The following is a 108,506-nucleotide window of genomic DNA, read 5'->3' as shown; positions in this document are numbered from 1 at the left end:
TACCTCATGTATAACCACACCTAAGTATGAACCGTATTTATAAGGTAACTTAGGTAAGGTATTCATACGTGGATCTTCTACTATTTTTGAATGTTCAATATGATGATCAATAATATATTGATTAACGTTAGGATAATGCGTTTGATCTGAAGAGCTAGTGCTGGAGGAACTAAATTCAGGCTGGTTTTGAGATAGATTGGCATAAGTAGTAGAAGAGGCCGGATTAATATTTGAGTGCGAGACAGTACTTTCAGCAAAAGCGGTAGACGACAACATGACTGAAGCTAAAACGAAAGTCAGTGAGACAGAAAACAAAGAATGTGGTACCGACATAAAGATAACCCCTTTCTTTTATAAAATTATTATATTATTAATATCACTAATAATTTTACTACTGTAAAATTATTAGTCAAGTGTATTATTGCATTATATTCGTTGGAAAACTAACCTATCTTATTTTTACAAGTAGTAGTATAATCATATAAATATTTCACAACTTATCACATATACTTAAATACTCTTCACTAATGATCGTGATTTGTAATTAAGTCATATAGTTAAGGAGGTTTGTATTTTGATCTTAATTAGTGCCTGTCTAGCTGGGGAAAATGTCCGTTATGATGGTCAAAACAAAAAGAATTTAGAATTAAAAAATTTAGTGACTAGAGGGCTAGCTAAAACGATTTGTCCAGAAATATTAGGCGGACTAAGCATACCTAGAGATCCTGTAGAAATTGTAGGTGGGGATGGATATGATGTCTTAAATGGAACTGCTAAGATTGTAGATTTTAATGGAAATGATATGACTAAAACATATATACAGGGTGCAGAATCAGCCTTAACTATTTGTAAAAAATTCGATTGTGATACTGTTATTTTAAAATCAGATAGCCCTACATGCGGTTCTCGTACGATTTATTCTGGTAATTTTAACGGGGAAAAGAAAAAGGGAGTAGGAATATTTACAGCAATGTTAGAAAAAAATAATATCAGAGTATATGATGAAAATAACTATGTATTAGGAAGTTTAGATGAAAAAAATTAGCTCTACCTCTATACGAGGCAGAGCTTTAATATACTTTATTCATCTTCTCACTGTCTACAAAATCAGATAAATATAAGTCTAGAGTAGTGTTAACTGTGAAAATTCATGATTGTTCATTTCATCTATTTTTTCAATTTGGTTGGCAATACGCGTCACTATCGGTATCACTAAAACATTTCCCATAAAATCACCTGCTAACAATATTATTATCTCGTATTTTATACCAACCTATTAAATCCAAAAAAAGTTTGTTACCATAAGATTGGTTATTTAACTGATATATAAGGAGAGCATACTATGTTTTATAGTTTAGACCATTCTTATCTTAAAAGAACAATAAAATTCTTTGTGGTAACTCTGTTAATCTTTTTGATTACTTTTATTTTATCTATTATATTTAGTCCGTCTATTGAAACTTTTAAAGATGTAACAGATGGTACTCCTAAAACGCTAAGAGAGGCAACAGGATTATATAAAGTTTGGGAATATATATTAAATAATGGTATTAGAGTACCTCTTCAAATGCTAATATTAGCCATTATCCCAATACCTTTATTATATTACTTGAATACCTTTATTACAGCAATCATTCCTGCAATTGCGCTAGGTTTCGCAATTCATATTAAAATATATCAAGGTAGTATGATCTTTATTTCTGCAATGCCCCATTTTTTATTAGAAATATTAGGATTATGTATTATTGCTAGTGGCTTATTTAAAGTTAATCAAACAATACTTAGAAAAATTTATAATTTGTTTGTAAAGAAAAAGAAACCCTACTTATCTTTAAAATTAGCAATTGTAAATTTACTAAAAGTATATTTGTTCATCGCTTTACCTATACTCATCTTAGCAGCATTTGTGGAACACTATTTATCAAAGGTAATATTAAAATTACTCATTTAAACAGGCTAGCACTTTAAAAGTCCTAGCCTATTACTTCTATATCAATAAATGAATAATATTTTTTAGAATAATCAAAGAAACGATGATACTTGAAACTTTATTTAAAATTAAAATATACTTACCTGTTTTATCAACAGTCCCTACCACTCTACCTAGTATCGCTAGAAAGATGAACCATAACCATGAAATGGATATGGTCGCAATAGAAAAGGCTAGCTTTGCAGTACCTTCATAAAGTACTGCGTTTGTTCCAATGACACCTACAGTATCCATAATGGCATGTGGGTTTAACAAAGAAACAGATAATGCGAACAACACTTGTTTTTTGGGGCTCATTGGCTCGATTTCATCCATATTTGAAGGCTTTTCATTCCAAAGGGACCATGCCATATATAATAAAAATAAAAACCCAACCACATAAATAATCAGTTGCAACATCGGCATCGAAATAAGTATTAATGAGACCCCTAATATGGCAATAACAATTAGGAATGTATCACAAAAACCTGCAGTTATTATGACCGGTATCGCTCGACTTAGCTTCTTTTGATTAGCACCTTGATTAAAAACGAATACATTTTGTGCTCCTAATGGTAAAATTAACCCTAAAGCTAATAGTACACCGTGTAAAATTGATTGTAACATTGTTTAACGCGTCCTCTTCTGTTTTATTAGTGGTTTCAGTTCTTCTTCAATTTATTTAAAAAAGACCACCTTTTTAACATACATTCTTTGTTCACCTATCTAAATTATAAAAAAATTCAGATTTTTTCAAGTGGAATTTGTATAATTTAATTTGACTAATCACATATACAAGCACCTTGTTTGTTGGTGTGACTTAATCGTATATTTACTCATAGTCGCTTTTTCGAAGCCAATACGAAAACAGCTCAACAATACAACTACTTGTTGCTATCGTCTTGTGTGAACAAGAATATCTGTCACTTTTATCACTTCTTCTCTACGTCTGAATGTACGCCTGAGAGATAGGCGATTTCATTATTATATCTCCCGTATCTTTTGAGTTATCCCTTCTTCATATAGTTCTATTGCAAAGTTTAAAATTAAGTTTCTCATCTCATTTTTAAAATACTAATTATATATTACTCAAAATATAAATAATATAGCTTTTCTTGGTTTACACTATTTGATAGGTCCACAAAGTATTCCGTTTGCCATCTTTGTGTTTTTTTAGCAGTAGAATTTAAATTTGATACCCAACTTGGATAAACGCGCATTGCCATTTTACCTTCAGCTTTATTTGACTTTATAACTCCTTTGTCTTTCAAAATTTTTTTAGGAAATATAAATTGTCCTATTTTTTCATTATCTATAATATTTATAACTAATTTATCTTCCGTTGTATCCCAATCAAAAGGAATATTCTTATTGAATTCGTTTTTTCGCCAAAAAGCAACAAAATACCCCTTCTTTTTTTGGAGTTTTTCTTGCTAATCTACTTTTAAAAGTTAATTTATCTAAATCAAAAGTAAATGCTTCATAATCAGAATTCAAGTTATCTACTTTAAAATTCGTTAAAGCAGAGTTACTTATTATATCTATAGTGGACGTTACTAAGTTCTTAGAAATATAAGTATCTTTCATAATATTTACTCCTTTATATTGAAACTCTTATGATTTAAAATTTCTTCTATTGTGAGTTACGTAATAGAGATAGGAAATCTATTTACTTTTGAACATATAGAAAAGGTAAAGTCATCGTAGTAATACTTTTTAAAACAAAGCCTCTCAGTCAACTCGGACTAGTCAGTTCAATCAAGAAGGTTAGTCAACTTGTTGTTGCTTAATTTCCTTTTTCTTTTCCGAAATGTGTAATCTTGAAATTAAAATAGTTCTATTACGAAAGTGCTCATAATTATTATAACTAAAAGAAACTATTTTGATTAATTTAATCTTATTATTAATACCTTCAATAGGTCCATTTGTAAAGTTTGAATAATCTACTGTATTAGTGATAAACGATATGTAATGTTTAAGTATTCTTATTACAGGTCTTAGTTTAGAGTGAATGCTTGATAATTGTATACTTTCTAAAATACGGTTAAAAGCTTCTATATCATTATGATTAAGATGACAACGTAGTTGATTCACAATAGAATACGTTTCACTAAGTGTTTCATATTGTTGATTCAGAAACTAAACAATACCCTTTTGGGTTTTCCAAGATTTAAATAATGGAACGTTTCGATATTCAAATGCTTCCAGTTCTTCTGTGGGTTCTAAATAAAGTTTCCAATATCGCTTAAATTTATTATATAAAGGACGATTATTATTTTTAAAGCTATTCATTACCGTCACACGTGCTATATTTAATTCTCGATTAAGGGATTAAACAATATGAAAACCGTCGATAATTATTTTAGCGTTGGAAAATAATTCTTGAATCAATACTATATAAGGTTGATACATATCGATAGACACCGTTCAAACGCATTTGCGTTCTTTAAGCGAAAAGCGATAAAAGTAGGATTTCAACGACGGTCTTCAATAATATCGACAATACAATGGGGAAGTGAATCGACGTACATAAAGCTCATACTCCCAGATACATTTTTAACACTTTTAAATTCATCCATCATTAAATGTTTAGGTAATGACTGATGTGGAGACTGATGAATGCTTTCTGCAGCTTCATCAATAAAGCGTGATACGGAACAATCTTGAGCTATAGAAGCTTCTGAGCATGTAACTGTTGCTTTATTAAGCACAGCTATTTTTGTATTTATCAAAATAAAAAAGTATCGATCCACAATAGATGATTGAGCTGTAAAGTATTCCCCACAAGCTTTAAAGTAGGTAGGGAGTTCAGAAATATACGGGTGTGTAATCCTTAATTATTTCTTACCTGTTTTTAACACTATATAATTCTTGTTTTCTCTTCCACAACACTAGCATTCACTTGGTGTATAAGTAAGTTCTCTTTAATAAAAGGGGCTTAATACCCCTTTATACTTCACTTTTTCTACTTTTTTAAATATTATATTTCATCTTCAATATTAAGTGTTTTTGATATAAAATGATTCATAGACGCATGATCTCCTTTATTGTGGTTTGGTCACTTTTAATAATAGAGGTCATTGCGTCTTTTTGCATTTAAAAAGCAAAAATCGAACCAATGATATTTCAACATTTGAAATATCACCAGTCCGATTTATTATAGATTTCATTTATATTATAGTCTTATTCCCATTCTATGGTACTAGGTGGTTTAGATGTAACGTCGTAAACAACGCGATTAATGTGATCTACCTCATTTACGATACGTGTTGAGATTTTTTGTAAGACTTCCCAATCGATACGCGCAAAGTCACTTGTCATACCGTCGATAGATGTAACTGCACGAATACCGATAGTATAGTCATACGTACGATAGTCTCCCATTACACCGACTGAACGAATGTCTGGTAAAACTGTGAAGTATTGCCAAATTTCACGTTCTAAACCTTCTTCGCGAATAACTTCTCGTAAAATGGCATCTGATTCACGTACAATTTCAAGTTTTTCTTCTGTGATTTCACCTAATACGCGAATACCAAGACCTGGTCCTGGGAATGGTTGGCGCCATACTAAGTGTTCTGGGATGCCTAATTCAATACCTAATGCGCGTACTTCATCTTTAAATAAAGTGTTAATTGGTTCAATCAATTCAAATTCCATATCTTCTGGTAAACCACCCACATTGTGGTGTGATTTAATTGTTTGCGCTGTCTTAGTACCTGATTCGATCACGTCTGTATAAAGTGTACCTTGTGCAAGGAAGTCGACACCTTTTAATTTTGACGCTTCATCATCAAAGACATACACAAATTCGTTACCGATAATTTTACGTTTTTGTTCAGGATCTGATACGCCTTTTAACTTAGACATAAAACGTTCTTCTGCGTTGACGCGAATGATATTCATGTTGAATCCTTCGCCAAACTGTTCCATCACCATGTCGCCTTCACCTTTACGTAATAGGCCATGGTCTACGAAAATACACGTTAATTGATCGCCAATTGCTTTATGCAATAATACCGCAACAACAGATGAATCAACGCCACCACTCATTGCACATAATACTTTACGATCGCCCACTTGTTCGCGGATTTTAGCGACTTCAATGTCGATGAAGTTTTCCATTGTCCATTCACCCGTACAGTTACACACACGGCGCACAAAGTTGCGTAATAAATCATTACCGTATTCTGTATGACGAACTTCTGGGTGGAATTGTACCCCGTAAATACGACGAGATTTGTCTTCAATCGCTGCATATTGTGTACTTGGGCTATCCGCAATCACTTCAAAGCCTTCTGGAATTTCAATCACTTTGTCAGAATGACTCATCCATACGGTTTGTTCTTCAGGTAAACCAAAGAATAATTCATCTGACGTTGCATTAATCGTTGCTTTACCATATTCACGTTCATTGGCACGCTCAACTTTACCGCCTAATAGTTTTGTTGTAAGTTGCATACCATAACAAATACCTAATACAGGAATGCCTAGATTATAAATTTCTGGATCAATCGTAAAGGCATCTTCTGCATAAACTGAGTTAGGTCCACCTGAAAGGATAATACCTTTTGGGTTCATTTTTTTAATCTCGTCAATAGAAATTTCGTGATCATGTAATTCGCTATATACGCCCATTTCACGAATACGACGTGTAATCAATTGGTTATATTGACTACCAAAATCGAGGACAAGAATCAGCTCTTGTTCTTTTGCCATTTCCATACTATAGAACTCCTTTATTCATTAGAATGAGTAGTTTGGTGATTCTTTCGTAATTTGTACATCATGTGGGTGACTTTCTGCTAAACCAGCTGCACTCATTTTTGTGAATTGTGCTTCTTCACGTAATGCTTGTAAGTCTTTTGAGCCAGTGTAGCCCATACCACTCTTAACGCCACCGATTAATTGATAAATGGTATCTTGTAATGGTCCTTTGTAGTCAATACGGCCTTCTACACCTTCTGGAACGTATTTTTTAGGCGCTTTGTCTTCTTGGAAATAACGGTCGTTTGAACCACTTTCCATTGCACCTAATGAGCCCATACCACGGTATACTTTATATTGACGACCTTGGAACATTTCGACATGTCCTGGACTTTCTTCTGTACCTGCAAGTAAACTACCTAACATTACAGCGTGACCGCCTGCTGCTAACGCTTTAACGATGTCACCTGAGAATTTAATACCACCATCTGCAATAATTGTTTTACCGTGTTTACGTGCTTCTGTTGCACAATCATAAACGGCTGTAATTTGTGGTACACCAACACCTGCTACAACGCGTGTTGTACAGATTGAACCTGGTCCAATACCAACTTTAACAACATCTGCACCTGCTTCATATAATGCTTTTGTTGCTGTTGCCGTCGCTACGTTACCTGCAATAACTGTAATTTCAGGATATTTGTTTTTAATGTTGCTTACTTGCTTAAGCACGCCTTGCGAATGGCCGTGTGCTGTATCGATAACTAATGCATCAACACCCGCTTCAACAAGTTTTTCTGCACGAATGTCTGTATCTGTAGAAATACCAATAGCTGCTGCCACTAATAAACGACCATGACTATCTTTCGCTGAATACGGATATTCATGTACTTTTTCGATATCTTTAATAGTGATTAATCCTTGAAGCACACCGTCTTCTACAAGTGGTAATTTTTCAATCTTATGATCTTGTAAAATCTTTTCGGCTTCGGCTAATGTCGTACCAACTGGAGCTGTAATGAGATTTTCTTTGGTCATCACATCTGAAATTTTAATTGAAAAATCTTCAATGAAACGTAAATCACGATTTGTTAAGATACCGACTAGTCGACGTGATGTTTTGTCTGACACGATAGGTACACCTGAAATACGGTATTTACCCATTAATGCTTCTGCTTCGTATACACTTTCTTCTGGCGTTAAATAAAACGGATCAGTAATGACACCATTTTCTGAACGTTTTACTTTTTGTACCTCGTCTGCTTGGTGTTCGATGCTCATATTTTTATGAATAACACCTAAACCACCTTGTCTTGCCATAGCAATCGCCATTTTTGATTCTGTGACTGTGTCCATTCCTGCTGATACAACTGGAATGTTTAACTTAATCTTATCAGACAATGCCACACTTAAATCCACTTCTTTCGGTAATACATTTGATTCTGCTGGAATTAATAGCACATCATCAAATGTTAATGCTTCTTTTACAAATTTATTTTCCCACATGTGTTACAGCCTCCATTCATTGTGATAATATTATTATTTCACATTTTCTTCATTTTGTTGATAGTTTATACCATTAAAAAATAAATTCAAGACAATTGCAGAAATTGTTCCTAAAACAATCCCATTTTGAGTAAACTATGCAAATTGATCTCCTAATGCTTGAAAGGCTTCCGGTACTGCTGTGACGCCTGCACCTAAGCCCACTGACACTGCAATAATCAGTAAATTATTTTGGTTCTTAAAGTCAATATTATTTAATATACGCATGCCGTACGCCATGACCATTCCAAACATGGCTAACATTGCGCCACCTAGAACAGGTAGCGGAATCATATTTGCTAGTGCGCCTAATTTAGGTATACAACCACAAATAATTAATAAAATGACCATACCGTAAATGATTTTGTTTTTCTTTACACCTGATAACGACACCAATCCGACATTTTGAGAATACGCCGTGTATGGGAAAGCATTAAATAATGATCCCAACATAATCGCAATCCCTTCAGCCATATAGCCTTTTCGGAAGTCTTTTCGTTTGAGCTGTTTACCAGTGATCTCACTTAATGCTTGATATACCCCTGTAGATTCAATCAAGCTCACTAAAGCCACAATGAAAAAGACAAGAATGGCACCAATATCAAAAGAAAAACCTGTAAAACGTAACGGTTTTGGTAATTCAAACCAATTTGCTGATTGAACTTGGCCTACATCGACTAACCCAAAGACACTCGCAAGAATTGTCCCTGCTACTAAGCCGATAAGAATCGCTATAGATTTAATAAATCCTTTTGTAAAACGCTGTAAGATTAAAATAATAACAAGTGTGCTAATCCCTAACACGATAAACTTAGGATCACCATAGTTTTTAGCATCTTCTCCGCCAGCAATGTAATTCATCGCGACAGGCATTAAAGTGATGCCAATAATAGTCACAACACTGCCTGTTACGACAGGTGGAAAGAAACGAATTAATGCCGCAAAAAATGGCGCTATTAAGACCACTAAAATACCTGATGCAAAAAGTGATCCATACAATACATCGATGCCTTTTGTCTGGCCGATTAAAATCATCGGCGCGACAGCTGTAAAGGTACATCCTAAGACAACCGGTAAGCCTATCCCGATGCCTTTATATACTTGTAAAAATGTCGCGACACCACACATAAAAATATCTGCAGTGACAAGGTAAGCTATTTGAGAGGGCGTAAAATTTAAACTCGTCCCAACAATGATGGGTACTAAAATAGCCCCCGCGTACATCGCTAATAAATGTTGTAAACTTAATAAAAACGACCTCATTATGATTGCTCCTCTACTAGAGTAACCTCATTGTTTGCAAGAGAAGCGACACGACAAAGTGATTGAACCTCTAGTCCCTCTTCTTCGATGCGTTCACGTCCAGGTTGAAAGCTCTTTTCAACAAGAATACCTACACCCACTGTTGTAGCACCTGCTTGTTCTACTAATCGGTGTAACCCTAGCGCTGCTTCTCCATTTGCTAAAAAGTCATCAATAATTAACACACGATCGTTTTCATTTAAAAAGGATTTCGAAACCATAATCGAACTCGTGACGTTTTTAGTAAATGAATGCACATCCGTTTGATAACTTTCATTTGTAAGTGTGCTCGGTTTCGCTTTTTTCGCAAATAAACATGGCACTTTAAAACGATGCGCGACCATAATCGCAGGCGCAATACCTGAAGCCTCTATAGTTAAAATTTTAGTAATACCTTTTGATTCAAAATAATGATGAAACGTTTGGCTCACATCATCCATTAACATTGGATCAATTTGATGATTTAAAAAGCCATCTACTTTTAAGATGGTTTCATCGATTACGACGCCATCTTCTAACACTTTCTCTCTTAGGCGATGCACAAGCGTACCTCCTCTATCTCTAATCACTCATTTTGATTTAATCTGAACTAAACTTAAAAAATAAAAAAAGAGCTAGACGATTGATCCATATTAAGCAAAAGCACATAAAACCTTATTAACATTGATAAGGTTACCATCGCACTTTTCCCTAACATGTCGACTTCAGTGGTTCCCCACCTCAGTACAAACTCATTCGTCCTAGCCCTTTTGAGCAATCATCATACAATTGTTGAATCGCAGTTATTCTTTTCATAATCTATGCTATATAGCACTTATTGAGATTGATCAATGACTTCAGCATAGTTGTTATTTAATATTAGCGTCATACAAGATGTATTCATTACTCATAGTCATATCGTTTAGGGCGACATGGTAGAAACTTCTAAAGCCATATTCTTCAGATTATATGAGTGTCTAAATTATTAACCGATAATAGCAAATTTGTCAGAAAAGCGCAATACGTCGTGTTAAATTGATTATTTTCAGAAATTTAAGTCTTGTCATCGGATTTCATTCCATTAATTTAATATACTCATCGTTTGAAATTAATGAAAAAGGGTATTTAATAAAAGAATATGCAATCAAGGGGGCGTTATCAATGACTAAATATGAAGTCACTCGTAGCGAAGATGAAGCAATCAAAACTGTAAAATCATTTTTAAATGGCGGCTATGATGAAAATGAAATCGTAGTCGTTAGCAAAGAAAAATTAGAAACTGATTATTTTAAAGACTCAGAGATTCAACATACATCAACTAAAGGAACATTTAGTGATAAATTTATGAGCTTTTTTATCGGTGAAGATGCTGAAGAAGCTGTCTTAACACGTTTTGATTTTAGCGAAGAAGAAAAAGAAGATTTAAAACAAGACATTCGTGACAAAAAAATTATCGTTATCGGTGATAAATACGACGTTCAAAACGGAGAGTTTTCTAATCACACACCTTCTAAAAATAAAGATAAGCACGCTCCAACAGAACACAAAGGTGACATCGAATAACGTAATCATCTCACCAAATATCATGCGCACTGAAGTACATCACACTTCAGTGCGCTTTTTTAGTAGATTGGAACACCATCAATCGATTATCCAGAACATAAGCGCTTTATGTCCTAGCCCCGTGCTATATCTATATAAATTGAATATGCTATACTGAACAACAAGCACAACCAACCACTAAAGGAGGGGATGTTATGGAGTTTGTTCAAATTAAATCAACTCAAGATCCTTGGTACAAACCTGCATTAGCCTTTTATCAAGGAAAGTTAGACCCACTAGTTACGGAAGATGAATCGGTTTTTGTTCAATCTTTAAAAACAGAAAAAACACAACATGACTATGTGTTTTTAGTAGGTATCGAAGAAGACAAAGTAGTAAGTTTTGCGACAGCACACTATGAAGCCACAACAAATGCAGGGTTTATCATTTATTTACTCGCACAACCTGGGGATCAATGTGAGCATTACTTAGCAGAAACACTTTCAGAAGTGAAAAAAGGGGTTAACCGTTTAGCCAACCAGTTACACGGTCGAGAAGTCAATTTCTTCATGTTCGAGTCAACTTTTGAATCGCCTAATGTAGACAATGATACAGCAAGCGATATTGCTTTTAGACGTCGTTTTTTAACACATCGTGGGTTTGAAAAACAAACAGAACTCAATTATATTCAACCTTCACTCGACCGCAACGGTAAACCTGTACCTTTAGATTTATACATCAAATCAAACATTCCATTAACTAAAGATATCTATGCTACGAGTATCAAATCATGCTATATCTTAAAATATGTATTTGCTAATCGTCTACCGCGTAAAATCATCTATCCACTACTTGTGAAGATGGACTTAAGCAAAGATATCAAGATCTAACCTCTTGAAATCAAGCTATAAAGCCGTTACAATTAAGTAAAGGTCAGACTTCCGGCACTCTGAATTCACTCTGCCGTGAGTCTAAAACACATGAAAGGAACGTACAATTATGCTAACAAAGGAGTTTGCTGTCAAAACAGGCTTAAGCGAAAAACAAGTTCGCAAAATTGTTCAGCATCTTGAAGAAAGAGGTTATCAATTACAAAAAACGGAATATCGTGGCCGTGAAGCAACTGATTTCCAAGACGAAGATGTCGAGTTATTCCAAGAAATTGCTGAACGTGTTGGACGTACAAATAGCTACGAATTAGCTTTTGAAGAGCTTGAAAAAGAAAAAGACTTTTTACACGTTATTGTTAAAGACGACCAACAACAATTACCGAGTGACCAACAAGTACCTCAATTGGTTAATGAATTACGTCATGAAATTAATCAAATGCGTGAAGAACGTCAAATGTTAGGTCAAATGGTCTCACAAGTTCATCAACAACAAGAAGAGTTAAAGGCATTACATAACAAACTTAATGACCAACTCGAAACAAGCAATCAATCTTTAGCAACATTAACAGAAGCGCAAAAACAACAAACAGAACAAATGCAACAAACACAACAAAGCATTGAATCTCAATCTAAACAACATCAAGCATTAGCACATACGATTGAACGTAACGAGAAAAAAGGCTTTTTACAACGTTTATTCGGCGGCTAATACGGAATTATGTACATTCATCTCAATTAAATATAATGCTAGGGGTGCTCGAGGTGAGCTGAGAAAGTCCAATCTTAACTCTTTGAACCTGAATTGGTTAGAACCAACGAAGGGAAGCAACTGAACTTTTAGTATCATTCAATAAACGACTCAATTTCAATCATACATTAACCTCCTGCACCCTAATCATGGCAGGAGGATTTTTTATGTTACAAACAGTTATTATCGGCGCAGGTGTCATGGGACTTTCTATCGCCAGAAACCTCAAAGCAACAAACCGTCATATTCACATTATCGACCGCTCTACCCCACGTATGAACGCATCTTATGCTGCAGGGGGTATGTTAGGTGCTCAAAATGAATTTTTCGAAGATACCCCTCTTTATAGACTTGCTATGAAAAGTCGCGCAATGATGCCTGAAGTGGCACATCAATTACAACACGAGTCAGGCATTGACATAGAGTATCAAAAATACGGTCTCATCAAAGTTGCGTCATGTGCAGAACATTTAACATCTTTACATCAACAACTAACCTTTTTAGAATCCCAAGATCACACGATTAAGGCTTTATCATCGTCTGAAATGGTACGACGCTTCCCAGAACTAGATGTATCACAAAGCGCAGCATTTAAGATACAAGATGACGGTCAAATCAATGCCAACCTCTATACACAAGCTTTAATTCAGTCTGTAGTGAACCAAATAAATACAACGTTACACACACATACTGAAGTGAACGCCATCCACAAAGATAAGGCGTCTTATCGTATTGAAACCACTCAGGGTACGTTTGAAGCTGACGAATTAATTATTGCTGCAGGGGCATGGAGTGGCGAGCTCCTCAAACAACTTCATATCCAACTACCCACACATCCGGTTAAAGGTGACGTCAAGTTAGTAGAATCTGACGACACACGCTTAAAAGAAACGGTCTTTAACGTGAATGGTTGCTATATCGTACCTAAAAAACCTAATCGTTTTCTTATTGGTGCAACTTCAGAAATAGACAATTGGAGTACGCACTCAAATGATGATAACTTAGCTTGGCTTGATCGTGAAAGTCATCACATGTTGCCATTTTTAAAACAAAGTCGCTTGCTCAAATCATGGACCGGTATTCGACCAATTACGCTAGATGAAACGCCTATTATGGGCGAAGTGGGACCTAACTTGTATGTATCGACAGGCCATTATCGCAATGGCATTCTTCTCTCCCCTATCGTCGGTATATTAATGGCACAATTAATCAATAATGAGCAAAATGCACGTCACATACTTGCTCCTTTTACACCCAATCCATTGAGTATTTAAAAAATAGTCTTGATTTTGTATACGCTTCCTATTATTCTTATAATATAAATCGGAATTAAAGGAAGCGTATCTATGTCTATACTACTTATTATTATTAATTTGGTCATTTTTATCGCAACGATTATCGGTCTTGCAATAATGGCTAAAAAACACGTTAAGTTCCCTAAAAGAGTGTTCCTCGCTCTAGGACTTGGGATTGTTTTAGGATTAATCTTACATCTTGCTTATGGAGCAGACAGTGAAATTACCAACCAAACAACAGAATGGATTAGCATCGTAGGCGATGGTTACATCTCATTACTACAAATGATCGTTATTCCATTAGTGTTTGTGTCAATTGTAGCTGCATTCACTAAAATTGAAATTGGTGAAAAGTTTGCCAAAGTAGGCAGCTTTATTTTTATGTTTTTAATTGGCACAGTAGCAGTTGCTGCTGTAGTGGGTATTGTGTATGCCCTTATTTTTGGTTTAGATGCATCAAGTATTGATTTAGGCCAAGCAGAAAATGCGCGTAGTACAGAGATTGCTAACACTGCAGAAGAAATGACAGCCACGACATTACCAGCGCAAATTCTTGAATTATTACCAGCCAACCCATTTTTAGATTTCACAGGCGCACGCGCTACATCGACAATCGCAGTCGTGATTTTCGCAGCGTTTATCGGCTTTGCGTATTTACGTGTTGCACGTAAACAACCTGATAATGGCCACTTATTAAAGCGCGGTATCGACGCTGTTTATTCACTTGTTATGTCTATCGTGACATTTGTATTGCGTCTAACACCGTATGGTATTTTAGCAATTATGATTAATACGATGGCAACAAGTGATTTCGGTGCCATTTGGACACTAGGTAAGTTCGTTTTAGCATCGTATGCAGCGTTAATTACAATGTACATCATTCATTTAATTATTTTAGCTACATTACGAATTAACCCAATTCAATATATGAAGAAAACAGCTGAAGTCATGCTATTTTCATTCACATCTCGTTCAAGCGCAGGTGCATTACCGTTAAACATCCAGACACAAACCAACCGTTTAGGTGTACCACAAGCGATTGCGAACTTCTCTGGTTCATTTGGTCTCTCTATCGGCCAAAATGGTTGCGCCGGAATTTATCCAGCCATGCTAGCTGTTATGGTTGCACCAGTAGCCAATGTGGAAATTGATTTCCAATTTATTTTAACGCTTGTTGTCGTAGTAATTCTAAGTTCCTTCGGTGTAGCAGGCGTAGGTGGCGGTGCTACTTTCGCATCCATCTTAGTGCTATCTGCGTTAAACCTACCTGTTGGTCTAGCAGGTGTGCTGATTTCTATTGAACCTTTAATTGATATGGGACGCACAGCTTTAAACGTGAACGACTCTATCTTAGCAGGTACAGGTACAGCACGTCTTACTAAACAGCTTGATGATAAAACATTCAAATCAAATGATTATGACGAACTTGCTTCAGAACATTAATCTAAATCACCCTCTACAGAAGACCTTTCTATTTCTTCTAGTAGAGGGTTTTTCTAATGATTTATTTTGAGATACTGTTGAATATATCTCCATTTTCTTCATTAACTATTTCAACGCAATGATGACGCTGATGACAATGCGGACAAGTTAACTTTCTCGTTTTCGAAGTATGCGATGCAAACATAAACGACAGCAACTTAGGTTGAAACTCGAAATGACACTGAGGGCACATATAAGAGACAGCTTGATAATAGCGTTGTGTTAAAAGTGCGGCACACCCCACACCAAGAATGAAAGACATTAAAAACGGCAAATAATGCTTCATCGCAAAACTTACTGATAGACCAACGACTTGAATGAACGTTCCAATACCCGCCATCACAACAAGTTGGATATGCAGGTGTTGTCTTTGCTTATTTTTACTCATAGCTTCATCTATGCCGATTAATTGATTAATTTGAGAATGAGAGTTTGCAGTAATCATACTTTTTAAATGTTTCATGTATGCTAGTTGTTGTTGTTGTATTTTAATATCGTGTGCTCTTTCATCTATTTTTTGCTCAACCATTAAACGAATAGCTTTTAGACCTTTATCCTCTTCTAGTAACACACGAATATCCTTTAAAGACAAATCCATCCGCTTTAAAATGACAATCAACTTTAACCTTTCTACTTCCGTATCAGTATACACACGGTAGCCATTTCGTTTGATGTAGGCTGGTTTCAGCAATCCCTTTTTATCATAAAATTGCAATGACCGCTTCGAAACATTAAATCGCTCACTCAATTCCCCTGTTGAATATTCAGACATAGTATGTCACCTCCACCCTCATTGTTACACTATCACGTAACGTGATAGTCAAGATGTTACAACAATAAAATTTATTTGATATGTATCATACTTATTTATAAAAGTATACCACTCAAAAACAATCCCCCGAAGATTAAAATAGACTTCGGGGGACATCTTTAAAAGCGTATGCTGTTTGATCGTTTAAACCTATCTAATATTAAATCCTGATGCTTGAAGCCAATTTAACATTTCTTGGCGTTGCTTACTGCTCATAAACTGCGCAATTTGATCTGACCATGTTTCATTGCGTTCACCATTTGTACGCGCACTATAATAATCTGATACTGTTTGATCGTACTCCTCAAGTAATTTAAGGTGGTGATCTTCATCATCATTATATTTATCTACATGAAAGACATGCTCGAATGGTAAACGAGGTTTTGGCGTGCCATTTTCATCATCGGCAGGTACTCCGATAGCCATTCCAAATATTGGAAATGTATGGTCAGGTAATTCTAGTATTTCACGTACACGTTGAACGTCGTTACGTAAAGAGCCTAAATAAACAATGCCATAACCCATATCTTCAGCTGTTAAAGCGATATTTTGAGCCGCTAAAGCCGCATCGACCGTACCTACAAGTAGGCCTTCTGCAGATTCAAAACTCTCTTCCATATCTGCCTTTTTACGTTCATTAATCAGTTGATGACGATGATAGTCAATGACAAACACTAATAGATAACCGTTTTCTACGACATATGGTTGACCAGAAACTTCTTTTAAAGATTCTTTTTTCTCTACATCTTCCACACCTATAAAAGAAGTGGTTTGAAGATAACTTGACGTAGACGCCATTTGTCCTGCTTCAACTAATTTTTGAATCGTTTCACGGTCGATATCTTCTCGTTTAAACTTTCTCACTGAATGGTGGTTTTTCGCTAATTTATACACATGTTCCGACATTAACAAACACTCCTTTAATCTTATACATAGTTTTATCCTATCCACCCCTAAATAAAACCGCCCAATATCAAAATGAACATTAGAGGTTGCACACAATGTATAACCTTAGTATCATAATAGTATCAATTTTCAGATAACAAAGGGGAGGGCATGTTTATGTCTAACAACGAACAACAATTAGCTCAACATATCTTTCAAGCTTACAAATCGCATTCGCCGATTTCATTTTTAAATCCAGAAGCAGAGGTAGATGAAGTCAAAGGTTATGCTATTCAAGATGCATTAGTGCAACACCTTAAATCGTTCTATCAAACTGAAGTGCAAGGGTACAAAGTCAGCATGACAAGCGATGAAACACAAGCTTATGCAAATACCCATGAACCTGCTTATGGTACATTATTCAAATCTTCTTTTTACCATACTGGGGATCAGGTCGCACTTGACACCTTTTTCGCACCATTAATCGAACCCGAATTAGTGTTTGTGCTTACAGATGATTTACCTGAACAACCAACAGCAGAAGATGTGTTAAACCATTCTCAACTTGTGCCAGCGATCGAAATTCCAGATGCACGTTATAAAGATTGGTTTCCAAACTTCACACTGGGCGACATCTTAGCTGATAATACCGCTACAGGCGCAGTAGTATTAGGTAAAGCCATCTCTCAACTTGATTATACAACACTCGGAGAAGTTGAGATGACATTATCTTTCAATGGCGAGACACTCAAGATAGGTCAAGCAACTGAAGTTTTAGGCCATCCTGTAAAATCTGTTCAATGGCTTGCACAAAAGTTAGCAACCCACGGAAAATCTCTTAAAAAAGGTGATATTATTTCATCCGGCACATTTATCCCACCTATCAAAGCAGAAAAAGGTACCTTCACTGTAGAGTACAGCCATGTCGGTTCAGTCTCCATTACATTTAAATAATGCGTTAATCTACATTTTAAATAAAGGTGTTGAGTGATTATGTTCGATATCATTCACACCTTTTTATTGTTTCTTCTAATAACACAATTAATTAATGATATAATAACGCCATAACTCAAAGGAGGTTATGACAATGGAGAAATTCGACTTACACTGTTCTCCTAATCATAAGGAAGTAATATCTCATCCAATGACTGTGGTTGTGTTAGAAGATGAAGTACAATCTCGTTTTATGCAACTGAATCAACATATTCATTGTACAACTTTAACAGAACCACTGCCTGATCGATTAAAAGTTAAAGAATGCATTCATTTTTGGTGTAAGTGGTTCAATGCATCACAACAAGTTGACACCCTTATTTCTAGATTTAATTTAACATCTATTCAAAACGTTAAAATTGCTAATATTGATATATCTAACCTTAAATTACTACACCTAGTTCGTATTTCATTAAGTCAACATCCACACATTCTGATTAAAGAACCTATACAGCGAGTATCTATCGAGCACAAAGCTTTAATCATGAAACACCTTCAACGTTTGAGCGCTCATGCCACTATCGTTTGTCTGACTAATCATGCAGAAGAAGCATTATTATTAACTCATAATATATATCGATATAACCAACAAGGTTTTAAACCTATAGAAACAGATACTCAGATTGATAGAAACTATCATAAGAATCCAGTTCATCATAAATTACAACGCTTATCAATTAAAGTTAACGATAAACTGATGCTAATTGATCCAATCGATATTGATTATATTGAATCTCGCAATGGAAAGGTGCTTATCTTTGTAAATCAAGAAAGTTATGTTCATGACGCTACACTTTCTACACTTGAAGTTCAATTAAAGCATTACGGATTTTTTCGTTGTCATCGCTCCTACCTCATCAATTTGCAAAAGGTCAGTGAAATCATTACATGGTCAAAAAATAGTTATTCATTACGATTAAACCATAACAAAGAACAACTCATTCCTTTGTCACGCCAAAAATTATCGGATATAACTCACTTTTTTAACCTCACTTCGTAACATTTCATGACTTATCTAGTACGATTCATCCAAATTTGATATGAACCTCCTCCAAATACACATAAACTTGAACCAACACGACATAGGAGGTTCATGATGTATGGAACAATTGATTCAACTGAATGAAGTGAGTAAGTATTTTAAAGATGAAGAAGCAGTTAAACATTTGAGTTTTTCAGTGAGTAAAGGAGAGATTTTTGGATTTTTAGGTCCTAGTGGTGCTGGTAAAACAACAACCATTAATATGATGATTAGCCGGTCCAAGGTGTCTCAGGGTAGTCTAAACATTTTAAATCACACTACAAATGAATTAAACCATTCTCATTTTAAACAACGCATTGGGGTAATGTCTGATCATTCTACCCTTTATCACCGTTTAACCGTATATGAAAATTTAAAGTTATATGCTGATATTTACCAAGTATCTCATGAACGTATCAATGAAACACTGGGATTAGTTGGACTCACAAAACAAAAAAAGAAACGTGTTAGCAAGTTATCTTCTGGAATGAAACAACGCGTTCTACTTGCTAGAGCAATCATTCACGAACCAACTTTACTATTTTTAGATGAACCAACTGCTAACCTAGATCCAACAACTTCAAAAATGATTCATCAACGTCTTACAGAGATGAACGACAAAGGTACGACAATTTTTATAACGACCCATAATATGGAAGAAGCGACAACTTTATGCGATCGTGTCGCCTTTCTCGTAAATGGTGAGATTAAATTAATAGGTAATCCTAACCAATTACGCTTCCAATACGCTAAACCTGAATTAAACATCATCACAACTCAAGAAGAACAACTGACTTTACCACAAAATGAAACGACCGGAGAGTATATTAAGACATTATTAACCCAACAACAACTAAAATATATTGCTTCTGATTTACCATCTTTAGGCGATATTTTTCTAAATATTACAGGAGAGGAGCTTGAATCAAATGAAACTATCTCGAATTAAAGCAATCATATATAAAGACTATAAAGAAATCCTACGCAATCCTTCCCTGTACCTTATGATGGTTATACCAATTTTAATGGCATTTTATTTTAAATTTTTATCACAGTCACTACCAAACGATAGTGAAAGTACTTCATTAGAACCTTTATTACTACTTTTAGTTCTTTCTCTTTCTATAGCAGCGCCTTTAGGTATTATTACTATTACGATATTAGCTGAGGAAAACGAAAAGGGTAACTTAAGTAGTCTCATTGAAACACCAATGAAACCCTTTGAGTTATTAATCGGTAAAATAATCTTAGGTATTGTTATAAGTATTTTTACATCAATAATAGCTGTAACTATCTTACCTTTTTCTTTATCTTTATATTGGTATGATTGGATAGGGCTATGTATGTTTATCATTTTAATTGGATGTATTGCTCTAATTTTTGGTTTATTATCTTCCACAGTTGGTCAGGCTTCTTTTTATGCATTTATTATATTGTTTCTATCTTTCAGCCTATTTTCTGAAATATTTAAAGAAGCTAATATTTCCAATTGGTTCATTAAAATATTAGACTATTTTCCAACGAATTTGATTTATTATGACCATGTACATACAACACCTTTCAATTTGATATATTTACTGATTTGGTGTCTGTTTGCTTATACTCTATTGCACATTGTGTATATCACTAAGACACGCAAACATTAAATACCCTATCTATTTAATGATTATAATTAGCCAAACAAATGGTAGTTTTATATAATAAGTGTATAGATACGTTTTCAATAAATACTCAAAATGACTATACAGATATTTAGTATTCTCAATTCAAGGCTTTCTAATTGAGAAAATATAGTGATAAATGATATATATAAGACAGCGCTTGATATTTACTCAGTATCTAGCAAGCGTTTTTGAGGCTTGTCATTAAATATCTTTTTTTCTATTTGACGTTTAATGCATTCCATGTAATAATAATAATAATCGATATTAGAATTATTATTAAAAAGGAATTATGACAAATAACTGCTTATAATTCTAATCTAATAATAATAACCATAAATTAGGAGGATATCTATTATGTCTTTAATCGGTAAACAAATTGAAGATTTCACAGCTCAAGCATACAATGCTAAAACAGACGAATTCGTTGAGGTAACTCAAGAAGACTTAAAAGGTGACTGGAGCGTAGTTGTATTCTACCCAGCAGACTTCTCATTCGTATGTCCAACAGAATTACAAGATGTTCAAAATCAATATGCTAAATTACAAGAATTAGGCGTAAACGTATTCTCTGTATCAACAGATACTCATTTCGTACACAAAGCTTGGCATGACCATTCAGACGCTATCAGCTCAATCGAATACACTATGGTTGGTGACCCATCACAAACAATCACTCGTAACTTCGATGTATTAGATGAAGAAGTTGGTCTTGCTCAACGCGGTACTTTCATCGTTGACCCAGACGGTGTTGTTCAAGCAGCTGAAATCAATGCTGACGGTATCGGCCGTGACGCTAGCACATTAGTACACAAAATCAAAGCTGCTCAATATGTACGTAAAAACCCTGGTGAAGTTTGCCCTGCTAAATGGGAAGAAGGCGGCGACACTTTAACACCTGGTTTAGACTTAGTAGGTAAAATTTAAGGAGGCTTTTCTCTATGTTAGATCAAGAATTAAAGAATCAATTATCTCAATTTCTTGATTTGATGGAAGGTGACGTTGTCTTTAAATTAGACACAGGCACTGATGAGCATTCTCAAAAAATGAATGATCTTGTTAATGAAGTGGCTGAAATGTCATCACGTATTACAGTAGAAAAAGCTCAATTAAAACGCACACCTAGTTTTAGTGTGAATAGACCTGGAGAGGACACTGGCATCACATTTGCTGGTGTCCCTCTTGGTCATGAATTTAATTCTTTTGTACTTGCACTTCTACAAGTTAGTGGACGTGCACCAAAAGAAGAACAATCTGTAATCGACCAAATCAAATCAATTGATCAACCTTTAAACTTTGAAACTTTTGTTAGTTTGACATGTCAAAAATGTCCTGACGTCGTTCAAGCGATCAATCTAATGAGCGTACTTAACCCTAACATTACGCATACAATGATTGATGGTGCAGTCTTTAAAGAAGAGGCTGAAGACGTTATGGCTGTGCCTGCCATCTTCTTAAATGGTGAAGAATTTGGTAGTGGCCGTATGACAGTTACAGATATCCTAGGCGAACTTGGACAAGGTCCAGATGCTTCAGAATTCGAAGATAAAGAAACATTTGATGTACTTGTTGTTGGTGGCGGCCCAGCAAGTGCAAGCTCTGCTGTTTATGCTGCACGTAAAGGTTTACGTACAGGTATTGTTGCAGATCGTATTGGTGGCCAAGTTAATGACACAGCAGATATTGAAAACTATATTGGTGTCACAAAAACAAATGGCCCTGCCCTTTCAAGCAATTTAGAACAACACATTAATGATTACGATATTGATGTAATGAAAGGCGTTCGCGCTGAACAAATTAATAAAACAGATGATGTAACTGAAATCGTCTTAAATAACGGAGCAACACTTAAAACAAAATCATTAATTATCGCTACAGGTGCACGTTGGAGACAACTTGGTGTACCAGGTGAAGAAGAATTCTCAAATAAAGGTGTTGCATACTGCCCTCACTGTGACGGCCCATTATTCGAAGGTAAAGACGTGGCTGTTATCGGTGGCGGAAACTCTGGTGTAGAAGCTGCAATTGATTTAGCAGGTATTTGTAACCATGTCACATTACTTGAATTCGGTGCTGAAATGAAAGCAGACAACGTTTTACAAGAACGTTTACACTCACTTACAAATACAACTGTTATTACAAATGCTGCAACTTCAGAAATCACTGGAGATGAACGTGTGAACGGTATTTCTTATCAAGACCGTGAAACAAATGAAGAAAAACACATTGATTTAGATGGTGTCTTCGTACAAATCGGCTTATCACCAAACACTGAATGGGTTGGCGATGCCGTACAACGTAATAAAATGGGCGAAATTGAAACAGATCGTCTTGGACTTACTAATGTCCCTGGCATCTTTGCAGCAGGCGATTGCTCTGACCAACGTTATAAACAAATCATTATTTCAATGGGTTCAGGTGCAACAGCAGCCCTATCTGCATTTGATTACCTCATTCGTAACTAATACCCACATTCCACACGAAGTTGGCGTAAACTTTTTATGCCAACTTCGTGTTTTTTATATTTTTATGAAAGCGTTTTTATTTATTGTTATTTCAATTATAATGTTAATAGTACCAAGACCTTAAAATTAAGGAGGATTAACATGTTAGGCTTTTCGGTTTACCTCGGAAACCCATTAGACACAACATACATACAAACGATGATTGATAACGGCTTTCGAACACTCTTCACGTCTCTACAAATCCCAGAAGAAGAGGCTGTTGAAGCACGATTAACGTCATTACAATCACAACTTGCTCACCATGACATCGAACTAATCATCGACGTGAATGATTCGTTAATTAATGAAGCACTGTTTCAACAATTGGCCACCCAACCTTCAATTCGTTACACCGTTCGAATTGATGAGGGTACTGATATGTCACTCGTACAACAAATTATCCAACATGGCCATCGCTGTTGTATTAACGCAAGCACTGTGTCCGAATCGTTTTTACGATCATTACAACAATTTTCAAATTTAAAAGCACATTTGAGCTATTTACATAATTATTATCCTAGACCTGACACTGGCATCGGTGCAAATTTTTTACAATCTCAAAATGAACTGATTCGTCATTACCATTCAGATGCTACTATTTCCGCTTTTATTGCAGGCACGACTTTACGTGGTCCACTGTATAAAGGGTTACCGACATTGGAATCTTTACGTCATACAGAACCTACACTTGCCGCACTCCAATTAAGAGCATTAGGCATCGACCGTGTGATGGTGGGCGATACATATTTAGATACTACCTCCGCAAAGCGTATATATGAAGCAGTGGTACAAAATCATTTTATTTTACCTTGTACGCTTAGCGATGAACAACATGCAGATTTAATTCTTACCAAACATACGATGCGTCCAGATTTAGCCGAAAACGTCATTCGCTCAAAAGATGCTCGACGTCAATTGTCGACAACCGTGCAACCTGGGGAGACAATACCGCGTCAAAAAGGAAGCATCACGCTGGATAATGAAGCAAACGGACGTTACATGGGAGAGCTTCAAATTACCAAAATCGATCTTCCTGCCCACCCTAACGTCAATGTTGTCGGCACTATTCATCCGTCAGCCGTGCTTTATTTAGTGTTTATGAATCATACTTCAACCTTTACCCTAACAAGAAAGGACGATTTATCATGAAACGCATCCTCACAGAAACACGTCATCAACAAAGTGAAAAATTAGACGAAATGTCGACAGTCGAGATTTTAAAATTAATGAACCAAGAAGATGCGCAAATTTCAAAAGTAATTGAAACCCAATTAGACAAGATACGCGCTGTTATCGACCTTACCACACAAGCATACCGTAATGGACACAAAGTCATTTATATCGGTGCTGGGACAAGTGGCCGACTCGGTGTACTAGACGCTGCAGAATTGGTCCCTACTTTTAATGCCGATCCACAACGATATCTCGGACTCATAGCAGGCGGTCATAAAGCGATGACCCAAGCAGTAGAAGGTGCTGAGGATAGTGGTAATCAAGGACAAGCAGATTTAAAAGCATTACCTTTAACGTCTGATGATGTCGTCATTGGTATCGCAGCAAGTGGACGTACGCCATATGTCATCGGCGCCTTAGATTATGCGCAATCGATTGGTTGTCGTACTGTAGCACTCAGCTGTAATAGCCCTGCGCAAATGAGTCAATCGGCTCACATTGCTATAGAAGTACCAGTAGGCCCGGAAATACTCACAGGTTCTACTCGTTTAAAAGCTGGTACGGCACAAAAATTAATTTTAAATATGATTTCGACCGCAACAATGATTAAAGTCGGCAAAGTATATGGCAATTTAATGGTCGATGTTCAAGCCACAAATCAGAAATTAGTTCAACGTTCCATTGGGATTATTCAAACAATCACAGAATTAGACGAAGATGCGAGTCATCGATTATATGAGCAAGCAGGACAAAATATTAAAGTCGCTATTCTTATGCATTTAAAAAATGAATCTAAAACAAATGCTGAAGCACTATTAGAGAAACATAAAGGGATTGTTAAAGATGCTTTAAATGCATCAACTGAAGAATAAGGGGGAGTTACACGATGTCTAAAGAAAAGCAACTCGCTGAAGCTATTTTGAAACACGTCGGTGGCATCCATAATGTGGAATCTGTTATTCACTGTATGACACGTGTGCGTTTAGCTATTCGAGATAATACACAAATTGACTTTGACGGTCTTAAGCAAATCGATGGTGTCATGGGTGTTGTAGAAGATGAACGTCTACAAATCATTGTCGGACCGGGCACAGTCAATAAGGTCGCCCAACATATTGCTGATATTTCAGGCGTTAAAATGGGAGAAACCATTCCACATCATGACCAAGAAGCATTAGCAGCAGAAACAAAAGCAAAATATCGCAAACCACCTAACGCGTTTAAACGGTTTGCGAAAACCATTGCGAATATTTTTATTCCACTTATTCCAGCCTTTGTCGGTGCTGGTTTAATTGGAGGTTTGGCGGCAGTCTTAAATAACCTCATCGCTGCCGACTTTATTCAAGCAGATTGGGTTCAACAACTTACAATGGTACTTGATATTATCAAAAATGGTATGCTCGCCTACCTCGCTATCTTTACCGGATTTAATGCCGCAAAAGAGTTTAACGCAACTCCTGGTTTAGGTGGTGTTATAGGCGGGACCACATTACTTACAGGTATGTCGGAAGATGCACCTCTTCCTAATATTTTTACAGGCGAACCGCTTATTGCCGGTCAAGGCGGTATTATCGGTGTCATCTTTGCAGTGTGGTTATTAAGTCTTATTGAAAAGCAACTGCATAGAATTATACCTAACGCTATTGATATTATCGTCACACCTACATTATCGTTATTATCCATTGGGCTACTCACCATCTTTATTATCATGCCAATAGCTGGTTGGATTTCTGATGGACTTGTAGGTGTCATTAATGCGATTATTAACCAAGGTGGCATCGTTAGTGGATTTGTGATTGGCGCATTTTTCCTACCACTCGTCATGTTTGGTTTACACCATATTTTCACACCAATTCACATTGAAATGATTAATCAAACAGGCGCTACCTATTTATTACCTATTGCAGCTATGGCTGGAGCTGGTCAAGTAGGTGCTTCTTTAGCACTTTGGGTTAAAAGTAAACGTAATCCTATTTTAAGAGATGTATTAAAAGGATCACTACCTGTTGGATTTTTAGGTATTGGTGAGCCTCTCATTTACGGGGTTACTTTACCACTTGTTCGCCCTTTCTTTACAGCATGTATTGCTGGAGGTATTGGCGGTGCTGTTATTAGTGGCATCGGCGGTATTGGTTCTAGCGCTATTGGCCCGAGTGGATTATCTTTATTACCTTTAATTACAGACAATATGTATATCGGATATATCGCTGGATTACTTGCAGCTTACATAAGTGGATTTATCTTAACTTATTTTTTCGCTTCTAGCGCTAAAGTTATCGATCAATTCGGCCGATAAACCAGGATTATAGTCTAAAATTAAAAGCCCAGGACGCATCAATTTCTGCTTCCTGGGCGATTTTCTTTTAAAAAGGTTCGCCTGCTCATTGGCATTCGCATGCATAACGTGCACTAACTCACTTTGTTCGAAGTGCACGTAATCACATCGAACCCTAACCGCAATTGTCCACACTTTTTTATAATCCGGCTCCAGAAAGCTGTCCCCTCAACAAAAAGCCCAGGGCGCATAAATTTGGAAAACAATTTCTGCTTCCTGGGCGATTTTGCTCGGGGCCAAACCGCTTTCTTCCACACTTTTTTATAATCCGGCTTCCAATTGCAAGGTTCTCGATAATACTATGTGACGCGCAAAAATCAAAGAGCGATTTTCGCTTGTCCCTAGGTATTACATCGAACCCTAACCGCAATTGTCCGCACTTTTTTTATAAAAATGATGTGAGCCAATACCATAGTTGTTTTAGGAATGCGACGATGGCGTCCCATAGTTTTTGAAGGAAGTTGCGTTCGTCTGAGGTATCAAATTCTTTTAAACGGTCTAATTGATCTCCGGATTCTTTTCGTATTTGACTAACGATATCTTTCGCTTGTTTTTTAAATGCTTCTGGATCTTGTTGGATTACTTCTGATTCTGCTACATTCATCATCATTTTTTGAATCATGGCAACCTCTTCATCATTTAAAATCGTATTTAATCCTTTTTCATTTAAGGTTTGATTAACTAGCTGATTAATTGTCACATCATTAATTTGTTGATTGTTCTCTGTAGCCTCTGCAATTTGTTCTTTCATATCTGCTATGGCTTCATTTAAGGCTTCGTCAGAAAAAGTATCTTGATTCGTATGATTTTCACTAATCTGCGCCAGTTCATTCATTTCTGTATGGGCGTTTTGAATATCTTGTTGATTCAAAGTTTGACCTTGTTCCTCATACGCTTTATATATACCTGACAATGCCCCTTCGCCTGATACGGGGTCAATCGATGCGATTTTAATTTTAGCATCTTGTATACCTGCTGTGATGGCAGCGTTCATATATTGTTCCTTAGTAATCCGTGTAATCATGTCTGGTGTTTCAATCTCTACATCTACCCCACGCATAATCTTGTTGGGTATAATGACTGCACTCGAATGAATATAATCATACTCTGTTCCTGTATAACGTACGACGTCTGTACTTGAAACATCATAGTTTGTCACGTCATCGTCTACTTTGAGTTCCGCTTTCGTTTCTTTTAATTGTTCATCATTTAAGTCAGCGCCTTTTAAAAAGATTTCCTCTTTAGGCTTAAAAGCATCAGCAGCCATGACACTAGGAGATAGTGCCACCATTAACCCTGCTAAAACCAAACTGCTTTTTAATAATTTTCGATGCATGTCGTCACTTCCTTGAATTCAAATATGCTCACTTTAATTTTTATATTTTACCATATATTTTTATAAAAAGAAGTTCACTTCAATATAAATATTTAAAAAGTGACCAACAACCTTTTCGTCATTGGTCACACATGTTTATATATTTCTTTACTTCGTTCGCTTCTGCTTAAATACTGAACGCTTTTGTCTCAACTTCTTCGCCATAATCTATTTCATACCCCATATCGTGAATCATATCGTAATCCATCTTGTTCGGTTGGCCACCTGTGATTAAGTAATCTCCTACAAAGATAGAGTTAGCAACCATTAAAGCAGTAGATTGTAGTGAACGTAAATTCACTTCTCGTCCTCCTGCAATACGAATTTCTTTAGATGGATTCACCAATCTAAATAGCGCCAATATTCTTAGACAGCGCATTGGTGTTAATTCATCTTTGTCTCCAAATTTTGTCCCCTTAATTGGATGTAAAAAATTGACCGGAATACTATCTGCATCAATGTCTTTTAATGCGAATGCCATATCTACAATATCTTGATCTGTCTCTCCCATTCCACAAATCACGCCTAAACATGGTGAAATATTGTGTGCTTTCATCGTTTCAATCGTATCAACGCGGTCTTGGTATGTATGTGTTGTAACCACTTCTTCATGATAATTTTCACTCGTATTTAAATTGTGATTATAGCGATCGACACCAGCCGCTTTTAAACGAGAGGCTTGATCTTCATTGGCAAGTCCTAGACAAGCACATACTTTAAGTTGTGGATGTTCTGCCTTTATCGCTTCTACTGAAGATGTAATATGATCCACCTCTTTATCACTTGGTCCACGTCCACTCATGACAATACAATACGTGCCGATTTGATGATCAGCCGCGGCTTTTGCACCTTCTGTAATTTGATTTTCAGGAATTAATGCATAACGTTGCTTTTGTTTCATTTCACGCGATTGACCACAATATCCGCAATCTTCCGGACAAATACCACTTTTAGCATTTAAAATCATATTTAATTTTACTTTATGCCCATAATAATGCTTACGTAATTGATAAGCTTCATTCACTAGGTCCATGGTATCTAACTGGTCATCTGTAAATAATCGATATGCTTCGTCTGAAGTCAACGGCTCCCCTTCTAAAATTCGAGATGCGATAGTCATAAAATCTCTCCTCACTTTAGCTTTGTTCTTAATTATTATACTACAATTGTAAACTTTTTAAAATTATAGTTTACTTAGTCAGCGTTTAATTTTACATATTTTATAAAGTCTATGTGCTATACTGTTGATAAGTTAAAGTTAAGACTGACGTCTGTCTAAATATTGTTAAAAGGAGCTATTTATGGATACATTAGATGCATTTTTAGAAACCATAGACCAACCTGAACATCGTCAAAAACTACATCATGTCATTGACCAATTATTAAACGACTATCCAGAACTGATACTTGAAATTAAATGGAATCAACCGATGTTATTATTAAAAGAGAACGGAACCTTTATTTTAGGATTTAGCAAAGCAAAACCTCATTTTGCGGTAGCACCTGAAAAAGAGACACTAGATCATTTTGAATCTGACATTAAAGCAGCAGGGTATCAACTTAGTAAGATGTTTTTAAAAATTAAATGGAATCAAGCGGTCAACTTTGAATTATTACATCAACTTATCGATAAAAATATAGAAGATAAAAAAGATTACACCAAATTCTGGAGAGCTTAATATTAGTCCCCAACAGTTATACGTTCAATCCAATTGATTAGAGCGTATAACTTTTTTTATGACCATTTTAAAATTCAGAAAAATACGAAAATCATATTGACTTTAGTAGCACTTTAGCATAGAATCATTACTAAATTTATCGGAATTAAAGAAGGAGAGATGAACTTGATTGAGTTTAAACACGTTCATAAAACATTTCATAAAAACGGAACTAATGTGACCGCTCTAAAAGATATCAACTTTAAAGTCAATCAAGGCGATATTTTTGGCGTCATTGGTTACAGTGGTGCAGGTAAAAGTACACTGGTTCGTTTAGTGAACCAACTGGAAACCCAATCTACTGGAGATATTTGGGTAGATGGGCATCATTTAAATACATATAATCAAAAGGCTTTGCGTAAAGTTAAGAAAGACATCGGCATGATTTTCCAACATTTTAATTTATTAAATTCAAAAACGGTCTATAAAAATATCGCAATGCCACTTATTTTAGCAAAAGTACCTCCAAAAGAAATTAAACAACGCGTCGAGGAAATGATCGCATTTGTAGGTCTCAAAGGGAAAACGGATCACTTTCCTAATCAACTCTCGGGTGGTCAAAAACAACGGGTCGCAATCGCACGTGCGCTCGTTACAAACCCTAAAATTTTATTATGCGACGAAGCCACAAGTGCACTAGACCCAGCTACTACTGACGCAATTCTAGACTTATTAAAAAAGACCAATGAGACCTTTAATGTCACTATCTTAATCATCACACACGAAATGAGTGTCATTAAGAAAATTTGTGATCGCGTAGCAGTGATGGATAACGGTCGTATTATTGAGCTGGATACTGTAAAACATGTATTTAGTCATCCACAAACGCAAACAGCTCAACGTTTTGTCTCAACTGTGATTAATACGACTCCATCTGAGCTTTTGTTAGAGGATGTCAAAACGACTCCTCATTCTCAGTTATTTAAGTTATTTATTGAAAATCATCAAATTCAACACGCAATTATCAATGATTTGATTCAAAAAATAGGTGTGCGTGTCAATATTGTTCACGCTTTTATGACAGATATTCAAGCAGATACAGTGGGTTATTTATGGTTAAACATTGAAGGAGATGCCTCTCATCTAACGCAAACACGCGACTACCTATCAGCACATCACATTCAATTCGAGGAGGTTTAAGAATATGTTAGGTTCATCCATCGATGCGTCTCAATTATTAGAAGCACTTTATCAAACACTTTATATGGTGACCGTTTCTCTTGTCATTGGTTCACTTATAGGCATCCCATTAGGCATTCTACTTGTGATCACACGAAAAAATGGCATTTGGCCAAACTCAATCATTCACCATATACTCAATCCAATTATTAATATTTTAAGATCAGTTCCTTTCATTATTTTATTAATCGCTATTGTGCCATTTACAAAATTACTTGTTGGGACATCTATTGGGACAACAGCTGCTATTGTACCTTTAACCGTCTATGTTGCACCGTACATAGCACGATTAGTCGAAAACTCTTTACTCGAAGTAGATGACGGTATTATCGAAGCTGCGCATGCCATGGGCGCTTCACCAATGCAAATCATACGTTATTTTTTACTACCTGAAGCGTTAGGCTCACTCATTTTATCTATTACGACTGCCATCATTGGATTGATTGGTGCCACAGCAATGGCTGGTGCTGTCGGTGGTGGAGGTATTGGTGATATGGCCTTAGTATACGGCTATCAACGCTTTGATACACTGGTCATCATCATTACGGTAGTGGTACTCGTCATCATTGTTCAATTGATTCAATCTATCGGTAATACCTTAGCTAAAAAGGTACGTCGTCATTAATAGGAGGTTACATTATGAAAAAATTAGTCACATTACTCATCGCAACAGTCTTCATTTTAGCGGCTTGCGGACAAAGCAGCGATAATGAAAAAGTTACAATTGGAATTGCTTCAGACGACTCCAAAGCTTGGGAAAAAGTAAAAGAACTTGCTAAAGAAGAGAATATCGATTTAAATATCAAACAATTCTCAGATTATAACGTCCCAAATAAAGCTTTAAGTGATGGCGATATTGATATGAACGCCTTCCAACATTTTGCCTTTTTAAATGAATATAAAAAAGCAAACGAAGGGACTGACATTACACCCATTCGCACAACCGTTCTTGCTCCACTAGGTATTTATTCTGATAAGATTGATGATATTAAGGATGTGAAAGATGGTGCGAAAGTCATTATTCCAAATGATGTCTCAAATCAAGCTCGCGCACTAAAATTACTAGAAAAAGCTGATTTACTTGAACTAAATGATGATTTTGGACTGTCTAGCACGACAAAAGATATTAAAGACAACCCAAAAAATTTAGATATTCAAGCAGTGGATGCTCAACAAACAGCACGTGCACTCTCTGATGTGGATATTTCGGTGATTAATAATGGGGTAGCAACAAAAGCTGGATTAGATGCAAAAGAAGACCCTATCTTTTTAGAAGATTCGGATACTGACGCCACAAAACCTTACATTAATCTTGTCGCAGTAAACTCAAAAGATGCTGACAATAAAACATATCAAAAAATCGCTGAATTATATCATTCAGAAGAAGCTAAAGAAGCATTAAAAGAAGATACTAAAGATGGAGAAATTGTAGTCGACTTATCTCAAGAAGAAATTAAAGACATTGAAGACAGCTTAAAATAAACATATTAATCATAGCGGTAAAAGAGCACATCTTTTTACCGCTATAATTTGTTGTGTAAAAATAGAACAACTTCATTATTGTAGTTATAAAAAATCCCTCGTACTTCTTATAAGTACGAGGGATTAACGTGTATTACCTATGCTTCGTCTTTTACGAATGGTAATAATGCCATATGACGTGCACGTTTGATTGCTGTAGTCAACATACGTTGATATTTAGCTGACGTACCTGTCACACGACGAGGTAAAATTTTACCACGTTCTGAGATAAAACGTTTTAATAATTCAGTGTCTTTATAGTCGATGTGTGTAATTCCGTTTGCTGTGAAGTAGCACACTTTTTTACGACGACGACCACCTCTTCTTGGTCCACCTGCCATGATTTGTGCCTCCTTTACATTATATTTGTTTCAAATGGTTTGTTTTAAAATGGTAAATCATCATCACTAATATCTATTGGGCCATTCGCATTTGCAAATGGATTATCATTATTAGTGGATTGATTGTTGTTTTGATATGACGAATTCTGACCTTGTTGTTGTCCACCAAAACTTTGGCCATAACTTTGGAATTGATCTCCTTGGTTATTGGCATGACGTTGGTTTTGTGATTTAGGTTCAAGGAATTGAACACTATCACAGACAACTTCTGTGACGAATATACGTCGGCCTTCTTGGTTTTCGTAACTGCGTGATTGTAAGCGACCATCAACGCCAGCAAGACTTCCTTTGAACAAGAAATTGTTCACGTTTTCTGCTTGTTTACGGAAAACAACACAGTTAATAAAGTCCGCTTCACGTTCCCCTTGCGCATTCGTAAACGTACGATTCACCGCTAAAGTAAAAGTCGCTACACTTACGCCTGAGGGTGTCGTTCTGTATTCTGGATCTTTAGTTAATCGACCTACTAATACGACTCTGTTAAGCATGTTCACGCCCCCATTTTATTCTATTACTTGTCTTCGTCTTCACGGACAACAATGTAACGAATGATATCGTCATTGATTTTAGCTAAACGTTGGAATTCGTCTGTAGCTTTGTTGTTATCAGTTTGAATACGCACGATGTTGTAGTAACCATCAGTGAAGTCTTCAATTTCGTAAGCTAAGCGACGTTTACCCCAGTCTTTAGTTTCTAATACTTCAGAACCTTCAGAAGCTAAAATGCCGTTGAAACGTTCTACTACTGCTTTGCGTGCATCTTCTTCCATGTTTGGACGCACGATGTACATTACTTCATATGTTCTCATTGTATATTTGCACCTCCTTGTGGTCTATGCGGCTTATCATCATTAAATGATAAGCAAGGAATAATTTTCATTACTCACATTCAAGAATTGTATCATAACCCTTTACATTTTACAATCATTAATTCATTGAAGGTTGAGCTAAGTTCGACGATATTGGATAGTCGCAATAAGTGAAGCCTGTTGTTCCGTTAGATTACGATAAACATGAGGCACATCACACGCGAAATGAATAGCATGATTTTCTTTCACTTGATAAGTTTCTCCGTTGACCTCTAAATTAATCTCTCCTTGAGTCACAATGATATACTCTTGGGACCCTTTAAAATGGCCTTCTGATGACATTTGACCTTGAGCTTCAATCCTCATATTAAACATTTCAAATCCTGTTTCGGAATGATATGGAAAATAAGGATAAATCACAACCGTTTTATCTTTATTGTATATCTCTACCAGATCATCTGGGTGTACTTGATTCACCACACCCGTACTATATGAAATAAGTTGAGATAAAGGAATGCGCAAACCATTCGCAATTTTAGATAACGTCGTAATGGTCGGATTTGATTTCCCTTTTTCGATTTGTGACAACATGTTTTTACTGACATTTGTCATTTTAGATACTTCATCTAAGCTCAAATGCGTATTTTGTCTATATTCATAAAGGTTGGTAGCAATCGTCGAATTAATATTTAACAAAATAATGCCTCCTTGTTTACAATATAACGCACATAATGTACCATATATTTTCGTGAAATACTTATTTAATAGATTGGAGATACGTCATACAATGAAACATACTGATATAAATAGAAATAATAGTATTGCATGGCTCTTATTTTTAGGCATCATATTAGTCGGCGCTAATTTAAGAGCACCCTTAACATCTGTAGGCGTGGCATTGCCTAGTATTAAAGAAGCTTTGTCTCTATCTAACGTATCGGTTAGCTTTATTACAATTATACCGTTGCTCGCATTTTCTGTCATTTCGTTGTTTGCCTCTAAAACAAGTCAACGGTTCGGGTTAGAGAAAACGATTTTCTTTGCTTTAATCTTTATATTAATAGGTGTAGTGATTCGTTCGCTTCCTAACGTTCCTCTACTCTATGCAGGTACGATACTCATCGGTATTGGTATCGCATTTGGGAATGTATTAACCCCTGCAGTGATCAAATCAAATTTCTCTCTTAAAATTGGTTTAATGACAGGGTACTATACTGTTGTAATGAATGTCGTCGGAAGCTTTTCATCCTATATTACAGCACCTATGTTAAATACATTTAACTATAATATCGCCTTAGGTAGTATCGCGATAGTTACTTTTATCACAATTATCGTTTGGTCTTTCCAATTAAAACACAATGAAACATTCCATAGTCATGTTCAAGACAATCATGTCAACGTATGGAAGTCTTCTATCGCATGGCGAATTACCTTATTAATGGGCGGACAATCTTTAATATTCTATTCTTTAATCAATTGGTTGCCGGCTTATTTAACTGATCACGGCGTCTCAATCAATGTCGCAGGTATTTACCTTTCAATATTACAATTGGCCATTATTCCATTAACGTTTATTACACCAATATGGGCGACGAAAATGAACTCTCAAGTCGTATTAGCACTCATCACGGGTAGTTTATTCGTGATTGGTATCATTTTAATGATTGCATTCCCACAAATTGCTATTGTTTCAATCATTATGTTAGGTATAGCTAGCGGATTGTCATTCGGTCTTGTCAATACGTACTTTAGTTTAAAAACCGAAAATACGGTAACTGCTGCTAAATTATCTGGTATGTCACAATCAGTTGGTTATCTATTTGCAGCAGTGGGTCCTTTACTATTTGGTGTTTTACATGACGTAACAGGCACTTGGTGGCCATCGTTAGCGGTATTATTAATCGTGGCACTGTTGATTCTAATCTTCAGTTCAAGTGCAGGTCGAAACATTACCATTGAAGCGCACCAACACCGTTAATATCATAAAAAATGACTAGGTATGAGCGTGCTTAATCCTAAATAGCAACGCACTCCTAGTCATTTTTCATATTAACGATTCTATTATTTAATTACACATTAAATCTAAAGTGAACGACATCGCCGTCTTTCATGATGTAGTCTTTACCTTCAAGACGCATTTTACCAACTTCTTTCGCACCTTGTTCGCCGCCGTTTTCTACAAAGTCATCATAGCTTGTTACTTCGGCACGAATGAAGCCACGTTCAAAGTCTGTGTGAATGATACCGGCACATTGTGGTGCTGTCATACCTTCTTTAAATGTCCATGCGCGTACTTCTTGTACACCTGCTGTAAAGTAAGTAGCAAGACCTAATAAATCATACGTTGTGCGGATTAAACGATTTAATCCTGGTTCTTCAATGCCTAAATCTTCTAAGAACATTGCTTTATCTTCTTCATCAAGTGTCGCAATTTCTTCTTCAATTTTAGCGCTGATCACAATGACATCAGAATCTTCTTTCGCTGCATACTCACGAATGGCTTTCACTTTATCGTTTTCTGCATCATTAATTTCATCTTCACCAACATTTGCGATATATAACATTGATTTAGATGTTAAAAGTTGCGCTTGGTTAACGTATTTTTGATCTTCGTCATTAAACTCTAAACTACGGACTGGTTGACCATTTTCAAGTGCTTCTTTAATTTTAGTTAAAATACGTACTTCGTTGACAGCTGTTTTATCTTTTTGTTTTGCCATTTTTTCTAAACGTGGTAAACGTTTTTCGACAGATTCTAAGTCAGCTAATACAAGTTCCATATTAATAACTTCGATATCTTCAACAGGATTGACGCGTCCAGCTACGTGCGTCACGTTGTCGTCATCAAATGCACGTACCACTTGGCATATAGCGTCTACTTCACGAATGTGAGATAAGAACTTATTACCAAGCCCTTCACCTTTTGAAGCACCTTTAACAATACCGGCAATGTCTGTAAATTCAAATGTTGTTGGTACTGTTTTTTTAGGTTGAACAATCTCTTCTAATTTTGATAAACGTGTATCTGGTACTTCTACAATACCTACGTTTGGATCAATTGTCGCAAAGGGATAGTTTGCTGCTAATGCTCCTGCTTTTGTAATTGCATTAAATAATGTGGACTTTCCTACGTTCGGTAAGCCTACAATACCTGCTGTTAACGCCATTATTCATTCTCCTTCTCATTTGTATTTGCTTTTTCGAGTATTCTTTTCATCTTTTTATTAAATGTTGAACGCGGCATCATAATACTTCGTTGACACGCTTCACACTTAATACGTATATCTGCGCCCATACGAATAATTTTGAAACGATTCGTACCACATGCATGTTGTTTCTTCATTTCTACTATATCATTTAATTCGTAGTTTGATGCCATGGATGTTCACCTCAATTATTGATTATTTTGATCCTCCATTTGAACTAAAGTTGGTGTAGGGGTTTTAATACCTTCTGAATCAAAAAATGTTTTAATTTCGCGACGTAAAATACGAGAACCTGTAAAGTGCTCACCAGGTAATGTTTCACCTGCGATACGAATCACGACTTGATAACTGTTAATCTCATTAACACCTAATACTTCTGGTTCTGATAAGAATAAATCGTATTTTTTCGGAATTTGTTTTAAGAATGCGATCATCTTATCTTCTACGTCATCTAAGTTTTCATTCACAGACACTGGAATATCAACAATTGAGATACCATTTGTTACTGAATAGTTAATCACTTCACTCATTGTACCGTTCGGAATCGTGCATAGTTCACCAGTCATCGATAAAATACGTGTAGAACGTAAGCCGATTGACTTAACTGTTCCTTCTGCAATTGGTGCACTATTGTTTTTAATACCTACATAATCTCCGACATCAAATGTATATTCGAAAATAATAAAGAAACCAGCAATGACGTCTTTTACTAAAGTTTGTGCACCAAAACCAATTGCTAAACCGACTACTCCGGCACCTGCTAAAATACTTTCAACGCTAATACCAAACTTGCTAAGTACCGTCGTTAATGTAATAAACCAAACAATATAACCTACTACATTTTGCACTAAGGTAATTAACGTTTTTGAGCGTTTTGCGCGATTTGATTTACTAGCTCTCGCTGTTTTAGTATTTACTTTAAAAATTTGTTCAATGACTTTGTTTAAAATACGAATTACAATAAATGCAGCGAGTACATAAATCAGTACGATAATAATTTTAGTTAACAAATTGGAATACGTTTCCGGGTCAACTAAGGGTTGCCACATTTCATTTAATATTGCTTTAAACTGCTCCATAAATTAATATCCTCTACCTTTCTTAAAGATGGTTTTGATTCAATAGTTGAATAAGTCGTTGATAATCCTCTTGAGAATAAAATTCGAACGTCACATGACCTACTTTATTTTCAGTGGTGATATGAACAGCTGTGTCATATTGAGCACTCAGTTTTTGTTCTTGCTGACGAATCAATTTAGGTTTTTTAGCTTTAGAGGCAGTCGTTGACGACGTTGTTGATTGCGAATCCTTACCATGTGTCACCATATTGACTTGCTGCTCTAAATGACGGACACTCCAAGACTCCCGGACGGCTAAATCTGCGTATTTTTTCATATCTTCTACACGCTTTAAAGAGAGTAATGTGCGTCCATGACCACCTGACAACTCACCTTGTCGAATCATTTCTCTTATTGATATTGGAAGTTTGAGCAGACGCAACATGTTCGCTATGTAAGGGCGAGATTTACCCAAACGTGTTGCTAAGGCTTGTTGCGTTAAATGGGCGTGTTGCATTAATTGCTCGTAACTCTCAGCTTCTTCAAGAGGATTTAAATCTTCTCGTTGCAAATTTTCAATAATAGCAAACTCACGCATTTCTTGATCAGAAAAGGATTGGACGATTGCCTTAATCGTTGTTAATTCAAGTTGTTGACATGCGCGATAACGTCTTTCGCCCGCTACAATATAATAACCTTGAATGGACGGTGTGACAATGATAGGTTGCAATAATCCATTTTGTGAAATAGATTGTGCGAGCTCCTTTAACTTCTCTGCATCAAATTGTTTTCGAGGTTGATATGGATTAGGTCTGATGTCTTCAAGCGATAATTGTTGGATATTTCTCTGTTCATCCTGTTGATTTATATCACTCACTCCTCTTATATCCAGAAAGATTTCATTACTCTATTTTACTGATTGAACTCTTGATACTCAAGCTATTCATATGATTTTAAAACACCAAATTTTCGTTTTAATTAAAATTTTCTGATAAATGTGTTGACAAGTTATCTTACCTAGTGTAAAGTGTGACTTATCAAAACGAATCACAATATTTTTAGACACTATAATAAGGAAAGTAGAACTTACACTGCTTTTACAGAGACGCTTCATTAGCTGAGAGGAGCGATTGAAAGAAAGTTTGAAAATGGCCTTGGAGTGTTGATGCCAATATGAGGTATCACCGGGTTCGCCCGTTATCGCGATACAGTATTAACATTTTGTTTAATGGTGTACTGGAATTCCAATGTATACACCCCGCCGTATACACATACTCCATACGTATTAAACAATTTAGCGTACTGGAAGAGGTTGTTTTAGTGATAAAACAACAAACAAAGGTGGTACCACGAACAAAGCTTTCGTCCTTTAGATCTGATAGATATCGGGTCTAAAGGATGAAAGCTTTTTTTATTTTTATTCAACATTAAAGGAGGTTGATGCTGATGAAAGATACACAACTTGCACAAATTGCCATCACGGATGATCATACTGGTGCGATTGCCAATCCAATTTATTTATCTACGGCTTTTCAACACCCAAGCTTAGGTCAATCAACAGGTTTTGACTATGCCCGAACCAAAAACCCAACACGTAGCGACTTTGAAGCTGCGATGGCTCAACTAGAAGGCGGAGTAGCTTCGTTTGCGACATCAAGTGGAATGGCAAGTATTCAACTAATTTGTAGTTTATTTAAGCCACAAGATGAAATACTCGTCTCCTATGATTTATATGGTGGGACGTTTCGTTTATTCGAATACTATGAAACCCAATACGATATTCGTTTTAAATATGTACATTTTGAACATTATGACGAGGTGGTCGCTGCAATCACACCAAATACTAAAGCATTGTTTATCGAACCGATATCTAATCCTTTAATGATTGAAGTTGATGTAGCACCATATTATCAACTCGCACAAGAACATAACCTATTCACCATCATTGACAATACATTTTTAACACCTTATTTATCCACACCGCTTGAAGACGGTGCAGATATTGTTTTACATTCCGCAACTAAATACATTGGCGGTCACAATGATGTATTGGCTGGCGTCGTCACAGTTAAAGACGCCACGCTCGCACAACAATTAGAACATTTACACAATATGATTGGCGCAACCCTTTCACCATTTGACAGTTATTTGTTGCAACGTGGACTTAAAACATTACATCTACGTGTTGAACGTGCACAAGACAACGCACGCCAACTCGCCAATTGTTGTCGACAATTAGACACTATAAAGGATGTTTTATATAGCGGACATACAGGGATGCTGAGTTTAAGATTGCAAGATGATATTCCAGTTGAACAACTTTTAAAACATACTAAGCTTTGTCGCTTTGCTGAAAGTCTTGGTGGCACTGAAACACTGATTACTTTCCCTTATACGCAGACACATGTGGACATGCCAGATGACGTCAAACAAAGTCGTGGCATCGATACGCATCTCGTCCGACTCTCTTTAGGTGTAGAAGCCTATGAAGATATAGAAAAAGACTTAATTCAAGCATTAAATCAATCGCGAGAAGGAGTGATTCAATGAGTTTTAGCCAACAAACCCAATTAATTCATGACCCTAATCGAGGAGCATCTTATCACAGTGCCAATCAACCCCTTTATTACGCATCAACGTATCATCAAAAAGAACTAGGTGGACAAGCGGAATATGATTATGCGAGAAGTGGTAACCCTAATCGTCAAACATTAGAAGCTAAACTAGCAGAACTCGAAAACGGCGAATTTGGTTTTGCTTTTAATTCCGGGATTGCTGCGATTACTGCAGTTTTCTTAACATTAAAAGCTGGCGATCACGTAATTCTACCGGATGATGTGTATGGCGGCACATTTCGCTTAACTGAACAAATCTTATCCAAATTCGATATTCAATTTACTACTGTCAATACAGAGGATACAACGAATATTGAAAAAGCTATTCAACCCAATACACAATTGATTTATCTCGAAACGCCGTCCAATCCATTATTTAAAATTACAGATATTCGCCAAGCTGTAGCGATTGCTCAACGGCACGATTTACGTGTAGCTGTCGATAATACTTTTATGACACCGTTAGGCCAACACCCTCTAGAGTTGGGTGCTGATATCGTCATTCATAGTGCAACTAAATTTTTAAGTGGTCATAGTGACCTAATCGCAGGCGCTGTCGTGACTAACGAACGTTCAATAGCGGATGCCCTTTACCTAATTCAAAACGGTACAGGGACTGGTTTATCAGTCTACGATAGCTGGACATTAATCCAACACCTTAAAACGTTGGCTGTCCGTTACGAACAATCCGTCCAACACGCTATTAAAATTGGTCGCTTTTTAGAACAACATCCTGCAGTTCGGACTGTTTATTATCCAGGAAACAGTACAGTACATCTCAATCAAGCTGAAAGTGGCGGTGCTGTATTAGGATTTAGACTCAAAAATGAAGCATTAGCGCAACAATTTGTTGATGCTCTCACACTACCGCTGGTTTCAGTGAGTTTAGGTGGAGTAGAAACAATTCTTTCGCATCCTAGTACTATGTCACATGCTGCTATCCCAAAAGCAATTCGAGAAGCTCGAGGTATCACATTTGGACTATTCCGACTCAGTGTAGGACTCGAAAATGTAGAAGAATTGATTGCAGATTTAGATCGTGCATTAAAGGAGGTATTTGATGAGCCGACTATTAGACACTTTGAAAAACAACGTTCTAGTAGCTGACGGAGCGATGGGTACCATTCTTTATTCAGAAGGGTTAGATACATGTCCTGAACACTATAACCTTACCCATCCAGAGAAGGTCGAACGTATTCACAAATCCTATATCGAAGCTGGCGCCAATGTCATTCAAACCAACACATACGGTGCTAATTTTGAAAAACTTAAACCATTTGGATTAGAACATAAAGTTAAAGCGATTCATGAAGCTGCGGTTAATATTGCGCAGCGTGCCGCCAATGACGATACGTTCATATTAGGTACAATCGGAGGGTTCAGAAGTATCCAACAAGGTGAACTATCTTTATCCGCTATTCAATATCATACTGAAATTCAAATTGATGCGTTAGTCTCATCTGGCGTAGATGGATTACTTTTTGAAACCTATTACGATTTAGAAGAATTACTCAGTGCCATTAACCTGACGCGACGAAAATATGATATTCCAATTATTGCGCAATTGACCGCTTCAAACACTAATTATTTAATTGACGGCACGTTAATTAATGAAGCATTAGAACAAGTGGTTAACGCAGGAGCGGATGTAGTGGGCTTAAATTGTCATCATGGTCCTCACCATATGAAAAATACATTTAGCCATATCAATATTCCAAAAGACGCCTATCTCTCTTGCTACCCTAACGCAAGTTTGCTGGATATTGAACAAAATCACTTTAAATACAGTGAAAATGCCAACTATTTTGGAGAAGTAGCGACACAACTGATCGAAGAAGGCGTACGACTCATTGGAGGTTGTTGCGGTACAACGCCTGAGCATATAGAAAAAATAAAGCATGCTGTGACCGGCTTAAAACCTGTTACAGATAAAAAAGTCATTCCGATTCACAAAAAACGAGAGTCTTCTTCAAAGGAAACACATAAACTGAATCTCGCTGAACGGGTTAAAAAGCAACCAACCATCATTGTAGAACTTGATACACCTAAACATCTAGATACCCGTCGTTTTTTCGACAACATCAAAGCATTGGATGACGCAAAAATTGATGCCGTCACTTTAGCTGATAATTCCTTAGCGACAGTGAGAGTATCCAATATCGCAGCAGCTAGTCTGATTAAACAACAATTTGACATTGAACCACTCGTTCACATTACCTGTCGTGATCGTAATTTGATTGGACTCCAATCACACTTACTCGGATTATCGTTGCTCGGTATACACGAAATTTTAGCCATTACAGGAGACCCTTCTAAAATAGGTCACCTTCCTGGGGCGACCAATGTATACGATGTAAATTCAAAAGGATTAACAGAGCTTGCACTTAAATTTAACCAAGGTATCAATACAGATGGTGATGCGCTAAAGGTAGAAACACACTTTAACATCGCTGGTGGTTTTGATCCACATGTCAGAAATATTAATGCTGCCGTCCGTAAAATGGAAACTAAAATCGACAGTGGCATGCATTATTTCATTACTCAACCTGTTTTTACAAAAGAAAAAATCATTGAAATTTATGAAGCAACCAAACATCTTGATGTTCCAATTTTTATAGGCGTTATGCCTATCACAAGTTATCAAAATGCACAGTTTCTACATAACGAAGTGCCCGGCATCAAGATGTCAGACGAAGTGATTGCGCAATTTAAAGAAGTAGCAGGCGATAAAGAAGCCACCTACCAACTGAGCTTATCACTTTGTAAATCTTTAATTGATACCGTTCATCAATACTTTAATGGTTTATACCTTGTAACCCCGTTTCAACGGGTCGATTACTCATTAGAATTAGCAGAATATTCAAAATCTATCACTCAAACAAATCAGGAGGTCATATTATGACAATTAAAACAACAAACTTAGGATTCCCAAGATTAGGACGTAAACGTGAATGGAAAAAAGCAATTGAAGGATATTGGAATCACAAAATTACAAAAGACGAGTTAGATGATACATTGTTTAATTTACATCGCGAAAACTTACTATTACAAAAAAATTATGGTTTAGATAGTGTGCCTGTAGGTGACTTTTCACTTTATGATCATATCTTAGATACATCACTTCTTTTCAATATTATTCCAGAACGCTTTCAAGGCCGTGACGTGGATGATGATTTATTATTCGATATCGCACGCGGTAATAAAGAGCACGTGGCCAGTGCATTGATTAAATGGTTTAACACAAACTATCACTATATCGTACCAGAATGGGATAACGTGACACCTAAAGTTAGTAAAAATACAATATTGGACCGTTTCAATTATGCTAAATCTTTAAATATTAATGCACACCCAGTCATTGTTGGACCAATTACATTCGTTGCCCTCTCTAAAGGCGGTAACCAATCTTTTGAAGAAAAAGTGCGTATCTTATTACCATTATATATCGAAGTCTTTGAATCACTTATTCAAGCAGGAGCAGAACACATTCAAGTGGATGAGCCTATTTTAGTCACAGACAAAGGCACAGAACTTGAATCTATTACAAAAGAAGCTTATGAAGCCTTTGCTGGTGCGGAAGTTTCACAAAAACTCATCATTCAAACATATTTTGAACGTGCAAATGTTCAATTTTTAAGCAGTTTACCGGTTAAAGGATTAGGACTAGACTTTGTCCATGATCATGGTCACAATTTACAACAAATTGAAAATGGCGATTTAGATGCTTCTAAAACGTTATTTGCTGGTATTATCGATGGCCGAAATGTATGGGCAGCAGATATTGAAGCTAAAGCATCTCTTATTCAAAAGTTATCTCAATATTCCGACGATCTATACATTAATCCATCTTCTTCGTTATTACACGTGCCTGTATCATTAGACGACGAAACACTCGACGATACGATTCGTGACGGCTTAAGTTTTGCGACTGAAAAATTAGAAGAACTAGATGCATTAAAACGTCTAATCAATGACAATGACCATACGTTATTCGATACATTCAAAACACAATATGATCGTTTCCAAAATCAATCATTCAAAAACTTAGATTACGACTTTGACAGTGTACCTTCACAACGTGCCTCTGAGTTTGCAACACGCAAAGTCTTACAACAGCGTCGTTTGAACTTACCTGATTTACCAACAACAACAATTGGTTCTTTTCCACAATCATCAGAAGTTCGTAAAAAACGTGCAGATTGGAAAAATAACCGCATTAGCGACGAGGAGTACGACACATTCTTAAAAAATGAAATTAAACGTTGGATTGATATCCAAGAAGAGATTGGTCTAGACGTCTTTGTCCACGGAGAATTCGAACGTAATGACATGGTAGAATTCTTCGGCGAGAAGTTACAAGGCTTTTTAGTCACTAAATTAGGATGGGTTCAATCGTATGGCTCACGTGCCGTTAAACCTCCTATCATTTACGGAGATGTGAAATGGACATCACCATTAACAGTTGATGAAACAGTCTATGCGCAAAGCTTAACTGACAAACCTGTCAAAGGCATGCTAACAGGTCCAGTGACCATTTTAAACTGGTCATTTGAACGTGTCGATATTCCACGTGCTACAGTGCAAGATCAAATTGCGTTGGCGATCAATGAAGAAGTACTCGCACTCGAAAAAGCAGGTATCCAAATTATTCAAGTGGATGAACCAGCCCTACGCGAAGGCTTACCATTACGTCAAGAGTTCCATGCCTCTTACCTAGAGAAGGCAGTGCATAGTTTCAAACTTGCCACGTCGTCTGTGTCAGATCATACACAAATTCATACGCATATGTGCTACTCTCAGTTCGGTCAAATCATTCATGCAATTCATGACCTGGATGCTGACGTTATTTCAATCGAAACATCACGTAGCCACGGCGATTTGATTAAGGACTTTGAAGATATCGACTATGACCTTGGCATCGGTTTAGGTGTTTACGATATCCATAGCCCTCGTATTCCAACAGAAGACGAAGTAACAACAGCGATCACACGTGCATTACAACAAATCGATCGCTCACTCTTCTGGGTCAACCCTGATTGCGGTCTGAAAACACGTAAAGAAGAGGAAGTTAAAGATGCCTTAAAAGTCCTTGTCCATAGCGCTCAAAAACTACGCCAAAACGATAATGATGCAATACAACCGACAGCATAAGGAGGTTAAAAGATGACCTATCCACTTTGGGAACAATTCGATTCCTTGAGACAAGCACGTTGGGTTGACTTAACCCATACATTTAATGAGGCATCGCCACATTTTAATGCATTTGAAGGCGCCCAAGTGAATACCCCTTTCACCGTTCAAAAAGATGGCTTCTTTGTACAAGAATGGAAAGTGGTCACACAATATGGTACACATATTGATGCGCCTATCCATTTTGTTGAAAATCAACGTTATTTACATGAACTTGATTTAAAAGAACTAGTTTTACCTTTAATTGTGCTTGATTTCTCAAAGGAAGTTGCTGAAAATAACGACTTTATTTTAACACGCAATCATATTGAAACTTGGGAAGCTGAGCATGGTACTATTGAACCAGATACATTTGTTGCCTTTCGAAGTGACTGGTCAAAGCGTTGGCCAAACCATGAAGCCTTTGAAAATAAAGATACAGAAGGCCAACAACACCTACCAGGGTGGTCTTTAGACGCCATAAAGTTTCTTGTCGAAGAACGTCATATTACAGCGATTGGCCACGAAACATTCGATACAGATGCTTCTATAGATATTGCTAAACATGGCGATATCATTGGTGAACGTTATATTTTAGGACAAGATCGTTATCAGATTGAATTATTAACCAATCTAGATCAACTTCCCACTCGTGGTGCAATTATTTATAACATTAGCCCCAAACCTGACAATGCCCCTGGCTTCCCAGTTAGAAGCTTTGCGATAGTACCACAATAATATTTAACGCCCTTTAAAGCCATACATCTCCTAGCTTTAAAGGGCGTTTTTCGATTTACGTTGATTGTTGTACTTGTTTATTAATCATTGTTTGTATATATAATGCTAATAATAATTCTGGCGATAATTGAGAGCCAACAATTTGTATTTGATGTTGCTCTCCTCTTTTTTGAGTTTGCTGATTTTTAAATAGATCAAAAACACTTCGATCAGCTTGAAGTAACACTTCCTCATTGCTATTTGAAAGTGTCGTTTGACTACTCATATATTCATTATGAAACGAATAAGTCTCTTCACCATAATAAAAATTATAGGGAAGTTTTTGTTTCATACCACCATCTTTAATAAGTTTTTTCATTTCCAGCTGCCCTACTAATTCTTCATCAACATACACATTATATTGATATCTTAAAGTAAATATCTTTTTAGGAACTAATTTCACAACTGTATTTTCAGATTTAAGGTAAGTACTATAATGTGGCATAACACCAAATAAACTAATCACTTTATGTAAACGATTCGCAAATTTTATTGTGTAAGTGATATTTTGATTACCATATACTGGTAGCGTTTGATTATCAATAATATATAAAGGTGATTGATAAAAATATTCATTTTCTTTTAAGTTAAGTTGTTTTTTATCAATAGATTCAGCCACTGCATATTTATTTTGTAAATACTTTCGAAATAACAATAAACCAATGATAATAATAGTCATTACACCAAATAATAACCATAAAATCCATACGGAGTTGTTAAAAAGCGGTGGCTTGCCCATTATTATTAAAATTGTATTATACAAGCTGATAATCAATAAAATCAGCCATATTGATGCTTCTTTAAATAATGACAATATTAAAATCCTCCTGTTGTTATTTATCTAATTATTTTAACCTTCCGTTTAATTATCGTTCATCATTGTTTGTATATCAACTTTAATTACATAGTTACAATTGGCCTTTTTCCATATGTTTTTGTAATATTTTATAGCCTATCCATAAAAATAAGAGTGTTAATACTATGGATAAGACAATAAATATCCATTTATTATAACCATTATATAAGGTAAACATTGGATAAGCGTAAAAGTAAATGTAACTTACTACAATACCTATAACATACACTTTATTTTCAATGACGAATGATAGTGCAAACTGAATTGCTATCATGCCTAAAAGTCCAATCATAAACGCAAATATGATGTAAATATACTCAAAAATATTTGGTCTCTGTTTCTTTCACTTACCAATAAGACCGACCACATATTATTTTCATACCCAACAGAAACAAGTTACCCCCTAAAAAAAAACATCGCCTCTCATTTTTGAAAGACGATGTTTGCTGTTCTAATATTTTCTTAAAAATTGTGCATCTTCTTCATGATAAGTCTGCATCACAAATTGATGTACCGCATCAATCACACGTTTAATCACATCAGTGGAATTCGCTAAAATACGAAATGTTAAACCGTGTGTAGGTAAAAGTGTGACTCCGATGCGACAAGATTCGTTAATCATTGGCGCAACGACATCTTGTATCGCTTCCACCGTTTTTTGATTAACGCTAGGATTAATATAAAAACAATTGGCCATATGTGTATAATCTTCCATGTAACCAATGTCTGCAATTTGATTTTTCTTAGTATCTAATTTTAAATTATCAAAAACGACTAGTTCATCATCGACGTATATCTCATTAAATAAATGAAGATAGTCATATTTAAATGGCTTGCCTTCTTTGTCATACCCTGGTGTTAAGATATCGGTATAAAACATAGACGCTGTCGATGTTAAATTAAATCGGTTATGTTGAAAAAATCTAGCATTAGAATAACCGATAATCGGATCACTAATAAACTCCATAAATGAATGGTCATCTAAATTAAACGTTTGATATTGTTCCACTTTATCTTCTAAAGTTTTAAAAACAATTGTAGCCCCTTGCGTTGTGAGTACCGCATGCGCATGTGGCCCATAATTGATCTCCGTACGATAGCGGTCACCATCTACAAAACCGCCACCTAAGTTAATCAAAAACATGGTTGGATGCGGACTACCATTAAGATAGTTAGGGCGCATGACCTTAAGACCGCCTTGGAAATAAGTTTTCTTATTTACAGTGCGCTCTCCGTCGTGCTTAAATGTTAAATCTAATTCGCCAGTCCAATCTGATATCGCCATTATTCAAGCCCTTCAAAAAAGACGTCTTGACGAATCCAATTAATCACATCGTCTAAGCCTTCATCTGTTTTTAAGTTCGTAAATGCAAATGGGCGATCTTTACGGAAAATTTTAGTGTCCTCAGCCATACGGTCTAATGATGCACCAACGTGTGGCGCAAGGTCTGTTTTATTAATCACAAAGTAATCTGATTTGATCATACCTTGTCCACCTTTACGTGGAATTTTCTCACCTTGTGCAACGTCGATAATATAAATTGAAAAATCTACAAGTTCGGGACTAAATGTAGCAGCTAAGTTGTCGCCGCCTGATTCAACAAAGATTAATTCGATATCATTGTTACGTTCCATCAATTCGTCAATTGCCGCAAAGTTCATAGATGCGTCTTCACGAATCGCTGTATGAGGACAACCTCCTGTTTCAACACCAATAATACGATCTTCTGGTAATACACCTGTATCTACAAGAATTTTTTGGTCTTCTTTTGTATAGATATCATTTGTAATAACGCCGATACTTTTTTCTTTTGCAAGACGTTTTACAATTTTTTCAATGAGTTGTGTTTTACCTGCACCTACAGGGCCCCCAACACCAATTTTGATGGGTTTCATGTCACATTCCTCCTATGAAATAAAAATACGTACATTAACGTTTTCGTGCTCAAGTTGATTCATTTCGATACCTGGTGCTGTCAAACCAAAATCTGAGTCTTCAAGCTGCATCACTGTTTGACGCGTTTCTGTAATAAACGGAATCATCTCAGCTACAATCTTTTGTCCTTCTGTTTGACCTAATGGTATCGCACGAACCGCGTTTTGCGTTAAGCTCGATACGTTTTGATAAAAATAATATTCAATCGTTTCTTCAATACTCATCTCTAAATGATGACCAAGGATTGCAAAAACAACAGCTGGATGAGTACGCAATGCATATTCTTGGGTTTTATTGTAATACCATTCTATCCATGAATCATCATATAATGCGTGTGCAAGATTGATCATACGCTTTCCCATTTGTTTTGTCCCAATTCGTGTTTCTCTCGGAATATTTTGCACGAAAAGTAACTGATCCAAACGCTCAATGGCTTCAGGTTGATTATCTTGTATGGCTTGATAAGTCATACGCATCGCTAAACCGTCTGTATAAGTCAATTGCTCTGTTAAAAACACTTCTAACCAACGTTTAAATGATGCACCGTCATGAACATCACCACGTTGGATATAGGTTTCAAGTCCAAACGAGTGACTGAAAGCCCCCGTTGGAAATTGTGAATCACAAAATTGAAAGAGTTTTAGTTGTGCTTGATTAATCATGTGAATGTCCTATGTGTTTAAAGGCTTGATTGACTTTACGATCTTCACGCTCATATGGGATGCCGAGCTCTTTTAATAAATCTTCTACAAGATAATCATATTGTACAAGCATTTCGTCATCATCGGTAAATTGCGCTGGTAAATGACGGTTACCTAGTTGATGGGCAATATCACCCATTTCTTTTATAGTACGCGGTTTGATGGCAATAATATCTTCAGAATTTACATCAATAATAATCATGTTTTGATCATCACGATATAAAATATCTCCATATTGTAAATCAATAGGTTGGCTTAAACGAATCCCAATTTCCGTACCATGATCTGAAGTCACACGTTGGATACGTTTTACTAAATCTGAGTTCTCAAGATACACTTTTTCGATGTGTACGTTTTTATCTTCTTTAGATAAATTCGCAATATTACCTTGGATTTCTTCAACGATCATATATTTCATCTCCTAGCACTTGAAATAACATTTGCTCAAAGAACAATTGCCAGGGTTTCTTTGAACATGTCACTTAGTATCGTAAGATCTTGAGGGGATAGTCGATATGGGCATTGTATCGTTAACGCCGTTTCATTCGATGGCTACAATGTCTCAAGTTCTACTTCATTTTCCTCTCAACTTACTTTATCATATTCCTACATTAAAGCGTTAATGATTAACCTTCAAACCCTTGCTACATAAAGGTTTAACCCTATTAAATTATTAAAATAGAGGTTGGACTAAAGTTAAGCAGAAATGAACGAAATAAAGAACGACTTTGTTTAGTTAGCCGTTCTTATAAATGTGGTAAATCACAGTTGATCAATGACAACCCGTCATATTTTGACGAGTTGTGCGCTTTCTACCGAAAATTCTGCTTTTAGGAAACCGTTAATCAGTTTCCTAGAGCATGAAGGCTTTAGCGCTCAACTTCATCTTTATTCTTTAGGATCTTGATCATATCCTACTTCTTTATTTTTATTCTCATGTTTTTTTTCTGGAAGTTCATCAAATGATGCTTTATGTACACGAGATTCATCAATCGCACCATTTACTAAATTATGGAAACCATAAATACGACGGCGACCCGCATATTCAATTAATTGAACTTCTTTTTCATCACCAGGTTCAAAACGGACTGCTGCGCCTGCTGGAATATCGAGATGTTTGCCATATGCTTTTTCTCTATCAAAGTCTAAAGCGTTATTTACTTCAAAAAAGTGATAATGTAAACCTACTTGTACTGGACGATCTCCTGTATTTTTAACTGGAATGATTGTTTTTGGACGTCCTTTATTAATAATCACTTCTGTATCTTTAACAATAATCTCACCAGGTCTCATGTTAATTCCTCCTTGATTTGAAAATCATTTTAAGAAGGTTAGGACAAAAGCGTTTAGGATTTGAGCAGAAACGAACGAAATAAAGAACGACTTCGTTTAGTTAGTCGTTCTTACAAATGTGTGAAAGCACATTTGATCATTTACAATACGTCAAATTTTGGCGAATCGTGAACTTTCTGCCGAAAATCCTGCTTTTGGGACACCGTTAATTGGTTTCCCAGAGCATTAATGCTTTTTGTCTCAGCCCCTTCACTTTATACTTCAAGATCTATCTATTAAATGGCCTAGGTGTTCATTTAATGGGTCTTGTAATTTTATACTAATCAATTTTTGAATCTTTTTCAAATTATTTTTATCCATATTTAATCTATTAAAGAGAAATAACATTGGTTAGTATTAAAAAGATAAAAAATAGAGCGTCTAGTTTAGATATAGTATAAAAATCTATATGTATACGTCACAGTTTGGCAACAATACCAATCATCTGGGCACAATTTCCCGAACTTAATATGTCTTTTGCTAAACTAAATTTAAGATAGGTGATTTGAATGAGTGTAGAAAAAATAATGAACGGTTACATTTTAATTGCCCTCATCATCATTATTTTATTAGGGCGTTTATTAGCTTACGCTTTAACAAGGGATATTGGCCAAACAATCAATTCATTTAGCTTTTATTGTCATTTATTGTGTTTAGGCGTGTATATATACTGTTTAATTTTAGTGAAAAAGCAAGGAAAAATTGATGGTTATTGGTAATTTAAAATGATAAAAGGTTGAGACCCGACATCTTCCTTTCGCGTCTCAACCTCTTTGAATATTATTGTTGTAATGGCACAGGATGGTCCAATTGAAAATGGGCGCCCGCACGATGCTTTTGATACTGATAATAAAAATAAAGCGTCCATAAAATGGTAAGCACAATCGCAACGATATAGCTTAAATTTAAGTCTAATCCAAAACCAATAGGCTGACTTAATATATAGGTAAAAACGTTCCAAGTCATAAATATCGCTGGTATCATAGCCACCCAATAGTTTTTCTTTGCCATCATTAAATACATGGTGCCGACCCATAAGGCCACAGTTGCTGTCGTTTGATTGGCCCATGAAAAATAACGCCATAAAATAGTGAAATCAATACGCGTTAATAAGAAACTACCTACAAATAGAGGCACTGCGATTAAAAATCGTTTGCTTAATGCCTTTTGACCTAAATGAATGTAATCTGCAATAATCATACGCGCACTTCTAAAGGATGTATCACCACTTGTAATTGGTAAAATGATAACGCCTAACACTGCCACTGTACCAAATACAGAACCGAGTAACATTGTAGATACTTCACTCACTACTAGTGCCGCTTCTCCTCTTGCAAGTACTTCTTGTAAACCGCCATAACTTCCAAACAAGCTCATTGCCGCTGCAGCCCAAATCATGGCGATAATCCCTTCCGCAATCATCATGCCATAAAAAATCACGCGCGCGTTACTTTCTTTATTCGTAGTGCGCGAAATGATAGGAGATTGTGTCGCATGAAAGCCTGAGAGCGCCCCACAAGTAATGGTAAAGAACAATAATGGAAAAATAGGTGCCCCATCTGGATGCATATTTGACAATGATAACTCAGGAATCGGTGCGCCCGTTTGAATTAAACGAAATCCTACGCCTATAGCACTAATCACTAATAAAGCACCAAATATTGGATAAATGCGCCCGATAATTTTGTCGATAGGTAAGACAGTCGACAGTAAATAATATACAAATATCACGAAAATAATGACACCTAAAGCAACGCGACCATCCATTAAATTATGTAATAACAATGCTGGACTTGTAACAAAAACAGTCCCTGTCAGTAGCAACAAGAGCAACGTAAAAATATTAACGACGTGTTTCATAGCTTGTCCTAAAAATTTTCCTGCTAGTTGAGGTAAGTGAGCGCCTTTGTTTCGAATAGAAATCATACCCGTTAAGTAATCATGGACAGCCCCAGCAAAAATACATCCAAATACAATCCATAAAAATGCAACTGGTCCATACAATGCCCCCATGATCGGCCCAAAGATAGGTCCTACCCCTGCAATATTTAACAACTGGATTAAAGAATTCGATGATGTTTTCATCGGTACAAAATCGACGCCATCTTGTTGATCATGTGCAGGTGTCGGTCGTGACGTTTTCGGTCCAAACATCTTATCGATATAGCGACCATAAGTAAAATAACCAATAATTAAAAGTACAATCGATACTAAAAACGTAATCATACGCATCCCCCTTGTTTGACGTATTAATTTGTAAGCGTTTTCCTAATTGTACCGTATCTTAATTATTTTCACAATATTGTCACAAATAAATATGATGCTACCTTTCAAACGACGCCACCGCGATTTAGTTCAATTTTCTTTGAGGCATAAAACTATAGATCACCATCGCTAACACTAATACACTACAAATCACATACATCCACATAAAACCAATGCCATCAGAAACGGGTCCCATGACGGCACCTCCTAAGGAAATACCTAAATCTGCACACGCAATAAACAGCCCTAATAACATATTGCGACCTGCACGTGGTAAGGCAAAGCTAAGGTAAGAAGTAAGTGTAGGATAGACTAAAGCTTGAGTGGTCCCTATCATGACTGCACTACTATAAAATAAAATGACTGAAACATAAGGCCCTAAGGCTACGATACCCGCAGCAATACAAAGCAACATCAATGTTGTCGCCATAAACCTAGGATGCCACTGGCCATCAGAAGGAATGTGCTTTCTTAAAACAAACCGTGCCACGACTACTGTAACCGCTTGAATCGTTAGAAATACAGCTGCATTACCAAACGCTGCTTTCACAATATATAAAGGGATAAAAGTGCTCACTGCCCCAAACACAATTGAGGTCATCACCATGATTAATCCACTTTTAAATAGTACGCGATTGGTGAATAACTGTCCAAAAACGGTAACGGCGTTAAATGGCAGAGGTTCTACTTGTTCGGTCGTCGAGTCCCGCTCTTTTCGTGTCGCTATATAACCAAAAAAGGCTGTAGAGAGCGCTATTATAAGCATCACACTAGCAAACAGACTCATGTAATCAAATGACCACAGTTGCACAGCAATCATCGGTCCTACTAAATTAGGTATCGTGGAAAATAAAGAATAAAGAGATACACCTTCTGAACGATGTTTTTCAGGTAATGTATCAATAATGCCGAGTTGAATAGACATTGAAAAAAAGGCCGTACACACACCTTGAATGACACGTGCGATGAAATATCCTTTTAAATCTGTAAAACCATATAAAATCAGTGCTACCGCATTAATCACTAAAATGAATCGTAAAATACGAATCGGACCAATCCGTGCGATAATTTGACCAGCACACGGTCTAAATACCATCGCCGTTAACATATATGCGCCCATCACGATGCCAATTGTCGTATTGGATGCGCCTAAATCATGCCCATGGAGCGGGATAAATACATTAAGAATGGCATTTGCACTAAAAAAGAGTAACGTTAAAAGATATAGTCTAAGAAACGGCCACGCCATGGCTCCTTTCATGCGCACTCCTCCTTATAATATAAGCTGTTTTTGAATTAATTCTTTCGTATAATGATGGCTTGCATTGTGTAAATGATGGGTTTGAATTTGTTCAACAATACGGCCTGCTTGGAAAATAATGAGTTCTTCACATAAATACGTAGCAGCTTGTATATCATGTGTGATAAAAATATAACTTAATTGCTTAGTCGTCTTTAATTTCTTTAACAAATCTAATATTTGCGTTTGAATAGACATATCAAGCGCACTAATCGCTTCATCAAACAGAATATAAGTGGGATGAATCGATAATGCCCTTGCAATGGCTACACGTTGCGCTTCTCCACCTGACAGTGTATTTGGATATTTATCTAAAAATGCAGCCGATAGCCCCACTTCTTCTAATAATGTGATCGCTTCTTGTTCCATCGTTGCTGTTGACTGTTTGCGACAATGACACATCACTTCAAACAATATTTCTCTTACAGTCTGAAAAGGATGGAGTGAGGAGGTATAATCTTGAAACACCGCACCAATTTGTTGATAACGCACGTCGCGTTTATGGATCGGAGCACCTTCAAGCGTTACGATGCCGTGATCTGGTTTTTCAATACCAAGCACTAAGCGACTCAATGTCGACTTACCACTGCCACTTTCACCAATAATGGCGATCGATGCCCCTATTGGACATTCAAAACTGACATCATTAATAATGGACCGCTTCTCTCGCTTCAATAAATGACGTTGATGGTACCCTTTGGTGACATTTTCAACTTTAATCACGGCCATCGCCTCCTAACACACCTTTAAAATGATCATTAATTTTCTTTTTAGCATTCAGTAAATAATGCGTGTACGGATGTTTGGGGTGCTGTAATAAGGTATCAGTAGTGCCTCGTTCAACAATTGCGCCTTCTTTCATTACAATCACCTGATCAGCTACATGCTTAATGACTGCTAAATCATGAGAAATAAAAATCATACTGCACTGAACTTGCGTTTTAATCTGCTTAAATGCTTCTAACACTTCATATTGTGTAATCGTATCTAATGCTGTGGTCGGTTCGTCAGCGATGATTAATTCTGGCTCTAACGCCAAAGCTAGCACAATCATTAAACGTTGTAGCATCCCCCCTGACAGTTCATGAGGATAAGCAGTGAGCAGCTGTTCTGGCTGTTTGAAAGCCATAGTCGTCATATGTTTGACCAATACCTCTCTTGCTGTTTGTTTGGTCATAGCTACATGGGTACGTAACACTTTGATCATTTGTTTGCCCAAAGGCACGGATGGATTAAACGCACGTGTCCCTTGTTGCATAATCATCGCAATTTTACGTCCACGGAGCGTGCGCAACGCCGGTTCACTTTGCATATTGAGCGGTATCCCATCAAAAACAATGTCACCAGAGCTTACTAAGTTTTTCGTATTCAATCCTACTATGGCTTTACATGTAATCGACTTGCCACTACCACTTTCGCCAATAATACCAAGTGTCTCACCGTGTTGTAAGTCAAAATCAATATGTTCCGTTAATACGGTGTGCGTTAAGGTGTCAGTGATGGACACATCACGCATTGTTAAAAGCGTCATCGTGCTTCATCCCTTTCGTAACACGCCCAGATGAACGAGTCATTTTAATGCGAGGATCAATCGCAATTTGTAGTGCATCCGATAAAAAGTTAAAGGCCATAACAATAATGACAATGGCAATACCTGGTGCAAACATCATTTCTGGATGCGTAAACATCACTTTTCGAGCTTCATTAAGCATCATCCCCCACTCTGGTGTCGGTGCTTTCACACCCAGACCAAGAAAAGAGAAGCCTGAGATTTGAAGAATCATCGAACACATCGAACTACTTGCTATAATGGCAATATCAGTTAGTGTTAATGGCAAGATGTGCTTTAAAATGATTTGATAATGAGGCATGCCAATGGTTTTCGCAAATTTGACGTGATCTGCTGCGGTATATTGCATTACACTTGTACGAATCACGCGACAAAACCACGCCCAACGCGTCACGATAAATGCGATAATAATGTTTTCCATCCCAATACCAAACAATGCAATTAAGGCAAGGGTCACGACATAACTTGGAAAAGCTAACATCACATCACATAATCGCATGATAACCGCATCAACATACCCTCGAATATACCCTGCAACTAAACCTAACACGGTACCGATCGCAACAGATATTATTAGCGCGACACATACATATAGTAAGCTAGGTCGAATCGCAAAGATTAAGCGCGTTAATACATCGCGTCCTAAATGATCGGTGCCTAACCAATGTTGAAAGCTCACACCGGCATATTTTTCTGTAATATCAATGGCTGTCGGATCATAACGTGTCACCCAAGGCGCCATCACCCCTAATCCAATATATATTCCTATAATACAGAGGCAGAGGACTGCACCTTTATCTTGTAATAAACGTCGAATGATGCGCATTAACGTCCCTCCCTTAGCTTCGGATTAAGGTACGCATTAATCACGTCAGCAATGGTATTAAATACAACAAATAAAGCTGCGACGATTAATACATAAGCTTGAATCACTGGAAAATCTTGTTCCAGTATCGCTTTTATACTCAATTGTCCAAGTCCTGGCCATGCAAAAATATACTCAATCACCACAATTCCTCCCATAATCATAGGAATCGACATACAAAAGAGAGAGACGGCTACTTGTAGCGCATTGCGTAATATATACATTGTTAAAGTCAAAGGTTTAAGACCGCATGCTTTTAAATAGAGCACATAATCTTCGTTCATCTGTTCAATCATTGAGCGCCGTACATTTCTAAAATAAAGCCCAGCGTACGTCATCGTAATAACCAATACGGGTAACACATAGCTTTCAGGTCCAGTTAGTCCAGAAGTTGGTAATAAATTAAGTGACACCGAAAAGTACAAAATCAATAACGACGCTACCCAATAGGAAGGCAGTGCCGTTAAGAAAAATGCACTTGATCGAACGAGACGATCCACAAGGCGTCCACGTGTTAGCGCACTCACCACGCCTAATCCGATAGAAGTGATGATGACGCTTAAACTGGAGACGATAGTCAACTTTAATGTGTTCCAAAAAGCTGGACCAATCCGGTCAGCTACTGCATCTCCTGTAATATAACTTTTTCCAAAGTTCAGCTGAAACGCTTGTATTAACCAATTTTTATATTGGGTTAAGAATGATTGATTAAAACCATACGCCTCATTCGTTGCTTCAATCAATGCTGGTGTAATGCGAGGCGCACCTTGTGCATGTAAAATCGTGACAGCTGGGTTGCGATCTGTTAAAAATGTCATTAAAAACGTTAGAAAACTGACGACAAGTAATAATGGAAACATAAGTATCATTCGTTTACATACAAATTTTGTCATCCAAACGCCCCTTTATTTGTAGTACATTTCATTAAAAGGTAATTCGTATTGTGATTGTGTAAATGACATGCCTTCTAAGTCAGATGGTGCCACAACCGTCATACGTCCATGTGAAATCGGAATGAAAATCCCTTCATCTTCCAATGTCGTTAAAATAGAGCGATAAGCATCAGAACGTTCTTGCTGACTTTGCATTTTAAAAGCTTCATCAATGGATTGATATAACGCCTCTTTTTGAGCGATACCTGACGTGGCACTTTCATATCCTGTTTTCGCTTTAAAGCCAGCGATCGTGCTTTGAGGATCATAGAGTAAGCCCCATGTTTGGTTAAAGAGTAAATCATAGTCTCCCGACGTACGACGATCCGCAATCTTATCTGCTGTTTCGCCATTTAAATGTAACGTCACGCCTGCTTTTTTCATTTCAGATTGTAAATATTCTGCTTCTTCTTTTTGGCTTGTAGATCCTTTGTCATAGGCTAATGATAACGCGAGAGGCTTGCCGTCTTTTTGTCGCATCCCGTTGTCATCTTTCTGCCAACCGGCTTGATCTAATAATTGACCTGCTTTTTTCAAATTATATTGACGTGTTGGCACATCAAAATTAATATCTGTTACATTTTTCGCAAATAATTGCGTTGCTGGTTTTTCTTCTCCATTCAGTATCTCTTTCGCAATTTGATCTCGATTCACCATATGACCTAATGCTTGGCGCACCGTTTTATCATGAACTGGACTTTGTTTTTGACCGGAATTGACGACAATCATTTTTGTATTCATCGGTACACTTTGCGACACTCGATAGGCGCCTGTATCTTCTAATTGTTTGAGCGAATCCTGATCTAAACTGTCTGTGCCACGGTCATCAGTAAAAGCAAAATTCGTTTCTCCTTTTTTCATAGAAAGGAAAGCTGTTTCACCCGCGGGCATGACTTGAGCTTTCACCGTTTTAATTTGAGGTTTTTTGCCCCAATACGCTTCATTCGCATTAAACTCAGCTGATTCATCTTTTTGATGTTCTCCCATTTTATAAGGGCCTGTACCATCAAATTGCTTCACACCATTTGCTGTCGTCCCATTTTTAAAATCTTTAGGTGAGACAAACACATAAGGTCTCGGCATCGCCAACTCTGCTAAGGTTGGTTGATAAGGCTCTGTTAAATGAATGGAGACCGTATAGGGATCCTCAACTTTAACTTGATCAATCAATGTCGACAATTTTAACCACGAGTGAAGTTCTTTATTATTTTGAACTGCATCGATATTTTGTTTCACAGCCTGTGCATTAAATGGCGTGCCATCATGAAACTTCACATCGTCTCTCAAATGAAAAGTATAAGTCTGACCATCCTCAGAAATGTCCCATTTTTTCGCAAGTAAGGGTTGAATGCCTTCTTTTGTATTTTTAACGAGCGGTTCATAAATCATACTTTCAGCAGACATCGAGCCACCGTATACATGTGGATTCATATCGCCAATATCTTTTACTGTAGTATAAGTAAGTTGCTTCTCTTCTTTTTGTTTTTCAAGTGCTTTATCGCTCCCACATCTAGCTAAAATAAGACCTGATGTTAAAACGATGACACCCATTTTTGATAATGTTTTCATAGTTTATCCCTTCTTTTATTAAATTCGTGATGTCTCCATAGCAGCTATTAAATTTGTGATATCCTCTTCAAATGCATCAAGTTGAAATTGGTTAGTGTAATGATAGTGTGGATGGGTCGTCATATACTCAATAAGAGATGTTTCGTAACGTTGCATAAATGTGTCAATCATTGGTGTCGCTTGATGTAAGCTATGGCCCAATTGCTGAATGACCTTAAGACGATAGTAATCTTCGCTTGGCATGCGTGGAATTTGAACTTCTCCCGCTTCATTTTGAAATAAACTTTTATAGGGTACGGCAGAAAAATCAAAATAACGTCCTGCTTTATCCGGTTTTGAAAAAGGGTCGATAAGAATCGCTGTATAACGCACATAGAGTAAATATTCTTGATGTATAGCAGGTAATCCTTCAAATCGTTGGACATCTTTCTCGTCCAACGTTTCTGGTCGCACGGGATAATTGTCTGTCACCATAAACTTTAATAAATTAATAGTCGGCACGTTTAACTTCGATAAAATGGCATTCATTTCTTGCCACATGACACGCATTTCATGAATGAGTGTCATCGTAATAGGTCCTTCTGGAAATAACTTATACACATAAACAGGATGGGGCATCCCCTCAAAAATGGCCTTTAACGAAAAGTCATTCATCAATAATGGTGGATGAACATATAAGGAACTATTTCGTGACTCAGCCTGAAATGGCGTCGATGCCAACGTTAATGGTATAGATACCGCTTGAAACTGTCCCATGACCTCCTTTAAATATTGAGAGGCGTGGTGCGTAGAACTCATATATAAATGTGTTTTTACGCCCGTCGTCATTACGTGTGTCGGATGGCGTGGATCCACCTGTCGCGTATCTCCTAAATAGGTGGAAAACACAATAATCTCAATATCATCGTTCAATGATTGCATCCAATTTTGAACTATTTTATGTGACCCAAGCGTAGGCGAGACTAATATAATATGCTTTAGTGTCCGTAAAACCTTTGAAGGTAGTTGATGCATCACAGTTAGATATGCATCACAAGGGCAAGCTAAAACTAACGTGTCGTACTGACCCTTTACTTCTTGATAATTTGCATAAAGCGCATGAAGGGTGTATGTGCCCGCTAACTGTGCATGGGCTTCATTTTGAACTGAAACTTTAAGATGATGGGTTGTGTGATAAGCCTTGTAAAAAGTACGCGCACGTGTTGAAGTTCGACAACGCCCTGCCATCTCAATCGTGTTGTGTGTATTTTGGCCGAATAAGCAGGCAAGTTGAACAGCCACAGGGCCGGTACCAGCTATTAAATAATTAGCCATCGAAGTCACCTACTTTTTGATAAATTGCGATATCAAAGATGTGATTCGGACGATGATGCCAATCAATGCAACGCCATTTTCTTGAATCAACAGCTTCAGATGGATAATTGAATAGTGACTTAAAACCATCGCCATAACGCATGGAGACGTATAACGGTTTGGATGTTAAATGGTAGAGTTGATCAAGAATCTGGTATTTAACCGGAATCGTTGAACTCATCATGACGTGCGTCACCTCTTGAAGACGAGCGAGCTGTTCCACAGATTGATGATAAATTTGAATATCATAAGATGGCGCTAATCGTTGAACCACTTGACGCCCCAACTGTACCGCTTCTTCATCAATATCTATGCCAATGACTGAAGCGCCAGTCTCTTTAGCTACTTGGATTAATGTCATTGGATAAGCGCCCGATCCAACAAGTAATAAGGTATCGTCTTCTGAAAGCTGACAATGTCTAAACTCTTCTGAAATACAGTGCTCAATATTATCGAAATAATCAGATTTCATAGGCTGTCCTTTAATTAAACGGCGCGCTCTTACAATTTCCATGGCTTTCACACATTCTGCTGTAATCGCTATTAATTGGTGTGTTAACCGTGTTTTAACCGCTTCATCTTGCCACGCCTTATAAGCTTGTTCATAAAACGGATGTCTAATAAATTGACCATATGTATCAATTAGCTTTTCAAGGTGCTGAGGATTAAGCTGTTTCTGCTTAAATTGGACATAACATGCTTCAAATCTTTTTAAAAATATCTCAAGTGTCGTATGCATTGATTGTGATGTCATTCTTAGTTCCATAGTTTGCTCCTATTCTGTCTCTATATATGCCATCCCCGTAGCTACTGTATGCACCGCTCCCTTAATCGTAATGTGACCTCTGTGTGTCACTGAAACAGTTAAAGTTCCTCCAGGTTGTACAATCGGTTGATCATGACATAAACATTCGGAATGATATAAATCCATTCCTACCGAGGCACTTCCTGAAGCACAACTGCGCTCCCAAATCATACTGTTGATTGCTGGAACATAAATCAGTGGTTCCATATACTGCTTCTTCAGTTGATATAGCATGACACCTACTGTTTTAAAATGCTGCTGCCATGCACTGTCTTGTAAAAATTGCTCCATCTTTTGTTTTAAAGTATGGTCAATTTGATCGACCGCAATCACAAAATGGAGGTATTGTGGATATTCAATACGCCTTGCTTGTATACTCATTCCTTTAAAATCAAGGGTTATCGTGGTAATTTGTGTCGGCTTTGGCATAGTCACCTCATAATAATCTGCCTCATGAAGTTGATAAACAACTTCACCTTCCCTACCTGACACCTCAACACTTCGCTGTCCTCTTTCTAACAAATGTTGATTTTTCAAATAATGTATAAAACAAAGTGTTGCGTTACCACAAAATTCTTGCCCACTCATCACTAATTTCGGTCTTTGATGCTTATTTTCTTCAATAAATCCAACCTGCTCACATCCAAGATGCATCTCTGACATCAATTGTTGTGCAATCAGTCCATAATGCTTTGAGTCGTGCTCTGAATGTACCAGCACAGTCATATTTCCAGCTGGATTATATTTCGAAAACTCAACGTGATGTAAACGCATATCTCCCTCCTTAGTTCGAATTAAATCGTAATTGTTTCGATTTGTTTATAATAGTAGCGAGTCGTTTTCCAAAAGTCAATACAAAATGATAACGAATTTCAATTAGTTAATGGGAATAGAGAAGCTATCTATACTAATAGAAGGTGTTAAACTTTAATGCTTGTTTATATACGTGGGACCTTGTGCTACAATCAAATCAAATAATTGTTGGAGGTTATTGAGTTGGTAGAAAAATTAATCAACTGGTTACTCCCAGTTTTTATTATTGTTGTCATATTAGCCTTACAATATTTTATTTCTTACTTTAAAGGCGGAAAATGGCGTTATTTAATTCCAGTGTTATTTTTAATCATTTTAATTATTTTACTTTCATTACATATCATCACTTTTGCTAGTTTTATGATCTATCTCATCATCGGCATAGTCTTTCTTGGCGAACAAGGTCATAGAGGCCAACGAGATCGAGACCAAAAGCATTCTCACTCAAATGATTAGTCGATCGCATAACATAAAAAAGACGATTTTCAAAAATTGAAAATCGTCTTTTTTAGTCTATTCAATTTACTTTTTAAAATGGATGGACATTACCATTTTTGATGGTTTGTTTAACTTGAATCTCATCATTCACGATGACAAGGTCTGCTTTTTTACCTGCTGCAATGCTTCCTTTTTCTTGGTCAATGCCTAATGCTTTCGCTTGGTTCAGACTAGACACACGCCATAGATTTTCTAATGAATCTCCTGTGAATGACATTAAATTACGTAAACCGTCATTCATTTTAAGAATACTACCTGCGAGTGAACCTGTTTTTAAATGCGCTTCGTTGTCTTTAACGATAACAGGTTGACCGCCTAATTCATATTCACCTTCTGGCATCCCTTTTGCACGCATCGCATCGGTAATCAAGAACATTTTCTCATGTCCTTTTTGACGATAAGCAATGTTCACTGAAGCTGGGTGAGAATGCACACCATCTCCAATAATTTCTGTACTAATATTTGGATTAGTCCAAGCGGCACCAAACATGCCTGGATCTCGATGTAAGAAAGGTGTCCCTGCATTGTAAAGATGTGTGACATGTTTCACACCAATATCTGAAGCATGATTCGTTTGATCAAATGTTACTTCCGTATGGCCCATTGAGAAAATGACATCATCTTTTAATGTTTTAATGGTTTCTTCTGCCCCTTCCACTTCAGGTGCAATCGTCACAATTTTAATTAACCCGTTCGCTACATCTTGAAAATGTTGTAATTGTTGAGCAGAAGGACGCTGAATAAATTTTGGATTTTGCGCACCAATTTTATTTTCAGAGATGAATGGCCCTTCTAAATGCACCCCTACGATATCGGCAGTCTGCTTACCGTCTTGTTGTTGCTGTACTTTAACAATGTTCGTTAACGCCTGTTCTATCGCTTCTGATGATTGAGTCATCGTTGTGGCTAAAAAAGAAGTTGTACCTTCTGATAATAATTGTTGTGCTAGATGCTGTAATCCTTCATATGAGGCATCCATTGCATCTTCACCATATCCGCCGTGAATGTGAATATCAATAAATCCTGGCAAGATGTTGTGGCCCTTAGCATCGATTGTGTCAAGGTCACCAGAATATTCCCCTGTTTCTACTGCTTGAATCATATCATTTTCTACAATAATATACCCCTTTGAAATCACGCCTGCTTCAGTATAAATTTTACCGTTTACAATTGCATATGACATACTATACCTTCTTTTCTTCAATTTAAATGGTTTATTCGTCCACGTCGTCGTCACCGGATAGTAATTCGTTCACGTTGATAATACCATCTTTTGCTTTTTGGGCATAATCTTCAGGTTGACCAATCATTTGTGCATTAATATAGCTAATAATCATTGGTAAGTTTAAACCTGTGTATAGTTGATAAGGTGCGCCTGACATAATCATTTTTGAAACTGTATTGGCAGGTGTACCACCTTGTAAATCAGCGAATACAACAATGTCGTCACCTTCATCAACAATTGCTTTAAAGTTCTTTTCAAAGTCTTCTTGACCTTGTTCAGGCGTTAATGCAACAGTATAAATATTTTCTTGTGGTCCAAGAATCATTTCAACACTATTTTTAATGCCTTCACAAAAAGCACCATGACTGACTAAAATTAATTTTTCCATCATTTTTCATCCCTTTTAAATATTTGTAATGACACCTAATGCAGATAAGATAACTGATACGATAATCACTAAGAAAATCGCACGTGTAGAGTTCATGTTTTTACGTCCAAGTAACCAGTAAATACCGAATACGATAAGTAATGGTAGTAAGCGTGGTAAAATCATGTCCGCATTATCTTGAATGTTAATCGTTAAATCTCCAATTTTTGGAGCCCATGCGAATTCGACTCGAATCATTGTGGCGACAAGTGCTCCGACCATAAATACCCCGAGCAACGTAGCCGCATTGGTTAAGGCTTCTAAACGATTTTGCATTGTGGTAACAAGTGAAATCCCTTCTTTATAAGCAAATTTCAATTGTTTCCATCTAAATACAATAATAGCAAGCATCGCTACGAACCATAGTAAAGCACCAAATGGGTTACCATCTTGTGCCATATTGGCTGCAAGTGCACCAAATATAGTTGGTACTAATGAACCGAATATAGAGTCACCTACTGCGGCAAAAGGTCCCATTAAACCAACTTTTAAACCTTTTACAGAGTCTTTTGCTGCAAATTGTTCTTTTTCTTCCATCGCAAGGTCAATACCTGTGATGATTGTGTTGAAGAAGTTACTTGTATTAAAGAATTGTGCATGTGTTTGCATCATTTCTTTTAATTCAGGTGTATCATCGCCATAAATCTTTCTTAATTGAGGCAAAATAATGAATAAGTAACCTGTCCCTTGCATACGTTCATAGTTCCAACCCCATTGGAAGAAGAATAGACTTCGAATGTTAATTTGTCTAAAGTCTTTATCTGTTAATTTGTATGGCGTAGTTGGTCTTGTTCCAGTGAGTTTGTCAGTATTGTCCATGTCTTCGATATCTGCTTTGTTAGATATATCGATATTATTTTGATCATAATTCGTCATCGTCTATCTCTCCTTCATCACCAGCATCTTGGTCATCTTGCGTGTTTGATGATGTTGCTGCTTGAGATTTAGGCGCAGAATTGCGTTTGTATTCTAATCCTGCTAGCGCAAAACCAATCGCTGCAATGGCAAGCATAGGTAGTGATGAGAAAGACATATCGAATTTATCATCTAAACCTGCTACAGCATCCCCAAGTCCTGACATTCCATCAAATACTGTTACCATCACTGCTGTAATAATAAATCCTAAAATGAAGTATGGATAATGTTTTTTCAATGGTAAGTAACGTAATAAAATCGCAAAACCGACTGCAGGTAAGACTGCTCCGGCTACAGTTAAACCGTCACCTAGCCATTTCAATTCATTATTTAAATAGTCCACGATGCTAGATACAACACTACCACCGAATACAAGCGCTAAAAATACTGGAATTGCACGTGATAATGCCCATGGAATCCCACCATATAAGAAGTTACGTTGGATGCCTTTATAATCCATTTGTTCAATTTTGGCATCAATACGATGTGCAAAGAATGTATTCGCAAAACGGGCTAAAATATCCATTTGAATCATTAAACTGGCAACTGGCACTGCTAATGTTGCTAATGCTTGTTGTGGATTCATTCCTAATGCAATAGAGAAAGCAACCGCTAATACTGTTCCTGAGTTAGCGTCAATACGTGAGGCACCTCCGAATGTACCTACACCTAAAATTGTAAGCTGCATGCCACCACCAATGATAAGTCCTGTAGTGACATCGCCCATAATTAAACCAGAAATAATACCGGCGAATACAGGGTGTCCTAGAATATTGAAGTGTAAATCATCTAAAATTTGGTACCCTGCATAAATTGTTAACAATAGTATTTGCCACCATAAAATGTCCAAGGCAAACACCTCCCTTATCTATCTATCCTTCTTTAATTAATGACATAAAGTCTACTGCTTTATCGTTAGGCACCATTTGAGAAATGATCTTAACACCTTGTTCTTTTAATTTTTTAAAGTTTTCAATATCCTCATCCATTACATTGATAGAGTTCGTAATTGAGCGTGTTTCACTTGTTTGAGACATATTACCGACGTTTAATTCTTCAACTTGTACACCATGATTCACTAAATCAACAAAGCGGTCTGGACGTTTTGCGATTACCATGACACGTTGAGAATCATATTTTCCGTTTTTAATGTTATTCGCTGCTTTTTCAATTGGTAATACACTTAATTTAATACCAGCTGGTGTCGCTAATTTTAAAGCTTGTTTATCAATATCACTTTGAGCGACTTCATCATCAATAACCATAAAACGTGTAATATTTAATTTTGTTGCCCATAAGTTTGCTACTTGCCCGTGAATAAGTCTTCCGTCGATTCTGTTTCCAATAATTGCCATAGTACATCTCTCCCTTAATTTGAAAATAGTGGTTGTTTAACTAATTGAATACTGTCATCATAGATGCCTTCAGTATCAAAAATAATAATTTCGTTTTGTCCTTCTTTTAAGAATGCTTTTGAAATATAAAGTGATTGGGTCGGTCCAACATTCCAATAACGGCCAATGTTAAAGCCATTTACAAGTACAATACCTTTACCGAATTGACTCATATCGATATGTGTATTGTCTGGTGTATCCAAATCAAATGTATATTTATAGAAAGCTGGTTGTTGTTCTGACCACTCGCGATCAAAATGATCATCTTTCAATTTGTCAAAATCAAGTTCAAATTGTTCCCAGTTTTGAACAAAATGTAAGTCTTGCATTAAACCTTGACCGAGGCCTTTACGTTGTGTAGCTGCGAGTAATTTGTAGCCGTAGTTTACACGTCCCATGTTTTCAACTAGCACATCAACCGTCACATCATCATTTAATGTCACTTCAAACTTATCGCCAATCTCTTCTTGATACGCTTTATACTTCAATTGTTGATCAACAAAGAACTGCACACGGTCTCTCGCATCAACTATACGAAATTGTTCCGTATCGCTTTCTTTTTTAATCGCTGTACGATATAACATGTAACCATAGCCCTTACCTGCTTCTTCCATCGTTTGCGGATAAAAGCTTGTCGTTTTATTCGAAATATCTTCTACAACTTCAAATAAGCTCACTTTATCAGCTAGTGGAATCGCTTTCTTTTCCATGAACGTTTTTACTTTAGGTTCGAACTGTTCAAGCTCTGGTAAAGCCTCTTTTAACATGTTTTGTAAGGCATAATATTTATCGTTCGGGTTCCCTGTTTCATCTAATGGGGCATGGTAATCATATGATGTTACTTGAGGTAAATCTTTTGTGCCTCGTGCGGAACATCCATTCCAAAAACCATAGTTCGTACCACCATGAAACATGTATAGGTTTACTGAGCCTAGTTCAATCGCATCTCGAACTTCATTCGCAAGGTCATCACCGTCACGTTTAATGATGTCTTCGCCCCAACGATTAAACCAACCATCCCAAAATTCCATACACATTAATGGCCAATCTTTACCGTATTCTTGATGGAATGCTTTTAAATTGGCAAAGTTTTGTTTCGTTCTAGAGCCAAAGTTTCCTGTTGGCAAGACGTCTTCTTCAATCATACTGCCTGCACGTAAACACTGTGCCCATGAACCATCTGATGTTGCGAAAGGAACAATGACCCCTTCCTCTTCCATCATTTTTTTGATGGCACGTAAGTATTCATGATCTTCACCAAATGAACCATATTCATTTTCAATTTGCATCATGATGATTGGGCCACCATGATCAATTTGTAGTGGTGTTAAAATTTTAAATAATTCATGGAAATAGGTACGTACTTTTTCTAAATACTTTGCATCACGTGAACGAATACGCATATTGCGATCGTTTAATAACCAAGCTGGCAGACCACCAAACTCCCACTCAGCGCAAATGAATGGTGAAGGTCTCACGATTGCGTATAACCCGAGTGATTGGGCTGTCTCTAAAAAGGTACGAATATCTTTATTTCCTTCAAAATCAAATTCACCTTCAACAGTTTCATGAAAATTCCATGGAACATAAGTTTCAACTGTATTAAATCCAAGTGCTTTTAAATTATAAAGTGAATGATACCAATCTTCTTTCGGCATTCTAAAGTAATGGATGGCACCAGATAAAATTTTCATTGGTTGGTCATCCAATAAAAAATCCGATGCTATTTTAAAACGACTCATTGTTTTGCCTCCTATTTAATTATCGAATAGGTGTTGCAGTTTTTTGATTTACCTCATTCAATGCTTTCAAATTGCTTAATCCTTCTGTACGTAACCATTCGCGTGCTGCATCTTCACCTTCATTTAATAAAGATTCTGTTGCACCTTTCCATGTTGCACGTCCACATAACACACCATTAAATTGAGAACCGTTTTGGGCTGCAAATTCTAAAGAATCATTAAATAATTGTGATGTAACTCCTGCACTTAAGTAAATATAAGGAATTGTTGTTGATTGAGCTTGCGCTTTGAATGCTTCTGCCGCTTCTTCTTTTGTCATCACAGCTGTTGAACCAAAGCCTTCAACAAAGTTCATATTTACTGGAATTTCAACTTTAAGGGTATCGACACCAAAACGTGCTTCGCTGAATAATTTCATTGCTTCATTCACTTTATGTGGTTTCACTTTTGCGAAAGCTTCCCCTTTTTCATCACCAATTTCATCGTCATACGTTAAAATTTCTAATAAAAATGGGATATTTTCAGCTTTACATTCTGATCCGACTCTCTCGATAATCGCTTGTTTATGTTGATTGATCTCATCAGACTCATCGACATCATAATAAAGTAAGAACTTCACAGCATCTGCGCCTTGTTCTACTAAGCGACGAACACTTTGGTCTTCAATTAAGCGTGGTAAACGGCCTGGACGGTCTTTAATGTAACCTGTTTGTTCATAAGATACGATCAATCCTGATGTTTCAGCGTTTGCTTTCATTGCATCTGAACCATATTCAGGGTCTACTAGAAAACTTGAACCTTCTGGTGTTAAAACTTCAGCCACTAACTTTTTGAATAATGCTAAATTTTCAGGTGTCCCTTTATCACCTAATAATCTACGCATCGCTCCACGTTGATCCACAGCTACTGCTGCGTAAATACCATTTTGATCGACTAACTTGCTTAAATCTTTAATTGTCATTTACAATCGCTCCACTTCTACTTCTTTTTTTATTGTTTCCACTTGATTTAAATCAATGTGACCTGTTTGCGTTTGTAAAGCGTTAGACGTCCCGCATGCTAAAGCAAGGGCGATTAGCGCTTCAGGTTCCAGTTGTTCATGGACACCATAAGCAATGCCTGCAACAGTTGAATCACCAGAACCTACTGGGTTAATAATGTCTTTATGAGGAATCGTTGCACGGTATACTTCATTTTTCCATTTGATGATAGCCCCATCGCCACCTAGTGTTAAAAAGACATCCATCTCTTTGAAGAAAGCGTGTGACTTCAATGTTTCTACACATTCATCAATCGTTAAGTCACCGGCATCTATAAGTGTTTCAAACTCAGATTGATTCGGTTTAATACAGTGCACGGGTAACTGTTCTGTTAATAACGCTTTTAGTTCTTTAGCGTTCGTATCAACGAGGTTATAACTCTTTGGATACGCTTCCAAAATACGTTTAGTATGTGCAAATTTAGTCGTATCATCCAACTGTGGAGAACTTCCACTTATCGTAACCACTGAGGCACGTTCAATGTATGACTGCATTTGTTCAACGTAGCGTGCTTGTTCTTCTGTCGAAATCACAGGACCTTGTTCTAATACTTCTGTTTGAGTCGAACCGTCATTAATCGCTAAACTTTGACGTGTCTCTCCTTCGATCGGTGTAAAAGATGAACGTATGTTCAGCGCGTCTAATGCACGTTGCATCCATTCGCCATGACTACCTCCCAAATAGCCATAAGCACAATAATCTGCACCGAGAATACGAAGTACTTTGGTCACGTTAATGCCTTTACCACCAGGATTTTTAATCGTTTCTTTGACGCGATTGACATCACCTACTTTAATAGGATCAATGCTATACGTAATATCTACGGATGGGTTAAATGTATGTGTTGCAATCATGGTTATCGACTCCTATTTTGTTGATTCTACTGGGTATATTGTGACACCTTTAACGACACGATTAATAAAACCATCTGGACTTGGATTATCTGGGTTTAAACCTAAAGCAACAGACTTTTTAGCTGCTAGCAATTGACCAAATATTAAATATTGTAAAGCTAACTCTAAATCAGTCAGTGATTCTGATTGTGGCAACGTAATCGCATGTTCATCATCATTTGCTTGACTATCCAAAATCAGTGTATGGTATTTATCTTTGACTTGACCTACTTCAGCAATAATATCCGCTTCATATTGACGAATATAATCGTTATTGCTGCGTAACATGATGAAAATCGCATCATCACTTAACCCCGCTTTAGGACCATGTCTAAAACCAAGTGTTGTTTCACGAGCAATTTCAATTTGACCGGCAGTTAGTTCGTTTAACTTCAAGCTTACTTCTTTAGTTAACTCACCAATTAACCCAGTACCAACATAAAAGACTTTAGAAAAATCAAGTTCGCTCACTTTATCTGCTTGTGCTTCAAGCCATTCGAAGTTTTGTTTTGCGATATCAAAGAAAGACGCATTAAATGAGCCTCCAAATAATACATAAACCGCAAATAACATTGAAGAGAAACTTGATGTCATCGCTAATGATTTATCGTTTGTTTCATCAGGTAAGACGATTTTAAACACATGATCTGTTTCTTGAGATTGACCTAAAAAGCCATCTTTATTGTTTGTAACAAATAAATGATAAGCATGATCTGTTAATTGATTAGCAATTTCAACCGTTGCTTTTGTCTCAGGACTATTACCAGAACGTGCAAACGATACGATAAGATAAGCTGTCTCATCATTAATGTATACTTCTGGATTTGTAACGAAATGTGTTGTTGGTACAGATTCAAATTCAAATTCTGTTAAATGATCGATGTTACGAGCCATGCGTGCTACATCACCAACATAAGCACTTGATCCTGCCCCTGTAAATAACACTTTTAAACGTTTTGTTGAGTTATTTTTTACCATTTGCTCGATAAAATCTTTGAACGCTGCTTGACGCTCTTGAATAATATCGAAAGTTTTTTGCCACATTTCTGGTTGTTGCTTAATTTCATTATAAGTATGTGTATTTTTCAACACGACAATGACCTCCCTATGTTTAATTAGCTTTACATTAATTTGACTGTGTATTTATACTTGTGGCCATTTGTAATACTCTGGGTATACTCAATAACCACATCGTTGTAATAACTAAATCGCTCAATATACATGCAACTTTCATCTACCTCGCCATTTAACAACTTCGCACTATTACGTGTTAGCTTACTCGCAACTAAATTTTCATAAGCATTGGTAATTTGAATATTGTAGTGACGATTTAACGTTTCGTACAATGAAACCTTGTTAAAATCAAAACGATCAAGGCCTTCACAATAGCGCATAGGTAAGTAACTCACTTCATAAATTAACGGTTTACCATTCGATAAGCGTAAACGTTTGAGTTCGTATACATATTGAAAAGGTTTCAAGTTCATTTTTTCTTGTAAAAATGGTGTTGAATTTTTCAATTCAATACTCAGCATGCGCGTACTGGCATGATCGCCATTTTTTTCAATTTCATCTTTGAAACTATAAAGTTTGTCTAAAAACTGCGTATATTGACTGCCAAGTACAAATGATCCTTTACCGTGCTCCCTCTTGATGAGATGATCTTTTTCAAGCCGATCTAGTGCTTCTCTAACTGTAATACGACTCACTTGATAGGCTTCGCAAAGTTTTCGTTCAGACGGTAATTTGTCCCCTTCTTGGTAACGTCCAGACTTAATACCATTATGAATGGATTCATAAATTTGGAAATATAGCGGCGTGTTTTCCATTACCATTTCTATCACTCTCCACTGGTTATAACCACCTAAAGTATAGCGAGTTTTCTTAATCTTGTAAAGGCTTTCAAATCATTAATTTTTGATTTAATTTTCATTATTATAAAAGAAATCAACATACTCACCCTCTTATAAATGTATTAATACACTTTATAATCTTTTTTACATCATTCAAATTAGTTAGAAAAAATTTTTTTGATTTTTTAAAGTGGATATGACCAGTCATTATATTTTTGATGTTCTAACGATTAAATTATGTCTTTTTATATGTATTTCTTGATAGATTGAGACTTTTTAATTTTGATATTAACTGGTATTAATTTTTTCTAATTTAATCTGTTCAAGACTGTTATCACAGTAATGTAAGGGTTTACAGAGGAAATTTTTAATTATATATTTTAATTAATCACACTAAAAGGAGGGCTTATTAGATGATTCAATCTAGAAAGCAAAATTATAGTATTCGTAAGTATGCCATTGGTACCTCTTCTGTTTTACTCGGAGTTACTATTTTTATGTCACTAGGTTCTTCCGCTTCTGCAGAGGAAATTCAAAATGAAACTTCTACTACTACTGATCGCCCTGAAACAACAGTGATTCAGTCTAATGAATCAACAGAAACTGATATTAAAGCACCGGTTGAAAAAGAGGCACCTTCAAACACTGAAGAAGCTACAACCGAAGTCACTGAGGAAGAGACAAACACTAATGACACCTCTTCCCAATCAGAAGAAATGCCACAAGCATCCAATTCAACTTTAGATACTGAAACAAATGAAACAAAGACCTCAAACGAGACTTCAGAGTCACAGCAAAATGAGGAACCGGTTCAAGAGCAAAATACACAAACTCGTTTACCTGAATCAACACCTCAACAGCACGATACATCTGAAAACAATACGTCGTTAAAGACTAATGTCCCATCATCAACAGAAGTCCAATCTGAAAAGGACACATCACTACCTATAAAAGAGAACACTACAGATGCACAAACTTTACCTTCACAACAAAACAATAACGAAGCGCCCGATGCTCAAGCACCATCACCAAAGGTTGAATCATCTAATACACCTGATCCTGCCTTAACTAAGCAATCCGTCTTTCGCTCAGCTTCAAATAATGATGTGAATACAACAGACAATCAACCTACAACTGAAAAGGTTAATCGTCTTGCACCAGCGCCTTCAGAAATAAACGCGCCTGAACTGGAAAATGTAGAAACTGACACAAATACACCAGAAGATGCACCGCCTCCAAGTGAGACAAACCAATCAACAGCGGTCGCAACAGCAACACGTTCAGTTCAAGACTCACCGTCAACAGCACAAGCCTTATCAGACAAGGCTGAAACCACTCAAAGTCAACCTGACTATGACGTACTTAAATCAGATGAGATGGAAGCAACGATCGACAAAACATTTCCAGCTGTTAAATCCTATCAATTGAAAAATGGTAAAACGATTGATGGTCAAGTCGTTGATAATCGTAATATTATTTTGAACGGCACATCAATTACGCCTCAAGTTTCTTATGAAAAAGTCAATGACAGTACAGCTCGCTATACATTAGATGCTAAGGATGAAGAGAATCAAATCGATGCAACACTTAAATTTGAACTCTCTATTCAAGATCGCAATGTCGATTTAAAAATGACTGATTTAATTAATCACAACACTGATCCAGAGCAAATCATTAATATTTTTGGTTTTGAAGATCAATCCCTTGTGTCAGTCAATTCTTCTCAAGATAAAGCTAATTTAACAACGACGAAAATGTCGACAGACACAACGAAAAGTGGCGATGAATCATACGATATTGACGCCGATTTTGATCCTGAATTTAGTGATATGGGTATGTACGGTTTCGTATCAAATGCTGATTTCAGTGCTGGATTATGGAGTAATGCGCAAATAGGTACTGGAGGCTCTCAAGATTATTTACGTGTATTAGCTAAAAGTCATCAAGTTGACGATAAAATCAATGTGGGATTAGGTTCAACGGCATGGATCATTCAACCTACCCCAGAACATGAAAGTGCTATGGATCAAGACTTACTCCCACACATTAAAATTGCCATTGCGGAAGATGAAAATGATGATGGCAATATTAATTGGCAAGATGGTGCCATTCGTTACAGAGATATTATGAATAATCCATACGGTTCCGAAGAAGTACCAGAACTTGTCGGTTATCGTATTGCGATGAACTTTGGTTCTCAAGCTCAAAACCCATTTTTAAAAACGTTGGATGGCGTTAAAAAGTTCTATTTAAATACAGACGGCTTAGGTCAGTCTATTATCCTGAAAGGTTATGGTAGTGAAGGTCACGACTCTGGCCATTTAGATTATGCTAATATCGGCGAACGCATGGGTGGTGCGGAAGACTTTAACAATTTATTAGAAAAAGGTGCAGATTATGGGGCACGTTTCGGTATTCATGTGAATGCATCAGAAACTTATCCAGAATCCAAAGTCTTTAATCCTGATTTACTGAGAAAAAATGAAGACGGCACTTTTAATTACGGATGGAACTGGTTAGACCAAGGGATCAACATTAACGCTGATTATGATTTAACACATGGCCGTAAAGAACGCTTTGAAGCATTAAAAGAAATTGTTGGCGATCGCCTTGATTTCATTTATGTAGACGTATGGGGTAATGGTCAATCTGGCGATAACTCCGCATGGCCATCACATCAATTAGCCAAAGAACTGAATGATTTAGGTTGGCGTGTCGGTGTGGAATGGGGTCACGGTATGGAATATGATTCTACTTTCCAACATTGGGCTGCAGATTTAACATACGGCAATGCTCAAAATAAAGGGATCAATTCCGAAGTAGCACGCTTTATTCGCAACCATCAAAAAGATTCATGGGTCGGTAATTATCCTAGCTATTCAGGTGCTGCTGACTTCCCATTACTTGGTGGTTACGACATGAAAGACTTTGAAGGTTGGCAAGGACGTAATAACTACAAAGATTATATTACGAATATTTTTAAAACAGATGTACCGACTAAGTTTTTACAACATTATCTTGTTAATCGTATTGAACACGGCGACCCTGTGAAAATGAAAGCTAACGATCAAACAATTGATTGGACACCGGAAATGCTTGTTGAGTTGACGAATGACGCTGGAGACATTGTTACTGTCGAACGTAAATCAAATGACTATGAAAATGATATCGACAACTATCGTTCACGTACCATTCGCCTTAACGACCGCTTAATTTTAGATGGCGATACGTACCTAATCCCATGGAATTGGGATGCAGACGGTCAGCCACTCACAGGTGACCAAGAAAAACTGTACCACTGGAATTCAGAAGGTGGTTCAACAACTTGGACATTACCTGACACATGGAAAACGAATGAAGTGGCTTTATACAAATTAACAGAAACAGGTCGTGAACTTGTCGATACGGTTGCAGTTAATAATGGCGAAATTACGTTAAATGACATCGACGCTGACACACCTTATGTCATCTATCAAACAGAACAACCGGAAGAAGAGATTCAATGGAGCGAAGATATGCACGTTGAAGACGCTGGTTTTAATAGTCAACAATTAGATCACTGGCAAGCTGAAGGAGATACAGATCAAGTAAGTATTGTTAAATCTGTATCTAGCAATGACATGTTGAAATTTAGCGATGTTAAAGAAGATACGCAACTCACTCAAACATTGACAGACCTTGAACCAGGAAAACAATATGCATTGTATGTTGGTGTGGATAACCGTAGTGACGCTTTAGCTCGTGCAATCGTTTCAAATAACGGCGAAACGATTGCCTCTAATCAAACTGGACAATCTATCGCTAAAAACTATGTTCAAGCTGATGCACATAATTCTAGAGATAATTCTGCTACTTTTAAAGACGGCAGTAGTTATTTCCAAAATATGTATGTCTTCTTTACAGCACCTGAAGATGGCGAAGTGACACTATCGTTAGCCCGAGATGCTGGCGAAGGTGATACGTACTTTGACGATATTCGAGTTGTGGATAACGACAGCAACCTACTCAAAGATGGCACATACTATCAAGATTTTGAAAATGTACCTCAAGGTTTATTCCCATTTGTCGTTTCTGAAGTGGAAGGTGTCCAAGATAATCGTATTCACTTATCAGAATACAATGCACCTTATACACAACGTGGTTGGAACGGTAAACGCGTAGACGATGTGATTGATGGTAAATGGTCATTAAAAGTTAACGGTCAAACTGGTAAAGATAAAATGGTCATTCACACGATCCCTCAAAACTTCTACTTTGAACCAGGTAAAACATACACTGTTTCTTTTGATTATGAAGCGGGATCAGACGATACGTACGCATTTGCAGTAGGCAATGGCGACATCTCTAAAAACAGAGATTTCACGATTACACCATTGAAAAATACAATCGATCCTGGTGCACCACAACGTGTTTCATTTGATGTAACTGGTGATGAAAATGGTTTAACGTGGGTTGGTATCTATTCAACAGATGCGAAAAATGACCCTCGTGGCGTAGAGGACTCAGCTCAAATCGACTTTGAAGGTACAAAAGACTTTATTCTTGATAACTTAACAATCACACGTGTAGAAGATAAAGAAGATACAACACCTGATACGCCAACAGATACACCACAAATCCCTGGTGAAGAAGACAATACAACACCTGATGTGTCAACTGGAGACAATAACAGTACAACAAATCCTGAAACAGATCCAGATCCAACACAACCTGACTTGGGTGAAGATGAACAACTTAATACAGAGGACACAGTTAATGATGACAGTCATATCACAGCAGAAGCACCAAATCATCAAGATCAACCAGGTATGGCTAATCACACAACAGGCATAGCTAACGAACAAGAAAACACAGCTCAATCAACACAGATTGATCAAGCGAACGACGTGACAGTGTCACCAACCTATCTTGAAACATCAATGAATCAACATAACAACGATGTATCAAACTTATCTACATCAGAAAACAGCAACAACGCCCAAATCATTGATCCTGTAACAGGAGAAATCATCACAACACAAGACAACCAAACAAACACAGATAACACATCACAAGCAGAACAACTCCCTGAAACAGGACAAACACACAACACATCACGCACAGGCTTCGCAGCACTCATCGCAGGCCTATTCGCAACACTCTTCGCATATAAGAAACGTCGCCGTAACCAATAAAGTGCGGACAATTGCGTTCAGGATTCGATGTAATACCTAGGGACAAGCGAAAATCGCTCTTTGATTTTTGCGCGTCACGTAGTATTATCGAGAATCCTGCAATTGGGAGCCGGATTATACAAAGTGCGGGCGCTTACGTGCACTTCGAACACAGTGAGATTAGTGCACGTTATGCATGCGAGTGATAACGAGCAGGCGAACCTTTCTTTAAGAGCAAAATCGAGCACCGAACTCAAACCGGTTTTTGGTTTTAGTGAGGTGCTCATTTTGTCGAGAGTTTTGCAGCACAGAGCCGGATTAAAATAAAGTGCGGACAATTTAGAAACACTTCGAACATAGTGAGTTAGTGTTTCTTATGCATGCGAGTGATAACGAGCAGGCGAACCTAAAACTGATAGTTTTAAATGGTTTCGTTATTGCTCGCGTTCCTACAGGCCTCGATCGAACTAATCAAACCTTCATAATAATTCAAGGAAGGTTTGATGGATTTCTCACTTCGGCGTGAGCTGTCAGGAGTCTCGCAACCGAAACCATTTAAAATGAATGTTTAATAAGCATTGAGAAACAGTCAATTGGTTATGGTGCATTTTTGATTTCGAGGAACTTGCCACTGATTGCTACCTTAGCCGAGACTTCTTTGGCATAGAGAGGAACGCCTATTCACTCGCGTTCATATGCATACTGATCACTAACTCACATTTGTTCGAAGTGCTCAGTAACGCGAGGCGTTAAGGTGCAATCAGTTTTTTACTAATATTCATCATCCTTTAGGAGTCTCGCTATTGAAACCATTTAAAATGAATGTTTAATAAGCATTGAGAAACAGTCAATTGGATATAGTGCATTTTTGATTTCGAGGCACTTTCCTCCGATTGCTACCTTAGCCGAGACTTCTTTGGCATAGAGCCGAAACTAAAAAGCACATAAAAAAGCCAAGCTTACAGTGAAGTTCCATCACATTTAAGCTTGGCTTGTTTTATAATCTATTTTCGATAGACTTTAATATTAATTTCATAATAGTCATCGTGGTCTTTTTCACGTTCTTCATAATCAATACCGTTAGCTTTAATTTCTAGTAAACTATCAGCTATGATATCTCTTGCAGCTGAAATATCACGTGCAAATTCGGGAGGTTTCGCGACGACTTTTTCTTTTACAGTGGTCTCTGGTTTCGCATTGGCTTGTTTAATTTTATCTTCAGTTTGCTTAACATTAAGATGTTCTGTCAAAATGCACTCTAACATATCCAATTGTTGGGCTTTAGGTAAGCTAATGAGTGCACGCGCATGACGTTCAGTAATACGGTGTTCGCGCACCGCATCAATCACAGGTTTTTCTAATTTTAATAAACGTAACTTGTTTGCTACAAAGCTTTGGCTCTTTCCAACACTTTTCGCAAGTTCTGCTTGAGTAATGCCTTCAAAGGCTAATAATTTTTTATAGGCTTCCGCTTCTTCCACAGCAGATAAGTTTTCACGTTGAATGTTTTCAATTAACGCCACTACAGCTGTCTCTTCATCATTTAAATCTCGTACAATGACATCCGCTTTCGTCATTTTATTATGTTGCAGCGCACGAAAACGACGCTCTCCTGCAATGATTTCGTACATATTTTCTTCTATCGGACGTACTACGATAGGCTGTAATAACCCGTGAACTTGAATAGACTCAGCTAGTTCTTCAATTCGTGCAGGATCAAAAGTCTGTCTCGGTTGATATCGATTTGGTACAATACGTTCAATTTTAATCGTTTCGACACCTTGTCGCTCTTTTTCTGAAACATTAACCAATTCATCTTTATTTTTTAATCCAAATAATTTAGAAAAGGGTTTTTTCATCACTTTTCGCTCCCTTTATAATATACACTCTTAGTTTACTAGCAGTGACGCCAAATGAAAACTAAAAACAATTACTCCACAAGTGGTGATTTATTTGGAGTCCCCGGTTTTCTTGGATATTTCTTTGGTGTCTGACTTCTTTTTTCAATTTTTATAATTTGTCGTTCACCCGCATCTTCTGGCAACTCAAATTGATAAATATCACTCACACGGCCTCCAAAAACACCAATGCCAAAGCGCGCTTCATCTAACTCTTCCTCACCCTTTGACGATTTTAAAGCTAAGAAAAGGCCATGTTTTTTAACAAGTGGTATGCATAGCTCACTTAATACGGTTAAACGTGCTACAGCCCTTGCTGTGACAATATCAAAAGACGCCCGGTAGTCTTGATTTTTACCAAAATTCTCAGCACGTTCATGTACAAAACGGACGCCTTCAAGTTCTAATTCATTCGCAAGTTGATTTAAAAATTGAATGCGTTTATTTAAAGAATCCACAATCGTCACGTTAAGATTTGGAAACACAATTTTTAAAGGAATACTTGGAAATCCTGCACCTGCCCCAACATCACATAAGCTAAGAGGCTCGGTAAAATCGTGATAAAAACTTGGCGTGATCGAATCATAAAAGTGTTTTAAATACACTTCATGTTCTTCTGTAATACTTGTTAAATTAATTTTATCATTCCAAGTCACTAACATATCATAATACGTTCTAAACTGATCTTTTTGATGATCTGATAAAGTAATGCCATGAGACTCAAGTTGTTTAGCTAACCATTCTACTGTCATTTATTTCACCCTTTCAATTTTACCTTGTTCTAAATAGACTAATAAAATTGAAATATCAGCAGGATTGACGCCAGAAATACGAGATGCTTGCGCAATATTTAATGGCTTCACTTCAGCTAATTTTTCACGCGCTTCAGTAGCTAAGCTATCCACTTTGCTATAATCAAGATCTTCTGGAATTTTCTTTTCTTCCATACGTTTCACTTTATCAACTTGTTGAAGCGACTTTTTAATATATCCTTCATATTTCGTTTGAATTTCAACTTGCTCTGTTACATCAGGTGAAAGTTCAGATGTTTCCTCTAATAATTCTAAAATAACGTCATAAGTCATTTCTGGACGACGTAATAATTCTTTCGCAAGGATACCATCTTTTAACGGTGAGCCACCTTCACGTTCGATAATCTCTTGAACACGTGCTTTCGGTTTAATACGAATAGAGGCTAAACGATCAATTTCATCACTGATTTGTTGACGTTTTTCACTAAATTTCGCATAGCGTTCTTCAGAAATAAGACCAAGTTCATAACCTAAATCTGTTAAACGTAAATCTGCATTATCATGACGTAATAGTAAACGGTATTCTGCACGTGATGTTAATAAACGATACGGTTCATTCGTACCTTTTGTCACTAAGTCATCAATAAGCACACCAATATAAGCATCAGAACGGCTTAAAACAGTCTCTTCTTTACCTAATACACGCGCTGCTGCATTAATCCCTGCCATTAAACCTTGGCCTGCCGCTTCTTCATAACCTGATGTACCATTAATTTGGCCTGCAGTATATAAGTTTTTAATTTTTTTCGTTTCAAGTGTTGGCCATAATTGTGTAGGTACTAGAGCATCATACTCAATCGCATAACCAGCACGCATCATATCCGCTTTTTCAAGACCAGGGATTGTTTCCAACATTTGACGTTGTACATGTTCTGGTAAGCTTGTTGATAAGCCTTGAACATAGACTTCGTTCGTATTGCGTCCTTCTGGTTCTAAGAAAAGTTGATGACGTGGTTTATCATTAAAACGGACGAATTTATCTTCAATTGACGGACAATAACGTGGGCCTGTGCCTTTGATCATACCAGAATACATTGCAGATAAATGAAGATTGTCGTCAATGACTTGGTGTGTCTCGCCATTTGTATAAGTTAACCAACATGGTAATTGATCTAAAATATATTCTGTTGTTTCATAACTGAATGTACGACCTACATCATCACCAGGTTGAATTTCAGTTTTACTGTAATCAATTGTTTTAGAATTAACACGTGGTGGTGTACCTGTTTTAAAACGTACGACTTCAAAACCTAATTCTTTTAAATGATCTGCTAAAGTAACAGATGGTAATTGATGGTTAGGGCCACTTGAATATTTGAGATTACCTAAAATGATTTCTCCACGTAAAAATGTACCTGTGGTTAAAATAACCGTTTCACTCATATATTCTGTACCGATATTTGTGCGTACACCTTTCACTACATCATCTTCAATGATTAACTCATCGACCATACCTTGCATAATATCTAAATTCTCTTCGTCTTCAAGCACTTGTTTCATTTCTTGTTGATATAATACTTTATCTGCTTGAGCACGTAATGCACGTACGGCTGGTCCTTTACCTGTATTGAGCATACGCATTTGAATGTGCGTCTTATCGATAGTCTTTGCCATTTGACCACCTAATGCATCGATTTCACGAACGACAATCCCTTTTGCCGGTCCCCCTACTGATGGGTTACATGGCATAAAGGCTATATTATCTAAATTAATTGTTAGCATTAATGTTTTTGCGCCACGTCTTGCAGCTGCGAGACCAGCTTCAATACCAGAATGACCTGTTCCGACAACAATGACATCATATTGTTGATTCATGCTTAATACCTCCATTTTTTATTTTCCGAGACAGAATTGACTGAATAACTGATCAATCAATTCTTCACTTGCTGATTCGCCTATAATTTCACCTAATATTTCCCATGTTCTTGTTAAATCGATTTGGACCATATCCATTGGTACGCCCATCTCAGCGGCGTCTATTGCTTCTTGAATAGTACCTTTAGCTTGTTTTAATAAGGAAATATGACGTGAATTGGAAACATAAGTCATATCTTGACTTTGAATATCTCCACCAAAGAATAAATCTCTAATTTGCATTTCTAGCGCATCTATACCTTCTTGTTTTAACATTGAAGTTTCAATAACTGGCATATCGCCTACCATTTCTTTTACTTCGTCAATATCCAATTGTTGTTCCAAATCAGTTTTATTGATAATCACAATCGCATCTTCGTGTTTAATCACTTCATATAATTTGCGATCTTCTTCACTTAAAGGTTCATTATAATTTAATACAAATAAAATTAAATCCGCTTCACTTAATGCTTTTCTTGAACGTTCCACACCGATTTTTTCTACGATATCTTCTGTTTCACGAATACCTGCTGTGTCTACTAAACGTAATGGCACCCCTCGCACATTAACGTATTCCTCTAAAACATCTCTCGTTGTACCCGCTACTTCAGTGACAATCGCTTTATTATCTTGTATTAAATTATTCAACATAGACGACTTACCAACATTCGGCTTACCAACAATAACAGTTGATAATCCATCACGCATAATTTTACCTTGTTGACCCGTATTTAATAACTGCTCAATTTGGTCCTTAATAGATTGCGCGCGTTCAAGTAAAAATTCTGTCGTCGCATCTTCTACATCATCATACTCAGGATAATCTATATTCACTTCTACTTGTGCCAGTACCTCTAAAATAGATTGACGTTGGCGTTTAATCATATCACTTAAACGCCCTTCTATTTGATTCATCGCTACTTTTGAAGCACGATCTGTTTTAGAACGAATAAAATCCATAACTGCTTCAGCTTGTGATAAATCGATTCGCCCATTTAAGAAGGCACGTTTTGTGTATTCCCCTGGTTCAGCCAATCTTGCACCATATGTCATCGTTAATTCTAATACGTGATTAATTGTTAAGATACCACCGTGACAATTAATCTCAACAATATCTTCTCGTGTAAATGTACGTGGTGCCCGTAGTACAGACACCATCACTTCTTCCACTGTTTCTTCTGTTGATGGATCAATAATGTGCCCGTAATGGATGGTATGCGAATCGACTGATTGCAACTTGTGTTTACCTTTATATAGTTGATCTGCAATCTCAACTGCATCACGACCAGACATTCTCACAATACCGATGGCACCTTCGCCCATTGGTGTAGATATACTTGTTATTGTATCCAGTTGTTCCACTAACCTCGTACCTCCTTACATAAATGATTATATTATTGTAAAATGTTTCTTTCCAAAATGCGAATGTCGTGTTTTTACCTATAATATTATAACAGTATTTAGATAGAAGTTAGACTTCGGTATGTCTGACGTCACACAAACCGAAGTCTAAAATGCCTACTTTATTCGCTTATTAAAGACTTTTGCAATCTTTAACACATGTTCCAAACTTTTTTGAATCTCCAAAGTCGTCATATTTTTTGCAGGGAATCGTGCAATTACGATAATATCTCTTGGTAAAAAATCTTCTTTATGAACCTTAAAGCATTCTCTTACACTTCTTTTAATACGATTACGAACCACAGCGTTACCTAACTTTTTAGATACACTGATACCTAGCCGAAAATGCGATAAATTTTGACGTTGAAATGTATAAACAACAAATTGACGATTCGCTACTGATTGACCTTTTCGATAAATAAGTTGAAAATCAGCATTCTTTTTTATACGGTATGCCTTTTCCATAATTCACCACTCGGCTTTCTTTTCACTTAAGTCCCCTACCCTACGATTATTAAGATTATATAACAAAAATACAGGTTAAGGTACCAAAAAAAAGACCACTGAAAGAGTCAGTGATCTTATGCTGATAAAACTTTACGACCTTTACGACGACGACGAGCTAAAACTTTGCGGCCGTTTTTAGTGCTCATACGTTTTCTGAAACCATGAACTTTACTATGTTTACGTTTATTTGGTTGATAAGTACGTTTTACCATGCAAAACACCTCCATCTTATAGTCATTAATCAACTAATTGATTATATCGTATTATTTCATTCGTTTGTCTTAAAAATCTCTGTTTAATATAAAAATGAAATATCTATATTTCAAGCAACTACTACAATATACCAAAATCATTTATTGAAATCAAGAGCGTTTTTAATGATTCCCTTTCAATTTCTCTCGGATAGTTATCCACTTATACACAATTAAAATTTTATAAACTGTGGATAACTTTTATTCACACACATAATATCCAAAACTTTAACAACATATTCACACCCGTTTGACATCTACCAATGTGAAAAAGTATAATGATGTGGATAAGTGGTTAGAACGCTTATATTCTGTAGTTTTTAAGTAATCAGTTTATCTACATAATGCTGTGTATAATCAGTTGTTTATGCATAGTCATCCACAGAATGTGCGTATCTTGTGGATAATTATTCACACCCTGTGATTATTTTTTATTTATTTTGGGGATACTGTTTATAAGTCAAAAAATTTTTTAGGAAGATGGAGTAACTATGTCAAAAGAAGAAATTTGGGAAGATGTGCTTAATTTATGTCAAGAGCAATTTTCAACTGTTTCATACAACACGTGGCTTAAAGACACAACGCTTCATTCATTAAATGATGATGAAGCCATTGTTATTGCGTCACAATCATTTGGAGCACAATGGTTACAAAAACACTACCATAATTTAATTCGGGAATTCTTAGAAGCTGTCACACAACAAAAGATCGAAACCATTCATTTTATTACATCAGCAGAACTCGACGACCTCGAAGAATCATCTTTACCAGAACAACCTACACATTCCGTTGAAACAGCGACTTCCAGTGATCAATTTAATACAAACAATACGTTTGAAACTTTTGTCATTGGTCCAGGCAACCGCTTCCCACATGCTGCGAGTTTAGCGGTAGCGGAATCACCTGCAGAGGCATATAATCCTCTATTTATATACGGAGGCGTAGGACTTGGAAAGACCCATTTAATGCATGCGATTGGTCATTATGTTTTAGAAAATAATCCAAACGCACGTGTGCTCTATACATCTAGTGAGAAGTTTACAAATGAATTTATTCAATCCATTCGTAATAACGATACGGAATCTTTTCGAGAAAAATATCGCAATATTGATATTTTACTCATTGATGACATTCAATTCATTCAAAAAAAGGAACAAACTCAAGAAGAATTTTTCCATACTTTTAATGAATTGCATCAAAATAAAAAACAAATCGTCATTTCGAGCGATCGACCACCAAAAGAGATTTCCACTTTAGAAGAACGCTTGAAATCCCGCTTCCAATGGGGGCTCATCGTAGACATTACCCCACCAGATTTTGAAACGCGTATGGCTATACTACAAAAAAAAACAGAAGAAGAGAACTTAGATGTTCCAGCTGAATCTTTAACTTACATCGCGAATCAAATTCAGACCAACATTAGGGAGCTTGAAGGCGCATTAAACCGCGTCATTGCCTATTCTAAATTACAAGGCAAAGCGATTTCGACTGAACTAACAGCCGATGCGTTAAAGGATATTATTCAAGTCACAAAATCTAAAAAAATCACGATTCAAGATATCCAAAAGGTCGTTGGAGAATACTACAACGTCCGCATTGAAGATTTTGCAGCTAAAAAACGGACAAAGTCTATCGCCTATCCAAGACAAATCGCTATGTATTTATCTCGTGAATTGACTGACTTCTCTTTACCTAAAATTGGAGAAGAATTTGGTGGACGCGATCATACAACAGTCATTCATGCATATGATAAGATTAAAAAAGATATCGAAAATGATCCAACATTAAAGCAAGAAATAGAATCCTTAGAAAAAGATATCCGAAGTTAATGTGTGGATAATGTTGATGAGTAATACACATCATACACACTTTATCCACATGTGTATAACCTTTGCATTCGGGCGATTTTTAAAGTTATCCACTAATCCACAGCCCCTATGACTATTATTACTATTTTAATTATAACTATTAACTATATAAACGACTGAAAGGAGTTTATAAAATGATGGAGTTCTCAATACAACGAGACTATTTTATCACTCAACTAAACGATACTTTAAAAGCAATTTCTCCAAGAACCACTTTACCTATTCTTACTGGGATTAAAATCGATGCCAACAATGATGGTATTGTTTTAACAGGTTCAGATTCTGAAATCTCAATCGAAATTACTATTCCAAATCAAGTCGATGGTGAAGAGATTGTTAACGTGACAACACCAGGCTCAGTAGTATTACCTGGTCGTTTCTTTGTTGATATCATCAAAAAGTTACCAGGTAAGGATGTTAAACTTTCAACAAATGAACAATTTCAAACATTAATCACTTCTGGTCACTCAGAGTTTAACTTAAGCGGATTAGACCCTGATCAATACCCATTATTACCGGAAGTATCTAGTGAAGATGCATTACAACTACCAATCAAAGTGCTTAAAAAAATCATTGCACAAACCAATTTTGCAGTGTCCACCTCAGAAACACGTCCAGTACTGACAGGTGTAAACTGGCTTATACAAGATAATGAATTAATATGCACTGCGACCGATTCACACCGTTTAGCGGTTAGAAAGTTAAAATTAGAAGACGAAGAGATCGACAACAAAAACGTGATTATTCCAGGTAAAGCTTTAACAGAATTAAATAAAATCATGTCTGATAACGAAGACTATATCGATATTTTCTTCGCTTCAAACCAAGTATTATTTAGAGTAGGTAATGTTAATTTCATTTCTAGACTATTAGAAGGTCATTATCCTGATACGTCTCGCTTATTCCCTGAAAACTATGAAATTAAGTTGGGATTAGATAACAGCGACTTTTATCACGCCATTGATCGTGCATCACTTTTAGCACGTGAGGGTGGAAATAACGTTATCAAATTAAGTACAGGTGAAAAATTAATCGAATTATCATCTACTTCTCCTGAAATTGGTACAGTGAAAGAAGAAGTCACTGCCAATGATGTGGAAGGTGGCAACTTAAAAATTTCTTTCAACTCAAAATATATGATGGATGCCTTGAAAGCGATTGATAACGACGAGGTGGATGTAGAATTCTTTGGTACGATGAAACCATTCACATTAAAACCAAAAGACGATGATTCAGTGATTCAACTCATCTTACCAATCCGCACATACTAAAAATAAAATTTGAGTTTAAACGAGATGATTAACGCATCTCGTTTTTTTCGATTTTTTTAAAGTAATTTACACAAGTTTTCCGTGTATAATTTATAAAGCATGAGGACGGGACATAACGTATAAATGCTTTGTCCTAACACCATGCGAGGAGGAAGAACGATGAAACCAAAACCTTTACGTTATTTAATTTTATTAATCGTCGTGATAGGAGTAGTAACAGTTGGGTTATTTTGGATTAATAGCAATCAAAAAGCGAATAAGATTGACGCAGAAGCATTAAAACGGTCAACTCAAAACCAACCAAAACAAGGTAGCGATGATAATGACGTTTTCATAGTCGCTTTTGGAGATTTTAAATGTCCATATTGCGGTCATTTTGAGCGAAATGTAAAACCTGAAATTGACAAATCGTTTATTCAAAACGACAAGATCGAATTTCGTTACGTCAATGTGTTACTCCATGGCGAAGAATCAGAACGTGGGGCACGCGCAGCACATGTTGTAAATAATATTGCTCCAGAAGAATATTGGCACTTCCATCAAAAGGTATTTGAAGCACAACCTGCCGATAAGGACGAGGTTGGAGAAAAAGAATGGCTTACAGATGACTTAATCACTCGTTTAATTGATCAATTAGATGTGACTGAGACACAAAAACAAAAAATTATTAACACGTATCAAGATGATGAAGGTAAGCCTGCTCAACAAGCTAAAGCAGATCACGAATTAGCTGAAAAATACAATGTGCCTCAGGTGCCTGCCTTATATATCAATGGCAAACCAGTTGAGGATGTCTCAAATGTGGACCATGTTAAAAAAGAGATACGAGATGCTTTATCATAGCACTGAATGACTTTTATAAGTTTCCTGTAATCTTATTTCAATTTATGCTAGTTTGCGCATGAAATTTTTCTCATAAAACGGTATAATATATAAGTGAGTATTTATGGAATGGAGTGATGATTTTGGCTGAAAAAGTGATTGTTGATGGTGAGATAACATTAGGACAATTTTTAAACTATGAAGGTATTATCGAATCAGGTGGCCAAGCGAAATGGTTTTTACAAGAATTTGAAGTTTTTCTTAATGATGAGCGTGAAATACGTCGCGGTAAAAAGTTAAGTGATGGAGACTTCATAGATATTCCCGAAATCGGCTCATACGTTGTTCAATTTGGTGAACAATGAAATTAAAAACACTCCAACTAGAAAATTATCGAAACTACGAAAATGTAACACTTCATTGCCATCCTGAAGTGAATATATTAATTGGCGAAAATGCACAAGGGAAAACAAATTTACTCGAATCAATTTACATGCTTGCACTTGCCAAAAGTCATCGTACAACAAATGATAAAGAGTTAATTCGTTTTAACGCTGAGTATGCTAAAATAGATGGTGAACTCAATTTTCGTCATGGTTTAATCCCGTTAACGATGTTTATCACAAAAAAGGGCAAAAAAGTGAAAGTTAATCATTTAGAGCAAAGTAAATTAACACAGTATATTGGCCATTTAAATGTGGTCTTATTTGCCCCTGAAGACCTTAATATCGTTAAAGGGTCCCCACAAGTAAGGCGACGTTTTATAGATATGGAATTAGGACAGATTTCTAATTTATATTTAAATGATTTAGCGCAATATCAACGCATATTAAAACAACGTAATCATTATTTAAAACAGTTACAGCTCAAACAAAAACAAGACACGACAATGCTAGAGGTATTAAATCAACAATTTGTCATGTATGCCGTTAAAGTAACGCTAAGAAGAGCTCAATTTATTAAGGAGTTAGAACAACTAGCGCAACCGATTCATTCAGGAATTACGAATGAACAAGAACAATTGACGTTACAGTATTTACCAAGCTTAAAAATTGAAGACTACTCTGAGAGCGAGGACGTCTTAATCCAGCAAATGACAGATGTCATTTCGCCGCATATGCAACGAGAAATAGAGCGTGGTGTGAGTTTATATGGACCACATAGAGACGACCTATCCTTTCAGGTCAATCAAATGGATGCGCAAACTTATGGCTCACAAGGACAACAACGTACAACCGCATTGTCGATAAAACTCGCAGAAATTGAACTAATGAAACAAGAGGTGGGGGAATACCCCATTTTATTACTTGATGATGTGTTAAGTGAGTTAGATGACTCTAGACAGACGCATTTATTAAGTACCATTCAACATAAGGTACAAACGTTTGTAACAACAACCTCAGTAGATGGTATTGATCATGAGATGATGAAAAGTGCGAAGACATATCATATTACGAGTGGAAATATTACGATTTAAGAGAAAGTGAAGGTGGAAACATTGGCTGATGTGAACAACCAAGAAAGTTATGGCGCGAATCAGATACAGGTCTTAGAAGGCCTAGAAGCGGTCAGAAAAAGACCTGGGATGTACATTGGATCAACTTCTGAACGTGGATTACATCATCTCGTTTGGGAGATTGTAGATAATAGTATTGATGAGGCCTTAGCTGGTTATGCTGATGAAATTAATGTCGTTATTGAAAAAGATAATTGGATTAAAGTAACAGATAACGGCCGAGGTATACCTGTAGATATCCAAGAAAAGATGGGACGCCCTGCAGTTGAGGTTATCTTAACCGTCTTACATGCTGGTGGTAAATTCGGCGGTGGCGGCTATAAAGTCTCAGGTGGACTTCACGGTGTTGGATCATCAGTCGTGAATGCGTTGAGTGAGCGTTTAGAAGTGTATGTTCATCGAGATGGCCGAGTGCACCATCAAGCTTACGAAAGAGGTATTCCAGCATTTGATTTAAAACAAATCGATGATACCTCTCAAACAGGTACAGTGATTCGATTTAAAGCTGACCCTGAAATTTTCCAAGAAACGACAGTATATGATTACGATACATTACAAAAACGTATTCGTGAGCTTGCATTCTTAAATAAAGGAATTCAAATTACCCTTAGAGATGAGCGTGACGAATCAGATATACGTGAAGATAGCTATCACTATGAAGGCGGTATTAAATCCTATGTCGAGTTGCTTAATGAACAAAAAGAGGCACTCCATAATGAGCCTATTTACGTTCATGAGAGCCGTGATGATGTTGAAGTTGAAATCGCCTTGCAATATAACTCAGGCTATGCAACGAACTTATTAACTTATGCGAATAATATCCACACATATGAAGGTGGGACACACGAAGACGGCTTTAAACGAGCATTAACGCGTGTATTAAATAGCTATGGAACTCAAAGTAAAATCATTAAAGATGATAAGGATAGGCTATCAGGTGAGGACACAAGAGAAGGTCTAACTGCTGTTGTCTCAATCAAACATGGCGACCCTCAATTCGAAGGTCAAACCAAAACAAAACTAGGTAACTCAGAGGTACGTCAGATTGTAGATCGTATTTTCTCAGAGTTATTTGAGCGTTTCTTATATGAAAATCCGCAAGTTGGACGCATCATTGTAGAAAAAGGAATTATGGCCTCTCGTGCACGTGTGGCTGCTAAAAAAGCACGTGAAGTTACTCGCCGTAAATCGCCATTAGATATTTCAAGCTTACCTGGTAAGTTAGCAGACTGCTCAAGTAAAGATCCATCCGAAAGTGAAATCTTTTTAGTAGAGGGTGACTCTGCCGGGGGGTCTACTAAATCAGGACGTGACTCACGTACTCAAGCGATTTTACCGTTACGTGGTAAGATTTTAAACGTTGAAAAGGCGCGTTTAGATAAAATTTTAAATAACAACGAAATTCGTCAAATGGTTACAGCTTTTGGTACAGGTATCGGTGGCGAATTTGATATTTCTAAGGCACGTTATCATAAGATTATCATTATGACAGATGCCGATGTAGACGGTGCACATATCCGTACGTTGTTATTAACATTCTTCTATCGTTATATGCGTCCACTCATCGAAGCGGGCTATATCTATATTGCGCAACCGCCTTTATATAAATTAACGCAAGGTAAACAAAAATATTATGTATTTAACGACAGAGAATTAGACGAATTGAAATCAAAATTAAACCCAACACCTAAATGGTCTATTGCCAGATATAAAGGTTTAGGTGAAATGAATGCAGATCAATTATGGGAAACAACAATGAACCCAGAAAATCGTACAATGATGCAAGTACATTTAGACGATGCAATTGAAGCGGACCAAACATTTGAAATGTTAATGGGAGACGTTGTAGAAAATCGTCGTCAATTCATTGAAGATAATGCGGTCTATGCAACTTTAGATTTCTAAGATGAATTGAAACAGTAGAAGGAGGACCTCTTGATGGCTGAAATACCTCAATCAAGAATAAATGAACGAAATATCAGCAAAGAAATGCGAGAATCGTTTTTGGATTATGCTATGAGTGTTATCGTCTCTCGTGCATTACCTGATGTCAGAGATGGTTTAAAGCCTGTTCATCGTCGTATTTTATACGGTTTGAATGAACAAGGTATGACGCCAGATAAACCTTATAAAAAATCCGCGCGTATTGTCGGGGATGTCATGGGTAAATATCACCCACATGGCGACTCATCTATCTATGAAGCAATGGTACGTATGGCTCAAGAATTCAGTTATCGTTATCCGCTTGTAGATGGCCAAGGTAACTTTGGCTCTATGGATGGCGATGGCGCAGCAGCAATGCGTTATACAGAAGCACGTATGACTAAAATTGCGCTTGAGTTATTACGCGATATCAATAAAGATACGATTGATTTTATTGATAACTACGATGGTAACGAACGTGAGCCAATTGTATTACCTTCTCGTTTTCCAAATTTACTTGTGAATGGTGCAGCAGGTATTGCGGTTGGGATGGCTACAAACATCCCACCTCATAATATGTCAGAAGTCATAGATGGTGTCTTAAGCTTAAGTTATAATCCAGATATTACAGTGACTGAACTTTTGGAAGATATTAAAGGGCCAGACTTTCCTACTGCAGGCTTAGTATTAGGAAAAAGTGGTATAAGACGTGCTTATGAAACAGGCCGTGGGTCAATTGTTATGCGTGCTAAAGCAGACATTCAATCACGTGGTGGCGGTCGTGAACGTATTGTAGTCACTGAAATTCCATTCCAAGTCAATAAAGCGAGAATGATCGAAAAAATTGCTGAATTAGTACGTGAAAAGAAAATTGATGGTATTACGGACTTACGTGATGAAACAAGTTTACGTACAGGCGTACGTATCGTAATTGATGTACGAAAAGACGCCAATGCAAGTGTCATTTTAAATAATCTTTATAAACAAACACCGTTACAAACGTCATTTGGTGTTAATATGATTGCGCTTGTAAATGGTAAGCCACAATTAATTAATTTAAAACAAGCACTCTATCATTATCTTGAGCATCAAAAAGAAGTGGTTAGACGCCGTACAGCTTATAATTTACGTAAAGCAAAAGACCGCGCTCATATCTTAGAAGGACTACGTGTAGCGTTAGACCATATTGATGAAATCATTACGATTATTCGTGAATCTGAAACGGATAAAATCGCAATGGAAAGCTTACAATCACGTTTTGAGTTATCAGAACGTCAAGCACAAGCGATTTTAGACATGCGCTTACGTCGTCTAACAGGTTTAGAACGAGATAAGATTGAAAAAGAATACAACGAATTAGTAGCTTATATTGCAGAATTAGAAGCGATTTTAGCAGATGAAGAAAAGCTACTTAATCTTGTACGTGAAGAATTAATTGATATTAAAGAGAAATATGGTGACGAACGTCGTACTGAAATTCAATTAGGTGGTATTGATCATCTTGAAGATGAAGACCTTATCCCTGAAGAACAAATCGTGATTACGTTAAGCCATAATAATTACATTAAACGCTTACCTGTTTCAACATACCGTTCACAACATCGCGGTGGACGTGGTATTCAAGGCATGAACACGTTAGAAGATGACTTTGTGAGTCAATTAGTAACGACGAGCACACACCACCATGTTTTATTCTTTACGAATAAAGGTCGTGTCTACACATTAAAAGGATATGAAGTGCCAGAACTCTCCCGGCAGTCTAAAGGTATCCCAGTAGTCAATGCTATCGATCTCGATCAAGACGAAACAATCAGTACTATGATTGCGGTAAAAGATTTAGACTCAGAAGACGATTTCTTAGTATTCGTGACAAAAAACGGACTAATTAAACGTTCTGCGTTGAGCAATTTTACGCGTATTAATCGAAACGGAAAAATTGCGATTAAGTTCCGTGAAGATGATGAATTAGTAGCCGTCCGTCTAACGGATGGTCATAAACATATACTTATTGGTACGGCACATGCGTCATTGATCCGTTTTAAAGAAACAGACGTCCGTTCCATGAGTCGCCTTGCTGCTGGTGTTAAAGGTATTAGATTACGTGATGAGGATAAAGTTATTGGTTTAGGTGTAGCTGATGACGACAATACAGATGAAATCTTAGTCGTCACTGAAAAAGGCTATGGTAAACGCACACCAATCGATGCTTATCGCTTATCTAATCGCGGAGGTATGGGTGTTAAAACAGCCAAACTTTCTGAACGTAATGGTGACCTTGTGTGCATTACAACGGTTGAAGGTGACGAAGATGTCATGGTTGTTACCAATCACGGTGTCATCATCCGTATGGAAGTTCAAGATATTTCGACAACAGGCCGTATGACGCAAGGGGTCCGTTTAATCAAACTTGATGAAGATCAATTAGTAGCTACGGTTGCTAAAGTTAAAAAAGAACCTGATGATATCGATTTAGACGAAACATCGCAAAATGAAGACGCTGATGTCCAAAATGATGAAGGAGCCACATTAGACCAATCTTCAACTACAGAGGAAACAGAGGCATCACAAAATGATTCACGTGAAACATTGAGAGATGATTTTATGGATCGTGTGAATGAAGATATTGAAGCGGAAGATCAGGAAAATCAAGAGGATTAAAGTTAAAAAATAAAGCGCTATGAAGCAACATTGTGTATGCTTCGTAGCGCTTTTTATCGTTAAGATTCAAGTTGTTTCATAGCGTATGGGATTTCATCAATAATTTTAGATGGTGGCACAACATACATATCTTTTGAGAGTTTTTCACCGATATAACTGTGTGTGTAAGTAGCACTTGTGACAGCATCAACAGCGTCATCAAATTGCCCCACAAAGCTTGTAATCATTCCAGCTAGTGTGTCTCCCATACCACCAGTAGCCATCGCAGGACTACCAATTTTTAATTTATATTCATCTTCTTTAAAAAATATTTCAGTGCCATGTTTTTTTAAGACGACAGTCGCATCAAGATGGTCGGCTGCTTCTCGATTACGTTCATAAGTTTGTTCTTCAATTGGAATACCGCTTAAGCGTTCCCATTCTTTTTGATGAGGAGTATAAATGACATGACATTTTGGATTTTGAGGCTTCAACTTACTGACAATGGAAATCGCATCTCCATCCACAATCAATGTATGATGTGGTTGAATGTTTTGTAGTAAAAACGTCATCGCGTTATTCCCTTTAAAGTCTAAGCCTAATCCAGGTCCAATTAAGATACAATCAGAAGCTTCAATTTGTTTCGTTAACTTTTTAGTATCGTTAATATCAATAACCATCGCTTCAGGACAACGTGAGTGAAGTGCCACGTGATTCGTAGGATGTGTCGCCACAGTTAATAAACCACTGCCACTATATACACACGCACGCGCCGCTAACATAATTGCCCCGCCAAGGTTCGCATTACCGCCAATTAATAGAATACGGCCATAATCCCCTTTATGCGTTTCTTGTTTACGTTTAGGTATGTTTACAGTTGATAATGTCTGCATCAAACCCCTCCTATCTTCCTTCCGTTATTACAACAAGATATATTATACCTGGAATTCACTTTCGTCAATAGCAAAAATATAACGTTTTAATCAATTAAATAAGTAATACGCTACCGTGTTACGGATATGCCTAGAACTATTGTTTAACTGAAACGGTCACACTATACTGAAATAGAGACAAAGGATGAGATAATTTAAACGTAAGGGGATAGAGATATGACATTAGTACTTACTGGAGAACAGTTAAAAATTGAAGATATACGTCAATTTTTAATAAAGCAAGAGACAATAGAAATTTCAGACGACGCTCAAGCTCGTGTTCAACAGAGTAGAGCGACTGTGGAACGGATTATCGATAATAAAGAAACAATTTACGGTATTACCACTGGTTTTGGGTTATTTAGTGATGTGCGTATTGATTCAAATCAATATGACCAATTGCAAAAGAATTTAATTCGTTCCCATGCATGTGGGATGGGCGAACCGTTCTCAGAAGACGTTGCCCTTATTATGATGATTTTACGATTAAACACGCTATTAAAAGGTCATTCAGGCGTCACGATGACGTTAATCTCTCAATTGATCTTTTTTATTAATCAACGTATTATTCCTGTGATTCCACAACAAGGCTCACTTGGCGCTTCTGGGGATCTAGCTCCTCTCTCCCATTTAGCACTTGCTTTAATTGGTGAAGGACAAGTGTATTATCAAGGACAACAATTAGACAGCTCGGACGTCTTAGCACAATTACAGCGAGAGCCTTTACAATTACAAGCTAAAGAAGGCCTTGCATTAATTAACGGAACACAAGCCATGACCGCACAAGGGGTTGTGAATTACATAGAAGCGGAAAGTATTGGCTATCAAGCAGAATGGATTGCAGCGCTAACGCATCAAGCGTTAAATGGCATCATTGACGCTTATCATGAATCAGTACATAAAGCCCGTCAGTTTAAAGAACAAATAGATGTAGCAAGACGGATGTTAGACTGGCTTGAAGGATCAAAATTAACAACGCGTCAGGGGGAAATTCGTGTACAAGATCCTTATACATTGCGCTGTATTCCACAAATTCATGGCGCAAGCTTTCAAGTGTTCGATTATGTACGTGAAAAATTAGAGTGTGAAATGAATGCTGCTAATGATAATCCACTTATATTTGATCAAGATGATGAAACACTTGTAATTTCAGGTGGGAACTTTCACGGTCAACCTATCGCATTTGCACTCGACTTTTTAAAAATTGGATTGAGTGAATTAGCGAACGTTTCAGAACGTCGTTTAGAGCGTTTAGTGAATCCTCAATTAAACGGTGGCTTACCTGCCTTTTTAAGTCCAGAACCTGGTTTACAAAGTGGCGCAATGATTATGCAATATGCTGCTGCAAGTCTTGTGTCAGAAAATAAAACATTAGCACATCCCGCAAGTGTGGATTCTATCCCATCTTCTGCCAATCAAGAAGATCATGTTTCAATGGGTACTATTGCATCTAGACATGGTTATCAAATATTGGAAAATGTTCGTCGTGTTTTAGCGATAGAAGCGATTATTGCATTACAAGCAGTTGAATTAAAAGGTATTGATCAATTATCTAAAGCAACTCGTCAAAAATACGATGCATTACGTGAAGTAGTGCCTACTATCGACAAAGATAGACAATTTCATTTTGATATTGAAAATGTGGCAAAATATTTACGTAATGAAGCATATACAAATTAAACTTGAATTTTTAAAATTTTTCTGATATATTTAAGTTAAATTCAGATAATCAATTGTTTGTGGACTAAGTAATATAGTGACATTTACAGAGAGTTTGTGGTTGGTGTGAACAAACAAATAGATCTATATGAAATCTACCCACGATGGATAACAATTCGGGTCAAACCGTTAACTTTGTTAGAGTGCAGACAATTGTCTGTTAAATAGGGTGGCAACACGTAGACCACGTCCCTTGTGTAGGGGCGTGTTTTTTTTACGTTTTAATCATATTAAGCGTAATCGTGAGGTTGGTACGTCTATAATCAATAGATAAAAATTGAAAGGAAGTTGTGACATGTTAGACATTAAATTATTTAGAAATGACCCTGAAAAAGTGAAAGAAAAAATCGCGTTACGCGGAGATGATCCAGAAGTTGTTGATAAAGTACTTCAACTTGATGAGAAACGTAGAGATTTAATTCAACAAACAGAAGATTTAAAATCAAAACGTAATCAAGCATCTCAAGAAATTGCTGAAAAGAAACGTAATCAAGAAAATGCAGACGATGCTATTCAAGAACAACGTAAAGTTGGCGAAAAAATTAAAGAAATTGATGCTGTATTAAAAGAAACGGAAGATGCGTTAACAGATCAATTATCACGTATTCCAAACCTTATTCATGACGATGTACCTCAAGGTGCAGATGATGATGAAAACGTTGAACTTAAAAAATGGGGTACACCTCGTGATTTCGAATTTGACGCAAAAGCACATTGGGATCTTGTAGAAGACTTAAAAATGGCAAACTTTGACCGTGCAGCACGCGTATCTGGTGCGCGTTTCGTCTTCCTAACAAATGAAGGTGCTAAATTAGAACGTGCGTTAATGAACTACATGATTACAAAACATACAACACAACACGGTTATACAGAAATGATGGTTCCTCAACTTGTGAATAAAAACGCAATGTATGGTACTGGTCAATTACCAAAATTTGAAGAAGACTTATTTAAAGTAGAAAAAGAAGGCATGTACACTATTCCAACAGCAGAAGTACCACTCACAAACTACTACCGTGAAGAGATTATTCAACCAGGTGTCTTACCTGAAAAATTCACAGGCCAATCAGCATGTTTCAGAAGTGAAGCGGGTTCTGCAGGACGCGATACACGTGGTTTAATCCGTTTACACCAATTTGATAAAGTGGAAATGGTACGTATTGAAAAACCTGAAGATTCTTGGGATGCATTAGAAGAAATGACAGGTAATGCTGAAGCCATTTTAGAAGAATTAGGTTTACCATACCGTCGTGTGATTTTATGTACTGGCGATATCGGCTTTGGTGCAAGTAAAACATACGATTTAGAAGTTTGGTTACCAAGTTACAATGATTATAAAGAAATCAGCTCTTGTTCAAACTGTGTGGACTTCCAAGCACGCCGCGCGAATATCCGTTTCAAACGCGATAAAGATGCAAAACCTGAATATGTTCACACATTAAACGGTTCTGGATTAGCAGTAGGTCGTACATTTGCTGCTATTGTAGAAAACTATCAAAATGAAGACGGTTCTATTACAATTCCTGAAGCACTTGTACCATTTATGGGTGGTCAAACAGTGATTGAACCTAAATAATAATATACGTTAATAATAGAGTACTAAAGGCATGATTCGCTTTTAGTACTCTTTTTATTTTTAACATAAAAGGGTTATATGTGCCTTAATTTAGACCCCCTATCTAAAAATATAGTGTAAGTAGGGGAGGGGATAAAACTTTTGTTATATCAACGTTTTTAGAGGTACGGTATAGTGATGTATCTGTGAGGGAAGTCTAATATGAATGCAATAATCAGTTTTTTCTGATAACGATTGCAACGTATCGCGTTGTGAAGTATCATTAATAAATAAAGTGATGTATTTTTAAGAGGGGCAGGGGAGTCTAACTCTACTGGATGGAAAACAAATTCAACATTGATGATGAATACTAAGCCATAGATGCTATAACAAGATTGGGATAACCAGATTAAAGATTTGCACCCATTTCTGAGAGCGCATTAAATCAGTTTCTCAGAAAATCAACAATCTTTGTCCCAATCTTTCATTTTAAGGAGGAGGGGACATAGATGAATTATATTGTAGATACATTGCATTTAGAGCCATTTAAAACAGAATCTGGTGAACAAATTGATGACTTAACATTACGTTATGAGTATTTAGGATATAAAGGTCAACCACTTGTCCTTTTTTGTCATGCATTAACAGGCAATCATTTAACATATGGCACTGCTGAAGAACCAGGTTGGTGGCGAGAAATTATCGATGGGGGATATATACCGCTTCACGACCATCAATTTTTAACATTCAATGTTATCGGTAGTCCATTTGGCTCAAGTTCTCGAGCAACCGATGCCAATTTTCCTGAACACCTTACAATGAGAGATATCGTGAAAGCCATAGAGTTGGGGCTTAAGGCTTTAGGTTTTACCAAGATAGATGTCCTTATTGGGGCCTCTTTAGGAGGAATGCAAGCATTAGAACTGCTTTATAATCAACAGTTTAAAGTAGAAAAGGCAGCAATTTTAGCCTCAACTGCCCAAACTTCTTCATACAGTCGAGCCTTTAATGAAATTGCCCGCCAAGCGATTCACCTAGGTGGGGAAGAGGGCTTGAGTATTGCGCGTCAATTAGGGTTTTTAACGTACCGCTCTTCTAAAAGCTATGACGCGCGTTTTACACCGGATGAAGTGGTCTCTTATCAAAAATATCAAGGGGACAAATTTAAACGTTATTTTGACCTTAATTGTTACTTGACCTTACTGGATGTATTAGATAGTCATAACATCTATCGTGGCCGTCAAGATGTGCACTCTGTCTTTCAATCATTGGATACAAAAGTGCTTACCCTTGGTTTTAAAGATGATTTATTATATCCAGACGATCAAATTAAAGCTCTAGGAGAGACATTTCAATATCACCGTCATTTTTTCGTGGAAGATAACGTAGGACATGATGGATTTTTATTAAATTTCAACGACTGGGCCCCATATCTTTATCATTTTCTAAAAGTTTCACGTTTCCGTCGTTAAACTTAGACGTTCACACCCTAATTTTGTTATAATTTTATATATCTTCATTCTACCTATACGTTACGATAAAAGTAGAAGATGTTGCATAGAACAAAGTGTTTTAATCGTATGACGTATGCAATTGTGTTCGTATTACGATTCTTGTAGAATAGAAATAATATTATCAATGAGTTTGGATGTGGCGTTATTGTTTTCAAAAATCAAGCCTAAAGCGACGATATTAGGGATACTTGCCTTAGTCATTGTCGTTTTAGCAATGTATTTTATGCCGGTATTAGGTTTTATTCTCGCATTTTTTGCGTTTTTACCTGGAATTATTTTATGGCATCAATCAGTTCAATCATTTGGAATTATGGCATTGGTTACAATGGTGCTTACAACTTTAACTGGCAGTCTTTTTTTAATGACGTTTATGATTATCGTGTTAGCGATTAGCGCGATTATCGGTAATTTACTAAAAAAGCGTGCCTCAAAAGAGCGTATTCTTTACATATCAACATTTGTAACGAGTTTATTTATTTTAATTGCAATGATGATATTACAGGCGGTTCAAAGAATACCTTATGCCAATGAGTTGCTAGCTCCATATCAAAATGCAGTCAATCAAACAATTCAAATACAAAATCTAGACACACAAGCCCAAGAGGTACTTCAAGCCTCTGTAGAACAACTTGCGATACAGATGCCAGGTTTTATTATTATCGCAGTAGCACTATTTATGTTTGTGTCTTTACTTATTAACTTTCCAATTTTACGTCGTTTTAAAATTGCAACACCTGTTTTTAGACCTTTATATTTTTGGCAAATGAAACGTTCAATTTTTATTATATATGCGTTAAGTTTGCTTGTAGGGATTATGACTGAACCGGGTACAACAACGAATAGTATTAGTGTGAACTTTCAATTGGTATTAGGCTTTCTCATCGTTATCCAAGGGTTAAGTTTTATTCATTTCTTTGCGATGATGAAGCGTATGCCAGAAGCTGTATCGGTTATACTTGTCATTCTAGGTATCCTATTCTATCCACTTACACGTTTAATTGGACTACTTGATCTTGGACTCAACTTAAAAAGCATGATCAAAAATGATAAGAGGTGACAAAAATGAATCGTCATTCAATGAAAAAAGCATTAGTATTACCATTTGTATTAATAGCGGTCATTGCAGTTTTAATCGTGGTTGCAGCATTTTTCTTTAATAAATTGTTTGCTTTTATTTCGGCGATTGTTCTATTTGTCACATTAATTGTAGGTATCTTTGCCATTAGACGATTATTTTATCGTTATGAAGAATATATAGATGATCTCAGTGGAAAAATTTCTACGGGGACAAATTCAGCGATTAAAGAGATGCCAATTGGTTTAATTATTTTAGATGATAATAACCAAATCGAATGGGTAAACAATTTTATGTCACAACGTATTGAGCGTAATGTGATATCTGATCCAATCAATGAAGTATACCCTAATATTTTAAAGCAACTTGATAAGGTTAAAGAAATTGAAATTCAAGATGGCACTTATATGTATCGTGTTAAATACTCTAAAAAAGAAAACATACTCTACTTTTTGGATGTTACAGAAGAAGCGGAAATTCAAAAAGCGTATGATGACCAACACCCTATTATTGCGACACTATTTCTTGATAACTACGATGAAATTACGCAAAATATGAACGATACACAACGTTCAGAGATTAACTCAATGGTGACGCGTGTCATCAGTCGTTGGGCTCAAGAGCATAATGTATACTTTAAACGATATAGTTCAGATCAGTTCGTAGCCTATTTAAATCGTCGTATACTTCAGGAATTAGAAGCTTCAAAATTTGATATTCTGAGTCAATTGCGAGAAAAAAGTGTAGGCTATCGTGCTCAACTCACATTGAGTATTGGTGTCGGTGAAGGCTCAGAAAACTTAATCGATCTTGGTGAATTATCACAATCTGGATTAGACTTAGCGTTAGGACGCGGCGGTGACCAAGTGGCGATTAAAAATATGAATGGTAATGTGCGCTTTTATGGGGGTAAAACAGACCCTATGGAAAAACGTACTCGCGTGCGTGCCCGTGTTATTTCTCATGCATTAAAGGATATCTTACTTGAAGGTGATCGTGTCATTGTAATGGGCCATAAACGACCTGATTTAGATGCGATTGGTGCTGCCATTGGTGTGACACGATTTGCGATGATGAATAATCTGGATGCATATATTGTTTTAAATGATTCAGATATTGATCCAACATTACGTCGTGTAATGGATGAGATTGATTATAAACCAGATCTTAAAGAGCGTTTTATTACATCAGATGATGCTTGGAATATGATGACTTCTAAAACCACATTAGTTGTCGTAGATACGCATAAACCGGAAATGGTCATTGATGAAAATATTTTAAACAAGGCTAACCGCAAAGTAGTCATCGATCATCACCGTCGTGGAGAATCATTTATTTCAAGTCCATTACTTGTTTATATGGAACCATATGCTAGCTCTACTGCAGAGTTGGTAACAGAACTATTAGAATATCAACCGACTGAACAACGTTTAACACGCTTAGAATCAACAGTAATGTATGCGGGTATTATTGTAGATACACGTAATTTCACATTGCGAACAGGTTCAAGAACGTTTGATGCAGCAAGTTATTTACGTGCGCATGGTGCAGATACGATCTTAACGCAACATTTCTTAAAAGATGACATTGAGACATATATCAGTCGATCAGAGTTGATTCGAACAGTTGAGTTACAAGAACATGGTATTGCGATTGCACATGGCGAGGATGATACGTCTTATCATCCAGTAACAGTTGCACAAGCCGCAGATGAATTGTTAAGTTTAGATGGCATCGAAGCATCTTATGTGGTTGCAAGAAGAGAAGACCATTTAGTCGGCATCTCTGCCCGTTCATTAGGTGGATTTAATGTTCAATTAACCATGGAAGCATTAGGTGGTGGTGGCCATCTAACGAATGCAGCCACACAACTTAAAAATGTAACCGTAGAAGAAGCCATTGAACAATTACAACAGGCTATAAAAGAACAACTAGATAGGAGTGACGAAACATGAAGGTAATTTTTACACAAGATGTTAAAGGAAAAGGTAAACAAGGAGAAGTTAAAGACGTGCCAGTTGGCTATGCGAAAAACTTCTTATTAAAAAAAGGCTATGCTGTTGAAGCAACACAAGGTAATTTAAAACAACTAGAACAAAAAAATAAAAGAATCGAAAAAGAACAACAACAAGAACTTGAAGATGCTAAAGCTTTAAAAGAAAAACTTAAAGACATCGAAGTAGAAGTGAAAGCTAAATCAGGTGAAGGTGGTAAATTATTTGGTTCAGTAAGTACAAAACAAATTGCTGAAGCTTTAAATGAACAACACGGTATTAAACTGGACAAACGTAAAATGGATTTACCAAATGGTATTCATGCTTTAGGTTACACAAATGTACCAATTAAGTTACACAAAGAAGTAGAAGGTACAATTCGTGTCCATACAATTGAAAAATAATCGTTTTTAAACGTTTATATCATTATTGAATGAAGTTTGAGTATGTTGAGGGTTGAGACGCAAGGGTGTCCCAACCCCATCTTTTTTTGAAATGGTTTTCTATGAATTGTACTAATACATGCAAGTAGAAAATGTTAAAATAGAGTGAATGGATTGATGAGGGGGCATGAATATGGATGGTATGTTTGATAACAATCAAATGCCACATAGCTTAGAAGCAGAGCAATCTGTATTAGGCGCTATTATTATAGATTCGGAATTAATGTCGTCTACACAAGAAATACTATTACCTGAATCTTTCTACCGCACTGCGCACCAACATATATTTCGAGCAATGATGGAATTAAATGAAGATGGCGATTCCATTGATATTGTTTCTTTGTTAGAACAACTCACCCAAGATGGGGTTATTAATGAATCTGGAGGCGCTGAGTATTTAGCGCAAATTACTTCAAATGTACCTACAACGCGAAATATTCAATTTTACACTGATGTGGTATTAAAAAACGCCATTAAACGTAAGTTAATTCATACAGCAGATAAAATTGCGCAAGATGGTTATAATAGTGAACTTGATTTAGACACTGTCTTAAATGATGCTGAACGCAGTATTCTTGATATTTCTTCGACACGAGAAAGTGATGGCTTTAAAGACATTAAAGACGTACTTGGCCATGTATATGAAAATGCCGAAGAGTTAGATCAAAATAGTGGTCAGACGCCAGGCATTCCAACTGGATATCGAGATTTAGATCAAATGACAGCTGGCTTTAATCGAAATGATTTAATTATTTTAGCAGCTAGACCGTCTGTCGGTAAGACTGCCTTCGCTTTAAATATTGCACAAAAAGTTGCTGCACATGCCGAAGAATATACTGTCGGTATTTTCTCTTTAGAGATGGGTGCTGATCAACTTGCGACGCGTATGATTTGTAGTTCAGGTAATGTGGATTCTAACCGTTTGCGTACTGGGACGATGACTGAAGAGGATTGGAATCGTTTCACAGTTGCAGTAGGGAAGTTATCACGTACTAAAATTTTCATTGATGATACGCCTGGTATTCGTATTACAGATATACGTTCTAAATGTCGTCGTTTAAAGCAAGAACATGGATTAGATATGATTGTGATTGACTATTTACAATTAATTCAAGGAAGCGGCTCACGTTTTTCAGATAACCGTCAACAAGAAGTATCAGAGATTTCGAGAATGCTTAAAGCGATTGCGCGTGAATTAGAGTGTCCTGTGATCGCATTGAGTCAGCTCTCTCGTGGTGTAGAACAACGTCAAGATAAACGACCAATGATGAGTGACATTCGTGAATCAGGTTCTATCGAGCAAGATGCTGATATTGTCGCATTCTTATATCGTGATGATTATTATAATCGTGGCGAAGATGAAGACGACGATGATGACGGTGGATTTGAACCGCAAACGAATGATGAAAATGGTGAAATCGAAATCATTATTGCTAAGCAACGTAACGGCCCTACAGGCACCGTGAAACTACACTTCATGAAACAATATAATAAATTTACAGACATTGATTATGCACATGCAGAAATGGTTTAAAAAAAGTTAAAACCGTACATTATATTTATTTTAAGTATAAATGTACGGTTTTTATGTTGTTTTTTAGAAAATAGGTTATATTAAGTATGTATTTAATCTTTAAAAAAATAGACCAAAATCTTAAGTATTCGTTGATATAAAGGGATTTATCCTATATCAATAGCCATAAAATGAAATTAAAAATAAAAAAATACAATGTTCGTTTTTTAGTTTGCATTCTGGTGGAGCTACTGGTACAATACTTTGTGGTTAATTGAGAAAACTTGGAGGTGCTCTTATGTCATCAATCGTAGTTGTTGGGACACAATGGGGAGACGAAGGAAAAGGTAAGATTACTGACTTTTTAGCAGAACAAGCAGATGTGATTACACGTTTTTCAGGTGGTAATAATGCAGGCCACACAATCAAATTTAATGGTGAAACATACAAATTACATCTTGTACCGTCAGGCATTTTTTATAAAGATAAATTAGCTGTAATTGGTAACGGTGTAGTTGTAGATCCAGTTGCATTATTAAAAGAATTAGATGGATTAAACGAACGTGGCATCTCTACAGATAACTTACGTATTTCAAATAGAGCCCATGTTATCTTGCCTTATCACTTAAAACAAGACGAACTTGAAGAAGAGCGTCGTGGTGATAACAAGATTGGTACTACTAAAAAAGGTATTGGTCCAGCATACGTTGATAAAGCACAAAGAATCGGAATTCGCATGGCAGATTTATTAGATAAAGATGTTTTTGAGCAACGATTAAAAGAAAATTTAGTATATAAAGATGACTACTTTAAAGGTATGTTCAATCAACCTGCACCATCATTTGATGAGATTTTTGAAACATACTACGAAGCAGGTCAACGTTTAGCAGAGTATGTTACAGACACAGCGAAAGTATTAGATGATGCGTTTGTAGCTGATGAACGCGTATTATTTGAAGGGGCACAAGGTGTGATGCTTGATATCGATCATGGTACATATCCTTTCGTCACTTCAAGTAACCCAGTAGCAGGTAATGTTACAGTAGGTACGGGTGTAGGTCCAACAAATGTATCTAAAGTCGTAGGTGTATGTAAAGCATATACATCTCGTGTAGGTGATGGTCCATTCCCAACAGAATTATTTGATGAAGATGGTCATCATATCCGTGAAGTAGGTCGTGAATACGGTACAACAACTGGACGTCCACGTCGAGTAGGTTGGTTCGATTCAGTTGTATTACGTCATTCTCGTCGTGTAAGTGGTATTACAGATTTATCTATTAACTCTATTGATGTATTAACAGGGTTAGATGAAGTAAAAATTTGTACTGCTTACGAATTAGATGGTCAAAAGATTACGGAATATCCAGCTAATCTAAATGACTTAAAACGTTGTAAACCAATCTTTGAAACATTACCAGGTTGGACTGAAGACATTACAAACGTACGCTCTATGGATGAGTTACCAGATAATGCGCGTCGTTATTTAGAGCGCATCTCTGAATTATGTAATGTGCATATTTCAATCTTTTCAGTAGGTCCTGACCGTAATCAAACAAACATTGTAGAACAATTATGGGTTTAAAATAAAAAGAGGGAAGACTAACCGCAATACTACCGTTAGTCTTCCCTCTGTTAAAAAGTAGCGACTTTCTGAGTAAGGTTGCTACTTTTTTTGTCCTTGAGTGGCCTCATCTTAAGCTATTTTAATGAATGTCTCGTTTTTTATGATTACCGCCACGAACTTCTGAAACATTACCGATTGAAAGAAATGCACTAGAATCAATATGTTTTACGATATCTTTTAATTTAGCTTCTTCTAGACGTGTAATGACACAAAAGATAACGCGTTTATCTTCACCCGTATAGGCACCTTCACCATGTAAGTACGTGACACCACGTCCTAATCGAGAATTAATTGCTTCACCTATTTCTTTATAATGATCACTAATTACCCATATCGATTTCGATTCATCAAATCCTAATAAAACGGTATCAATCATTTTTGAAGCTATAAAATAAGAAACGACACTAAATAAAGCACTTTCCCATGTAAATATGAACCCAGCTACAGTAAAAATAAAGAAATTAATAATCATCACAATTTCACCCACTGAAAATGGGACACGAGATTGCATTAAAATAGATAATATCTCTGTACCATCCAGAGAGCCTCCATAGCGTAAGACAATTCCTACACCAATCCCTAGAATGGCACCTCCAAAAATCGTCACTAAAAATTTATCTTCAATCACTGGTGGAATAGGATGTAATAATGCGGTACCAATAGATAACACAATAATGGCATAGAGTGTCGATATCGCAAATGTTTTACCAATTTGTTTATATCCTAAAAAGAAGAATGGTAAATTTAGAATAAAAATGAATATCCCTAATTTCCAACCTATTAAATGTGAGAGTATAATCGAAATACCAACAATACCACCATCAAGTAGTTGGTTAGGTACTAGAAATAGTTCTAAAGCCGTGGCCATTAATAAAGCACCTAATGTTAGAAAAAAGAAACGTGAGAAAAATTGTTGCGCTTTACGCGGTTTTTTCGGCTTATAGGGATGGTCTATTTCTGGTTGTTGCGCCATAAGTTGTCCTCCGTTAAACTTCCTATAAAAAATTATACAAAAAAATATGGAAAAAATCTTGTCAACAAGGTTGGATGATGCTATAATCAATCTTGTGTTTGAGAAAGGCTCCTTGGTCAAGCGGTTAAGACACCGCCCTTTCACGGCGGTAACACGGGTTCGAGTCCCGTAGGAGTCACCATTATTAAGGTCCCGTAGTGGAGCGGTTTAACACGCCTGCCTGTCACGCAGGAGATCGCGGGTTCGATTCCCGTCGGGACCGCTACGTAAATGTTAAAAGAGTGAAAGTCACTAG

At 36.7% G+C, this 108,506-nt stretch carries 97 protein-coding genes, 2 tRNA genes, 3 pseudogenes, 2 riboswitches and 2 other annotated features; of the genes and pseudogenes, 46 read left to right on the top strand and 56 right to left on the bottom strand.

Annotated features, from left to right (window positions below):
• A pseudogene (locus ACEE93_RS10625) lies at nt 1-333 on the bottom strand (autolysin); the annotation flags it as partial.
• A gap of 241 nt (nt 334-574) precedes the next feature.
• Between ACEE93_RS10625 and ACEE93_RS10620 the strand changes: the two are divergent.
• Complete coding sequence (locus ACEE93_RS10620) at nt 575-1,045, top strand: DUF523 domain-containing protein (RefSeq protein ID WP_449154560.1); 471 nt, start codon at nt 575-577, stop codon at nt 1,043-1,045.
• 297 nt (nt 1,046-1,342) lie between these two features.
• Complete coding sequence (locus ACEE93_RS10615; RefSeq protein ID WP_449154559.1) at nt 1,343-1,951, top strand: stage II sporulation protein M; 609 nt, start codon at nt 1,343-1,345, stop codon at nt 1,949-1,951.
• Between the two features lie 36 nt (nt 1,952-1,987).
• On the opposite strand, the gene ACEE93_RS10610 is transcribed toward ACEE93_RS10615, so the two are convergent.
• The 8 genes and pseudogenes from ACEE93_RS10610 to xpt all read right to left on the bottom strand — a co-directional run bounded on the left by ACEE93_RS10610 (nt 1,988) and on the right by xpt (nt 10,065).
• A complete protein-coding gene (locus tag ACEE93_RS10610) occupies nt 1,988-2,596 on the bottom strand; it encodes a LysE/ArgO family amino acid transporter (RefSeq protein WP_449156567.1) in 609 nt (202 codons plus the stop codon).
• Between the two features lie 458 nt (nt 2,597-3,054).
• Nucleotides 3,055-3,333, bottom strand: a complete 279-nt coding sequence (locus ACEE93_RS10605) for a MepB family protein (RefSeq protein WP_449154602.1) — start codon at nt 3,331-3,333, stop codon at nt 3,055-3,057.
• Nucleotides 3,334-3,337: 4 nt separating this feature from the next.
• Nucleotides 3,338-3,556: a MepB family protein gene (locus ACEE93_RS10600; protein ID WP_449154557.1), complete on the bottom strand. Its 219-nt coding sequence runs from the start codon at nt 3,554-3,556 to the stop codon at nt 3,338-3,340.
• 180 nt (nt 3,557-3,736) lie between these two features.
• Nucleotides 3,737-4,997, bottom strand: a pseudogene (locus ACEE93_RS10595) (ISL3 family transposase).
• Between the two features lie 155 nt (nt 4,998-5,152).
• Nucleotides 5,153-6,694, bottom strand: coding sequence for a glutamine-hydrolyzing GMP synthase (gene guaA / locus ACEE93_RS10590; RefSeq protein WP_449154556.1), 1,542 nt, complete (start codon nt 6,692-6,694; stop codon nt 5,153-5,155).
• Nucleotides 6,695-6,715: 21 nt separating this feature from the next.
• Nucleotides 6,716-8,182, bottom strand: a complete 1,467-nt coding sequence (guaB, locus tag ACEE93_RS10585; protein WP_449154555.1) for an IMP dehydrogenase — start codon at nt 8,180-8,182, stop codon at nt 6,716-6,718.
• A 33-nt stretch (nt 8,183-8,215) separates the two neighbouring features.
• Nucleotides 8,216-9,484: pseudogene (gene pbuX, locus ACEE93_RS10580) on the bottom strand (xanthine permease PbuX).
• On the bottom strand, nt 9,484-10,065 hold the full coding sequence (gene xpt / locus ACEE93_RS10575; RefSeq protein WP_449154554.1) for a xanthine phosphoribosyltransferase: 582 nt from the start codon (nt 10,063-10,065) through the stop codon (nt 9,484-9,486). Before xpt ends, pbuX begins: the two are co-directional and overlap by 1 nt.
• Nucleotides 10,066-10,392: 327 nt before the next feature.
• Nucleotides 10,393-10,495: riboswitch (purine riboswitch) on the bottom strand.
• A gap of 168 nt (nt 10,496-10,663) precedes the next feature.
• Here xpt and ACEE93_RS10570 point away from each other — a divergent pair.
• From ACEE93_RS10570 to ACEE93_RS10550, 5 genes are all read left to right on the top strand, one after another.
• A complete protein-coding gene (locus ACEE93_RS10570; protein ID WP_449154553.1) occupies nt 10,664-11,065 on the top strand; it encodes a general stress protein in 402 nt (133 codons plus the stop codon).
• A 194-nt stretch (nt 11,066-11,259) separates the two neighbouring features.
• On the top strand, nt 11,260-11,934 hold the full coding sequence (locus tag ACEE93_RS10565) for a hypothetical protein (protein ID WP_449154552.1): 675 nt from the start codon (nt 11,260-11,262) through the stop codon (nt 11,932-11,934).
• 109 nt (nt 11,935-12,043) lie between these two features.
• Nucleotides 12,044-12,643: a DNA-binding protein gene (locus ACEE93_RS10560; protein WP_449154551.1), complete on the top strand. Its 600-nt coding sequence runs from the start codon at nt 12,044-12,046 to the stop codon at nt 12,641-12,643.
• A gap of 30 nt (nt 12,644-12,673) precedes the next feature.
• Nucleotides 12,674-12,775: riboswitch (TPP riboswitch) on the top strand.
• A 74-nt stretch (nt 12,776-12,849) separates the two neighbouring features.
• A complete protein-coding gene (gene thiO / locus ACEE93_RS10555) occupies nt 12,850-13,956 on the top strand; it encodes a glycine oxidase ThiO (protein ID WP_449154550.1) in 1,107 nt (368 codons plus the stop codon).
• A gap of 72 nt (nt 13,957-14,028) precedes the next feature.
• Nucleotides 14,029-15,420: an L-cystine transporter gene (locus tag ACEE93_RS10550; RefSeq protein ID WP_449154549.1), complete on the top strand. Its 1,392-nt coding sequence runs from the start codon at nt 14,029-14,031 to the stop codon at nt 15,418-15,420.
• A gap of 61 nt (nt 15,421-15,481) precedes the next feature.
• On the opposite strand, the gene ACEE93_RS10545 is transcribed toward ACEE93_RS10550, so the two are convergent.
• Nucleotides 15,482-16,231: a MerR family transcriptional regulator gene (locus tag ACEE93_RS10545; protein ID WP_449154548.1), complete on the bottom strand. Its 750-nt coding sequence runs from the start codon at nt 16,229-16,231 to the stop codon at nt 15,482-15,484.
• A 189-nt stretch (nt 16,232-16,420) separates the two neighbouring features.
• On the bottom strand, nt 16,421-17,176 hold the full coding sequence (gene nfsA, locus ACEE93_RS10540) for an oxygen-insensitive NADPH nitroreductase (RefSeq protein WP_449154547.1): 756 nt from the start codon (nt 17,174-17,176) through the stop codon (nt 16,421-16,423).
• Between the two features lie 156 nt (nt 17,177-17,332).
• Here nfsA and ACEE93_RS10535 point away from each other — a divergent pair, with 156 nt between their 5' ends.
• The 9 genes from ACEE93_RS10535 (at nt 17,333) to ACEE93_RS10495 (ending at nt 26,803) form a co-directional block, all read left to right on the top strand.
• Complete coding sequence (locus ACEE93_RS10535) at nt 17,333-18,109, top strand: 2-keto-4-pentenoate hydratase (protein ID WP_449154546.1); 777 nt, start codon at nt 17,333-17,335, stop codon at nt 18,107-18,109.
• 133 nt (nt 18,110-18,242) lie between these two features.
• Nucleotides 18,243-19,148: a LytTR family transcriptional regulator DNA-binding domain-containing protein gene (locus tag ACEE93_RS10530; protein ID WP_449154545.1), complete on the top strand. Its 906-nt coding sequence runs from the start codon at nt 18,243-18,245 to the stop codon at nt 19,146-19,148.
• Between the two features lie 100 nt (nt 19,149-19,248).
• Complete coding sequence (locus ACEE93_RS10525) at nt 19,249-20,118, top strand: ABC transporter ATP-binding protein (protein WP_449154544.1); 870 nt, start codon at nt 19,249-19,251, stop codon at nt 20,116-20,118.
• Nucleotides 20,099-20,815 (top strand): ABC transporter permease, encoded by a 717-nt coding sequence (locus tag ACEE93_RS10520; protein WP_449154543.1) that lies wholly within the window; start codon nt 20,099-20,101, stop codon nt 20,813-20,815. Before ACEE93_RS10525 ends, ACEE93_RS10520 begins: the two co-directional genes overlap by 20 nt.
• A gap of 372 nt (nt 20,816-21,187) precedes the next feature.
• Complete coding sequence (ahpC, locus tag ACEE93_RS10515; protein ID WP_449156566.1) at nt 21,188-21,757, top strand: alkyl hydroperoxide reductase subunit C; 570 nt, start codon at nt 21,188-21,190, stop codon at nt 21,755-21,757.
• Between the two features lie 14 nt (nt 21,758-21,771).
• Nucleotides 21,772-23,295, top strand: coding sequence for an alkyl hydroperoxide reductase subunit F (ahpF, locus tag ACEE93_RS10510; protein WP_449154541.1), 1,524 nt, complete (start codon nt 21,772-21,774; stop codon nt 23,293-23,295).
• 141 nt (nt 23,296-23,436) lie between these two features.
• Complete coding sequence (locus ACEE93_RS10505) at nt 23,437-24,483, top strand: MupG family TIM beta-alpha barrel fold protein (protein WP_449154540.1); 1,047 nt, start codon at nt 23,437-23,439, stop codon at nt 24,481-24,483.
• On the top strand, nt 24,480-25,379 hold the full coding sequence (gene murQ, locus ACEE93_RS10500; RefSeq protein WP_449154539.1) for an N-acetylmuramic acid 6-phosphate etherase: 900 nt from the start codon (nt 24,480-24,482) through the stop codon (nt 25,377-25,379). The genes ACEE93_RS10505 and murQ overlap by 4 nt, the downstream gene beginning before the upstream one ends.
• 14 nt (nt 25,380-25,393) lie before the next feature.
• Nucleotides 25,394-26,803, top strand: coding sequence for a PTS transporter subunit EIIC (locus ACEE93_RS10495; protein ID WP_449154538.1), 1,410 nt, complete (start codon nt 25,394-25,396; stop codon nt 26,801-26,803).
• A 424-nt stretch (nt 26,804-27,227) separates the two neighbouring features.
• Here ACEE93_RS10495 and ACEE93_RS10490 read toward each other — a convergent pair whose 3' ends face one another.
• Nucleotides 27,228-28,178: a DUF1002 domain-containing protein gene (locus tag ACEE93_RS10490; RefSeq protein WP_449156565.1), complete on the bottom strand. Its 951-nt coding sequence runs from the start codon at nt 28,176-28,178 to the stop codon at nt 27,228-27,230.
• A gap of 166 nt (nt 28,179-28,344) precedes the next feature.
• The gene (bioB, locus tag ACEE93_RS10485; RefSeq protein ID WP_449156564.1) at nt 28,345-29,337 is read right to left on the bottom strand and encodes a biotin synthase BioB; all 993 of its coding nucleotides are present in this window, start codon (nt 29,335-29,337) and stop codon (nt 28,345-28,347) included.
• Between the two features lie 181 nt (nt 29,338-29,518).
• Between bioB and ACEE93_RS10480 the strand changes: the two genes are divergently transcribed.
• The 4 genes from ACEE93_RS10480 (at nt 29,519) to gmpC (ending at nt 32,596) form a co-directional block, all read left to right on the top strand.
• Nucleotides 29,519-29,896 (top strand): iron chaperone, encoded by a 378-nt coding sequence (locus ACEE93_RS10480; RefSeq protein WP_449154535.1) that lies wholly within the window; start codon nt 29,519-29,521, stop codon nt 29,894-29,896.
• A 165-nt stretch (nt 29,897-30,061) separates the two neighbouring features.
• On the top strand, nt 30,062-31,075 hold the full coding sequence (locus tag ACEE93_RS10475; RefSeq protein WP_449154534.1) for a methionine ABC transporter ATP-binding protein: 1,014 nt from the start codon (nt 30,062-30,064) through the stop codon (nt 31,073-31,075).
• A gap of 4 nt (nt 31,076-31,079) precedes the next feature.
• Nucleotides 31,080-31,739 carry a methionine ABC transporter permease gene (locus ACEE93_RS10470; protein WP_449154533.1) on the top strand — a complete coding sequence of 220 codons (660 nt, stop codon included), beginning with the start codon at nt 31,080-31,082 and terminating at the stop codon, nt 31,737-31,739.
• A 14-nt stretch (nt 31,740-31,753) separates the two neighbouring features.
• Nucleotides 31,754-32,596 (top strand): dipeptide ABC transporter glycylmethionine-binding lipoprotein, encoded by an 843-nt coding sequence (gene gmpC, locus ACEE93_RS10465; RefSeq protein WP_449154532.1) that lies wholly within the window; start codon nt 31,754-31,756, stop codon nt 32,594-32,596.
• Between the two features lie 137 nt (nt 32,597-32,733).
• Here gmpC and rpsR read toward each other — a convergent pair whose 3' ends face one another.
• The 4 genes from rpsR to ACEE93_RS10445 form a co-directional block, all read right to left on the bottom strand.
• On the bottom strand, nt 32,734-32,976 hold the full coding sequence (gene rpsR / locus ACEE93_RS10460; protein WP_014614919.1) for a 30S ribosomal protein S18: 243 nt from the start codon (nt 32,974-32,976) through the stop codon (nt 32,734-32,736).
• A gap of 44 nt (nt 32,977-33,020) precedes the next feature.
• On the bottom strand, nt 33,021-33,524 hold the full coding sequence (gene ssb, locus ACEE93_RS10455) for a single-stranded DNA-binding protein (RefSeq protein ID WP_449154531.1): 504 nt from the start codon (nt 33,522-33,524) through the stop codon (nt 33,021-33,023).
• Between the two features lie 23 nt (nt 33,525-33,547).
• Nucleotides 33,548-33,844, bottom strand: a complete 297-nt coding sequence (rpsF, locus tag ACEE93_RS10450; RefSeq protein ID WP_449154530.1) for a 30S ribosomal protein S6 — start codon at nt 33,842-33,844, stop codon at nt 33,548-33,550.
• Nucleotides 33,845-33,982: 138 nt separating this feature from the next.
• Entirely contained in the window at nt 33,983-34,540 is a 558-nt protein-coding gene (locus ACEE93_RS10445) for a helix-turn-helix domain-containing protein (RefSeq protein ID WP_449154529.1), read from the bottom strand.
• A gap of 91 nt (nt 34,541-34,631) precedes the next feature.
• Between ACEE93_RS10445 and ACEE93_RS10440 the strand changes: the two genes are divergently transcribed.
• Entirely contained in the window at nt 34,632-35,822 is a 1,191-nt protein-coding gene (locus ACEE93_RS10440; protein WP_449154528.1) for a CynX/NimT family MFS transporter, read from the top strand.
• A 91-nt stretch (nt 35,823-35,913) separates the two neighbouring features.
• Here ACEE93_RS10440 and ychF read toward each other — a convergent pair whose 3' ends face one another.
• Genes ychF through ACEE93_RS10420 form a run of 4 tightly spaced genes read right to left on the bottom strand, consistent with a single transcriptional unit; the run spans nt 35,914 to nt 38,985 of the window.
• The gene (gene ychF / locus ACEE93_RS10435; RefSeq protein ID WP_449154527.1) at nt 35,914-37,011 is read right to left on the bottom strand and encodes a redox-regulated ATPase YchF; all 1,098 of its coding nucleotides are present in this window, start codon (nt 37,009-37,011) and stop codon (nt 35,914-35,916) included.
• The gene (locus ACEE93_RS10430) at nt 37,011-37,223 is read right to left on the bottom strand and encodes a DUF951 domain-containing protein (protein WP_449154526.1); all 213 of its coding nucleotides are present in this window, start codon (nt 37,221-37,223) and stop codon (nt 37,011-37,013) included. The genes ychF and ACEE93_RS10430 overlap by 1 nt, the downstream gene beginning before the upstream one ends.
• 15 nt (nt 37,224-37,238) lie before the next feature.
• Nucleotides 37,239-38,129, bottom strand: a complete 891-nt coding sequence (locus tag ACEE93_RS10425; RefSeq protein ID WP_449154525.1) for a mechanosensitive ion channel family protein — start codon at nt 38,127-38,129, stop codon at nt 37,239-37,241.
• Between the two features lie 22 nt (nt 38,130-38,151).
• Nucleotides 38,152-38,985 carry a ParB/RepB/Spo0J family partition protein gene (locus ACEE93_RS10420; protein WP_449154524.1) on the bottom strand — a complete coding sequence of 278 codons (834 nt, stop codon included), beginning with the start codon at nt 38,983-38,985 and terminating at the stop codon, nt 38,152-38,154.
• 181 nt (nt 38,986-39,166) lie between these two features.
• Nucleotides 39,167-39,481, top strand: a binding site (T-box leader).
• A gap of 73 nt (nt 39,482-39,554) precedes the next feature.
• Here ACEE93_RS10420 and ACEE93_RS10415 point away from each other — a divergent pair.
• From ACEE93_RS10415 to ACEE93_RS10395, 5 genes are read left to right on the top strand one after another with little or no spacing between them, the layout of a single operon-like run.
• The gene (locus tag ACEE93_RS10415) at nt 39,555-40,658 is read left to right on the top strand and encodes a PLP-dependent transferase (protein WP_449154523.1); all 1,104 of its coding nucleotides are present in this window, start codon (nt 39,555-39,557) and stop codon (nt 40,656-40,658) included.
• The gene (metC, locus tag ACEE93_RS10410) at nt 40,655-41,830 is read left to right on the top strand and encodes a cystathionine beta-lyase MetC (RefSeq protein ID WP_449154522.1); all 1,176 of its coding nucleotides are present in this window, start codon (nt 40,655-40,657) and stop codon (nt 41,828-41,830) included. Before ACEE93_RS10415 ends, metC begins: the two co-directional genes overlap by 4 nt.
• Nucleotides 41,784-43,625, top strand: coding sequence for a bifunctional homocysteine S-methyltransferase/methylenetetrahydrofolate reductase (locus ACEE93_RS10405; RefSeq protein ID WP_449156563.1), 1,842 nt, complete (start codon nt 41,784-41,786; stop codon nt 43,623-43,625). Before metC ends, ACEE93_RS10405 begins: the two co-directional genes overlap by 47 nt.
• Nucleotides 43,619-45,874 carry a 5-methyltetrahydropteroyltriglutamate--homocysteine S-methyltransferase gene (gene metE, locus ACEE93_RS10400; RefSeq protein WP_449154601.1) on the top strand — a complete coding sequence of 752 codons (2,256 nt, stop codon included), beginning with the start codon at nt 43,619-43,621 and terminating at the stop codon, nt 45,872-45,874. The genes ACEE93_RS10405 and metE overlap by 7 nt, the downstream gene beginning before the upstream one ends.
• A 12-nt stretch (nt 45,875-45,886) precedes the next feature.
• A complete protein-coding gene (locus tag ACEE93_RS10395; protein WP_449156562.1) occupies nt 45,887-46,630 on the top strand; it encodes a cyclase family protein in 744 nt (247 codons plus the stop codon).
• Between the two features lie 55 nt (nt 46,631-46,685).
• On the opposite strand, the gene ACEE93_RS10390 is transcribed toward ACEE93_RS10395, so the two are convergent.
• From ACEE93_RS10390 to ureB, 7 genes are all read right to left on the bottom strand, one after another.
• Nucleotides 46,686-47,483, bottom strand: a complete 798-nt coding sequence (locus ACEE93_RS10390) for a hypothetical protein (RefSeq protein WP_449154519.1) — start codon at nt 47,481-47,483, stop codon at nt 46,686-46,688.
• A gap of 94 nt (nt 47,484-47,577) precedes the next feature.
• A complete protein-coding gene (locus ACEE93_RS10385; protein WP_449156561.1) occupies nt 47,578-47,817 on the bottom strand; it encodes a hypothetical protein in 240 nt (79 codons plus the stop codon).
• A 159-nt stretch (nt 47,818-47,976) separates the two neighbouring features.
• On the bottom strand, nt 47,977-48,810 hold the full coding sequence (locus ACEE93_RS10380) for an urease accessory protein UreD (protein ID WP_449154517.1): 834 nt from the start codon (nt 48,808-48,810) through the stop codon (nt 47,977-47,979).
• On the bottom strand, nt 48,810-49,421 hold the full coding sequence (ureG, locus tag ACEE93_RS10375; RefSeq protein WP_449154516.1) for an urease accessory protein UreG: 612 nt from the start codon (nt 49,419-49,421) through the stop codon (nt 48,810-48,812). The genes ACEE93_RS10380 and ureG overlap by 1 nt, the downstream gene beginning before the upstream one ends.
• Before the next feature lie 12 nt (nt 49,422-49,433).
• Entirely contained in the window at nt 49,434-50,123 is a 690-nt protein-coding gene (locus ACEE93_RS10370) for an urease accessory protein UreF (RefSeq protein ID WP_449154515.1), read from the bottom strand.
• Nucleotides 50,116-50,571 carry an urease accessory protein UreE gene (gene ureE, locus ACEE93_RS10365; protein ID WP_449154514.1) on the bottom strand — a complete coding sequence of 152 codons (456 nt, stop codon included), beginning with the start codon at nt 50,569-50,571 and terminating at the stop codon, nt 50,116-50,118. The genes ACEE93_RS10370 and ureE overlap by 8 nt, the downstream gene beginning before the upstream one ends.
• 479 nt (nt 50,572-51,050) lie before the next feature.
• Complete coding sequence (ureB, locus tag ACEE93_RS10360) at nt 51,051-51,455, bottom strand: urease subunit beta (protein WP_449154513.1); 405 nt, start codon at nt 51,453-51,455, stop codon at nt 51,051-51,053.
• 548 nt (nt 51,456-52,003) lie between these two features.
• Here ureB and ACEE93_RS10355 point away from each other — a divergent pair.
• Nucleotides 52,004-52,213, top strand: coding sequence for a hypothetical protein (locus ACEE93_RS10355; RefSeq protein WP_449154512.1), 210 nt, complete (start codon nt 52,004-52,006; stop codon nt 52,211-52,213).
• 61 nt (nt 52,214-52,274) lie between these two features.
• Here the strand turns inward: ACEE93_RS10355 and ACEE93_RS10350 are convergent, their stop codons facing one another.
• From ACEE93_RS10350 to cntK, 10 genes are all read right to left on the bottom strand, one after another.
• Nucleotides 52,275-53,720 (bottom strand): carbon starvation CstA family protein, encoded by a 1,446-nt coding sequence (locus ACEE93_RS10350; RefSeq protein WP_449154511.1) that lies wholly within the window; start codon nt 53,718-53,720, stop codon nt 52,275-52,277.
• A 124-nt stretch (nt 53,721-53,844) separates the two neighbouring features.
• Nucleotides 53,845-55,020, bottom strand: a complete 1,176-nt coding sequence (cntE, locus tag ACEE93_RS10345) for a staphylopine family metallophore export MFS transporter CntE (protein WP_449154510.1) — start codon at nt 55,018-55,020, stop codon at nt 53,845-53,847.
• Between the two features lie 12 nt (nt 55,021-55,032).
• Nucleotides 55,033-55,782, bottom strand: a complete 750-nt coding sequence (locus ACEE93_RS10340; RefSeq protein ID WP_449154509.1) for an ABC transporter ATP-binding protein — start codon at nt 55,780-55,782, stop codon at nt 55,033-55,035.
• On the bottom strand, nt 55,775-56,590 hold the full coding sequence (gene cntD / locus ACEE93_RS10335) for a staphylopine uptake ABC transporter ATP-binding protein CntD (RefSeq protein ID WP_449154508.1): 816 nt from the start codon (nt 56,588-56,590) through the stop codon (nt 55,775-55,777). The genes ACEE93_RS10340 and cntD overlap by 8 nt, the downstream gene beginning before the upstream one ends.
• Nucleotides 56,568-57,455 (bottom strand): staphylopine uptake ABC transporter permease subunit CntC, encoded by an 888-nt coding sequence (cntC, locus tag ACEE93_RS10330; RefSeq protein ID WP_449154507.1) that lies wholly within the window; start codon nt 57,453-57,455, stop codon nt 56,568-56,570. The genes cntD and cntC overlap by 23 nt, the downstream gene beginning before the upstream one ends.
• Nucleotides 57,455-58,387, bottom strand: a complete 933-nt coding sequence (opp1B, locus tag ACEE93_RS10325; RefSeq protein WP_449154506.1) for a nickel/cobalt ABC transporter permease — start codon at nt 58,385-58,387, stop codon at nt 57,455-57,457. The genes cntC and opp1B overlap by 1 nt, the downstream gene beginning before the upstream one ends.
• 12 nt (nt 58,388-58,399) lie before the next feature.
• Entirely contained in the window at nt 58,400-59,995 is a 1,596-nt protein-coding gene (gene cntA, locus ACEE93_RS10320) for a staphylopine-dependent metal ABC transporter substrate-binding lipoprotein (protein WP_449156560.1), read from the bottom strand.
• Nucleotides 59,996-60,013: 18 nt separating this feature from the next.
• Nucleotides 60,014-61,309 (bottom strand): opine metallophore biosynthesis dehydrogenase, encoded by a 1,296-nt coding sequence (locus tag ACEE93_RS10315; protein WP_449154504.1) that lies wholly within the window; start codon nt 61,307-61,309, stop codon nt 60,014-60,016.
• A complete protein-coding gene (gene cntL, locus ACEE93_RS10310) occupies nt 61,302-62,114 on the bottom strand; it encodes a staphylopine biosynthesis enzyme CntL (protein ID WP_449154503.1) in 813 nt (270 codons plus the stop codon). The genes ACEE93_RS10315 and cntL overlap by 8 nt, the downstream gene beginning before the upstream one ends.
• A gap of 9 nt (nt 62,115-62,123) precedes the next feature.
• The gene (cntK, locus tag ACEE93_RS10305) at nt 62,124-62,927 is read right to left on the bottom strand and encodes a histidine racemase CntK (RefSeq protein ID WP_449154502.1); all 804 of its coding nucleotides are present in this window, start codon (nt 62,925-62,927) and stop codon (nt 62,124-62,126) included.
• 222 nt (nt 62,928-63,149) lie between these two features.
• Between cntK and ACEE93_RS10300 the strand changes: the two genes are divergently transcribed.
• On the top strand, nt 63,150-63,422 hold the full coding sequence (locus ACEE93_RS10300; RefSeq protein ID WP_449156559.1) for a hypothetical protein: 273 nt from the start codon (nt 63,150-63,152) through the stop codon (nt 63,420-63,422).
• 73 nt (nt 63,423-63,495) lie between these two features.
• Here ACEE93_RS10300 and nagA read toward each other — a convergent pair whose 3' ends face one another.
• Genes nagA through ACEE93_RS10250 form a run of 10 tightly spaced genes read right to left on the bottom strand, consistent with a single transcriptional unit; the run spans nt 63,496 to nt 72,935 of the window.
• Nucleotides 63,496-64,647: an N-acetylglucosamine-6-phosphate deacetylase gene (gene nagA / locus ACEE93_RS10295; RefSeq protein WP_449154500.1), complete on the bottom strand. Its 1,152-nt coding sequence runs from the start codon at nt 64,645-64,647 to the stop codon at nt 63,496-63,498.
• Nucleotides 64,648-64,678: 31 nt separating this feature from the next.
• A complete protein-coding gene (locus tag ACEE93_RS10290; RefSeq protein WP_449154499.1) occupies nt 64,679-65,077 on the bottom strand; it encodes a PTS sugar transporter subunit IIA in 399 nt (132 codons plus the stop codon).
• A 15-nt stretch (nt 65,078-65,092) separates the two neighbouring features.
• Nucleotides 65,093-65,935: a PTS system mannose/fructose/sorbose family transporter subunit IID gene (locus ACEE93_RS10285; RefSeq protein WP_449154600.1), complete on the bottom strand. Its 843-nt coding sequence runs from the start codon at nt 65,933-65,935 to the stop codon at nt 65,093-65,095.
• Between the two features lie 43 nt (nt 65,936-65,978).
• Nucleotides 65,979-66,881 (bottom strand): PTS mannose/fructose/sorbose/N-acetylgalactosamine transporter subunit IIC, encoded by a 903-nt coding sequence (locus ACEE93_RS10280; RefSeq protein ID WP_449154498.1) that lies wholly within the window; start codon nt 66,879-66,881, stop codon nt 65,979-65,981.
• 22 nt (nt 66,882-66,903) lie between these two features.
• Nucleotides 66,904-67,386 carry a PTS system mannose/fructose/N-acetylgalactosamine-transporter subunit IIB gene (locus ACEE93_RS10275; protein WP_449154497.1) on the bottom strand — a complete coding sequence of 161 codons (483 nt, stop codon included), beginning with the start codon at nt 67,384-67,386 and terminating at the stop codon, nt 66,904-66,906.
• Nucleotides 67,387-67,400: 14 nt separating this feature from the next.
• Entirely contained in the window at nt 67,401-69,167 is a 1,767-nt protein-coding gene (locus ACEE93_RS10270; RefSeq protein WP_449154496.1) for a glycoside hydrolase family 35 protein, read from the bottom strand.
• A gap of 19 nt (nt 69,168-69,186) precedes the next feature.
• Entirely contained in the window at nt 69,187-70,128 is a 942-nt protein-coding gene (locus tag ACEE93_RS10265; RefSeq protein WP_449154495.1) for a tagatose 1,6-diphosphate aldolase, read from the bottom strand.
• Nucleotides 70,129-71,061, bottom strand: coding sequence for a 1-phosphofructokinase family hexose kinase (locus ACEE93_RS10260; RefSeq protein WP_449156558.1), 933 nt, complete (start codon nt 71,059-71,061; stop codon nt 70,129-70,131).
• Between the two features lie 12 nt (nt 71,062-71,073).
• Nucleotides 71,074-72,192: an SIS domain-containing protein gene (locus ACEE93_RS10255; protein WP_449154493.1), complete on the bottom strand. Its 1,119-nt coding sequence runs from the start codon at nt 72,190-72,192 to the stop codon at nt 71,074-71,076.
• A gap of 29 nt (nt 72,193-72,221) precedes the next feature.
• On the bottom strand, nt 72,222-72,935 hold the full coding sequence (locus tag ACEE93_RS10250; RefSeq protein ID WP_449154492.1) for a GntR family transcriptional regulator: 714 nt from the start codon (nt 72,933-72,935) through the stop codon (nt 72,222-72,224).
• Nucleotides 72,936-73,366: 431 nt separating this feature from the next.
• On the opposite strand from ACEE93_RS10250, the gene ACEE93_RS10245 reads away from it, so the two are divergent.
• Nucleotides 73,367-78,127, top strand: a complete 4,761-nt coding sequence (locus ACEE93_RS10245; protein WP_449156557.1) for an endo-alpha-N-acetylgalactosaminidase family protein — start codon at nt 73,367-73,369, stop codon at nt 78,125-78,127.
• Nucleotides 78,128-79,110: 983 nt separating this feature from the next.
• Here ACEE93_RS10245 and ACEE93_RS10240 read toward each other — a convergent pair.
• The 6 genes from ACEE93_RS10240 to rpmH form a co-directional block, all read right to left on the bottom strand.
• Nucleotides 79,111-79,965 carry a ParB/RepB/Spo0J family partition protein gene (locus ACEE93_RS10240; RefSeq protein ID WP_449156556.1) on the bottom strand — a complete coding sequence of 285 codons (855 nt, stop codon included), beginning with the start codon at nt 79,963-79,965 and terminating at the stop codon, nt 79,111-79,113.
• 71 nt (nt 79,966-80,036) lie between these two features.
• Nucleotides 80,037-80,756 (bottom strand): 16S rRNA (guanine(527)-N(7))-methyltransferase RsmG, encoded by a 720-nt coding sequence (gene rsmG / locus ACEE93_RS10235; protein WP_449154489.1) that lies wholly within the window; start codon nt 80,754-80,756, stop codon nt 80,037-80,039.
• Nucleotides 80,757-82,631: a tRNA uridine-5-carboxymethylaminomethyl(34) synthesis enzyme MnmG gene (gene mnmG / locus ACEE93_RS10230; RefSeq protein ID WP_449154488.1), complete on the bottom strand. Its 1,875-nt coding sequence runs from the start codon at nt 82,629-82,631 to the stop codon at nt 80,757-80,759.
• 18 nt (nt 82,632-82,649) lie between these two features.
• A complete protein-coding gene (gene mnmE / locus ACEE93_RS10225; RefSeq protein WP_449154487.1) occupies nt 82,650-84,032 on the bottom strand; it encodes a tRNA uridine-5-carboxymethylaminomethyl(34) synthesis GTPase MnmE in 1,383 nt (460 codons plus the stop codon).
• A gap of 156 nt (nt 84,033-84,188) precedes the next feature.
• Nucleotides 84,189-84,536 (bottom strand): ribonuclease P protein component, encoded by a 348-nt coding sequence (gene rnpA, locus ACEE93_RS10220; protein ID WP_449154486.1) that lies wholly within the window; start codon nt 84,534-84,536, stop codon nt 84,189-84,191.
• 116 nt (nt 84,537-84,652) lie between these two features.
• Nucleotides 84,653-84,790, bottom strand: a complete 138-nt coding sequence (gene rpmH, locus ACEE93_RS10215; RefSeq protein ID WP_000240855.1) for a 50S ribosomal protein L34 — start codon at nt 84,788-84,790, stop codon at nt 84,653-84,655.
• 530 nt (nt 84,791-85,320) lie between these two features.
• On the opposite strand from rpmH, the gene dnaA reads away from it, so the two are divergent.
• The 7 genes from dnaA to gyrA all read left to right on the top strand — a co-directional run bounded on the left by dnaA (nt 85,321) and on the right by gyrA (nt 94,887).
• Nucleotides 85,321-86,658, top strand: a complete 1,338-nt coding sequence (dnaA, locus tag ACEE93_RS10210; protein ID WP_449154485.1) for a chromosomal replication initiator protein DnaA — start codon at nt 85,321-85,323, stop codon at nt 86,656-86,658.
• 173 nt (nt 86,659-86,831) lie between these two features.
• Entirely contained in the window at nt 86,832-87,968 is a 1,137-nt protein-coding gene (gene dnaN / locus ACEE93_RS10205; protein ID WP_449154484.1) for a DNA polymerase III subunit beta, read from the top strand.
• A gap of 159 nt (nt 87,969-88,127) precedes the next feature.
• Nucleotides 88,128-88,811: a DsbA family protein gene (locus ACEE93_RS10200; protein ID WP_449154483.1), complete on the top strand. Its 684-nt coding sequence runs from the start codon at nt 88,128-88,130 to the stop codon at nt 88,809-88,811.
• A 122-nt stretch (nt 88,812-88,933) separates the two neighbouring features.
• On the top strand, nt 88,934-89,155 hold the full coding sequence (gene yaaA, locus ACEE93_RS10195; protein WP_449154482.1) for a S4 domain-containing protein YaaA: 222 nt from the start codon (nt 88,934-88,936) through the stop codon (nt 89,153-89,155).
• Nucleotides 89,152-90,267: a DNA replication/repair protein RecF gene (recF, locus tag ACEE93_RS10190; protein WP_449154481.1), complete on the top strand. Its 1,116-nt coding sequence runs from the start codon at nt 89,152-89,154 to the stop codon at nt 90,265-90,267. Before yaaA ends, recF begins: the two co-directional genes overlap by 4 nt.
• Before the next feature lie 12 nt (nt 90,268-90,279).
• Nucleotides 90,280-92,211, top strand: coding sequence for a DNA topoisomerase (ATP-hydrolyzing) subunit B (gene gyrB, locus ACEE93_RS10185; RefSeq protein ID WP_449154480.1), 1,932 nt, complete (start codon nt 90,280-90,282; stop codon nt 92,209-92,211).
• A 33-nt stretch (nt 92,212-92,244) separates the two neighbouring features.
• On the top strand, nt 92,245-94,887 hold the full coding sequence (gene gyrA, locus ACEE93_RS10180) for a DNA gyrase subunit A (RefSeq protein WP_449154479.1): 2,643 nt from the start codon (nt 92,245-92,247) through the stop codon (nt 94,885-94,887).
• A gap of 59 nt (nt 94,888-94,946) precedes the next feature.
• Here the strand turns inward: gyrA and ACEE93_RS10175 are convergent, their stop codons facing one another.
• A complete protein-coding gene (locus ACEE93_RS10175) occupies nt 94,947-95,759 on the bottom strand; it encodes an NAD(P)H-hydrate dehydratase (protein ID WP_449156555.1) in 813 nt (270 codons plus the stop codon).
• Nucleotides 95,760-95,975: 216 nt separating this feature from the next.
• Here ACEE93_RS10175 and hutH point away from each other — a divergent pair, with 216 nt between their 5' ends.
• The 8 genes from hutH (at nt 95,976) to ACEE93_RS10135 (ending at nt 107,196) form a co-directional block, all read left to right on the top strand.
• Nucleotides 95,976-97,478, top strand: a complete 1,503-nt coding sequence (gene hutH / locus ACEE93_RS10170; RefSeq protein WP_449154477.1) for a histidine ammonia-lyase — start codon at nt 95,976-95,978, stop codon at nt 97,476-97,478.
• Between the two features lie 44 nt (nt 97,479-97,522).
• Nucleotides 97,523-97,714, top strand: a binding site (T-box leader).
• A gap of 98 nt (nt 97,715-97,812) precedes the next feature.
• On the top strand, nt 97,813-99,093 hold the full coding sequence (gene serS / locus ACEE93_RS10165) for a serine--tRNA ligase (protein WP_449154476.1): 1,281 nt from the start codon (nt 97,813-97,815) through the stop codon (nt 99,091-99,093).
• Between the two features lie 488 nt (nt 99,094-99,581).
• Nucleotides 99,582-100,544, top strand: a complete 963-nt coding sequence (gene metX, locus ACEE93_RS10160) for a homoserine O-acetyltransferase MetX (RefSeq protein WP_449156554.1) — start codon at nt 99,582-99,584, stop codon at nt 100,542-100,544.
• Between the two features lie 166 nt (nt 100,545-100,710).
• Complete coding sequence (locus ACEE93_RS10155) at nt 100,711-101,643, top strand: DUF2232 domain-containing protein (protein ID WP_449156553.1); 933 nt, start codon at nt 100,711-100,713, stop codon at nt 101,641-101,643.
• A 5-nt stretch (nt 101,644-101,648) separates the two neighbouring features.
• The gene (locus tag ACEE93_RS10150) at nt 101,649-103,616 is read left to right on the top strand and encodes a DHH family phosphoesterase (RefSeq protein WP_449154473.1); all 1,968 of its coding nucleotides are present in this window, start codon (nt 101,649-101,651) and stop codon (nt 103,614-103,616) included.
• The gene (gene rplI / locus ACEE93_RS10145) at nt 103,613-104,059 is read left to right on the top strand and encodes a 50S ribosomal protein L9 (protein ID WP_449154472.1); all 447 of its coding nucleotides are present in this window, start codon (nt 103,613-103,615) and stop codon (nt 104,057-104,059) included. Before ACEE93_RS10150 ends, rplI begins: the two co-directional genes overlap by 4 nt.
• Nucleotides 104,060-104,231: 172 nt before the next feature.
• Nucleotides 104,232-105,632 (top strand): replicative DNA helicase, encoded by a 1,401-nt coding sequence (gene dnaB / locus ACEE93_RS10140; protein ID WP_449154471.1) that lies wholly within the window; start codon nt 104,232-104,234, stop codon nt 105,630-105,632.
• A gap of 277 nt (nt 105,633-105,909) precedes the next feature.
• The gene (locus ACEE93_RS10135; protein WP_449154470.1) at nt 105,910-107,196 is read left to right on the top strand and encodes an adenylosuccinate synthase; all 1,287 of its coding nucleotides are present in this window, start codon (nt 105,910-105,912) and stop codon (nt 107,194-107,196) included.
• Between the two features lie 121 nt (nt 107,197-107,317).
• Here the strand turns inward: ACEE93_RS10135 and ACEE93_RS10130 are convergent, their stop codons facing one another.
• On the bottom strand, nt 107,318-108,211 hold the full coding sequence (locus tag ACEE93_RS10130; RefSeq protein WP_449154469.1) for a YitT family protein: 894 nt from the start codon (nt 108,209-108,211) through the stop codon (nt 107,318-107,320).
• Nucleotides 108,212-108,317: 106 nt separating this feature from the next.
• Between ACEE93_RS10130 and ACEE93_RS10125 the strand changes: the two genes are divergently transcribed.
• Both ACEE93_RS10125 and ACEE93_RS10120 read left to right on the top strand, forming a co-directional pair.
• A tRNA-Glu gene (locus ACEE93_RS10125) sits at nt 108,318-108,392 on the top strand.
• A 7-nt stretch (nt 108,393-108,399) separates the two neighbouring features.
• Nucleotides 108,400-108,473 (top strand) — tRNA-Asp (locus tag ACEE93_RS10120).
• Nucleotides 108,474-108,506: the final 33 nt, after the last annotated feature.

Source organism: Staphylococcus sp. 11262D007BW (assembly GCF_053547815.1).
This window is presented reverse-complemented; position numbering and strand designations above follow the sequence as displayed.

Bases quoted from the DNA above. Each gene is read 5' to 3' on its own strand.
- ACEE93_RS10260 (WP_449156558.1), bottom strand. From the start codon at position 71,061: ATGATTGCAACACATACATTTAACCCATCCGTAGATATTACGTATAGC.
- thiO (WP_449154550.1), top strand. From the start codon at position 12,850: ATGTTACAAACAGTTATTATCGGCGCAGGTGTCATGGGACTTTCTATC.
- rpmH (WP_000240855.1), bottom strand. From the start codon at position 84,790: ATGGTAAAACGTACTTATCAACCAAATAAACGTAAACATAGTAAAGTT.
- mnmG (WP_449154488.1), bottom strand. From the start codon at position 82,631: ATGAATCAACAATATGATGTCATTGTTGTCGGAACAGGTCATTCTGGT.
- recF (WP_449154481.1), top strand. From the start codon at position 89,152: ATGAAATTAAAAACACTCCAACTAGAAAATTATCGAAACTACGAAAAT.
- ACEE93_RS10520 (WP_449154543.1), top strand. From the start codon at position 20,099: ATGAAACTATCTCGAATTAAAGCAATCATATATAAAGACTATAAAGAA.
- bioB (WP_449156564.1), bottom strand. From the start codon at position 29,337: ATGACTATCGCATCTCGAATTTTAGAAGGGGAGCCGTTGACTTCAGAC.
- rpsR (WP_014614919.1), bottom strand. From the start codon at position 32,976: ATGGCAGGTGGACCAAGAAGAGGTGGTCGTCGTCGTAAAAAAGTGTGC.
- ACEE93_RS10600 (WP_449154557.1), bottom strand. From the start codon at position 3,556: ATGAAAGATACTTATATTTCTAAGAACTTAGTAACGTCCACTATAGAT.
- gmpC (WP_449154532.1), top strand. From the start codon at position 31,754: ATGAAAAAATTAGTCACATTACTCATCGCAACAGTCTTCATTTTAGCG.
- ACEE93_RS10200 (WP_449154483.1), top strand. From the start codon at position 88,128: ATGAAACCAAAACCTTTACGTTATTTAATTTTATTAATCGTCGTGATA.
- ACEE93_RS10240 (WP_449156556.1), bottom strand. From the start codon at position 79,965: ATGAAAAAACCCTTTTCTAAATTATTTGGATTAAAAAATAAAGATGAA.
- ssb (WP_449154531.1), bottom strand. From the start codon at position 33,524: ATGCTTAACAGAGTCGTATTAGTAGGTCGATTAACTAAAGATCCAGAA.
- ACEE93_RS10355 (WP_449154512.1), top strand. From the start codon at position 52,004: ATGAGTGTAGAAAAAATAATGAACGGTTACATTTTAATTGCCCTCATC.
- ACEE93_RS10565 (WP_449154552.1), top strand. From the start codon at position 11,260: ATGGAGTTTGTTCAAATTAAATCAACTCAAGATCCTTGGTACAAACCT.
- ureG (WP_449154516.1), bottom strand. From the start codon at position 49,421: ATGAAACCCATCAAAATTGGTGTTGGGGGCCCTGTAGGTGCAGGTAAA.
- ACEE93_RS10130 (WP_449154469.1), bottom strand. From the start codon at position 108,211: ATGGCGCAACAACCAGAAATAGACCATCCCTATAAGCCGAAAAAACCG.
- ACEE93_RS10560 (WP_449154551.1), top strand. From the start codon at position 12,044: ATGCTAACAAAGGAGTTTGCTGTCAAAACAGGCTTAAGCGAAAAACAA.
- rnpA (WP_449154486.1), bottom strand. From the start codon at position 84,536: ATGGAAAAGGCATACCGTATAAAAAAGAATGCTGATTTTCAACTTATT.
- ACEE93_RS10370 (WP_449154515.1), bottom strand. From the start codon at position 50,123: ATGATTAATCAAGCACAACTAAAACTCTTTCAATTTTGTGATTCACAA.
- metC (WP_449154522.1), top strand. From the start codon at position 40,655: ATGAGTTTTAGCCAACAAACCCAATTAATTCATGACCCTAATCGAGGA.
- ACEE93_RS10495 (WP_449154538.1), top strand. From the start codon at position 25,394: ATGTCTAAAGAAAAGCAACTCGCTGAAGCTATTTTGAAACACGTCGGT.
- ACEE93_RS10525 (WP_449154544.1), top strand. From the start codon at position 19,249: ATGGAACAATTGATTCAACTGAATGAAGTGAGTAAGTATTTTAAAGAT.
- ACEE93_RS10425 (WP_449154525.1), bottom strand. From the start codon at position 38,129: ATGGAGCAGTTTAAAGCAATATTAAATGAAATGTGGCAACCCTTAGTT.
- nfsA (WP_449154547.1), bottom strand. From the start codon at position 17,176: ATGTCGGAACATGTGTATAAATTAGCGAAAAACCACCATTCAGTGAGA.
- cntE (WP_449154510.1), bottom strand. From the start codon at position 55,020: ATGAAAGGAGCCATGGCGTGGCCGTTTCTTAGACTATATCTTTTAACG.
- hutH (WP_449154477.1), top strand. From the start codon at position 95,976: ATGACATTAGTACTTACTGGAGAACAGTTAAAAATTGAAGATATACGT.
- ACEE93_RS10480 (WP_449154535.1), top strand. From the start codon at position 29,519: ATGGATACATTAGATGCATTTTTAGAAACCATAGACCAACCTGAACAT.
- ACEE93_RS10430 (WP_449154526.1), bottom strand. From the start codon at position 37,223: ATGGCATCAAACTACGAATTAAATGATATAGTAGAAATGAAGAAACAA.
- ACEE93_RS10490 (WP_449156565.1), bottom strand. From the start codon at position 28,178: ATGCATCGAAAATTATTAAAAAGCAGTTTGGTTTTAGCAGGGTTAATG.
- ACEE93_RS10380 (WP_449154517.1), bottom strand. From the start codon at position 48,810: ATGGCGATATCAGATTGGACTGGCGAATTAGATTTAACATTTAAGCAC.
- murQ (WP_449154539.1), top strand. From the start codon at position 24,480: ATGAAACGCATCCTCACAGAAACACGTCATCAACAAAGTGAAAAATTA.
- ACEE93_RS10150 (WP_449154473.1), top strand. From the start codon at position 101,649: ATGAATCGTCATTCAATGAAAAAAGCATTAGTATTACCATTTGTATTA.
- guaB (WP_449154555.1), bottom strand. From the start codon at position 8,182: ATGTGGGAAAATAAATTTGTAAAAGAAGCATTAACATTTGATGATGTG.
- metX (WP_449156554.1), top strand. From the start codon at position 99,582: ATGAATTATATTGTAGATACATTGCATTTAGAGCCATTTAAAACAGAA.
- ACEE93_RS10405 (WP_449156563.1), top strand. From the start codon at position 41,784: ATGAGCCGACTATTAGACACTTTGAAAAACAACGTTCTAGTAGCTGAC.
- cntD (WP_449154508.1), bottom strand. From the start codon at position 56,590: ATGACGCTTTTAACAATGCGTGATGTGTCCATCACTGACACCTTAACG.
- ACEE93_RS10250 (WP_449154492.1), bottom strand. From the start codon at position 72,935: ATGGTAATGGAAAACACGCCGCTATATTTCCAAATTTATGAATCCATT.
- cntL (WP_449154503.1), bottom strand. From the start codon at position 62,114: ATGGAACTAAGAATGACATCACAATCAATGCATACGACACTTGAGATA.
- dnaA (WP_449154485.1), top strand. From the start codon at position 85,321: ATGTCAAAAGAAGAAATTTGGGAAGATGTGCTTAATTTATGTCAAGAG.
- cntC (WP_449154507.1), bottom strand. From the start codon at position 57,455: ATGCGCATCATTCGACGTTTATTACAAGATAAAGGTGCAGTCCTCTGC.
- ACEE93_RS10265 (WP_449154495.1), bottom strand. From the start codon at position 70,128: ATGACAATTAAAGATTTAAGCAAGTTAGTCGATCAAAATGGTATTTAC.
- ahpC (WP_449156566.1), top strand. From the start codon at position 21,188: ATGTCTTTAATCGGTAAACAAATTGAAGATTTCACAGCTCAAGCATAC.
- ACEE93_RS10270 (WP_449154496.1), bottom strand. From the start codon at position 69,167: ATGAGTCGTTTTAAAATAGCATCGGATTTTTTATTGGATGACCAACCA.
- ACEE93_RS10615 (WP_449154559.1), top strand. From the start codon at position 1,343: ATGTTTTATAGTTTAGACCATTCTTATCTTAAAAGAACAATAAAATTC.
- opp1B (WP_449154506.1), bottom strand. From the start codon at position 58,387: ATGACAAAATTTGTATGTAAACGAATGATACTTATGTTTCCATTATTA.
- cntK (WP_449154502.1), bottom strand. From the start codon at position 62,927: ATGCGTTTACATCACGTTGAGTTTTCGAAATATAATCCAGCTGGAAAT.
- ACEE93_RS10545 (WP_449154548.1), bottom strand. From the start codon at position 16,231: ATGTCTGAATATTCAACAGGGGAATTGAGTGAGCGATTTAATGTTTCG.
- ACEE93_RS10290 (WP_449154499.1), bottom strand. From the start codon at position 65,077: ATGGAAAAATTAATTTTAGTCAGTCATGGTGCTTTTTGTGAAGGCATT.
- dnaN (WP_449154484.1), top strand. From the start codon at position 86,832: ATGATGGAGTTCTCAATACAACGAGACTATTTTATCACTCAACTAAAC.
- ACEE93_RS10535 (WP_449154546.1), top strand. From the start codon at position 17,333: ATGTCTAACAACGAACAACAATTAGCTCAACATATCTTTCAAGCTTAC.
- rpsF (WP_449154530.1), bottom strand. From the start codon at position 33,844: ATGAGAACATATGAAGTAATGTACATCGTGCGTCCAAACATGGAAGAA.
- dnaB (WP_449154471.1), top strand. From the start codon at position 104,232: ATGGATGGTATGTTTGATAACAATCAAATGCCACATAGCTTAGAAGCA.
- ACEE93_RS10415 (WP_449154523.1), top strand. From the start codon at position 39,555: ATGAAAGATACACAACTTGCACAAATTGCCATCACGGATGATCATACT.
- gyrA (WP_449154479.1), top strand. From the start codon at position 92,245: ATGGCTGAAATACCTCAATCAAGAATAAATGAACGAAATATCAGCAAA.
- ureB (WP_449154513.1), bottom strand. From the start codon at position 51,455: ATGAGACCTGGTGAGATTATTGTTAAAGATACAGAAGTGATTATTAAT.
- ACEE93_RS10440 (WP_449154528.1), top strand. From the start codon at position 34,632: ATGAAACATACTGATATAAATAGAAATAATAGTATTGCATGGCTCTTA.
- ACEE93_RS10155 (WP_449156553.1), top strand. From the start codon at position 100,711: ATGAGTTTGGATGTGGCGTTATTGTTTTCAAAAATCAAGCCTAAAGCG.
- guaA (WP_449154556.1), bottom strand. From the start codon at position 6,694: ATGGAAATGGCAAAAGAACAAGAGCTGATTCTTGTCCTCGATTTTGGT.
- ACEE93_RS10530 (WP_449154545.1), top strand. From the start codon at position 18,243: ATGGAGAAATTCGACTTACACTGTTCTCCTAATCATAAGGAAGTAATA.
- cntA (WP_449156560.1), bottom strand. From the start codon at position 59,995: ATGAAAACATTATCAAAAATGGGTGTCATCGTTTTAACATCAGGTCTT.
- ACEE93_RS10275 (WP_449154497.1), bottom strand. From the start codon at position 67,386: ATGGCAATTATTGGAAACAGAATCGACGGAAGACTTATTCACGGGCAA.
- ACEE93_RS10610 (WP_449156567.1), bottom strand. From the start codon at position 2,596: ATGTTACAATCAATTTTACACGGTGTACTATTAGCTTTAGGGTTAATT.
- ACEE93_RS10385 (WP_449156561.1), bottom strand. From the start codon at position 47,817: ATGATTGGACTTTTAGGCATGATAGCAATTCAGTTTGCACTATCATTC.
- ACEE93_RS10470 (WP_449154533.1), top strand. From the start codon at position 31,080: ATGTTAGGTTCATCCATCGATGCGTCTCAATTATTAGAAGCACTTTAT.
- ACEE93_RS10285 (WP_449154600.1), bottom strand. From the start codon at position 65,935: ATGGACAATACTGACAAACTCACTGGAACAAGACCAACTACGCCATAC.
- serS (WP_449154476.1), top strand. From the start codon at position 97,813: ATGTTAGACATTAAATTATTTAGAAATGACCCTGAAAAAGTGAAAGAA.
- ACEE93_RS10175 (WP_449156555.1), bottom strand. From the start codon at position 95,759: ATGCAGACATTATCAACTGTAAACATACCTAAACGTAAACAAGAAACG.
- rsmG (WP_449154489.1), bottom strand. From the start codon at position 80,756: ATGACAGTAGAATGGTTAGCTAAACAACTTGAGTCTCATGGCATTACT.
- ureE (WP_449154514.1), bottom strand. From the start codon at position 50,571: ATGATCGTTGAAGAAATCCAAGGTAATATTGCGAATTTATCTAAAGAA.
- rplI (WP_449154472.1), top strand. From the start codon at position 103,613: ATGAAGGTAATTTTTACACAAGATGTTAAAGGAAAAGGTAAACAAGGA.
- ACEE93_RS10505 (WP_449154540.1), top strand. From the start codon at position 23,437: ATGTTAGGCTTTTCGGTTTACCTCGGAAACCCATTAGACACAACATAC.
- ychF (WP_449154527.1), bottom strand. From the start codon at position 37,011: ATGGCGTTAACAGCAGGTATTGTAGGCTTACCGAACGTAGGAAAGTCC.
- ACEE93_RS10245 (WP_449156557.1), top strand. From the start codon at position 73,367: ATGATTCAATCTAGAAAGCAAAATTATAGTATTCGTAAGTATGCCATT.
- ACEE93_RS10135 (WP_449154470.1), top strand. From the start codon at position 105,910: ATGTCATCAATCGTAGTTGTTGGGACACAATGGGGAGACGAAGGAAAA.
- ahpF (WP_449154541.1), top strand. From the start codon at position 21,772: ATGTTAGATCAAGAATTAAAGAATCAATTATCTCAATTTCTTGATTTG.
- nagA (WP_449154500.1), bottom strand. From the start codon at position 64,647: ATGTCATATGCAATTGTAAACGGTAAAATTTATACTGAAGCAGGCGTG.
- ACEE93_RS10350 (WP_449154511.1), bottom strand. From the start codon at position 53,720: ATGATTACGTTTTTAGTATCGATTGTACTTTTAATTATTGGTTATTTT.
- ACEE93_RS10395 (WP_449156562.1), top strand. From the start codon at position 45,887: ATGACCTATCCACTTTGGGAACAATTCGATTCCTTGAGACAAGCACGT.
- ACEE93_RS10550 (WP_449154549.1), top strand. From the start codon at position 14,029: ATGTCTATACTACTTATTATTATTAATTTGGTCATTTTTATCGCAACG.
- ACEE93_RS10570 (WP_449154553.1), top strand. From the start codon at position 10,664: ATGACTAAATATGAAGTCACTCGTAGCGAAGATGAAGCAATCAAAACT.
- ACEE93_RS10315 (WP_449154504.1), bottom strand. From the start codon at position 61,309: ATGGCTAATTATTTAATAGCTGGTACCGGCCCTGTGGCTGTTCAACTT.